Origin of the sequence: Bacteroides propionicifaciens DSM 19291 = JCM 14649 (genome assembly GCF_000375405.1) — a bacterium.
GTDB lineage: Bacteria > Bacteroidota > Bacteroidia > Bacteroidales > Bacteroidaceae > Bacteroides_E > Bacteroides_E propionicifaciens.
On sequence record NZ_AQWS01000006.1, the window covers coordinates 1 to 87930 of the forward strand.

Annotated in this window: 65 protein-coding genes and 4 tRNA genes; 33 read left to right on the forward strand and 36 right to left on the reverse strand. The window is 38.1% G+C overall.

Going from position 1 to position 87930, the window contains the following annotated elements:
• Window positions 1-47: 47 nt before the first annotated feature.
• The 7 genes from B091_RS0102690 to B091_RS0102720 form a co-directional block, all read right to left on the reverse strand.
• Window positions 48-121, reverse strand: a tRNA-Arg gene (locus tag B091_RS0102690).
• Between the two features lie 23 nt (window positions 122-144).
• Window positions 145-218: transfer RNA gene (locus B091_RS0102695), tRNA-Arg, on the reverse strand.
• Between the two features lie 21 nt (window positions 219-239).
• Window positions 240-313, reverse strand: a tRNA-Arg gene (locus B091_RS0102700).
• Between the two features lie 65 nt (window positions 314-378).
• Window positions 379-2676, reverse strand: coding sequence for a patatin-like phospholipase family protein (locus B091_RS0102705; RefSeq protein ID WP_018108469.1), 2298 nt, complete (start codon window positions 2674-2676; stop codon window positions 379-381).
• Window positions 2677-2916: 240 nt separating this feature from the next.
• On the reverse strand, window positions 2917-4968 hold the full coding sequence (htpG, locus tag B091_RS0102710) for a molecular chaperone HtpG (protein WP_018108470.1): 2052 nt from the start codon (window positions 4966-4968) through the stop codon (window positions 2917-2919).
• Window positions 4969-5091: 123 nt separating this feature from the next.
• Complete coding sequence (locus B091_RS0102715) at window positions 5092-7629, reverse strand: ATP-dependent Clp protease ATP-binding subunit (RefSeq protein ID WP_018108471.1); 2538 nt, start codon at window positions 7627-7629, stop codon at window positions 5092-5094.
• Window positions 7630-8125: 496 nt separating this feature from the next.
• Window positions 8126-10324 carry a hypothetical protein gene (locus B091_RS0102720; protein WP_018108472.1) on the reverse strand — a complete coding sequence of 733 codons (2199 nt, stop codon included), beginning with the start codon at window positions 10322-10324 and terminating at the stop codon, window positions 8126-8128.
• 591 nt (window positions 10325-10915) lie between these two features.
• Between B091_RS0102720 and B091_RS0102725 the strand changes: the two genes are divergently transcribed.
• Window positions 10916-11686: an SHOCT domain-containing protein gene (locus B091_RS0102725; protein ID WP_018108473.1), complete on the forward strand. Its 771-nt coding sequence runs from the start codon at window positions 10916-10918 to the stop codon at window positions 11684-11686.
• Between the two features lie 50 nt (window positions 11687-11736).
• Here B091_RS0102725 and B091_RS0102730 read toward each other — a convergent pair whose 3' ends face one another.
• Entirely contained in the window at window positions 11737-12585 is an 849-nt protein-coding gene (locus B091_RS0102730; RefSeq protein WP_018108474.1) for a fructosamine kinase family protein, read from the reverse strand.
• Between the two features lie 417 nt (window positions 12586-13002).
• Between B091_RS0102730 and B091_RS0102735 the strand changes: the two genes are divergently transcribed.
• Window positions 13003-14445, forward strand: a complete 1443-nt coding sequence (locus B091_RS0102735; protein ID WP_018108475.1) for a mannitol dehydrogenase family protein — start codon at window positions 13003-13005, stop codon at window positions 14443-14445.
• A gap of 104 nt (window positions 14446-14549) precedes the next feature.
• Here the strand turns inward: B091_RS0102735 and B091_RS11660 are convergent, their stop codons facing one another.
• The gene (locus tag B091_RS11660; protein ID WP_018108476.1) at window positions 14550-17915 is read right to left on the reverse strand and encodes a glycoside hydrolase family 38 N-terminal domain-containing protein; all 3366 of its coding nucleotides are present in this window, start codon (window positions 17913-17915) and stop codon (window positions 14550-14552) included.
• 268 nt (window positions 17916-18183) lie between these two features.
• Window positions 18184-18915 (reverse strand): GntR family transcriptional regulator, encoded by a 732-nt coding sequence (locus B091_RS0102745; RefSeq protein ID WP_018108477.1) that lies wholly within the window; start codon window positions 18913-18915, stop codon window positions 18184-18186.
• A 215-nt stretch (window positions 18916-19130) separates the two neighbouring features.
• Here B091_RS0102745 and B091_RS0102750 point away from each other — a divergent pair, with 215 nt between their 5' ends.
• Together B091_RS0102750 and B091_RS0102755 are read left to right on the forward strand one after the other, a co-directional pair.
• Entirely contained in the window at window positions 19131-20240 is a 1110-nt protein-coding gene (locus B091_RS0102750) for an ROK family protein (protein ID WP_018108478.1), read from the forward strand.
• A gap of 18 nt (window positions 20241-20258) precedes the next feature.
• Window positions 20259-21560 (forward strand): glucosidase family protein, encoded by a 1302-nt coding sequence (locus tag B091_RS0102755; RefSeq protein WP_018108479.1) that lies wholly within the window; start codon window positions 20259-20261, stop codon window positions 21558-21560.
• 176 nt (window positions 21561-21736) lie between these two features.
• On the opposite strand, the gene B091_RS0102760 is transcribed toward B091_RS0102755, so the two are convergent.
• Window positions 21737-22675 (reverse strand): ribose-phosphate pyrophosphokinase, encoded by a 939-nt coding sequence (locus B091_RS0102760; RefSeq protein ID WP_018108480.1) that lies wholly within the window; start codon window positions 22673-22675, stop codon window positions 21737-21739.
• A 295-nt stretch (window positions 22676-22970) separates the two neighbouring features.
• On the opposite strand from B091_RS0102760, the gene B091_RS0102765 reads away from it, so the two are divergent.
• Genes B091_RS0102765 through B091_RS0102775 form a run of 3 tightly spaced genes read left to right on the forward strand, consistent with a single transcriptional unit; the run spans window position 22971 to window position 29605 of the window.
• Window positions 22971-27416, forward strand: coding sequence for a DUF5112 domain-containing protein (locus B091_RS0102765; RefSeq protein ID WP_018108481.1), 4446 nt, complete (start codon window positions 22971-22973; stop codon window positions 27414-27416).
• Between the two features lie 4 nt (window positions 27417-27420).
• Window positions 27421-28158 carry a DUF5932 domain-containing protein gene (locus tag B091_RS0102770; RefSeq protein ID WP_018108482.1) on the forward strand — a complete coding sequence of 246 codons (738 nt, stop codon included), beginning with the start codon at window positions 27421-27423 and terminating at the stop codon, window positions 28156-28158.
• The gene (locus B091_RS0102775; RefSeq protein ID WP_018108483.1) at window positions 28148-29605 is read left to right on the forward strand and encodes an AbgT family transporter; all 1458 of its coding nucleotides are present in this window, start codon (window positions 28148-28150) and stop codon (window positions 29603-29605) included. Before B091_RS0102770 ends, B091_RS0102775 begins: the two co-directional genes overlap by 11 nt.
• Window positions 29606-29639: 34 nt before the next feature.
• Here B091_RS0102775 and B091_RS0102780 read toward each other — a convergent pair whose 3' ends face one another.
• Window positions 29640-30026 (reverse strand): hypothetical protein, encoded by a 387-nt coding sequence (locus B091_RS0102780; RefSeq protein ID WP_018108484.1) that lies wholly within the window; start codon window positions 30024-30026, stop codon window positions 29640-29642.
• Window positions 30027-30286: 260 nt separating this feature from the next.
• Here B091_RS0102780 and B091_RS0102785 point away from each other — a divergent pair.
• Window positions 30287-30360 (forward strand) — tRNA-Arg (locus tag B091_RS0102785).
• A gap of 130 nt (window positions 30361-30490) precedes the next feature.
• Here B091_RS0102785 and fabD read toward each other — a convergent pair.
• On the reverse strand, window positions 30491-31369 hold the full coding sequence (gene fabD, locus B091_RS0102790; protein ID WP_018108485.1) for an ACP S-malonyltransferase: 879 nt from the start codon (window positions 31367-31369) through the stop codon (window positions 30491-30493).
• Between the two features lie 252 nt (window positions 31370-31621).
• On the opposite strand from fabD, the gene B091_RS0102795 reads away from it, so the two are divergent.
• From B091_RS0102795 to B091_RS0102820, 6 genes are all read left to right on the forward strand, one after another.
• Complete coding sequence (locus B091_RS0102795) at window positions 31622-33169, forward strand: carbon-nitrogen hydrolase family protein (protein WP_018108486.1); 1548 nt, start codon at window positions 31622-31624, stop codon at window positions 33167-33169.
• 105 nt (window positions 33170-33274) lie between these two features.
• The gene (locus B091_RS0102800) at window positions 33275-33910 is read left to right on the forward strand and encodes a peroxiredoxin (protein ID WP_018108487.1); all 636 of its coding nucleotides are present in this window, start codon (window positions 33275-33277) and stop codon (window positions 33908-33910) included.
• A 560-nt stretch (window positions 33911-34470) separates the two neighbouring features.
• Window positions 34471-37893 carry an isoleucine--tRNA ligase gene (gene ileS, locus B091_RS0102805; protein WP_018108488.1) on the forward strand — a complete coding sequence of 1141 codons (3423 nt, stop codon included), beginning with the start codon at window positions 34471-34473 and terminating at the stop codon, window positions 37891-37893.
• A 45-nt stretch (window positions 37894-37938) separates the two neighbouring features.
• Window positions 37939-38325, forward strand: a complete 387-nt coding sequence (locus B091_RS0102810) for a TraR/DksA family transcriptional regulator (protein ID WP_018108489.1) — start codon at window positions 37939-37941, stop codon at window positions 38323-38325.
• 123 nt (window positions 38326-38448) lie between these two features.
• A complete protein-coding gene (locus B091_RS0102815; RefSeq protein WP_018108490.1) occupies window positions 38449-39066 on the forward strand; it encodes a lipoprotein signal peptidase in 618 nt (205 codons plus the stop codon).
• A gap of 15 nt (window positions 39067-39081) precedes the next feature.
• Window positions 39082-39939 (forward strand): DUF4296 domain-containing protein, encoded by an 858-nt coding sequence (locus B091_RS0102820; protein ID WP_162137967.1) that lies wholly within the window; start codon window positions 39082-39084, stop codon window positions 39937-39939.
• Window positions 39940-40047: 108 nt separating this feature from the next.
• Here B091_RS0102820 and B091_RS0102825 read toward each other — a convergent pair whose 3' ends face one another.
• On the reverse strand, window positions 40048-40809 hold the full coding sequence (locus B091_RS0102825; protein ID WP_018108492.1) for a TrmH family RNA methyltransferase: 762 nt from the start codon (window positions 40807-40809) through the stop codon (window positions 40048-40050).
• A gap of 182 nt (window positions 40810-40991) precedes the next feature.
• On the opposite strand from B091_RS0102825, the gene tamL reads away from it, so the two are divergent.
• Complete coding sequence (gene tamL / locus B091_RS0102830; protein WP_018108493.1) at window positions 40992-43298, forward strand: translocation and assembly module lipoprotein TamL; 2307 nt, start codon at window positions 40992-40994, stop codon at window positions 43296-43298.
• A 103-nt stretch (window positions 43299-43401) separates the two neighbouring features.
• Here the strand turns inward: tamL and B091_RS12440 are convergent, their stop codons facing one another.
• The gene (locus tag B091_RS12440) at window positions 43402-43869 is read right to left on the reverse strand and encodes a DoxX family protein (RefSeq protein WP_018108494.1); all 468 of its coding nucleotides are present in this window, start codon (window positions 43867-43869) and stop codon (window positions 43402-43404) included.
• 801 nt (window positions 43870-44670) lie between these two features.
• Between B091_RS12440 and B091_RS0102840 the strand changes: the two genes are divergently transcribed.
• The 3 genes from B091_RS0102840 (at window position 44671) to B091_RS0102850 (ending at window position 47049) form a co-directional block, all read left to right on the forward strand.
• On the forward strand, window positions 44671-45180 hold the full coding sequence (locus tag B091_RS0102840; RefSeq protein ID WP_018108495.1) for a DUF6565 domain-containing protein: 510 nt from the start codon (window positions 44671-44673) through the stop codon (window positions 45178-45180).
• A gap of 58 nt (window positions 45181-45238) precedes the next feature.
• Window positions 45239-46111 (forward strand): DUF3078 domain-containing protein, encoded by an 873-nt coding sequence (locus B091_RS0102845; RefSeq protein ID WP_018108496.1) that lies wholly within the window; start codon window positions 45239-45241, stop codon window positions 46109-46111.
• Window positions 46112-46419: 308 nt separating this feature from the next.
• Entirely contained in the window at window positions 46420-47049 is a 630-nt protein-coding gene (locus B091_RS0102850) for a tetratricopeptide repeat protein (RefSeq protein ID WP_018108497.1), read from the forward strand.
• Between the two features lie 98 nt (window positions 47050-47147).
• Here B091_RS0102850 and B091_RS0102855 read toward each other — a convergent pair whose 3' ends face one another.
• From B091_RS0102855 to B091_RS0102925, 16 genes are all read right to left on the reverse strand, one after another.
• Entirely contained in the window at window positions 47148-47750 is a 603-nt protein-coding gene (locus B091_RS0102855; protein ID WP_018108498.1) for a response regulator transcription factor, read from the reverse strand.
• On the reverse strand, window positions 47740-48444 hold the full coding sequence (locus B091_RS0102860) for a hemerythrin domain-containing protein (RefSeq protein WP_018108499.1): 705 nt from the start codon (window positions 48442-48444) through the stop codon (window positions 47740-47742). Before B091_RS0102860 ends, B091_RS0102855 begins: the two co-directional genes overlap by 11 nt.
• A 998-nt stretch (window positions 48445-49442) precedes the next feature.
• Window positions 49443-51050 carry an efflux RND transporter periplasmic adaptor subunit gene (locus B091_RS0102865; protein ID WP_018108500.1) on the reverse strand — a complete coding sequence of 536 codons (1608 nt, stop codon included), beginning with the start codon at window positions 51048-51050 and terminating at the stop codon, window positions 49443-49445.
• A gap of 5 nt (window positions 51051-51055) precedes the next feature.
• Window positions 51056-52507, reverse strand: a complete 1452-nt coding sequence (locus B091_RS0102870) for a TolC family protein (protein WP_018108501.1) — start codon at window positions 52505-52507, stop codon at window positions 51056-51058.
• On the reverse strand, window positions 52488-56336 hold the full coding sequence (locus B091_RS0102875) for an efflux RND transporter permease subunit (protein WP_018108502.1): 3849 nt from the start codon (window positions 56334-56336) through the stop codon (window positions 52488-52490). The genes B091_RS0102870 and B091_RS0102875 overlap by 20 nt, the downstream gene beginning before the upstream one ends.
• Before the next feature lie 148 nt (window positions 56337-56484).
• Entirely contained in the window at window positions 56485-56919 is a 435-nt protein-coding gene (locus B091_RS0102880; RefSeq protein WP_018108503.1) for an HYC_CC_PP family protein, read from the reverse strand.
• Between the two features lie 152 nt (window positions 56920-57071).
• Window positions 57072-57413, reverse strand: coding sequence for a FimB/Mfa2 family fimbrial subunit (locus tag B091_RS0102885; RefSeq protein ID WP_025069523.1), 342 nt, complete (start codon window positions 57411-57413; stop codon window positions 57072-57074).
• Between the two features lie 50 nt (window positions 57414-57463).
• Window positions 57464-59185 carry an arsenical pump-driving ATPase gene (arsA, locus tag B091_RS0102890; protein ID WP_025069522.1) on the reverse strand — a complete coding sequence of 574 codons (1722 nt, stop codon included), beginning with the start codon at window positions 59183-59185 and terminating at the stop codon, window positions 57464-57466.
• 94 nt (window positions 59186-59279) lie between these two features.
• A complete protein-coding gene (arsD, locus tag B091_RS0102895; protein ID WP_018108506.1) occupies window positions 59280-59633 on the reverse strand; it encodes an arsenite efflux transporter metallochaperone ArsD in 354 nt (117 codons plus the stop codon).
• Between the two features lie 4 nt (window positions 59634-59637).
• The gene (locus B091_RS0102900; RefSeq protein WP_018108507.1) at window positions 59638-59871 is read right to left on the reverse strand and encodes a thioredoxin family protein; all 234 of its coding nucleotides are present in this window, start codon (window positions 59869-59871) and stop codon (window positions 59638-59640) included.
• Window positions 59872-59876: 5 nt separating this feature from the next.
• The gene (locus B091_RS0102905; RefSeq protein ID WP_018108508.1) at window positions 59877-60575 is read right to left on the reverse strand and encodes an aromatic aminobenezylarsenical efflux permease ArsG family transporter; all 699 of its coding nucleotides are present in this window, start codon (window positions 60573-60575) and stop codon (window positions 59877-59879) included.
• 3 nt (window positions 60576-60578) lie between these two features.
• Window positions 60579-60731, reverse strand: a complete 153-nt coding sequence (locus B091_RS12565) for a hypothetical protein (protein WP_018108509.1) — start codon at window positions 60729-60731, stop codon at window positions 60579-60581.
• Complete coding sequence (locus B091_RS12570) at window positions 60698-60883, reverse strand: hypothetical protein (protein WP_155888237.1); 186 nt, start codon at window positions 60881-60883, stop codon at window positions 60698-60700. Before B091_RS12570 ends, B091_RS12565 begins: the two co-directional genes overlap by 34 nt.
• 8 nt (window positions 60884-60891) lie before the next feature.
• Window positions 60892-61944 carry an ACR3 family arsenite efflux transporter gene (arsB, locus tag B091_RS0102915; protein ID WP_018108510.1) on the reverse strand — a complete coding sequence of 351 codons (1053 nt, stop codon included), beginning with the start codon at window positions 61942-61944 and terminating at the stop codon, window positions 60892-60894.
• Window positions 61934-62362, reverse strand: coding sequence for an arsenate reductase ArsC (locus tag B091_RS0102920; protein WP_025069521.1), 429 nt, complete (start codon window positions 62360-62362; stop codon window positions 61934-61936). The genes arsB and B091_RS0102920 overlap by 11 nt, the downstream gene beginning before the upstream one ends.
• A 68-nt stretch (window positions 62363-62430) precedes the next feature.
• Window positions 62431-62751, reverse strand: a complete 321-nt coding sequence (locus B091_RS0102925) for an ArsR/SmtB family transcription factor (RefSeq protein ID WP_018108512.1) — start codon at window positions 62749-62751, stop codon at window positions 62431-62433.
• 512 nt (window positions 62752-63263) lie between these two features.
• Between B091_RS0102925 and B091_RS0102930 the strand changes: the two genes are divergently transcribed.
• On the forward strand, window positions 63264-65279 hold the full coding sequence (locus B091_RS0102930) for a BCCT family transporter (protein ID WP_018108513.1): 2016 nt from the start codon (window positions 63264-63266) through the stop codon (window positions 65277-65279).
• A gap of 346 nt (window positions 65280-65625) precedes the next feature.
• Entirely contained in the window at window positions 65626-66216 is a 591-nt protein-coding gene (locus B091_RS0102935; RefSeq protein ID WP_040368787.1) for a hypothetical protein, read from the forward strand.
• A gap of 67 nt (window positions 66217-66283) precedes the next feature.
• On the opposite strand, the gene B091_RS0102940 is transcribed toward B091_RS0102935, so the two are convergent.
• Window positions 66284-66772 (reverse strand): hypothetical protein, encoded by a 489-nt coding sequence (locus B091_RS0102940; protein ID WP_025069520.1) that lies wholly within the window; start codon window positions 66770-66772, stop codon window positions 66284-66286.
• 3 nt (window positions 66773-66775) lie between these two features.
• A complete protein-coding gene (locus tag B091_RS11670; protein ID WP_018108516.1) occupies window positions 66776-67198 on the reverse strand; it encodes a MarR family winged helix-turn-helix transcriptional regulator in 423 nt (140 codons plus the stop codon).
• Between the two features lie 214 nt (window positions 67199-67412).
• Between B091_RS11670 and proS the strand changes: the two genes are divergently transcribed.
• From proS to B091_RS0103000, 11 genes are all read left to right on the forward strand, one after another.
• Window positions 67413-68894, forward strand: coding sequence for a proline--tRNA ligase (gene proS, locus B091_RS0102950; protein WP_018108517.1), 1482 nt, complete (start codon window positions 67413-67415; stop codon window positions 68892-68894).
• A 530-nt stretch (window positions 68895-69424) separates the two neighbouring features.
• Window positions 69425-70915 carry a 2-isopropylmalate synthase gene (locus tag B091_RS0102955; RefSeq protein ID WP_018108518.1) on the forward strand — a complete coding sequence of 497 codons (1491 nt, stop codon included), beginning with the start codon at window positions 69425-69427 and terminating at the stop codon, window positions 70913-70915.
• A gap of 59 nt (window positions 70916-70974) precedes the next feature.
• Window positions 70975-72360: a 3-isopropylmalate dehydratase large subunit gene (leuC, locus tag B091_RS0102960; RefSeq protein WP_018108519.1), complete on the forward strand. Its 1386-nt coding sequence runs from the start codon at window positions 70975-70977 to the stop codon at window positions 72358-72360.
• 103 nt (window positions 72361-72463) lie between these two features.
• Window positions 72464-73060, forward strand: a complete 597-nt coding sequence (gene leuD / locus B091_RS0102965; RefSeq protein ID WP_018108520.1) for a 3-isopropylmalate dehydratase small subunit — start codon at window positions 72464-72466, stop codon at window positions 73058-73060.
• A complete protein-coding gene (locus B091_RS0102970; protein WP_018108521.1) occupies window positions 73032-74600 on the forward strand; it encodes an alpha-isopropylmalate synthase regulatory domain-containing protein in 1569 nt (522 codons plus the stop codon). The genes leuD and B091_RS0102970 overlap by 29 nt, the downstream gene beginning before the upstream one ends.
• 34 nt (window positions 74601-74634) lie before the next feature.
• Complete coding sequence (leuB, locus tag B091_RS0102975; RefSeq protein ID WP_018108522.1) at window positions 74635-75708, forward strand: 3-isopropylmalate dehydrogenase; 1074 nt, start codon at window positions 74635-74637, stop codon at window positions 75706-75708.
• A 3-nt stretch (window positions 75709-75711) separates the two neighbouring features.
• Complete coding sequence (ilvD, locus tag B091_RS0102980) at window positions 75712-77541, forward strand: dihydroxy-acid dehydratase (RefSeq protein WP_025069518.1); 1830 nt, start codon at window positions 75712-75714, stop codon at window positions 77539-77541.
• 13 nt (window positions 77542-77554) lie between these two features.
• The gene (ilvB, locus tag B091_RS0102985) at window positions 77555-79288 is read left to right on the forward strand and encodes a biosynthetic-type acetolactate synthase large subunit (protein ID WP_018108524.1); all 1734 of its coding nucleotides are present in this window, start codon (window positions 77555-77557) and stop codon (window positions 79286-79288) included.
• A gap of 6 nt (window positions 79289-79294) precedes the next feature.
• Entirely contained in the window at window positions 79295-79843 is a 549-nt protein-coding gene (gene ilvN, locus B091_RS0102990) for an acetolactate synthase small subunit (protein WP_018108525.1), read from the forward strand.
• Between the two features lie 38 nt (window positions 79844-79881).
• Window positions 79882-80928, forward strand: a complete 1047-nt coding sequence (ilvC, locus tag B091_RS0102995; RefSeq protein WP_018108526.1) for a ketol-acid reductoisomerase — start codon at window positions 79882-79884, stop codon at window positions 80926-80928.
• 201 nt (window positions 80929-81129) lie between these two features.
• Window positions 81130-81708, forward strand: a complete 579-nt coding sequence (locus B091_RS0103000; protein WP_018108527.1) for an HdeD family acid-resistance protein — start codon at window positions 81130-81132, stop codon at window positions 81706-81708.
• 85 nt (window positions 81709-81793) lie between these two features.
• Here the strand turns inward: B091_RS0103000 and B091_RS0103005 are convergent, their stop codons facing one another.
• A complete protein-coding gene (locus B091_RS0103005; protein WP_018108528.1) occupies window positions 81794-82072 on the reverse strand; it encodes a hypothetical protein in 279 nt (92 codons plus the stop codon).
• Between the two features lie 272 nt (window positions 82073-82344).
• Window positions 82345-83931 carry a DUF4091 domain-containing protein gene (locus B091_RS0103010; RefSeq protein ID WP_018108529.1) on the reverse strand — a complete coding sequence of 529 codons (1587 nt, stop codon included), beginning with the start codon at window positions 83929-83931 and terminating at the stop codon, window positions 82345-82347.
• A gap of 661 nt (window positions 83932-84592) precedes the next feature.
• Between B091_RS0103010 and pflB the strand changes: the two genes are divergently transcribed.
• Together pflB and pflA are read left to right on the forward strand one after the other, a co-directional pair.
• On the forward strand, window positions 84593-86821 hold the full coding sequence (gene pflB / locus B091_RS0103015; RefSeq protein WP_018108530.1) for a formate C-acetyltransferase: 2229 nt from the start codon (window positions 84593-84595) through the stop codon (window positions 86819-86821).
• Window positions 86822-86906: 85 nt separating this feature from the next.
• Window positions 86907-87641 (forward strand): pyruvate formate-lyase-activating protein, encoded by a 735-nt coding sequence (pflA, locus tag B091_RS0103020; RefSeq protein ID WP_018108531.1) that lies wholly within the window; start codon window positions 86907-86909, stop codon window positions 87639-87641.
• 59 nt (window positions 87642-87700) lie between these two features.
• Here the strand turns inward: pflA and B091_RS0103025 are convergent.
• Window positions 87701-87930, reverse strand: a 230-nt coding sequence (locus tag B091_RS0103025) for a transposase (RefSeq protein WP_026166297.1), incomplete at its 5' end; no start/stop codon positions are given.

Below are 87930 nucleotides of genomic sequence, written 5' to 3' on the forward strand. Positions count from 1 at the left end.
AAAGAAAGAGACGTGATAATATTAATTAACACGTCTCTTGTTTGTTGTGACCGCGGCAGGATTCAAACCTGCAACCTTCTGATCCGTAGTCAGATGCTCTATTCAGTTGAGCCACGCAGCCAATATGTATTTCCTTATTAGGAGTGATCGCGGTAGGATTCAAACCTACAACCTTCTGATCCGTAGTCAGATGCTCTATTCAGTTGAGCCACGCAACCATTTCTATTTGTTAACAAAAGTGACCGCGGCAGGATTCAAACCTGCAACCTTCTGATCCGTAGTCAGATGCTCTATTCAGTTGAGCCACGCAGCCGTATTTGTTTTACGCTTGCAAAGATACGCACTTTTTAATTCTTTGCAAATTTATAGACAACTTTTTTACTCTAGAAAACGATAGTTGAACAGCTGCCAACCGATTGATAGCCCCACATTCCAGTCCTTCTTCGGTGAACTATAGTAGTTTACAAAGGCCGAGACTTGCCCAAAGGGTAAAGTAAAAACTAACGAAGATTCTCCAATAAATTCTGCTTTTGAGAATGATCTGCCATAATATGGCTTGTCATCTGGTCTTTTGTTGATTGGGAATACTGGGAAAAATCCATACAATTCTGTTCTAAATTGTAGCATATCACTCAATAAAAATATTGGTTTGATACCAGCAGCAAAATATTGATTGGCTCTGAAAGCTTCGTTATAAATAAGTTTACTATGTGCAGTAGGAGAAAATGTACCAGCTTGCATCATGGTTGCTGTGTAGTTCTGACTAAAGTTTCGCGATGAGTAAAGTGCATCCGCCTGCCAACCCAATACAAATTTTTTAGCTAGGGTATGATATTGTTCCCTTTTATAGCCTATCTGAAGCCAGGAATGTTGTTGGTTTACTCTTTCCTGTTTTTTATCCGTGCTGCCTGGTCGATAATATTCTTTACCAGAATACACTTGTGCTACAAGTGACTCTTGATATCCACCTGTTGCATATTGTTTAGAATTCAGCGTATTGCTCATGATGCCAACAGAACCTCCAAATAGCTTGTAAATACTTCTATCCTGTCTGTCGTTCTCAAAGTCAATTATACGAGTTTGATAATATTTATCAGATAGTTTTGCTATGCCGAAACTAAACTCTGCACGTTTAGTTGACAAAAATGGTAGAGCCATAAATCCTTTCAAGAAGTATTCGTCGGAACTGTTGAATACTGGGTTATAGTCTCTACTAAACAATTTGTCGTTTTTGTAGTAGTCAAATGATGTAATCGATGCAATAAGTCGGTAGGAGGTCGGTATTTTTGTTGGTAAATCGATTCGACCTGTTATTTGTGCATTATTATAAACCCGACCAAGCTGACCGTCAAAACTCAACTCTTTTGCGTAATAGTTAAGGTTTTGGTAAGTAGCACCCAAATAAATTTGGTTGGCATTCGTTGTTGAAATATTACCACCAATTCGAATCATTAAGTTATCTTGAATTTGTACGTTCAAATGCAAGTCATATAAGCCACTAGCTGGATCATAAACAGCATGTGGAATGATTTCTTGGATCATGTTACCCGATAAAAGTCTAAAATAGGCACGCTTTAGTTCCTCAAAAGAGAAGTCATCATTATTAATTGCCTTAAACTCTCTTCTTATATAACTTTGTTGTTGCTCGTTGGCTCCATCAATATAGATGTTTCTAAAGCGTAGTTCGGGTAGCTTACTCTTAAATAGCATTCTCTTTAATGCTACAGCTTCGGGATCAACACGTCGGTTAATACGTTTTTTTATATCATCTATCTTTCGCATGGTCTCTTTATAGCCTATTTCTTGAAGCTCGTCTATGCGACCCATATCCAATAAACCTATGTCATCAAAACGAAATTGTAATGCTATCCCTAGTGAGTCGGGTAGTGAATAGTTAGACTTCTGCATAACCATATTGTCTATTTGACTCATGAGGTTATCTAGCTGTGGAGCTTCAGGGTTACGCGCCACAATACTACCTAAAACTACCTCAGGGTTGAAGTCTTTTTGCATAACATCTACAGGGAAGTTATTATATATCCCACCATCGTATGCCAATACACTATCAACAACTATGGGTTTAAATACAAAGGGGAAGCTCATAGATGCACGAACAGCATCTCCTAAGTCTCCACCTTTTAGTACCATCGCTTCTTTGTTATATACATCCGATGCTACACATCTAAAGGGTACAAATAAGTTGTTGAAATTGCCTTGACTTAAGGCTGTTGCTTGAGAAAACTTCTGCAAGAAAGCCAAGTTCATCTGGATAGGGTTGACTACACTTGTGGGTATAAACTGAGTCTTAATACGAACAGAATCTTTTACAGACATTCGGATATTTATAAACTCAGGAGTATTTCTGTTTTTCTTAAAGAAATACATATAATCGGCTTCAACTTGACCTGTGTACCACCTTTTAAATTCTTCTGAGCTAATAAGTTCAACCATATCATCAGGTGAATATCCCATGGCATATAGAGATCCTATTACGGCTCCCATAGAAGTTCCTGTAACATAATCTATTGGAATCCCGCTCTCTTCTAAAGCTCGTATAACTCCGATATGCGTTAATCCTTTTGCTCCTCCTCCGCTGAGTACTAATCCTACACGCTGTGCTTTAAGTTGTGGTAAAAGCAATGCACACCCCAGGAGAATGAATAAGAGTTTTCTCATAAGTTCCTTTTTAAAATATCTAAATAGCCTATTATATTGATAAAGATAGAGATAAATTTTTGTTGATGCTATTAATGTAGTTTTTCTTTCGTTACAAGAAATGAAAAAATGGATAGAATTTATCCATCTATTTCATCTTACAATCATAACATTACCTTTACAACAAAAAATAGCCCCGTTAGTTTTTTACTAACGGGGCTATCTCATGCTTATACTACTAATTTAATATTGTCTGTAGGCTTAAATTAGCTCTATACTTCGCTTAACAAAGTCGTTTAAAGCTTGTCCTTTAAGCATATTATTTTGAAGAAGTGCCAAATCGATAAGTTGACGTACAATCTTATTCTTGCTAGCATAAGTTGCAAAAACAGTGTCTTTCTGAGCTTTTAATTGAGCTCGTTTTTCACTGATCTCTTTCGATTCATCTTTTAGGACAGTATCAATTTCTTCTTCTTTCTTATCTTTCATTTCAAGCTCGAGTACTTGATTGCGAGCATCTACCTCATTGAGTTCTTTTTCAATAGGAGAGATCTCTGCTGCAGTAGCTTTCTCCGAGTCTGCTAGAACTTGTTTGATTAGCTCGTGGTCAGAGTTGAGTACTACGTTAAACATATCAGGCATCTCACCATAGAAGTTCATTCCTGTTTGGATTGAAGCCATCTCTTTCATACGACGCATGTACTCACTCTGAGTAATAATTACAGGTGAGTTATTATTCCCCATAGCTTGAGTCATTACGCTAAATTCTAATTTATTCAGCTTAGGTAGTTGACTCTTAAATGTAGTGGTCAATATCTCAGACTTACTGGGCTCAAGTGTGTCTTTGAGTTGATCATCTTTTACAATCAGATTATCTACCACATCGGCATCCACACGAGTAAAACGAGTTTTCTCAAATTTTTGCTCTAGTTGATTGATTAGCGCTACATCGAGCTGGCCATCCATAACTAAAACATTGTATCCTTTGTTCTGTGCTGCTTCAATGAAGCTATACTGTTCTTCTTTGTTTGTAGCATACAGATAAACGAGTGTTCCATCTTTATCTGTCTGATTTTCTTTAACAAGTGTTTGATACTCCTCATAAGTATAAAACTTATTATCGGTATCATTGAATAAGGCATAATTCTTAGCACGGTCAAAGAAGTCTTCTTGCGTTAGCATGCCGTAGTTGATAAACAATTTGATGTCGTTCCACTTTTCTTCAAAACCTTGACGGTCATTCTTGAAAATAGACTGAAGTCTATCCGAAACCTTCTTAGTGATGTAGCTAGAGATCTTCTTAACGTTACTGTCACTTTGTAGGTATGAACGTGATACGTTTAGAGGAATATCTGGTGAGTCAATCACACCATGTAATAGTGTCAAGAAGTCAGGTACTATTCCTTCAACCGAGTCGGTAACATAAACCTGATTGCAGTAAAGTTGAATCTTGTTTTTGCTCAGGTCAATGTTTGTTTTGACTTTAGGGAAATAAAGAATACCAGTAAGATTGAAAGGATAATCTACATTCAAATGGATCCAAAATAATGGATCATCCGACATAGGATATAGCTTTTTGTAGAAAGCAATATAGTCTTCGTCTTTGAGCTCTGAGGGTGTACGAGTCCAAAGTGGAGCTGTATCGTTGATGATATTTAGCTCAGTAGTTACCACTTGTTTGCCGTCTTTCCACTCCTTCTTGAAGCCAAAAGCTACAGGAATAGGTAAGAAGCTGCAATATTTGTGTAGTAGGCCTGATAAGCGTTCTTCCTCTAAGAATTCGATACTCTCATCGTCAATATGTAACACGATATCCGTTCCACGCTCAGCTTTCTCTGTTTCTTCCAAAGTGTATTCTGGGCTACCATCGCAACTCCATTTTACAGCTTTAGCGCCTTCTAAGTGAGATTTAGAGATGATATCTACTTGTTTGGCTACCATAAATGCCGAGTAGAAACCTAAACCAAAATGTCCGATAATTGCATTAGCATCATCCTTGTATTTTTCTAGAAAGTCATTAGCTCCCGAAAAAGCAATTTGGTTGATGTATTTGTCCACTTCTTCAGAGGTAAGTCCGATACCGTGGTCAGAAATGGTTATTGTTTTATTTTCTTTGTCTAGTTTAACCTGAACTGTAAGGTCGCCTAGCTCTCCTTTGAACTCACCAATAGAGTCTAATGTTTTAAGTTTTTGACTAGCATCAACCGCATTCGAAACAAGCTCACGTAAGAATATTTCGTGATCACTGTATAAAAACTTTTTAATAATAGGGAATATATTTTCTGTAGTAACCCCTATATTGCCTTTTCTCATAATATCTTTAATTTAATTATTAATTGTATTCTGATTCATTGTAAAGCAAAAAAAATGCCAGACCCAAGAGTCTGACATTTTGTCTTGTTTAAAAGACTAAGCTTTGCAAACTAGTCTTATTTATTATTTCTCAGCTTTATGTTCTGCTTTGAACTCAAGCTTTTTCTCAGTTTCGGATGGAATCACTGTTATTGTGTCTCCTTTCTTAAATGTACCACTAACCAATAGTTCAGACAGTGCATCTTCAATATGAGTCTGCAATGCTCTCTGAATTGGGCGAGCACCAAATTGTGGATCATAGCCTGATTCAACAATAAATGCTTTGGCCTGGGGCGTAATGTCTAATGTGTATCCGATTTCAAGAACTCGTTTAATCAGAGTTTGTACCTCTAAATCAACAATCTTAATAAGTGCATCCTTATCAAGTGAGTTGAAGGTTATAATCTCATCAATACGGTTGATAAACTCGGGTGCGAATGTCTTATTCAAAGACTTTCTAATCACACTATTTGCATGCTCCTTATCGCTAACATCAGATGGTGTTGTAAAGCCAACTCCTCGTCCAAAATCTTTAAGCGTACGAGATCCAATATTAGAGGTCATGATGATGATTGTGTTTTTAAAGTCAACCAATCGTCCGTTTCCATCTGTTAATCGTCCTTCGTCCATCACTTGCAATAAGATATTAAACACCTCAGGGTGTGCCTTCTCAATCTCGTCGAGTAGCACAATAGAGTAGGGACGACGGCGAATTTGCTCAGTGAGTTGACCACCATCTTCATAGCCGACATATCCAGGAGCTGACCCTACAAGTTTAGATACTGAGTATTTTTCCATATACTCCGACATATCCATACGGATTAATGCTTCAGAGGTTCCAAACATCTCTTTTGCTAGTTCCTTTGCTAGGTAGGTTTTACCAACTCCAGTAGGACCCAAGAACAAGAAAGTCCCTGTAGGCTTTTTGGGGTCTTTTAAGCCCACACGACTACGTAAAATTGCCTTGGTTATTTGATTGACAGCATTGTCTTGAGAGATTACCTTTGCTTTCAAGTCATCACGAAGTAGAAGTAATTTCTCTCCTTCAGCAACTTCCATCTTCTGTACAGGTACCCCCGACATTAAAGCTACAACAGCCTCTATATCTGATTCATGAACCGTTTCACGGCTTTCTTTCATTTCGTTTTCCCACTTCTCTTTCATCTCCTCAAGAATAGTTTGAGCTTTTCTCTCTTGGTCTCTGAAGCTAGCAGCTAACTCGAAATTTTGAATTTTAACCGACTCTGTCTTTTTGGCTTTTATCTCTTCAAGCAGGGCTTCTTGGTCTTCAATTTCTTTGGGAACACTGATATTTGTTAAGTGTATTCGTGCTCCAGCTTCATCTAAGGCGTCAATAGCCTTATCAGGGAAAAAGCGATCGTTGATGTATCTGTCTGTCAAGCTTACACAAGCAGCTAAAGCTTCGTCTGTATAATTGACATTGTGATGTTCTTCATATCGCGCCTTGATGTTCTTTAAAATTGCTAATGTCTCGGCTGGTGTGGTTGGTTCTACCAAAATCTTTTGGAAACGACGCTCTAGAGCACCATCCTTTTCAATGTTGTTACGATACTCATCGAGTGTAGTTGCACCAATACATTGAATTTCGCCACGTGCAAGGGCAGGCTTTAGCATGTTGGCAGCATCCATAGATCCTGCAGCCGAACCCGCACCCACTATAGTGTGAATCTCATCGATAAATAAGATCACATCTGGATTCTTGCGAAGCTCGTTCAAGATAGATTGAATTCTTTCTTCGAACTGACCTCTGTATTTCGTTCCTGCTACAACGGCAGCCATATCAAGAGCTATAACTCGTTTATCAAATAAGATACGTGATACCTTTTTTTCTACAATACGTAGAGCAAGCCCTTCGACAATAGCCGATTTACCAACACCTGGATCACCGATTAATATGGGATTATTCTTTTTTCTACGGCTTAGGATTTGAGCTACGCGTTGTATTTCGTTTTCACGTCCTACTACAGGATCAAGCTTACCATTGGCAGCTGCTGCAGTCATGTCAATACCGAAGTTATCGAGTACTGGAGTATCATTAGAACTCTTTGTTGCAGTCTTTGCATAGGTTTTAGACTCACCTTGTAACGAGTCATCTCCATAGGGTGGAGTGATATCATCCTCTTCGTTGTCGTCTTCTGGAAAATCCATTCCTGACTTGATGTCAGGAGTTACTTTTAGTATCTCATTGTATACCTTATCGTAATCTATATTATCTTCTTGTAACATTCTTGCTGCTAAATTATTTTTTTCACGTAATATAGCCAATAGCAGATGTTCTGTATCAGCTGTAGGGTTATGTTGTGAACGAGCTTCTAGTATACACATTCTTAGAATCTTAGATGCATCAGCAGATAAAGGCACATCAGCATCTGGTAGTAGTAAATCATCTTTGTATGCATTCAGAACATGTTCTATGCTTTCTTTTATCTGACTTATATCTACATTTAGATTTTGGAGAATATCTATAGCCTTACCTTGGCCATCACGGATGATGCCTAATAGTAAGTGTTCGGGGCCAATATAATTGTTGTTCAAACGATTAGCCTCCTTCTTACTGTTGACCACAACATTGGCTACTTGTTTTGAAAATTGACTCTTCATTATTTATTCCTTTCTAACTTGAAGTTTCTTACTCATAAAACAGTCACTTACTCAATTGCAACGCTATTGGTGGAGTTTATGTTTTATATAACTTACAATACATTTATAACAAATACCATGCCATTGAACTTTAAACCACAATTAGGAGGGAGTTATCCCAACCAATAACACTTCAAAAGTGTAGGTTTAAATGCACTTGTATGCAAGCCGAACTTTAAACATAGAAATAAAGATTCATAATTGAAACAGTATTCATAACTATTTAATAAGCCTTAAGCCTATTTCTAACTATTTGTATATGGGAGTGAGGAGGTTAGAAGGTTTACTTCCGTATTTAAGATAGCAAAAATCAGTAAGTCGTTTGCTAGTGGCTAGCCTTTGGTTTAAGATGAGTGAGTAAGTCATTTTAAAATTCTGAGTGCGTAGTGATGTATGCTAAACAAATCGGCTTGAGTAATTTTGTTACTCAAGCCGATTTGTTTTTGATTAATATTTTTTAGTTTCGCCTCTTGAAGAAGCGTATGCCTTTAGAAATCTTTCTATCGTATTCTTTATTATACTTCCAAGGTTCCTTAAGATAAACTATAGCATCATAAGCATCGGTACTGCGGGTTAAACAGCCAAAGCCCAGCCAAAAATGTGCTTTATGCTTATATTTCGTGTTTTGGCAATACTCCTCGAGGTCGCTTTCTAATTTCTTTTGATCAAGGTCAGACTTTACCAGATAATTAAGACCAAAATCATAATCTTTAATATAAATAGAAGCATTGTCTTGGCTTCCATCACGCTGTGCCTTCTCTTTTAAATCTCTCATTCGCTTGATCATCCGATCTATACCTTCCATACTCAAATCATAGAGATGGAATAAGATATCGACTCTGTCAAGGCGATTGGACTGTTTAATCTGTTTGCAGATTCTTGAGAACCAAGTATTCGTCCATCTATGCTTTATGGGGTCTTTTCTATCGTCAATCCATCCGTCAATGCCAAATAGGTATGGGAAGAAGTTTCTGTTGACGTATTCTGCATATTCATCGTCGATGTATATAGTCTTCTTGTCATGACTTGGGTGTAGACTATGGCATAAGTGATATCCTAAGTAAGCCATTTCCTCGGAGGCAATATACTGATTTGAAAGCTTGCTTCGTTGTCCTAAATAATACAAGAAGGTAAATGGATTTTTCAGATAGTGTGCCAAAATATCCAACTCAAATATACTTGTAAATAAAGGGTAGGAGTCTTTCTTGCTCTTATCCATAAAGATATAAGCTTGCTGCGTAATGGTTGGACAGTTTTTAGTCGTTACTCCCATTAACTCGACTTCCGTGATTGGTTGCTCTAGTTTTATTTCTAGCCCGTCCTTATCTGTTATTTTAGCTCCACTTAATATGAGCCTTTTTTGCTTATCCGCACACTTCTGTACATCTTGAATAGCTGATTTAAGTAAGCCTAGAACATTTTTATCATTATTGTATTGCGTAATATCAGTTACCTTCTCTGATTGAATTTGCACGCATAATGCTTTGTTTGCAATCACGCAAAGTATATCTATTTGAGTAGATTCACCTTTTGCATCAGTAATGGTAGCATTAGGGTACATTTGATCGGGGTAATACACTCGGCTGAGTATTTTATTGCACATGGTATGACCAAAATCTGATAAATGCTTAAGTGCAGTTTCTTGATACCCTTTATCATCAAGCATCCAGTTTTTAGGTGCTTCATAGAGGATTTCATATAGGATACAGGTTAAGGGGATAAAATAATCATCGCCTCCTGGTTCTAAAAGTAGGATAGGTTGGCTTCGGTAAAAGTTAAAGTCGCCTACTGCCTCAAATTGACGATTGGATTCGGCAACTTGATCTGTGGTAAACTTATTTAAGAAGGATTCAATAAAATCTTCATTACCTAAATCTTTTCGTTTGACTGTAAATAAGAAAAGGAGATTTTTATAGAAGGAGTACCAATTGTCCACAGACATTTTTGATATGTCTGTCTCTTTGTTTTCGGCCTCTAGCTCATTGAAAAGGTCTAGATAAGGATAGAAATCAATTTGCCATGCATCAGGGCCTACATTAAACTCTTTAGTCCTACTCTTATTGTTTTTAACCATAAAAGAGTAGAAGTGTCTAAATTTGACTGCAAGGTTTTGCTGAATTTTATCTATAACTTGAAGTGCTTGTGGAATTGTAAATCCACAGTTTTTAGCCATCCAAGCTTCGTCATCTTGATATTTAAGTTTTAAAGCATTGTTGTATGGGTGTACATTAGATGTATTTTTAGCATAAATTATGGACTCCGTAATTGAACCCTCCTTTATGAAAAAGTTTAATTGTTTAATGTTGTTGTCGGTAGCGTTTAGACCACTAGAATCTTCAATCGCTTTTTTAATGGTTTTGTGATTGCTCTCGATTAGTGTGTTTTCAAGTTCACTTAATAATCTGATGCTCTCACTTTTGAGCCTTAATAACTCTTTTGGATGTTCAGGATATGAGAAGTCAATAGGTTCATGGAGCATGCAACCCACTAACAATGAAACTTCTTGGAAACCTACGTGTTCTCGGTAATTTACCTCATGAAGATGTTCGACATCATAATGAAAATCCTCTAAAATCAACATACATAATGAGTATATGTATCCTTTAGAACGAACAAGGGTATTAATATCAGACAGAATAGCTTTAGTTTCTCTCATTGCGCAAATTTTATGATTCGTAAGATATGTTCTACTTTTAAAGTTATAAAAATATTTATAGTTCCACCCTCTTTTAGCAAGTATTATTCCCTAATCTTTGGGCGATTAACAATATTAATAGCTCCATCATCCACCTATATTATATTAGGTCCAGACAAGACATAAAAGATGTTGAGTTTCAGAGCGAAGTCTGAAATATTGTATCTTTTACTTTATAAGTAGTGTTGACTTAAACTTCAATCTTATTTTAATCGTTTGGTTTTGTAATCATATAGAAATATAACAAGATATAAAGGTGCTTGTTCTTGAGCAAAGTGATATATTGACTTCTAAAATTATTGGACTAATATTAATGATTTTATATTTGACATTGGATTATAAAAAATAAGTTTACTGAGTAGTATGTCTTATTAACCTAAACTTTATCACATTTTCTCAATTCATTTTTTCATAATGAATAAGTTTTGCCGAAGTAATGCTATTACTTCGGCTTAATTTTTATTTCATGTTATGAAACTTAATAGAACCTCTATTTGTTAATATGTTGTAATATCTTTAATCTTATTTATTGACATGAAATAATAAAATGCTATGAATTTATTAATTGGCACAATTTTACTCTTTACGCTCTTTATTCTGTTTTTGCTATTGGCAATATATCTAAAGACAAAAAATCAAGGGAAACACTTGATGCAAAGAGCGAATGATATAGACGACTTTACGGTTGGACAGTTTATAATGGGGCAGCAGAATAGTTTCCTTTTGGTTTCTGATAGATTAAGTCAACGTTTGGCCTATCTGCAAGACTCCGAAGACTATGTTTTTCCTTTTGATTCAGTTGTATCGGTTGAGTTATTTAAGAATGCAGAATTGGTGACTGAATACTTAAGTAAAAGGATTGATACTGATGCACAGTTTGCTGATACTTATAAAAAAAGTAAGGCTAAGCAACTTCTTCCTAAGAGTTCATCAAAAGCCTCCACGAGTAAACCTACAACCATTAAAGTGAGAATTACGTTGGTCGGTCATCATCATCCTTGTATAGATATTGATTGCTTTGACTCCAAAACTCAGTTGTTTGGCGGATCACGTACGCTTGATTTAACTAACCACGAAAGTCAGCTTTATCGCCGTGGGCTCCAGACAGCTCAGCACATTGTAATGCTTATAACGAAAGTTATTGATCTTGTTGATAGTGCACAAGCTCAGAGTGGTAAAAAAACCATATCCAAAGTGACTCATTCGGGAACAGTTCCTAATCTGATAGCCGATGAACTTGAAAAGCTATTAGCCTTAAAAAACAAAGGTGCTTTATCTGAGTCGGAATTTGAAGAGCAAAAGAAACGTCTACTTAATTCGTAAATAAAAATAAATGCTTGTTGAAGACTATCAACAAGCATTTATTTTTTAATTTAAGATCCTTCACTGTATTTTCTGATTAGTTGTTCAGCCTCTGATAAATAGCCACTCCCAAAAATATTGAGGTGATTCATAATATGATAGAGTCGGTATATACCTTCTCTATGCTGCCATCCCTCTTGTAAAGGGTATTCTTTTTCATATCCTTTATAAAAATCCGAGTCAAACCCACCAAACAATCTTGTTAAAGCAAGTTCAGCCTCTCTCTGACCATAGTATACTGCAGGGTCTATCAGAACGGCTTGATTATCTTGCGAGCAAATATAATTTCCACTCCATAAATCTCCGTGAATAAGTGTGGGAGGCTCTACGTAAGGGCGTAAAAGCTTCTCTATCTGGGTTTCAATTTTCTTAAAACACCTCTTCATATCGTTTGATACCTTGTGATTCTTTTCGGCCATTTTATATTGATAGAGTAGCCTTTTATTATAATAAAAAGCTACCCAGTCAGTTGACTCTTCTTTGCTAGGTACATTTAACTGAGGATTAACCCCGATATAGTTATTTTCCTTGAAACCATACGAAGGGCCTGTAGTTTGGTGTAGCTTGGCTAAGCTTCTCCCAAATCTAGAGTGAAAGTTTTTCTTCTGAACTGCGGGTTCAATATATTCCGTAAGAATGAAGTCGTGTTGAGCTAAAATTCCTCTACAAACATTAATAGTATTTGTTTTATATAGCTCTTTGAGCCCAGTTAATTCACAAGAATATATATCTGAAGGAAACCCACTCTTTAAAAAATAACTTTTCCCTGAGGAGGTTTGAATTTTTCCATTAGTTGTAAATACGACGATTTCTTCATCTAAAATAGTTTTGATCCTAGCTTTAAGTTCTAAATCATTCATAATTCGATTTTTGTATTATTTTAAAAATAAAGATATAGTAGCAGACTAGTTCATAAAAAACACTATTTTATAGTTTGATAGGCCTGCCTAATATTTTTATATTTGGGTATTTCACTCTCTAATATGCCTTTATACGTGGTGCATTGACGAGTTTTAAAGCTTAAAAAAAGTATATATGAGTTTGGAAAAAGAGGATCTTTGACGACTGTACTGTTAGTGTGTTACAAAAGCTTTACAAAACAACTGTTTTTTCAAAATATAGTCTTGTAGGCTTGTGTGAAATATTTTTATCAGTTCAACGGAATTCGATTTTTACTTGCAAAGATTAATGATTGTACAGTTTAAATAGTTACCTGTGTTCTAAACTTACCGATAGGTGTGTGTTAAAACATAAATTAATACCAAAATCTTAAACATATGAAAGAATCAAAAGTTAAAGAAATTTCGTATGATCGTTCCAGGATCAAGGCTGGAATAGTTCACATCGGTGTGGGTAATTTTCATCGTGCTCATCAAGAATACTATACACATTTACTGCTAAGTGACGCAGATCAACAAGGGTGGGGTGTTTGCGGTATTGGATTACGGCCTACCGACAAACCTCTTCATGAGGCATTGAAGGAGCAAGACTGCAAATATAGCTTGACTATTTGTGATAGAGACGGTTCGCGTCAAGTACTTTGGATTGGATCTTTGCTCGACTTTGTATTGGGGATGGACAATCCAGAGTTAGCAATAGATAAAATTGCTGACCCCTTGACAAAAATTGTAACTCTTACCATTACGGAGGGAGGCTATAATCTTGACCCCGAGTCGGGAGAGTTTAGGGTTGATGATGAATTAATCAAGAATGATCTTAAAGATCCAAAATCGCCAAAGACAGCTTTTGGTTTTGTAGCAGAAGCCTTGCGTAAACGTATGAAAAATGGAGTAGGTGGACTTACAATTTTAAGTTGTGATAATTTACAACACAACGGGACTACTGCTGAGAAGGCTTTTCGAAGCTTCTTCAAACTTCAAGATAAAGAGTTGTCCAGATGGGCAGAAAAGAATGTCAGTTTCCCCAATTCGATGGTTGATCGTATTACTCCTTCTGTCTCTCAAGAGGATATTGCTCGATTAAATAAAGAAAATGGCTTAGAAGATTTAGCTCCAGTCTATTGTGAGGATTTTACTCAGTGGGTTGTAGAAGATGATTTTGTTGCAGGTAGACCTTCCTGGGAACGTGTAGGAGTAAAGCTAACTAAAGATGTAGCTCCATACGAAAACATGAAGTTAAGTCTTCTAAATGCATCACATACCATGTTGTCTTACCCCGCATTTCTTATGGGGTATCGCAAGGTTGACCAAGCAATAAAAGATCCTGAGGTTGCTAAATATATTCAAGACTTTATGGATATTGACGTTACACCTTATGTCCCAACTCCAGAAGGTGAAAACTTGGATGAGTATAAGAAGACATTAATGGAGCGCTTCTCTAATTCAAGTGTCGGAGATCAACTGGCTCGTATTTGCTATGATGGAATATCCAAGATTCCAGTATATATTGTACCAAATCTAATAAAGATGATTAAGGACGGTCATAATATTGATCGATTGGCTTTCTTCGTTGCGGTCTATCGTTATTACCTGAAATATCAAAAAGACGATGAAGGTAATAAATTTGAAATTAATGAACCCTGGTTATCTGACGTGGATAAGAAGAAAATTGCGAGTTCGAATGCTGAGGATTTCTTAGATATTACTCCTCTGAACTCTGCCAAGCTTAAGGGGGCAGATACATTTATTTTAAGCTACATGTCATCTGTTAAGAGTCTTGAAGAAAAAGGTGTACGTGAGACTTTAATCAAAATAGCATAATAATGATCTCTTATTAGATACGTTATAATACATAAATACCCTCTCATTTGCTCGAAAGCTAGATGAGGGGGTATTCTGTTAGTTGGCATCAAGTCCGTTAAAGACTAGAAGTAAAGCTTTATGAACTTACCTTCATAAGGTTTGATGTTGATACTTTTCTCAATTTTGTCGGTCAAGGGTTTACCAAACGGATCACACGCCGAAAGTTTAATATCCGAAACATAATCAGAACTTACAGTAAAATTGGTCTCTTTTCCGGTAATCTCACGAATATGGAGTACTACTGCATTTGCATCTGTAGTTGGCTTCATACTGATTAACAATAGATTTTCAGCACTAAAATTGAGCATTGAACCGTCCTTTAGTTTACCTTCTTTTTGGACACCACTTGGGATTACACGATTTGGTAGTGGTAAACGTGTACCCCAGCCAAATTTATTAGCCAATTCGTCCGAATTATCTTTAGATGAAGTTAGCTGATAAGTCCACTCAAATTCGCCATGTTGATCTGCATTAAAGTTGGTCACCCAATAGTTGTTCATTGGCCAAGTAAAGATATGATTAGTCTCGGGCGTTGCTCCAGCCTTAAATCTCCCTAAGTTGATGTTTCCAAACTGCATTAAAGGGATTTCCTTACTAGCAATTAATATTTGGGCATCTTTGTTTCGAACCGAAGCAAAGCTTTGAACTGTATTCCAGTCGTTGGCTGAGCCTGGTAATTGATCAACTCCAGCCTGAATAGATCCACCCGCAACATCAAAGAATATTTTACCGTCAGTAAGTTCGAATGGGAAGGATACATATACTGCTTCAGGGTCAGTTACTAGTTTTTTGTTGAGCAAGTAGGTTAAGTTAATCTGCTTAGCTGTTTTAAAGACTTGCAACTCAACAGTGAAATTGTCTTCACCCATTCCTGCTGGGGTGGTACCAATAAACTTATAGGTATCCCAGATATCTCCTTCTTGAAAGCTTGCAAAACGAACGTTGGTTGGAGAATAGTGTTTGAAGTTACCTGGCTTAAATTGGTCTAAAGCTCCTCTAACATCGTCGGTTTCGTAAATTAGCTCGCCCATTTTCCATTCGGGTTGATCAGATAGTAAATTTTGACCAAGCTCTTTGTCATACCATTTGGTTATGGTTCCACTTTTAGTATCTACCTCAATTGAGTACCACTGATTTTCGATTGAACCAGAAAACTCATAAGTAGCACTCTTGCTATTGGGTGATTTCTTAGAATGCTCAATGGTGTAATACATAGAACCCAGTGGTGCAATGTCATCTACCCAAATATCCCAATAGCTAGCATCAGCATAGGAGCGAACGATCTGTTTTTTCACCTCTTTACCGTTGTGATCACGGATGATTGTTTCTTGATTAATTGGCAAAACCTCATGATCAGCATAGATGGTGGTGACTCCACTATGATGCCAAGACATGGGGTTAAATACTATAATAGAAGCATTGTCTTTTTGGCGAGGCACATACGACTGCATTAGTCCCAGTGCTGTTTCGCCAATAGGTCGTGTTCGACGATAAGACTCCCAAGCATAAGCTCCCTTATGTGAGCGTTGTTGCATGGTCTCCTTATTAAATGGTTCTCTTACACTGGCGTGGAACCCAAAGGTGTGCTCACCATAAAACAAAAGAGCTTTATTTGCTTCAGCAATTTCATTATCTAGAGTAGGGGATAATTTAGCACCTAAGATTTTCGCTAGTGATAACATTACTTCATTCGAAATGATATCCGATTGGGCATATCTATAGAAAGCCACTTCACGAGCTGCCGAACCAAAACCATCAGTCCACCAATCTGGCCAAGCTACACAGTAGGTGTCTAGTTCGTTTGCATAGTTTTTTTCAATCTCTTCCATAAACTCCGATGCTATAGGAATTCTTAGTTTTGGATATTCGTACTTCTCATTCCACATCTTAACAATTTCACTGCCAGCTATTGAGGGAGGTGAATTGTCGGTGAAATAGCCCGAATATTGAGCCGATGCAATGTCGTGAGGATAGTTCTTAGCGGCTAAATCCTCAAGATATTTTAGCATGCGTTTCTCAAAGTTTTCGAAGTTTCCTTTTTCTATTTGCAAAAAGTTACCATGGTTATAATGCTCTGCTCTATAGGCTAACATCTTTTTGCCCGATGGAGATTCCCACCAAAATGCTGTAGGGATATCAAAACTAATGAGAGCTTTGTGCCCGTGCGTACCCATTATGAGGTATTTGATACCCAAATCAGGGAGGGTTTCAGCAAAGTTCCAGCCAACACCATTTACGTCATTTTGCATGGCGGTTTGTACCTTAATATCCTCCTGTTTAAATACTTCAAGAGGGTACAATGAATTGGTTAAATCGTTTTCAGAAGGCAATTCGTCGAAGTTGAAATACATAGCTGTTGCTTCAATACGGCCTTCCTTAATTCTACGTTTTAATCTCTCAACTTGTTCTTTAGGGCGAGTTCTTAGGTACTCGCTAACCGACCAAGAGGTCTCTAGTGTAAATCTAAACTTAGCATCTTCAGGATAATCATCGGTTTGATCACAATAGTCGAGTGCATAATCGATAAAACGCATATGCTCCGAAAGGATTTCATGTTGTGGACGAGTGTAGCCTATGTCGGTATGCGTATGCTGTACAAAGTTGACTTTCCAATTTCTGTACGGACTAAAATTAACTGTGGTCTTGACCTTGGCTCCGTTATTGGCTATAGATAAAGGATAAGAAGCTTTTTTATTTATAGGGTCGATTGCTAATTGATAGTGGTTTATACCAAATTTAGCAGGCTCAGTGATACTTATATTATTAAAATCAAGCCTGACTTTGCCTGGTTTGTCAAAATGAGAATATGTGATTTGAATAATTTGTTTTTTGCTGTGTTTTAGAACTGTTTGAGTTGCTAGTGCTTCAACACTATCTTGTATAGGTGTCTTGAAGACCATCAACCAATCATTCTTATCGGATTTATCACTTGAGATTTTAAAAGTTACAGGTTTGTCAGCTTCTAAGTATTTACTAGGTATAGTAAGAAATGCATAGCCAAAGAGGTCGTCTCTAGCATCTTTATAATATTGTTCGAACTCAAAACTACTCTCTTTAATGCCTTTAACAACCCATTGGTTGTTGGAGGTGAGATTGAAGGTAATAAGCTTGTCTCCATTTAGAAATAAATGGTAGTCTGCCGATTGGGTACCAGGTTTGATTCTTGTAACTCCAAGCGTAAAAACAAATGTTGTTAGTCCCTTAGTGGAGCTTATGACTTGAGATTCCCACTCAATGGGTTTGCTCTCAGGGATAGTTCGATTAATCAGTGCCTCGTTGGCAGTGGGTACATGTGATTCATAAGAGATTCTTGTCCCCGAGAGTTCTTTCTCGTAACCTTGAACCAATTGACCACTCTTTTGTGGGAAAGCCCACGTAGGTGGAGCCATGATTGTTAAGATTAACAGTAATAGGATTCTGTTTTTCATAAGTCTGGTTTTATTTAAATATAAAGCTAACTCTTAGTATTGAAGATTGTTCATACAAATATAGCTATAAGCAGCACTTATACAATTGAAAGAAGATTAATTTAAAAGGATTTAGATATGATGGATAGATCAGCTTTTTGGATTGGTTTGAGCAAGATTTTGAGGTGTATTTTGCGTGTAGCTCTTAAGTGATGCGACTAGGTCGTTTAGGTAAAACCACCTAGTCGTATGAGTGTAGTGACGTAGTTGTTTTTAGAAGTTTAATTATTCAAATATTTCTACTAGCCTCTATAGTGTATGTAAAGCTATCTGCTCGATAATAGCCGATATTGTATTCTATAGGATTATTATTGATATCGTACACATATCTTTTACGAATTAAAATTGGGTCTGAAGCACTAATATTAAGTTTCTTAGCAATTTCATCTCCAGCGATACGTGCAGATATTTCTTCTTTAGAAGTCTTAACTACAACTTTATACTTTTTCTCTAATATATTATATAGGGGTTGATTAAAGCTTTCATCGCTTGTAAGCCCAATGCGAGGATTGAAATAAGATATAAAATAGACAAATGGATATTCTTGATTGCCTCTAACGCGTTCGAGCACAACACATTGTTCAGTGCTCTGATTGTCAAGATTAAAGAAGCTTTGCGTGTGGAGGCTCGGCAGTTCATATCGAACGTGAAGCTCATAATTCTTAACCTCAATGCCCAGCATTTGCATCTCCTGAGAGAAACTTTGCCAGTTATTAATCCCGCCAATTATACCTTTACGTACTACTTTAGTACCATATCCAGGCTTACGAAGCAATAACCCCTCGGACACTAGTGTATTTATTGCTTGTCGAAGTGTATTACGTGATATGTCCATCTGTTGAGAAAGCTCAAGTTCTGCGGGAAGCAGTTTTCCGTTTTTATATTCCTCTTGTTCTATGAGTTGTCTTAGATAGTGTTCTGCTTGTTTATGAAGTGGCATCTTGCTGTCCTTATCAATCATAAGTATCTCAAATTTAAATTATATATATAATTTGAATATCAAAAAATAGTATTAAATTGTTTATGCAGTAAATGTAATGTTTATATTTGTGAGTGTCTTAAATGTTCATACAATTTAAATTGAATAGAATGATACGATCAAGTTATAGCCATTGACACTTATCTTGGTGTTTCCTAGATTTACCTCTTGTTATTACCTATTAATCTGAATAACCTATGAGAGCAAATAAACAAAGTGTCGTCTTGACTTTAGATGCTGGAGGAACCAAGATGGTGTTTTCAGCTCTTAAGAATTATGAACAGATTGTCAATCCTTTGGAGTTACATGCAGATACAGATTGCTTGGATGATTGTCTGAATGTTATCTTAACTGGTTTTAAGACTCTAATGGTCGAATTAGAGTCGATTAATGAATTTCCTGTTGCTGTAAGCTTTGCCTTTCCTGGTCCTGCTGATTACAAAAATGGGATAATTGGTGATTTATCCAATTATAAAGCTTTTAGAGGAGGAGTAGCATTGGGTCCTTATTTGGAACAAGAATTAAGACTACCCGTATTTATTAATAATGATGGTAATCTTTTTGCCTATGGCGAAGCCTTACATGGAGCTTTGCCAATGGTTAATAATTGGTTGATCAAGTCGGGTTGCGATTGGCAATACAAAAACTTGATTGGACTTACTTTCGGTACAGGTTTTGGTTGTGGAGTGGTGATAAATAATATATTATTAACTGGAGATAACGGCTGTGGAGGTGATATTTGGAATTTTAGAAATAAGAAGTATCCAGATAAAATAGTTGAAGAGAGTGTTAGTATTCGTGCTGTTAAACGTGTTTATGCAGAGCTTTCAGAAGATAAAAGGAGCCAATTAACCCCGAAAGATATTTTTGATATTGCCGAAGGTCTTGCTTTGGGTAACCAATTAGCTGCTATACGTAGCTTTGAGGAGATGGGTGAAATGGCTGGTGATGCGCTTTCGCATATGCTTACTGTTGTGGATGGGCTTGTAGTTTTAGGAGGCGGATTGACAGGAGCATACAAATATATTTTACCTTCCCTTATGCGTGAACTTCGACTTCAAATGAATATGTTTTCTGGAGATCGAGTAGGGCGTATTCAGATGGAAGTCTTTAACTTAATGAACAAAAATGAGAAGTTTGAATTTTTAAGTTCTAAACCGTATTTCACGGAAATTCCTTACTCTAATGTAAAAGTTTCTTATCTTGCTGAAAAGAAAACAGGTGTTTTGATATCTGCTTTGGGTACAAATCATGCCATCATGTGTGGGGCCTATGCTTATGCACTTTCAAAACTTCAAAGCACATAAAATAAAATCTTTAATACAATGAAAAACATTACGTTAGTACTACTTTCTTTTTTCATCGTTTCTTGTGGATCTAAACTAAGCCCCAAGCAGGAATTAGCACAAAAAATAGCAGATGATAAGAACTTAGTGTATGTTGATAGTTTGGCTAGACTAACTATTAAAACAGGTTTTGATATAGAAAGCGTTCATTCTCAAATTTGGGTTCGTGAAATGAATACTTTTATTGAACACGCTCTTGAAGTAGTACCTAGAGAGAATATTAAAAATGCAATCTTACTCTTTTTTGCTATGCAACAACCCAATGGTGAAACGGTTGATGGGTATGTATTACATGAGGATTTTACATGGTCTGATAATACACCGTATTATTCAAAAGCTGCACCTGAGCACGTAGGTTTTAAAAATACTGTTCAGACTGACCAAGAAACTTCACTTATTCAGATGGTAGGTAAGTATATTCTTAAAACGGGTGATACTGCAATCTTGCAAGAAGACGTGGCTGGTAAAACAGTTGAAGAGCGCATCGAAGATATGATTAACTACCTCATGACTGAGCGTTATAATGTTGAGTACGGACTCTTATGGGGTGCTATGACAGCAGATTGGGGAGACATCCAACCCAATGATAGTTTTGGTAAAGATCTAAATGAGTTTTCGCATGAGGCTATTGATGTTTACGATAATGCCATGATGATTATCGCACTGGATTACCTTGAAAAAGTGGTTCCTGATCCTTATAAGAAGGCTAAATGGGCTCAGATGAGTGATGAGTTCTCGACAAATACACGCAGATACCTATGGGATGTTGAGAATGCAAAGTTTATTCCGCATATTTACCCTAGTGGTTCACCTATACCAACTGGCTTTGACGAGAATCAAATCTTTTATCATGGTGGTACAGCTGTTGCGATTGAAGCCGCTTTGCTTACAAACGATGAGATTAAAGATGTGTTGGATCAAATGGTACTTAATGTACAACTTTCGGGAATGCCGAGCATTGGTATGACTATGTATCCAGCTTATCCTAAGAACTTCTTTAAGGGGAGCATGAAAACACCTTACGTTCATCAAAATGGAGGTGATTGGACTTGGTTTGGTGGTCGTATGATTCAGCAACTAATAGATAATGGCTTTGTGGAAGAGGCTTACCAACAAGTTCAGCCAATGCTAAAACGTGTAGTAAAAAACAAAAACTTCTTTGAGTGGTATGCTATGGGGGGAGTACCTAGAGGCTCAGAAAACTTTAAAGGTTCTGCAGGAGTACTAGCAAAATCTATTGAGATGTTTAAGGCTTGGAGTAAAGAGAATCACCCCATATAATATGATTAAAGCTAAGAATGTGTCGCTAAGTTGCTCGATGCAACTAATGGATTCAATATAGCAATACTTTCAAAACTGATAAGACGTTATATACTTTTATTATAATAAAGCCTCATCTAGTACAAGATGAGGCTTTATTATAATAAAAATGTGTTTGTGTGCTAATCTTATTTGTATTATAAGATATATTGTGAGCTAATAGACTCGTTGCTAACCACACGTTTGATCGTTAAGGCAAACATGTCAGCAATGCTTAATTGATTAACTTTTGAGCATTTCTTGAAGAATGGAATACTATCAGTAAACACCATTTCCGTAAGTGCAGACGCAGTAATACGCTCGCTTGCAGGGTCTGACATTACACAGTGGCTCGCAATAGCACGTACCGACTTAGCACCAGCATCAAGCATAACATTAGCAGCTTTAGTAATTGTACCAGCTGTATCAACAATGTCGTCAAGAAGAATAACATTCTTACCTTCAACATCACCAATGATTTGCATAGTAGCTACTTTGTTAGCCTCTTCTCTAGTCTTGTTACAAAGAACTAACGGCACACCTAAATGTTTAGAGTAGGTATTTGCACGTTTTGAACCACCAACATCTGGTGTAGCAATAACTAAGTTTTCTAAGTTCAACGATTTAATATATGGCATGAACACAGCAGAAGCATAAAGGTGATCAACTGGAACGTTGAAGAAACCTTGAATCTGATCTGCATGAAGGTCCATAGTGATTAATCTGTCGATACCTGCTGTAACCAATAAATCGGCAACAAGCTTAGCACCTATAGAAACACGTGGCTTATCTTTTCTATCTTGACGTGCCCATCCAAAGTAAGGAATTACTGCAACGATGCTTTTAGCCGAAGCTCTTTTAGCAGCATCAATCATTAGTAATAATTCCATTAAGTTGTCCGAGTTGGGAAAAGTAGATTGGACTAAGAAGACATTCGCCCCACGGATTGATTCTTCGTAAGAAACTGCAAACTCACCGTCAGCAAAGTGAGCAATGTTCATGTTACCAAGAGGACAATCAAGGCTTTGGCAGATTTTTTCTGCTAGATATCTCGAGTTAGTACCTGAGAATACCATAAAAGGAGTAGTTTGGCTCATTTGTTTTGAATAGTTATTACTATTTATTATTTCGCTAACAAAGGTATAACTTCTTAGAGTATTATAAAAAAGTTCTCATATATTTATTAGATTAAATAGATGTGCTAGGCATGGTATATTGATGTTATCTGCTTGTTACTAGTTAAATAGAAGCTTATATTAAAATTCTATATTTTAGAGGGTTGCTTTCATGTAAAATATATTGGATGTAGTAATTGTCCTTAAATGATAAACTACATTATTTCATTTGTTCCTAACGTTATCTTATCTTTGGTAGTTAATAAGCCCGAACGATATGAAATTTATAATAGCTGCTTTGACGAGCCTTTCTCTGCTCCTAACTTCATGTCTGGGGATTGCCCCGACACAAGAAGTAAGAGAAATTGATCGTTTGAACCATAAAGCTTCTCTATTCTGGTATGTCTCGCTCGATTCTGTTGCAGAATTTGCGGGACTTGCTTATAAAAACACGAAGTATTATGAGCTAGGCAAAGCTGAAGCCGCCAATAACCTTGGCTTTTATAAATTCATGCAGATGGATTTTCAGCGTGCGATGCAATATTACCAAGAGATTTCTGAATATACCAACAATGAGCTTGAATTGTTGATATCAGACATTGGTATGATGAAGGTTTTCCAGCGTACAGCTCGTAGCAAGCAGTTTTATGACTATCGTAACAGTGCATTAGCACGCATGAAACGTATTAACGAAGATCGCTCAGTATTTGATACAGAGAAAGACCTTGACCGATTGCTTTATGCTTATAGCGAGTTCTATATCGTTTCGGCAATCTACTTCTATTACTTACAGCAAGACCATGAAGCGGGAATTGCTTTGGATGATATAACTTTTCTATCTGATTTGAGCTTTTCTAGTTTAACCCATGGAATTAAGTTAAACCAATACCTGTATTATCAGTATGTAAAAGGATCAACTAAGCTTGTTTCAGGAAACAGCTATGAGAAGAAGATTCTTCACTCTTTTGATATTCTATATCAAACATGGATCGCTGCACGGGAATATGGTATTGATTACTTTGAGGGTAACGCTGCTCAAAGTATGGCCGACATGATGGCAAGTCATGCCAACTACGCTTTGCTTAAAAGAGATAGGGGCCATTTACTAGCTAGTTTTGGGGTGATTGATTCTCTTTTACCACTACGTTTGGGTGAATCTGCCTTGGCTTTATTTCAGAGCTATAAAGATATATACCAGATAGCTGGAGCTTATGTTACGATTGGCAAGTATTATAATTACCATCAACTATATAATAAGGCATTAGAAGCCTTGACTAAAGCGCTAGATGTAGTAAATAAGCACCACAAAACTTATTATCCAGATCATCACAATACTCCTGATGATTTGGTATTGTATGACAAGGATGATGCTGGCGATTACACCGAAATCAACTGGATTAAGGATGATGTCTTTACTGTTCCCGAGTGGATTGCTCGAATTCGTGAGCAGCTAAGTGTTGTTTATGCAGGATTAAACAATAAAGAAGCCTCAGACTACAATCGTAATATCTATTTAGATATTTTAGACTTGGTACGTCAAGATAAAGAAGCTGAGAGTCGATTTGAATCATTGAAGCAAGAAGAGAAATTCATCAATACATTGCTCTTTTTGTTGTTCTTTGTAATACTCTGCTTAAGTATCATTTTTATTTGGTTAAACAAGCATGCTAAGCGAAAAACACAGGCTTACTTTGTTCGTCTTGAAAAGAGCTTACTAACCTGTCGTGAGCTTACAGCTAGTTTACCACAAAAAGACGATGATGTGGAGGCTATATTTAAGCCGATAGTTTCTATTATTGAACAGTTTTTAGTCGAAACAACTAATGTTGAACGCATACTAATGCGTGTTCAACTCAAAGGAGAAGAGTTTGAGACCATCTATGACTCAGCTCCATCTCTAGCCAATAAAGAGCTTGTGCACGTTAACTTCAATCTTAAAACAGAGGACAGCTCAATCAGTGATGGCTTTTTTCGTGTCTATACGCGTAAAGCCTTATCTAAAGAAGATATTTCATTTATAAATATCCTTTCACCATATGTGGTTTGGGCCATTGAGAATGGCTTGCACTATATGGATCTGGGTGAAGAGCGTGCTATCTTAGACAAGAAGCTTTTTATAACCAACCAACATAACATTCAGCATAAGCGAGAGAATATTATGAAGAGAGCTTGTATGCGTGTGGTCTATGGGATCCAACCCTATTTAGATAGAGTCCGCAATGAGCTCGACAAGATCGTTCATGCCGACTACGCTCAATACCAAGAAGTACGAACATATAAGTATAAATATATTGAGGAACTTTTAACAACAATTCAAGAGCATAATGAGGTATTAGCCTTGTGGATCAATATCAAACAGGGTGAACTGAGTCTTCAGATTACCAATTTCAATCTAGGTGATTTATTGAAGCTTTTGCAGAAGAGTACGCGGTCGTTTGAACAGAAAGGAATTGAGCTTAGGGTAGAACCGCGAGATCTTTATGTTAAGGCCGATGAAGCCTTAACCCTATTTATGCTGAATACCCTGCTCGAAAATGCACTTAAGTTTACTCCTAGTGGAGGTCGAGTGGAGGTTATAATGCAAGAAGAGGCAGATTACGTTGAAGTCTCTGTAGTTGATACAGGTTTGGGTATTAGCCCCGAAGATATATCTACACTTTTAAATGAGAAAGTCTACGACTCCAATGCTATAGGTGAAGGTAACCCTGTGGTAATGGAAAATAAGGGAAGTGGTTTTGGCCTGATCAACTGTAAGGCCATTATCGATAAATACCAAAAGACCAATCCAATATTCAAAGTCTGTGACTTTTCAATTGAGAGTACGGTAAATAAAGGAAGTCGATTTTCTTTTCGCTTGCCCTACGGCCTCAAGAAAAGCTTACTCGTAGCATTACTTTTAATTAGTAATTTATTTACTGTCGATGCGAGGGTTACAAATACTATTGATTGGGAAGAGAATCTCGATACATTAACCACGGGTTATAGTTATCTCAAAGAGGCATCGGATTATGCTGATGCTGCCTATTTTAGTAATAAGGAGTATAAATATAAACTTAGCTTAGACTATATAGCTAGGGCTATTACGGCATTGAATAATTATTACGAAGATCAAAACGATGATAATTATCCATTGATGTCGTTAGTTGATTATAATATTCCTGCTGAGATTGGTTGGTGGGATAGGGAGTTTGCTACGAGTTATAATGTCATTTTAGATATCCGTAATGAAGCATCGATTGCATTTCTAGCGCTTAAAAACATTGATGGGTATAACTATAATAATGTAGCCTATACGATGTTGTATAAATCGTTGACCAAAGACGACTCTTTGGATAGGTTCTGTAAAATATTAGAGCGCTCGACCTCTAACAAGCGTATTGTTTTGATTATTCTTTTGCTTTTGGTTGTTTCGGCCATCGTAGTTTATTACATGGCATACGTAAGACAGCGCTATCTTCGTCGGTGGAGTCTGGAGCAGGTACTCGATATAAATCAGATTATCTTCTCCTCTTCTCTAAAATATACAACTTCACTCGATGATAGTCCTATTGAAGAGATAGACTTTACTACTATCCCTCAAGAGATCTTATCTAATAGCTTCTCTAAAATTAACGATCTTTTGGCTGTTGAGCAACTAAGCTTGGTGCTCTATGACCGTGAAAAGCAACGTTTCTTTACGACCTCGTACCCCGAACAAATTGAGCTCGATAAGACTAATCTTTCTACCTGTCTCGAATCACAAGAGTGGATACATGAAGGTAACGAATATTATATTCCTCTTGAGGTCGTTGTTGGTGAGATTTCTCAGCGGGTAGGTATATTTTACATTAAATTAAGAGAGGTTAGAACAGCCAAAGAAGAAAAGATCTTGGTTGAGTTTATAGTTAGGTATTTGTCGACTGTGCTTTATAATACGATGATAAGGACAGCAGGAAGGCTTAGGGATATTAACTTGGTCTTTGATGATATCCATCGTTTGGAGTGGGAGAACAATCAAATCCACGTTCAAAACCGAGTTCTGGACAACTGCCTTTCAGCTATTAAGCACGAAACAATCTATTATCCTAGTCGACTTAAGCAGCTTGTCGAACAGCTTTTGTCGGATAATATATCTACCGAAGATGAGCAGAGTCAAATTCGAGGAATGTATGACTTAGTCGAATATTACAAGGGGGTCTTTACTATTCTAAGCTTATGGGCAAAGAAGGAGTTGGAGCAAGCTACCTTTAGACGCTCCACCCTTGAGGTTGATCAATTGGTCGACTCTTTGCAGAAGTGCTTTCAACGTAAATCAAAGCACCGAGTTAACCAGCTAACCCTAACTTGGAAAGTAGAGCCAGGGTTAGAACTTGTTGGCGATGACAAGTTGATTGTTTATCTCTTTGAGCTTCTCTTTAGTGATGCCATAGCTTTGGATGAATCTGGTAATGTTGAAATAGAGATATCGGCTGATAAGCATTTCATTAATTTTACCTATCACGATAATCGAGTGCATTACTCCCCTGAGCAGCTCAATAATCTTTTCTATCCTGTGATTACTTCTATGAAGGGATCTTCTGTAGGTGGGTTATCGGGTTTAACCTGCCTGATTGCAAAAGAGATAATACGAGAGCACGATGAATTTGTGGGCAGACGTGGTTGTCGAATTAATGTGTATGATGATGAAGGTGTGAAGCTAGTCTTTAGCCTTCCAAGAAAACTGAAAATAGAAAACGAAATATAAGGATATGAGTACTACTGATAAAGATTTTAAAGTAATTATAGTTGAAGACGTTCAATTAGAACTGAAAGGCACACAACAAATATTTAAGCATGAGATTCCTAATGCCATTGTTATTGGTACAGCTATGAATGAGGCTGATTTTTGGGAGTTAATGGCTAAAGATATCCCCGATTTGGTATTGCTTGATTTGGGTTTAGGTGGATCAACTACTGTTGGCGTGGATATTTGTCGTAAACTATCCAAAGATTATCCTTCAGTACGTGTACTAATCTTCACGGGTGAGGTGCTCAATGAAAAGCTTTGGGTTGATGTATTGGGTGCAGGTGCTGCAGGAATAATCCTAAAGACTGGGGAGCTCCTAACGAAGCCCGATGTTGAGGCTGTAATAAGTGGCAAGCAACTCGTGTTTAATACCCCAATATTAACACGTATAGTCGATAGATTTAAGCAAGCCGTAGTTAGTGATTATAAGCGACAAGAAGCAGTTATTGGCTATGATATTGATGAATATGACGAACGTTTTTTGCGTCATCTCGCTTTGGGCTATACCAAAGACATGATTGCAAACCTTAAGGCAATGCCTTTTGGAGTCAAGTCTTTGGAGAAACGCCAGACCGACCTTATTACTCGACTTTTTAGTGCAGAAGAACGAGTTGGTGGAGTTAATGCCACTCGCTTAGTTGTTCGCGCATTAGAACTACGTATCCTAGATATTGATAACCTTGAATCAGATGAAGAGTAAATCCTTTAGAGTACATCCAGCAACACTATTCTTCTTGCTATCGGTACTACTTGTATTGGTTGTATGGGTTCTTGATGTCTATGGAGTATCCATATTTAATCCCCACACGGGTAAGTTTCTTCGCCTTCAGTCTCTCCTTAATGCTGAAGGTGCACGTTGGGTTATGCGTAATACCATATCTAACTTTAGCTCGTTCTCTCCCGTAGCGATGGTGGTAACTTCTCTTCTAGGGGTTGGTGTTGCTGAGAGCTCTGGGTTTATTGACTCTTTAGCGAATCGCTTGACAGTGCTTCAGAATCATCCTAAGTATGGATTGGCTCTGATGATATTGCTAGGAATCTTATCGAACGTTGTGGGTGACGCTGGTTATGTGTTTTTGGTACCTCTTCTGGCCATTATTGCCCCCCGAATAGGTATCCATCCTGTGATGGCTATTATCGTGACTTTGGTTTCTGTTTCGTGCGGTTACAGTGCCAATTGGATGTTAAGTTCCATGGATCCGCTTTTAGCTCGAATAACTCAAGACACATCGGTGCATTTTATTCCTCAGGACTTTAACACGGGCTCATACGCAAACTATTACTTCATGGGTGCTTCTACTTGCTTCTTAACAGGTGTAATCTATATTGTGAGTCAATATATATTAAAACCTCAACTAAAGCGTAAAGGATTTGTCCTTAAGCAAGAGAAGCAGCGTTTACTTTCGCATAGAGAAATACGTTCGTTGCATTTGGCTCTCGGCATCGGATTGGCCTTCTTAGTAATTATAGGATGGTTAACATTCTCTTCTATTGGGCTTTTTCGGGGCGTGAGCGGAGAGTTGGTACGTTCACCGTTTATCATGGGTGCGCTGTTTATCCTCTCGCTTAGCGTAGGTTTAATGGGGCTTGTTTATGGGTTTAGTATCGGTAAATACAAGAATGATTACGATGTGGTTAGTGGCTTATCTTGGGGAATACGTACGTTAGGCATCTTCTTTGTAATCGCTTTCTTTGCTGCACAGTTCTTCGCCTACGTTAGTTATACTCACTTTGATCAATTCGTTGTGCTGTGGGTTGGTCAATGGGTGAGCTCCTTCGCAATAACCAGTCCGACACTGGCATTAATTGTTTTTATAGCCTATTGTGCCTTAGTCAACCTGACGATGGTTTCGGCAGTAGGCAAATGGGTTTTGATTTCAGCTCTATTCTTACCTATGTTCTGGGGTATAGGTGTTGATCCAAATGTCGTTCAGGCAGCCTTTAGAGTGGGGGATAGTGCTACTAATGTGGTTACTCCATTTCTCTATTACACACCTTTTATTTTAGCACTACTAGAGAAATATATTCCTAAAGCTGGGTTTAAGTTTATCTTTAATCACACGTGGTATTTTAGCCTTATTGTCTTATTTACGTGGATGATTCTATTCCTGATTTGGTTTCAACTTGGCCTACCTTTTGGAGTTTAGCACGAAGCAAACAATATTAATCATCGCGAGAAACTTACTCTTGGGTAAGTATTTCGCGATTTTTCTTGTTAATCTGTTTTATCGATACCAGAGTTGCTCCAAAACTACCCAAAGCAATAAGCATTGATAGAACATTAAGTAGAGTACTACTTGAGCAGAGTTGATAGGTTACCATAAGTACCCATACTTCTACAAGGAAAAATAGTGTTAAACTCGTGTAAAGTGACAAAGCTAATCCTGGTCTATGATGAAGTGTTATTCTGATTGGATCGCCACGGTAGTACCAGTTAAATAAGAAAAACGGTAGAATTAGCCCCACTAAACCTATAATGATCGAAAAAACAGTAGAGCTCGCAAATACAATTCTTCCCGAGAAAAGGAAAATGATTACTGCGAATATATTGATTAGAATCTTATGCATAGTTATATCTTTTAATTTAAACACATCTTATCTAAAATGGTTCTTATTAAGCTAGTATTATTTCATTATATCTTACACAACGATAAGCTTTAATGTTGAGCTCTAATCTGTTGCGCGTATATATCAAATATAAGCTGATTTAATCAATTGTAGAGCTAATATCTTAATAAAATAAAATTACAAAATGAACAGGTAAAAAACTTCTCATATGTTTTGATTTGTCGGAAAAGTGTTTTACATTTGCATTCGAAATCAAGGATGGTTCCGTAGCTCAGCTGGATAGAGCAACGCCCTTCTAAGGCGTCGGTCAAGCGTTCGAATCGCTTCGGAATCACAAAAGAGAGATAGTTAGATTAACTATCTCTCTTTTTTTGTAGCTCTACTTAAGTTGCAGTAAATAAGAAAAGGAGTAACTAAATGTTTAGCTACTCCTTTTACATTATATCAAAATGATGTCTAGAGGATTAAAGTCCTTTAGTTTCTACATTACGGTCGATCTTTTTAACCAGTCCTTGTAATACACTACCTGGTCCGCACTCTACAAACTCTATAGCACCATCAGCAATCATGTTCTGAACTGATTTAGTCCAGCGTACAGACGAAGTAAGCTGAGCAATTAAGTTTGCCTTAATCTCCGCGTCACTTGTGTGAGCTGTTGCATCTACGTTTTGGTAGATTGGGCAGATAGGAGTTTTAAAAGTTGTGTTGTTTATAGCATCTTCAAGTTCAGCACGTGCTGGCTCCATAAGAGGAGAGTGGAAAGCTCCACCAACCTTAAGAAGTAGGGCACGTTTTGCACCAGCTTCTTTCATCAACTCGCATGCTTTTTCGACTCCAGCGAGTGAACCCGAAATTACAACCTGACCTGGGCAGTTTAAGTTAGCAGCTACACAAACCTCTCCATCAATTGATGCGCAGATTTCTTCAACCTTATCGTCATCAAGAGCAATGATAGCAGCCATTGTGCCTGGAGTTGCTTCACAAGCTTTTTGCATCGCCATTGCACGAGCATATACTAAGCGTAAACCATCTTCAAAAGATAGGGCTTGAGCCACTACTAATGCAGAGAATTCACCCAGTGAGTGACCTGCAGTCATGTCTGGCTTTGTTTCATCTGTTGCACAAAGTGCAGAGATTACAGAATGTAAGAACACAGCAGGTTGAGTAACTTTGGTTTGACGTAGCTCTTCATCGGTTCCGTCAAACATAATATCTGTGATTCGATAACCTAAAATTTCGTTTGCTTTTTCGAATAATTCTTTAGCAAGAGGAGAGTTGTCGTAGAGGTCTTTACCCATACCAACGAATTGTGCTCCTTGACCTGGGAATACAAATGCTTTCATATTTGTTTGTTATTTATTCAATTTACGAATGCAAATATAAGTTGTTTTTCTTAAACAAACTCACATTCTGCACATTTCCTCTCAAAGTGTGTATGAATATTACACAGTTGTATTGATACGATGTCAATTTAATAATGCATTGCAGAAATACTTGAAATCCCTGCTCTAAGTGCTTAATAATTTTTATTTTGTCAAATTGCGGCAACCAAAGTTTTCGTTGGTTGTTGTTAAACAAGAATTCAAATAGAAATTATGGATCATCATCAAAAAATAAATAAAGTAGAAATTCGTAACCTTCAGATGGAAGACTACGAGCAACTCTTTAAATCGTTTTATCGCGTTTATAGCGACGGGAGCGATTTATTTTGGACACGTGCACAGATTGCTAAACTGATAGAAATTTTCCCTGAAGGACAAATTGTAATACTTGTCGATGGCAAAGCTGTTGGTTGTGCCTTGAGTATTATTGTAGATTACACATTGGTAAAAGGACAACATACCTATAGCTTGGTAACCGGGAATGAAACGTTTAATACGCATAATCCTGATGGTAATATTCTGTATGGTATAGAAGTTTTTGTGCATCCAGCCTATCGAGGGCTTCGTTTGGCTCGTCGTATGTACGACTATCGTAAGGAACTTTGTGAGGCGCTAAACCTCAAGTCAATTATGTTTGGAGGTAGAATCCCCAACTATGGCAAGCATGCTACTGAACTGCGTCCCAAAGAGTATATCCAAAAAGTGCGAGAGAAAGAACTCTTCGACCCTGTATTGACCTTTCAGATTTCAAACGATTTTCACGTGCGTAGGATTATGGTAAACTACCTACCTCACGATGAAGAATCTTGTCATTATGCTTGTTTGTTGCAGTGGGATAATATCAACTATCAAGAGCCCTCCGAAGACTATATTTATCCACGCTCTACCGTTAGAGTTGGAGCTGTGCAATGGCAGATGCGTAATTACAGAGGACTAAGTGAGCTTTTTGAGCAAATCGATTTCTTTGTCGATTCGGTTTCGGCTTATAATTGTGATTTCGCACTCTTCCCTGAGTATTTTAATGCACCGTTGATGTCGAAGTCTAACGATTTAACTGAGGCTCAAGCTATTCGTAAACTTGCAGAATATACCGATGAAATCCGTGATCGTTTCGTAGAATTGGCCATTAGCCATAATATCAATATTATAACAGGGAGTATGCCTTACAAAAATAAGGAAACAGGTAAGCTTTATAATGTAGGGTTTCTATGTCGCAGAGACGGAAGTTACGAAATGTATGAAAAAATACACGTAACACCCGATGAGGAACGCAGCTGGGGGCTTTCTGGAGGTAAAATGCTTAAAGCTTTTGATACCGACTGTGGTAAAATTGGAGTTTTGATATGTTACGACTCAGAGTTTCCTGAGCTTTCGCGTGTATTGGCTTCGCAGGGTATGCAGATTCTATTTATCCCCTTCCTTACCGATACGCAAAATGCATACTCTAGAGTTCGTGTATGTGCGCATGCACGTGCTATTGAAAACGAGTGCTATGTTGTAATCGCAGGTAGTGTAGGTAACCTTCCTAGGGTTCATAATATGGATATTCAGTATGCACAGTCTGCTGTATTTACACCCTGTGATTTTGCTTTCCCTACCGATGGTAAACGCGCTGAGGCTACACCAAACACGGAGATGATTTTGATTACCGATGTTGATTTGGACTTACTAAATAAGTTGCACTCTTATGGTAGTGTTCGTAACCTAAAAGACAGACGAACTGACTTATATTCAGTGAGATTCAAAGATAAATATATTTAAACAATTAATCTTTAGATACATTAACACTCTTCTGCTAAACATTATACTGTTTAGGATTGTTCTAAATAGCGTTAACATTCAAAACATAATTTAAAACAATAATTTATGAGATCATTAATTGGTAGACAAGCTCCTAAGTTTAAAACTGCTGCTGTACTAAACGGTACTGAAATCGTTCAAGACTTTTCATTAGATCAATATCTAGGTAAGAAAGATGTTATTTTCTTCTTTTACCCAATGGACTTTACTTTCGTATGTCCTACAGAATTACATGCATTCCAAGATAAGATTGACGAATTCGAGAAACGTGGTGTAGCTGTCGTTGGTTGCTCTGTTGACTCAGAACAATCGCACTGGGCTTGGCTAAATACTCCAAAAAATCAAGGTGGTATCCAAGGTGTTAAATATCCTCTAGTTGCTGACTTCTCTAAAGAAATTTCCGAGAAGTTTGGTGTGCTTGCTGGAAAATATGCTCCAGATGCAGAAGGTAACTGGGTATGCGAAGGTGCTCCTGTAGCTTACCGTGGTTTATTCTTAATTGATAAAAAAGGTGTAGTTCGTCACTGTGTAATCAACGACCTTCCTTTGGGACGTAGCGTTGATGAGGCTATCCGCGTGGTAGATGCTCTACAACACTTTGAAGAGTTTGGCGAAGTTTGCCCAGCAAACTGGTCAAAAGGTAAAACTGCTCTAAAAGATACACACGAAGGTGTTGCAAATTACCTAAGTGAGCAAAAATAAAATAGAAAGACTTATAATCTGAGTGTAATAAATCAGACTGTCTAGATTTTGCTAAAGCCCTACTAAAACATTCGAGTTTTAGTAGGGCTTTATTTGTCTTGTTTGGGCCTACTAAAACCAAAGGTTCGTTTAGACCAAACGAGTAAGTCGCATTGGTATTATGAGTAGGTGCTAGGGGTTAAGAGGCTAAGAAGTTTGATGTGTTATCAATGAAGGGCTTCCATAAAGAGCCTAATATGACAAAAAAATAGAGTTTACTTAAAAAAATATTCTAGCTCAACTAGTGCCCTACAAAGCATATAGAAAATAAAGCTGAGTAGTAGCTGTTTCTCGTGTAGAATGCCAGAAACATCGAACTTATAAATTATAGGCTCTATAATAAACGATAAACGAAGTTTGACAAGGTTTAATATTATGAATTATAAATCACGGATAAGCATAATTTTGAGCTAATAAATATTATATCTGTTTATGTTTAAAGCAAATGATTTTGTAAATTTGCATTCTAATTGAATATGCATTTAAAAATAATTGTGTAAAAGATAAAATTCAGAAATACAATGAGTAAAAAATTTACAGAATATTCTCAATTAAATCTTTCGAAGGTTAATCAAGATATTCTTAAAAAATGGGACGAGAATCAAGTATTCTCTAAAAGTATGACCGAACGTGAGGGATGTCCATCTTACGTTTTCTACGAGGGGCCTCCATCTGCTAATGGTATGCCAGGTATTCACCACGTAATGGCTCGTACAATTAAGGATATTTTCTGTAGATACAAAACCATGAAAGGCTTTCAGGTAAAACGAAAAGCTGGTTGGGATACTCACGGACTACCTGTGGAGCTTAGTGTTGAAAAGGCATTGGGCATTACTAAAGAGGACATTGGTAAGAAGATTTCTGTAGCTGATTATAATGCAGAATGTCGTAAAGACGTCATGAAATACACCAAAGAGTGGGAAGATCTTACTCATAAGGTAGGCTACTGGGTGGACATGAATGATCCCTATATTACTTACGACAACAGATATATTGAAACCTTATGGTGGCTATTAAAGCAGATGCACGATAAGAATTTCTTATACAAAGGATATACAATTCAACCTTATTCTCCAGCAGCAGGAACAGGTCTTAGCTCTCACGAGTTAAACCAACCAGGTTGCTATAGAGATGTTAAAGATACGACAGCTGTTGCTCAGTTTGCGATTAAAAATCCTAAAGCTGAAATGACAGGTTGGGGTAAACCCTATTTTATTGCTTGGACTACTACACCTTGGACTTTGCCATCGAATACAGCTTTATGTGTTGGACCTAAGATCGATTATGTAGCCGTTCAATCGTTTAATCCTTATACGGGCGAACCTATAACAGTAGTGTTGGCTAAAAACCTACTCAATACTTACTTCAACCCTAAAGCTGCCGATTTAGCTCTTAGCGACTACAAAGAAGGTGATAAGCTTATCCCTTTCAAAGTTGTTGCCGACTACAAAGGTACTGATCTTGTTGGTATGGAGTATGAGCAACTTATTCCTTGGGTAAATCCAGGAGAAGGTGCTTTCTGTGTTGTATCTGGTGATTTCGTAACCACCGAAGATGGAACAGGTATCGTACATATTGCACCTACTTTTGGTGCTGATGATGCTCAAGTAGCCAAAGATGCTGGAGTTCCACCTTTACACTTAATCAACAAAAAAGGTGAATTGCGTCCGATGGTCGATATGACTGGTAAGTTCTATTTGCTCAGCGAGCTTGATGAAGAATTTGTTAAGAACCACGTTAATGTGGAACTATATAAAGAGTTTGAAGGTAAGTTTGTAAAAAATGCATATGACCCTAAACTCTCCGAAGATGACGAATCGTTGGATGTTGAGATCTGTATGCTTCTTAAGAAGAACGGTCAGACTCTAAAAATCGAAAAATTAACGCATAGTTACCCACATTGCTGGCGCACAGATAAACCTGTACTATACTATCCACTTGATAGTTGGTTTATTCGTTCGACTGCTTGTAAAGATCGTATGATCGAGCTTAACAACGAGATTAACTGGAAACCCGAATCTACTGGTTCTGGTCGTTTCGGTAAATGGCTTGAAAATCTTAACGATTGGAATTTAAGCCGTTCAAGATATTGGGGTACTCCATTGCCTATTTGGAGAAACGAAGAAGGTACCGAAGAAATCTGTATTGAGTCGGTAGAACATCTTTATAATGAAATAGAAAAATCGGTTGCTGCTGGTTACATGAAGTCAAACCCTTATGCAGATAAAGGTTTCGTACCAGGTGATTACTCAGCTTCTAACTACGAAAAAATAGATTTGCACCGCCCTTATGTTGACGATATCGTTTTGGTTTCATCAACAGGCGAAGCGATGAAGCGTGAAGCTGACTTGATCGACGTTTGGTTCGATTCAGGCGCTATGCCTTATGCTCAAATTCACTATCCATTCGAAAATAAAGAGCTACTAGATAATAAAATAACTTATCCAGCAGATTTTATTGCTGAAGGAGTTGATCAAACTAGAGGTTGGTTCTTTACCCTACATGCAATTGCTACTATGGTATTTGACACCAAGGCTTATAAGAATGTGATTTCGAACGGTCTTGTATTAGATAAAAATGGTAACAAGATGTCTAAACGTTTGGGTAATGGAGTTGATCCATTCGAGGCCATTGAAAAACATGGCTCAGACCCTTTACGTTGGTATATGGTTACCAATGCGTCTCCTTGGGATAACTTGAAGTTTGACGAAGAGGGAGTTGATGAGGTGCGTCGTAAGTTCTTCGGAACGCTATACAACACTTATTCATTCTTCTCACTTTATGCTAACGTTGACGGTTTCCGTAACGAAGATGCTCAGGTTCCTGTAAATGAGCGCCCAGAAATCGATCGTTGGATCATTTCGGAACTTAACACCCTAATTAAAGAAGTAGATGCCTGTTTAGAAGATTACGAACCTACTAAGGCTGGTCGTTTGATTAGTGACTTTGTAAATGACAACCTATCAAACTGGTACGTTCGTTTGAATCGTAAACGTTATTGGGGTGGTGAGTATTCTAAAGATAAGATTGCTGCTTACCAAACACTTTATACTTGTTTGGTAGAGGTGTCTAAGCTTATGGCTCCAATCTCACCTTTCTTTGCAGATCAGCTTTATCACGACTTGACTTCGGTTTGCTCATCGACTGATGAGTCTGTTCACTTGACGCTATTCCCTGAATACGATGAGAAATTAATTGATAAGCAACTCGAAAAACAAATGAAGTTGGCCCAACAAGCTACTTCAATGGTTTTAGCGCTTCGTAGAAAGGTTAATATCAAGGTAAGACAGCCTCTTCAAGGAATTATGATTCCTGCTACGGATCAAGAGCAAAAATCTCATATTGAGGCTGTGAAGAGTCTTATCATGAACGAAGTTAATGTCAAAGAAATTAAGTTTGTTGACGAAACTTCAGGCGTTCTTGTTAAGCGTGTCAAATGCGACTTCAAAAAACTTGGACCTAAGTTTGGCAAACGCATGAAAGCACTTGCTGCTGTCGTTGACGTCCTAGAGCAAAACCAGATTACTAGTTTAGAGAAAAATGGAACATTGGCTTTAACTTTAGCTGATGGCCCTGCAGAGCTTTCTCTAGAGGATGTAGAGGTTTACAGCGAGGATATACCAGGTTGGTTAGTTGCTAATGAGGGTTCTCTTACAATTGCTCTTGATGTAACGATTTCAGAAGAATTGCGTAAAGAGGGAATTGCTCGTGAACTAGTCAACAGAATACAAAATATTCGTAAGGCAAGTGGCTTTGAAATAACCGATAAGATTAATATTATCTTAGCTAAAAATGATATCATAAATGAGGCGGTTGAGGAAAATAAAGCCTATATTTGTGCTCAAGTTTTAGGTGAATCATTACAATTGGTAAATAATATTGATAATGGTGAAGTGTTAGACTTAGATGAGTGTACTTTAACCATACAAGTTATTAAAGCCTAATTGTAGCGATATAGCCATTTAACGAACCTTAAAAACTTATTCGCCATGGCAGAAAAAACTCGTTATTCGGACGAAGAATTAGAAGAATTCCGTGCCATTATAATGGACAAATTAGAACTTGCTCAACGGGACTACGATCTTTTGACACAAAGCATAAGAGGAACAGATGGAAACAATACTGATGATACCTCTCCAACTTACAAAGTGTTAGAAGATGGGGCAAGCACTCTTTCAAAAGAGGAGACTGGTCGCTTAGCTCAACGACAGCTTAAGTTTATTCAGGGTTTAGAAGGAGCTCTTGTGAGAATTCGAAATAAATCTTATGGAATATGTCGTGTAACTGGAAAACTCATTCCACCTGAGCGCTTAAGAGCCGTGCCTCATGCTACGTTAAGCATAGAAGCAAAAATGGATGATCGAAAAAGAAGATAATATCCATTGATAAGAATATATAAAGTTGGAGGTTATCAATACGAATTAGATTTGTAGTGGATAACTTTCAACTTTTATTTTATAGAGAACTATTAAAAGAAATAATCTAACTTAAATAAATTAATGGGTAAAACTTCGTCTAAGGGTAAAATGGCCTTGATTACTATTTTAGCTGTATTAATAATAGATCAAGTTCTAAAAGTATGGGTCAAAACCAATATGTATTGGCATGAGAGCATTCGTATAACCGATTGGTTTCATATCTATTTTACAGAGAATAACGGGATGGCTTTTGGTATGGAGTTTATAGGTAAACTCTTTTTAACTTCATTCCGTCTAGTAGCTGTTGTTTTAATTGGTTGGTATTTAGTAAAGACCATCAAGGAGCAGAAAAAGAGAGGATATATCATTTGTATTGCTTTGATTTTTGCTGGTGCTATGGGAAATATTATAGATAGTGTGTTCTATGGCGTTCTATTTAATGATAGTACGTACTCTCAAATCGCAACATTCATGCCCGAAGGGGGAGGATATGCTCCACTTCTATACGGTAGAGTAGTCGATATGTTTTACTTTCCTATCATTGATACTACTTGGCCTCAATGGTTGCCTTATTTGGGTGGAGATCGGTTTATCTTCTTTAGTCCAATCTTTAACTTTGCCGATGCTGCTATTAGCTGTGGAATGATTGCATTGTTGATATTTTACGGTAAGTATTTGAATAAAACTGTTTCAAAATAAAACCATCTGATGCATATGTTTTCTAAAATAGCCTCTATTCTCGTACTGCTAGTTGTTTTTGTCGCTTGTAAACCACAAAAACCTAGTGATGTGTTACCTCCAGAGAAGATGGAGTCCTTCTTATATGATTTTCATATAGCTAAGGCTATCGGAGATGACGAAGAGTACACCAAGCGTTATACGCGTGAATATTACATTGATTATGTTTACGCTAAACACAATATAACCAAAGAGCAATTTGACTATTCGTTGAAGTGGTATACACGCCATATTGACGATATTGCGAAGATTTATGAAAATGTAAGTACCCGACTCTCTGCACAAAAAGATGAAATAGATCAATTAGTAGCTTGGCAATACGATGTACCATTAACTACAATTTCAGGAGATAGTGTAGATGTTTGGGCATGGCATCGTGTTTATCGTCTAAACGGTAAGCCACTTAACAATAAAGTGACCTTTACCCTACCTATCGATTCAAACTTTTATGAGAAAGATAAGATTGAGTGGAATGTTCACTTCAATTTCTCAGACGAGCAAGCACTTGACTCTTTGACTTTTGCTGTAATGCAATTGGGGCTTCAATTTGAAAATGACTCGCTATTATTAAAAACTGAAACTGTTAGTGGTACAGGCAATAAGAGATTGATTTTGCAGTCGGATAGCTTAGGACCAATTAAGAATATTAAAGGTTTTATTTATTTACCTCCTCAAAGCAAAGATTCACGAATGTTGATCGACTCGATATCGATGATGCGTTACCACTTTAAGAATGACTCTATTATTATAGATGAGCTTACGGGAGAAGCAATTTTACCTTCTGATTCAACTCAGGTAAAAGCATCGAATCCTGAGGATAATAAAACAGAGTAAGATGTTATAAATGAATCCCCAATAATGAAGGGTACAGATATAAACAAATATGCGAGAATAGATTCAAGTCTATTCTCGCATATTTGTTTATATAATAAGAATTTATGTTTAGCCACGAGCCTGTCTTCTAAACTCAGCACAGGTGATGGCAGTGGCAATAGCAACATTGAGTGATTCAGCAGATTCACGATTGACCGGATGATTTGGAATGTACAATCTATCAGTTACTAATTGCTCAAGTTCAGGACTGATGCCTTTACCTTCATTTCCCATAATTATGATGCCTCTACTACTCAATGATTTGTCGTATAGGTCATCACCGTCTAAGAATGTTCCGTAGATGGGTATATTGGTATCGAGTGAATTGATAAGCTCTTTTAGACAAACGTAATATACTTTGACACGAGCCATACCGCCCATAGTAGCCTGAATAGTCTTGGTATTGAATATATCGGCTGTATCGAATGAGCAAAATACATGTTCAATGCCAAACCAATCGGCCAATCGAATGATTGTGCCTAAGTTACCAGGGTCTTGCACACCATCGAGCGCTAGGCAAAGCCCCTTATTTATTTCTCGCACGTCGTATTGGTAGGTCGGTTGCTTGAAAAGGGCAATGACTTGTTGTGGTGTTTTAAGCGCACTAGCCTTGCTCAGTTCTTCTTGAGTGATTTCGTAAACTTCGTCGGCCTTATAGGTTGGATGAGCCCTTAGCCACTCTTTAGTAGCAGCAATTAGGTGGCAGTCAAAATAATTATACAGTTCATCAACAAGCTTGGGGCCTTCGGCAACAAACAAACCAAACTCTTTTCTGTACTTCTTTTGCTCCAATGAGCGGATAAATTTTATCTTAGTTTTGCCAATAGCCATAACACATGTATTAATTGAAATAAATGAATTGCAAATTTAACGAATCTCACTAGGCTTTGCCCATTAAAGTCGCAATTTTATTTATGTCTCTTAAATATAGTACAGTAGCCGACTATAAATTTTAACAAGCCGAAAAGAGGTATTATCTTTGTTCTAAAATAACCCTACTATAATAATCGTATATGCGGAGCTTTTCATCTCTGATTTTCATTCTACTATCCCTGATACTGTTTTCGGCCTGTTCGACAACTAAGTTTGTCCCACAGGGTGAATATCTTCTTGATGAGGTGAAAATATCAAGTGATGATAAATCTATTAAGCCCAGCGAAATGCGTGTTTATGTTCGTCAACATCCCAATACACGTTGGTTTAGTATATTTAAGACTCCACTTTATGTGTATAATATGTCGGGGAAAAAGCATCCTAATCGCTGGTACAATAAGTTTTTTAGAAAGATCGGAGATGCACCAGTTATTTACAACCAATCCGATGCTGATCGTTCAAGGTTTGAGATTCTGAAAGCCGTACAAAATATGGGATATCTTGGTGCAACAGTGCAGCAACATATTACGACTAAGAAAAAGAAGCTCACTTTGTCATTTGATATAGATGCTGGAGAGCCTTATATAGTTCGTAATGTCTCAAGATTAATCAATGACTCTCATATTGATAGTTTACTGCAAGGAGATTCAGTAAATTCACTCCTAAAGCCAGGTATGAACCTGAATGTTTCTGTACTTGATGCTGAAAGGGACCGTATAACACGAAAGCTTGCTAACGAAGGATATTATAAGTTTAATAAAGACTATATATCCTATCATGCCGATACGGTACTAAATAGCCGTGAAGTTGATCTTACACTTCATTTGCATGCCTATCGTGATAAACTCTCCAACGAAATCAAACTGCATCCTCAATATAATGTCAATAGTGTGAGCTTTATTGCTAACTACGATTTGCTTGAGTCGGCTAGTATTGAATCTATCTCAATCAATGACTCTGTGCATTATAAAGGTATCCCAATATATTTTAAGGATAAGCTTTATATGAGGCCCAAAATCATTGCTGAAGCTTCGGCAATCAAAGCTGACACGCTCTATAATGCTTCACAAGTACAGCGTACCTATAATAATCTAGGAAGATTCAGTGCCCTAAAATATACGAATATCAACTTTGTGGAGAATGCTTTGGACAGCACTCTACTCAATGCTTATATTCTTTTGACCCGTGCAAAAGATAAATCGGTAAGCTTTGAGATTGATGGAACCAATTCAGCTGGAGATTTGGGGGCAGCTGCGGCCGTTTCTTTTCAACACCGCAATTTATTCAAAGGTTCTGAGACCTTTAATGCTCGTCTTCGAGGAGCTTTTGAGGCTATAAGCAATTTGCCAGGGTATGATAAGAGAAACTACAACGAGCTGGGAGCCGAAACCAGTATTACCTTTCCACGATTCTTATTTCCTTTTCTCTCATCAGACTTTAGACAGAAGATTAGAGCCAATACAGAGTTTGGTCTTCAGTATAATTATCAAAGACGTCCCGAGTTTTCTCGAATCCAAACTTCAGGAAATTGGAGTTACAAGTGGCAGAAAAAGACTGGACAGCAATTTCGGATTGATCTCTTAGATATTAACTACCTCTATATGCCCACTATTTCGGAGAAGTTTAAGAATGACTACCTGAATAATGGGAATAATTATATTCTTGAATACAACTACAAGGATCGATTAATCTTAAGTACGGGCTTTAGTTATACCTACAATAGCTTACAAATGACAGGCTTTGGTAAGGTTCCAAACAAGAGTTCATATACGCTTCGTTTTGGTGTGGAGTCGGCAGGTAATCTGCTGTATGCAATTTCCAACATGGTTAACTCTAATAAAAACAGTGATGGCGAATACAAACTGCTAAGCATTCCTTATGCTCAATACCTGAAGGGCGATTTCAGCATTGCTCGCAACTTGGTGGTTGATGAGCGCAACTCTGTTGTGTTTTATATGAGTCTTGGATTGGCTTATCCATATGGTAACGCAGGAGTTATTCCGTTTGAGAAACGCTACTTCGCTGGTGGAGCTAACAGTGTACGTGGTTGGTCCGTGCGTAGGTTAGGGCCAGGGTCTTTTTCTGGTGATGGTAACTTCTTAAACCATTCGGGAGACATTAAGCTTGATCTGAGTGTTGAGTATCGTACCAAGTTATTCTGGTTGTTGCGTGGGGCCTTCTTTATTGACGCTGGTAATATTTGGACCATCCGTGAATATGACTCTCAACCTGGTGGACAATTTCTATTTAATAAATTCTACAAACAGATTGCTGTAGCTTATGGTCTAGGGCTTCGTTTCGACTTTGATTTCTTTGTTATTCGTCTTGATGGGGGAATGAAGGCAATTAACCCCGAATACGAAAGGGGTAGAGGGAAGTATCCAATCATTCGCCCAAGCTTGAAGCGTGATTTCGCTTTTCATTTTGCTGTAGGGTATCCATTTTGATGCTACTTTGCTAATTCGATTAGGATACGAGAACTGTAATTACATAAATAAAGCCATAACATGACACATGCTATGGCTTTTATATTTGGAATATACTATTGATTTAAGCTCGTGGACTTCTTAATCTGCTTCTCTTATTCTTACGACCTAAATAATTACCTATTACATAATCTACAGAGAATTTCCCTGGTCCAGCAAACAATAATACTACAAACATCGATAAATATATGAATGCTAGTTCACGCGTTGCGAATGGATCAGAACCGTGCACAACAAAATAAGCAATAAACATGGTCACTATCATTGGGATAATTGATAATCGAAAGAAAAATCCTAGGATGAAGCCAAATGAACAAATTAGCTCCCCAAAAATAGCCAAGACAAGAGATGACCGACTAGAAATATTGAGAGGGTCAGGAAATGAATTTTGCAACAATTCAAAGTTAGACCATTTAGCCAAACCATGGTTAAGAAACAATACTCCAAAGATTATCCTCAATGCTAATAGAAGTAAATTGTAACTGTTGCACATGGATTTATGCGGAAATAAAATTTTCAATACGATGTTCATGTTTTTTATCTTAGGAAGTTATGATTCATAAATTTATAAATACTTATCAAATAAAGTACTATGTTTTCGCTATTATTAACCTATAAAGTATGCCTAGTAGCTGACGTAGTTTTGGCCAGTTGGTTATTCCTGGAAATATAACTATCCTAAGGCCAAAGGCTTGTGCAAACTAGGAGTTCCATTGATTGTTAATATTATTACTTGACAAGTATATTGGATAGATGAAATAATGTAAAAGTATAAATTCTATATCATTGCATTTGTGTTGCAATGGAGTCTTGATTCAATTACAATACGATTGTTCAAATTAACTTTCTTACAGACTTATATTTATCCTGATTTGGTCTAAATGTCTTTAAAATGACTTTCCTTATATCAAGCTTATCGATTCGCTAGCAACAACTAATATTGTATTCGTAAAGCTTAAACGTGAATTATACTTCTACCTTATCATGACATATTAGATTTGGATAATCGTATAATAAATAAGAATTAAATAAAGTTCTACTGCAATATAAGCCTTACAAGCTTATGAAATTATATTTACATCGGATATGAATTGCATTCGATCACTGAAGTGCAACTGAAATTTATTTGGTATAGTTTCTGCTTTCTGATCTTATAGAGTAATCTTTAATCTTGTATTTATTAAAATATGTAGAAATAAGTGACTCTTTTACTAAACAAATCAGATCATATAATAGTTATTTATTACAAGTTCAAAAGATGGGCTATTATTGTGGTTCGAACCATAAAGACAAAGCCGTGTAAAGATGTATTTAATTATAAAATAAAGAAGATATGAAAAAGGTGTTAATCCTATGTGCAACAATATTTATGTTATCTGCTTGCAGTGGAAACCGAAGTAAATCGAGTGAAGGTAGTGTATTCTCGACCGAGGAAGTGAAAAAATTTATCGATGACACCTCTAAAGATGCAGCTAAGTTTACTTCAGAGCAATGGGTAAAATTAGAAAAAGAATATGAGGATTTGCTCAAGAAAGCAAATGAAGCAGGTGACAAGCTTAGCAATGAAGATAGAGAGACATTAGGGCGTCTTAAGAAGACATTTGAAGCTAAGAAGGCCGAAGGTCAGAAATCAATAAAAGATTTTAAGGACAAGACCTTAGACGCAATGGGCGATATGAAAGACGACTTTAATGAGTCAATTAATGATGAGGTAGATAAAGCAAGCAAGTCTGTAGACAAGCAGCTTGAGAACTCTAAAAAAGAAGCAGCTCAGCAGATTGAAAAAGCTCAAAAGTCAGCTAATAAGAAAATTGATGAGGTTAGTGATACGTTATCTAAGTAAAATATAGATAACTCAAGATAATAAGCTAAACACATTCATCTATAATCAAAAAAGGAACATGAAAAAAGGATTGATTTTAGGATTGGGTTTAATGATAGGAAGTTTATCGTTTGCCCAAGATATTGAAAATAAAACATGGACATTCAAAGGTGTAACAGGGTTAAATGCATCGCAAACAGCTTTAGTTAACTGGTCTGCTGGTGGGAATAACACTGTTGCAATCAATGGTTTTTTAAATCTCAGTGCTAACTACAAAAAGGACAAGTATTTTTGGAACAATAATCTCTCAACCGAGTATGGTAGTACTTATACTAAGAGCAATGGTTGGGTAAAAAGTGTGGATAGATTGCAATTGACAACTACTTTTGGATATCAAATTGCAACTAAATGGTACTTAGCTACGCTCGCAGATTTTAAAACTCAATATGACAAAGGATATAATAAGCCTGAGGATGAAAATTACATTTCAAAGTTCATGGCACCAGGCTACTTGAATATATCCGTTGGTTTTGATTATAAGCCTTCTAGTGCGCTCTCTGTCTATTTATCTCCAATCAATGCGAAAATGACTTTTGTCGCAGATAAATACCTTTCTGACATAGGTGCTTTTGGTGTAACTAAGGGCGATCGCTTTAAAATAGAAGCTGGAGCTTTGGCTAGAGGGACTTACACAAAAGAGATTATGGAGAATGTGACACTTATAACTAAGCTTGAATTATTCTCTGCATATAATAATCATTTTGGGAATATCGATGTTAACTGGGAAAACATCATTAACATGAAAGTTAATAAATTCCTAAATGCTAATATTCATACTAATCTAGTATATGATAATGATGTTAGAGAATATGATACAGCTGGGAATGTGGTAAAAGGACCTCGTGTTCAATTCAAAGAGATGATTGGTGTAGGCATTGCTTATAACTTCTAAATAGACTTAGCTGAATAATATAATAGCGAGATTCTTAGCAATTAAGGATCTCGCTATTTTTATGATCAAGCTTCAATGCAGATGTAATGTATTGACCTTATTAATACAAAGCAGATGTCTTGTTAATGAGATGGAGTGTTAAAACTCGCTAGCTATAGGGTTTATGCTTAGTTTATATTTGCTATTTACGTTTGTTTTCTTGTCATTTATAGAATCTTAAATTTTGTATAACAAATACTATAAACTTGGTAAACACCTAAGTATCTCAAATATACTTTATGTTTACTTGGACATTTAAATCTTGAATTATGAAAAACTATCAAACAATCAAAAGACAGGCCGAAGATGATGATCCAGTAGCTCAATATGAGTTAGCACTAATGTATTTAGAGGGAAATAAAATCGAACAGGATTTTGATTTAGCTATTGACTGGTTAAAACGAGCTGGTCATCAGGGCTATGACCCAGCTCAAAATTGCTTGGGAATTTTGTATAGTGAGGGGAAGGGAGTTGAACAAAACTATCTTAAAGCTTCAAACTGGTACAAGAAGGCTGCCATTCTAGGTAATCCAAATGCTCAGTTTAATTTGGCTTGTATGTACCGTAATGGTTTGGGCGTAAAGCAAGATTTTAGCGAAGCTTTCACTTGGTATCGGGAAGCCGCACAGCAAGGTGATAGCGCAGCTCAAAATAATCTTGCGGTGATGTATAAAAATGGTGAGGGTATGAAGGTTGACTTAGAAAAAGCTTTTCAACTCTTTAAGTTATCCGCTGCTCAGGGTGATAGTAAAGCTCAAGTCAATCTGGCCGAAATGTATGAAAATGGTTGGGGGACAGCGGTAGATATAGATACTGCACTTTTATTTTACCAAAAGTCTGCCGAAAAAGACAATCCAAGAGCTAAAGCTAAGGTTCTAAGTATTAAAGCGCTTCATTAATAAGCACTCATTATTATAATACAACTCAAAAGGGTATATCAGATTTCAGCACTGATATACCCTTTTTGAGTTGTATTTATTAAAATAGCTTATACACTTTAGTCAGCTTGAATCTCATTAATGTCGACAAGCTTGTTGACGATTGCATAAATAGTTAGGCCTGAAGCGCTGTGTATTTGAAGTTTCTTCGTGATGTTTTTTCTATGTGTATTGACTGTGTGTACCGAAAGGAAGAGGTGATCGGCAATCTCCTTGTTGGTCATACCTTTGACAATGCAGATTACAACCTCTTTTTCACGATCGGTTAATGTCTCTTGTTCATCATCAGAGTCCTCTCGATTGATTAGTTTTAATATCGTATCGCCAATTTTGGCTAGCGAGTCAAATATTGTAATCGTGGCATCAAAGTTATTTAAGACACTCGGGTCAGTATGTGTCGTGGCCAGAGCAACAACCTTCACCTTTACCTCGTCTTGCTCTGTTTGTAGGCAATCGAAATTAAAAAAACCATTAAAGTAGGGGTTTACTATAAGTATATCTATAGGTTGCGTTCTCAAGCAGTCTTCTAAACCAGCACAAGTACTGATTTCTACGGCTTGAATATTAAGTTTGGGTAAGCGTTTTAGAGCTGTATACATTCCAGATCTCACAATAACTGATTGATCAGCAATAGCTACAGAAATCGTATCCCTAGTCTTCATTTTTAATTAGTTTCTGTTCATAATTTAGCACTAAAGGGGAGAAAAGATAATCTTCAATCTTGCAGTGCCATTCGAGTCCTTTTTCGCATTCAAAGATATCAAGTAAGGCCGACATTAGCATATAATTGTCAACATCAGCGGGGGTATACTTAATAATAATACTCTTGAGTTCGGTCAGTCTTTCGCCAACCAAATCATGGTGCTTAGAATAGGTCTTAATCTTAAATGTTGGTGTTTGCTCACCTTTAAGTAGGTTCTCTACATAAATGAACACGGTTTGATCTTCGTAATCCATATGCTTCTTAATCTCACGCATATACTCATCAAAGGCCTTAATAATTAGTTGTCCAACTTTATCTTTCGACAAAGAGGTCGCTTTAACCAGTTTTTCTCGAATACTTGGTAAGAGATTATCAAGATAATAGATATGCGTCTGTCTGAGATACGTGATTAAGCAGGGCAAAGATAACTCGTGATCGTGAGTCTCAATGCTCGAAAAACCACTAGTAACAAAGTTTACAACAGTCAAAAAAGTTGCGCAGTCAACGTTACTTAATTTACAGACTTGGTCAACCGTTCGATCGCCAAATCCTAAGGATATTCCAAAACATGCCAATACTTGTAGCAGCGTATCGTCGCCACTAATGAGTGATGACATCTTATCTTTGGAACTATATTGTGTGATTTGAACCATTTTAATGAATTTCTTAATCAATTAATAACAAAGGAACTAATAATTTTTGCATTTATCAATCCCCATAACTAGGTATTAATGCATTTAGGAACCATATTGTTTTGCCCACTAGGCAAGAATATTTGTATCTGAGCTTATAACCTCTATAATGGGGTAGGACTAAGATGATTACCGAAGTGTATATATAAAAGCGAAACGGAATAGATACTCACGTACATACTCCGTCTCTTCCAATTAATTAGTAATACTATTTTTCTAGTTAAGGTTTCATATTTATAAATTATAAACATGAAAGTATTTATAAAAAAACAGTTTAGTGATATAGAGTAGCTTAAAATTAATTCACATAATAATATTTTAGAACAAAAGCGCTTTCGATTCTTACTCTATAGTAAGTATTATATCTATATCGACTACTAGCAAATATATATTAATAATTGTTAGTGTGCAAGCATTAACTAATCTATTATGTAAGCTTTATTTGTATTGAAATAGCTCTTATTTGTGTACTAAGCCTGCCTAGACCTGTCTCTAATGAAGGAATACTAAGCTTGATTTATCAAGTTGTTTATTTCAATTCAAATACGAATATTGTTTAATTTTATGAATGAAATCTTAATGTAATATGGTGATCTACTGATTTATGTACCAATGTTTTATTGTTGAAAATACGTTACTATAATAGGATTATTGTGTAGTTAATTTGTAGTAAATTATAATGCATACTTTTAGATTAATAGCTTTTATAATTGCCTGTCTTTTAGTTTTTGATGAATAAATATTCTTATTAATATACAAATTGATCATTCTTCTTTAAGCACTTACTAGCTTTGATCAGCCCAGTAAGTGGGAACGGCTAAATGAGCTAGTCGGAGTGATCAAATGAGTAGGTCGTTTTTTAGGCTAGGGTAAAATAAAAGAGGACCGTATAAAGTCCTCTTTTATTTTAAAACTAGTTCCGTCATTTTTTTTAGTTTGACGTGTATTATTATTATTGACTACCTATAGTGGCAACATCCTGGTAAAGCATTATAAGTTACTTCATCAGCCTTGTCTTTATCTGTATCGTGGCCTACAGCAGCAATAGCTTTAGATATTTTGTCTAAATCTGTTTTGCTTTGATTGAAGTCTAGATGAAGTTCTTGTCCTTTCAAATCGTAATGTGCACTAAGCACACCATCAACAGATTTTGCAGCCTTCTCTATTCTGTCCTTACACATTTCACAAGCACCTTTTACACCCAACATTGCGTGTTTCGTGTCTTTACTATCTGTTTTGGCTTCTGCCCCATGATGAGCGTGACTACCTGTAGAGCTAGTGCCCGCCTGATCGTTCATCATACTTCTTTTACCCTCCAACTGTGCACTTGCATCAATTACAAAGGCGCCATTGGTGACTACTTCTTCACCTTCCGATAGTCCCGACAAGATGACATAAGAGTTTCCTAGTGAAGGGCCTAAGGTTACTTCCCGCAATAAAAATGCTGCTGCATTAATATCGGGTTGCTTGACATACACGATTGATCGTTTACCTGTCCAAAGTATAGCAGACTTAGGTATAATTATTTGATTTAAGTGTTCTGTCAGGGTTGCTTTGATTTTGGCACTGGCATACATTTCGGGTTTGAGAGCTAAATTAGCATTGGGTATTGCCACCCTAACTTTGGCTGTACGGGTAGTCTTATCAATTATCGGGTTGATAAATGAAATCTTACCACTAAACACCTTCTCTGGTATAGCTTGTACCGTGAATTCCAATTTATCTCCAACTTTTAAGAAGGGTAAATCGATTTCATAAGCATCAAACATGACCCATACTTGCGAAAGATTAGACACGTTAAAAAGCACTGACCCTTGAGAGACGTAATCTCCTTCGTTTACTCGCTTTTCGACAACAATACCATTTGTGTTGGCCTTAATATCAATAGTCGGCGATACCACACCAGATGCCTCTATTTGAGCGATTTGATTATCACTTAACTTCCAAAGACGAAGCTTTTCTCTTGCAGCCTCTAATAAGTCGGGTTGTAATCCTACTAATTTTTGTGCTTCAAGTAACTCTTGTTGTGCATTTTGGAGGTCGGGTGAATAGATTCGGGCTATAACCTGACCTTTACTAACGCTTTCTCCTGTGAAGTTTATATAGAGCTTCTCGATTCTACCGCTTACATGCGCTGTTTGCGACTGAACTAAGCGTTCGTCAGCTTGGATTGTTCCGTATAGAGAGATATCCTTAGTTGGGTTATCCTTGCTCACTACAGTCGTTTCAACATTGGCTAGTGCCATAGCTTCGGGTGAGAGTTGGATAGCATCCATATCTACTTGCTCGTCAGAATTGGCTGATGAACGCATGGGGGTTAAATCCATCCCACAAATAGGGCATTTACCTGGTTTATCTTGTTTAATTTGTGGGTGCATAGAACAGGTCCAAACAGTAGGTTGCGCAGCCTGAGCAGCATGATCATGTTCTTCTTCACCTTCGTGCGAATGTGGTACTCCACCTTTGCCAAAAAACACCCAACCCAGAAACACACCAATAAATATAAATACTCCGTAACGGAAGTATCTGTTTCTGGTAATCGTATTTAATATGCTATTCTTTTTCATAATGATTAATCTTCTTTTGTAACGTAGTTAAACGAAATAGTACTTTGGATGGCAGCAACCTGCGTATTATAATTGGCAATTGCTTGAGCCTCCTTTAGCTTATAATCTAAGAGCTGACGATGGATCTGAATCAGATTGGTTAAATCTGTCTTGCCAACAGCAAACTCTTTAAGTCCCAGATTATAGGTCGTCTGCGCCAAGTCAGATTGCCTATTGTAAAGCAATATCTTTCGATCAGCATCCTCTAGACTATTCTTAGCTTGATGAATTTGACTGTTGAGGTTGTTTAGCGTACTAATATACTTTTGTTGAGCCATTTGTTGTCTCCACTTACTTTCGCGCTGTTGAGCCTTGTATTTACCTCTGTATATCGGTAGGCTGATTGAGATCATCGGCATTACCATATCGTCTCCATTCATACTTCCCATACCCAGCATAGCATCCGATGTTTTATTGATCAGCATATACTGAACACCTATACCCAACATAGGGTAACTCATTCGTCTATTCATTTTTCCCATTTCTCGATAAGCACTTTGCTCTTGTTCGAGCATGCCTAACATAGGGTTTTTGGCAATTAACTCCGACTCCATACTTTGACTCATTGCAAAAGCAGTTTTGTCAATTGTTTCGGGCAATAGAATTGGAGAGTCAATAGGGCGGTTCAGTAGGGTATTGAATATGGCTTCTTCGGTATTTAAGTTGGCCAGTATGGTCTCCATATTGTCGTCCAACTCTAAAATTTCCAATTCAATGCGAAGCACCTCCGACATTCCGAGTGAACTACTTCCCATGTCACTACCCATTCCCGACATGCCCGATGATGGTGCAGGACTGCTAGCTGACTCATTCGATTTACTCGACATACCGCTCATTCCCGACATACCACCACCAGTTATTGGTGCTGCAGCACTAGTTGTTGCAGGAGGAGTATAGCTCGGTGTGGCTGAAGATTGTGGTGAAGAGAAACGTCGCAAGGCCAAGCTTTTGAGTTGCAATAACAGCTCTTTATTGTATTGATTATTGCGCAGTTGCTCTTTCAAGGCCAACATCTTGTACCATTGGGTATAGACTTGTAGAAAGACATTGTTACGGGTTTCTCTAAACTGCTCATAAGTCATTTTAGCCATATGTGTAGCCTCGTTGCGAGCAGCTTTCTTTGTCCCAAACCAAGGGAACATTTGCATCAGTGTAAAGTCAGCTACCTGACGTCCACCAACAATGTCCATAGGTTTGAAGAAAAAACCAACCTCTAGGGTAGGATCTTCTAGAGCCCTAACTTGCGGAACTTTTTGCCAAGCAGCTTTGTAATTGGCAAATCCCGAACGTACGTCTGGATTATTCTCAGCTGCTATTTGTAGATAAACATTCAACGAATCTTTATCAGAAGCATAGGATAGGGGTGCGAGCAAAAGCACCATCAGTCCTAATATTAATTTATGCTTGATTTGTATCATGTTTCTTGTTTTGTTTTTTTTGATTACGTTTAAAAATAGCCTCTCTCCACCAGCATTGGAATACTGGTACCACAAACATGGTCATCGACTGAATCAACATTCCTCCAAAGGTTGGAATTGCCATCGGTACCATAATATCGGCTCCCTTACCTGTTGAGGTTAATACTGGGAGTAGAGCAATCAGAGTTGTTGCGGTGGTCATCGCTGCGGGGCGTACACGCTTGAGACCTGCATAAACAACAGCATCACGAATTTCGCTAGGCGTGTTTGGTTTCAATCTCTCGAATGTATCGTGAATATAAGTACCCATGATTACCCCATCGTTGGTCGAAATTCCAAACAGGGCAATAAACCCTACCCAAACAGCAATACTCAGATTGATGGGGTGCATCTGGAACAGATCTCGCATATTCATATCTCCGATAGAGAAATTCATAAACCAAGGTTCTCCGTATAGCCACAGCAAGATAAATCCTCCTGCAAAAGCTACGAATACCCCTGAGAAGTGAATAAGTGAAGCTGTAATCGACTTAAATTGGAAGTATAGAATGAGCAGAATCACAATCAAGCTCAGTGGAATGACCAATAATAAGCGTTTCGAAGCTTGAGCTTGCTGCTCGTAGTTACCAGCAAATGCATAACCTACACCTTCAGGCAGTACTAATTCGCCAGAAGCTAGCTTCTCTCTAAGCACCTTATCGGCTTCACGGACTACATCGACCTCTGCCTTACCTGCTACCTTATCAAAGATAACGTAACCAATAAGGAAGGTGTTTTCGCTCTGAATCATTTGAGCTCCACGCGTATATTCGATATCTGCCACTTCCTCTAGTGGAATCTGAGCCCCCATGCCTGTAGGTATAATTAGCTTACCTAAATCTTCAGGATTTTCTCTAAGCTCACGAGGGTAGCGCAAACGAACAGGGAAACGTTCTCTTCCTTCTACAGTTGTGGTCAATTCCATCCCACCTACCGCAGAACTAATAATCTCCTGTAGGTCGGCTACAGTGATTCCGTAACGTGCCATCTTTTCTCTATTGAGTTTGATTTCAATGTAGGGAGCACCTACTGCACGGTCGTAGAATACTGTCGAAGGCATTACAGATGGAACATCTTTGAGTGCCTCTTCAAGAGCTTTACCGCCTTCTTCAATGGCTTCAAGATTTGGTCCGTTTACTTTTAGTCCGATAGGAGCACGCATGCCCGTTGATAGCATCACTAACCTGGCCTCAATGGGTTGTAGTTTGGGTGAAGCTGTCATGCCTGGAAGGTGCGAGACATTGACAATCTCTTGCCAAATGTCGTCTGGATTGCGAATCTCTGGTCTCCATTGGCGGAAGTAGTTTCCACGCTTATCGGGGATTAGACTATCTGTGGGTACAATTCTAAAGGCACTTTCTTTAGGATTATAAGTACCACCATTAGCCAAGACGAAAGCACCATCTCTATCTACTTTGAAACGTTGTCTGTTACCATCTTTGTTGAGCTTATATTCGGGGTAATAGCTAATGGTATTCTCGAACATTTGAGTAGGAGCTGGGTCGAGTGCAGAGTTTACACGTCCCCACTTACCAACTGTAATTTCGACCTCAGGAATGTTTTGTACCCGTTTATCGAGCAAGGCAATCATTTCTAAGTTTTGCTCAATTCCGGTATGAGGCATGGTTACGGGCATCAGTAAGAATGAACCCTCGTTTAAGCTAGGCATAAACTCCTCTCCAATACCTGGAAAACGGTCGCTACTTGCTTGCCAAAAACTAGTTTGACGGAAGCTTTTCCAACCAACAAGCTCAAACCCTTTGGCTACAAATCCAAAAGTGCTATTGAAGCCCAACCAAATAACTAGCCCGAAAACAAGAGTTGATGCTGGGATAAGCATAAACTTCCAGCGGTGATCTAAACACCAGTGCAAAATATTTTCGTAGTAGATAACTAGAAGCCATAGCACCGCTAATATCAAGCCTATAATTCCTAAAACAAAGAAAAAGTTTAGTCCAAAGCTATCTTCTGTTCCTAGCGGTAACCACTGATTTGTTAGATAGAAGATTGCTACGAAAACGGCTATGCCAACATTAATATAGTTGTATAAGTTCTTGTTTTTGTATTGGTGTGCAATAAGGTTATTGATACCAAACAGAGGCAATGCTAGTGCAATAATCTCTCCATAAACGATAGTAAGCACTACACCAAGAACGATTAATGCATAGTTGGCAATCTTCTTAATGATGCTTGACTGAATTCGGAGCGACAACACATAATATGCAATGGTTGGGATAAGTAGAATACCCAAAATAAAGGCCGTTCCTAGTGCATAGGTTTTAGTAAATGCTAGTGGACGGAACAGTTTTCCCTCTTGAGCTTGCATTGCAAATACGGGCAAGAAACTCACAATCGTTGTAAGCATTGCCGTAGTCAAAGCTCCTGAAACCTCGCTAACTCCATTATAAATCAGTTGAGCAAATGCTTTACCCTTTCGTTTTACTTGGGGGTTCTCGTCCATATGCCGCAGAATATTTTCGACCAAGACAACCCCCACATCGACCATCACACCAATAGCAATGGCAATACCTGATAGGGCGACAATATTGGCTTCAATGCCAGTATAACGCATTATAATAAAAGTAGCTAGTACCGCAATGGGTAGAATGCTTGATATAATGATAGAGGCTCTTAGGTTGAAGACCAAGACAATCACAACGATAATACTAATAATGATTTCGTGCGATAAAGCTTCTTCGAGTGTACCCACAGTTTCCTGGATAAGCCCCGAACGATCGTAAAAAGGTACAATGGTAACTTTGGAGACCGTACCATCAGCTAGAGTCTTCTGTGGTAAACTAGCATCAAGTTCAGCAATGAGGTCTTTTACGTTATTTATTACCTGCATAGGGTTTGAACCGTAACGGGCAACAACAACTCCTCCAACAGCCTCAATCCCTTCTTTGTCGAGACCTCCGCGACGAGTAGCTGGACCCAAGTTGACGAATGCAACATCTTTAATTTTAACAGGTACACCTTGGCGGACAGTAATTACTGCCTCGTCGAGATCAGCAACACTCTTAATATATCCTAGCCCACGTACTAAGTACTCAGCTTTGTTAATCTCAACAGTTTCGGCACCGATGTCTTGGTTACTCTTTTGAACGGCACTCATTACGTCCATGATAGTGACATTGAATGCACGCATTTTATCAGGGTCAACTTCTACTTGATACTCCTTAACAAAGCCTCCGACCGAAGCAACCTCTGAAACACCTTCGGCTGCTGCAAGTCCGTACTTAACTTGGAAGTCTTGAATCGTACGAAGTTCACTCGGGTTCCATCCACCAGTAGGTTCACCTGTTTGTGGGTTACGCCCCTCGAGTGTATACCAATAGATTTGTCCCAAAGCAGTAGCGTCAGGTCCTAAAGCAGGGGTAACTCCTTCGGGGAGTGTTCCGGCAGGCAGAGAGTTTAATTTTTCAAGTATGCGAGATCTACTCCAGTAAAACTCTACATCATCGTTAAATATGACATAGATGATAGACATCCCAAACATAGAAGTACTACGAATGGTCTTTACACCAGGAGTACCCAGTAGGGCTGTTGTTAGTGGATAAGTAATCTGATCTTGAATGTCTTTGGGAGATCGTCCCATCCAATCGGTAGCAACGATTTGCTGATTCTCTCCGATATTGGGGATAGCATCAACAGGAACAGGATCGCTAGGTAAGACTCCACCGTGCCAATTAAATGGTGCTGTAGAAATCCCCCATAACACCACGCTTACTAAAAGAAGCACAGTGATGAGCCTATTCTTTAAAAAATAGTCAATGATTTTATTCAACATGAGTTTTGATATTTATATCTATTAATGTGATAGCATAAGTACTCAACCCCACAATTAAGGGTTAAGTTTAGTAAAACACCCTTTTTAACTTCTGAGTAAAAGGTGTCAAACAGTTTGGTTGTTAGCTATAAAAGCCAGCAACCGAATGCTAGAGTCGGTAGATACAAATATTTTTAAGCAGGTCAGATGTATATTGACCTAAGCCACGAGGGGGAAATTTATGAAGAATCTGCAATGAAGAATCATCCCACAGCATGGGCTCATAGATATAGTTGAGATACAACGGAATTAGCTCCATCACTATATAGCGCTGGAGATTTAAGTCCGGGTGTGTCTCAGATGCCTGATACGTATCGGTCTTAACCTGTACGTTCTCAATTGAGCAACAAGGGATATTGTTAAAAGAGCTGTGTGATTCTGCTTGGTTGTCCGCACATTGCATATTGCAACTGTGGTGTTCAAGAGCAGGTTGGGGCAAAGAAATAGCATGAAGGCTATCACCACAAAAATGCATAGCTAAGGTAGGCTGGATGCTTACCAACAGCATAATCATTAATAATATATGTGATGAAACTTTTCTCATTGCCAGGTACTCTCTTATTTGATGTCTAATGTTCTTTAAACATAAAGGTAGCGCTTTTGTTTAAATCAGCCAAAAAAAGTGGGAGATATGCGTATACATTATCTCCCACTTTTAGGATTGTTGTAAAGTCTTAACAAAGAAATTGAGAAAACTTATTCTATACTGGAGCCTGAGTCTTCAATCTTCCAATTGGGAACAGTTACTGTGATTTCACTGTCAGTAATCTTTAAGTGCATCTTTATCAGAATCTCTTGAGTAGTTTGTAAGTTGATTTGTGGCAAGTTGTTTTTAATGAACTCGTTTACATCTTGTACAAATGAACTACTTCCTTCAGGATAAGAGAGCTGTATTTTAGAGTCTATAAGATCTTTAGGTCTTAAAACATTGAACGTTGTAAAATAGATATTCTTCACATTATCATAAGCTACATGAGGATGATATGAGAAGTCCTGCGTGCCAACGGGCTTATTATTCATATCGAATGCTGAAGCCAAATTGACAAATGAGACTCACTAGCTTAAGCTAGTGAGTTCACTTCTTTTTATCATTCTACAACTTCTTTCCAAGCGATGACTGCAAAATTGTTGTTAGATAATTCCTTCACTTTCTCAATCCATTGCACCTCGCTTTGTGCTTTAGCTTTTAAGAAAGGACTCTTTGTATCAGTGAGTAATAGACTAGAGTTTACAACCCACCATTTATTTTGTATACCAGCACGAGCCAAATCCTCTTGTAAACGATGTGCTTCAAATACAGGTGTTGTTTCGGGTAAAGTAACAATAACAACCTCTGTTTCTTTAGGGTTTCTCAATCGAGGGAGCAAGCTCTGTACTGCTGGATTGATATCTCCTTGTGTTCTTTCCACCTCTTTATGATAGCTTTGGGTAGAATCGAGTAGAAGTAAGGTGTGTCCAGTTGGAGCAGTATCTATTACAATGACTTCATTATCAGCTTTAGCGACTATCTCAGCAAAGGCATTAAAAACGGCTATTTCTTGGGTGCATGGTGAACGTAAATCTTCCTCAATATAACTCAGATCAGCATCACCCATCGTTTTCTTAGCTTTGTCTAATACATTCTTTTTATATGTTTCCAAAACAGCTTTCTCATCAATGTGGCTCACTGTAATACCTTCTATTTGAGTGTTTACATAGGCTAGGTGATTAGCAGGGTCAGTTGTGCTTAAATGTACTTTTACTCCTCTCGATGCAAGTCCACGAGCAATTTGAGCTGCTATTGTTGTTTTTCCTACGCCACCTTTACCCATCGTGAAGATTACTCTCTTCTTCGATTGATACATATCTTCAATCAAGTTTTCTAAATCTTTGTAGTCAGAAGTATCTACTTTATTTGAAGCATCTGAAGAAACACTATCGGTATTGAGCATATTTCGGATATTATCTATCCCAGTCATATTATACGAACGAAGTGGAACAAAGAATGTCCTAAGGTTCAATAATGCTTGTGAGCGATTTTTTAGCGCACTTTGTTGACGATTGTAGAGTTGACTAGAGATAGTATCATTTGCATCATACTCTTCCAAAACTCCATTGATGATTAAATGTTGAGCCTTAATATCCAAATCAAACAATTCTTTAGATGAACGTTCAACCTCTTTAAGTGGTGTTTCATCTGGTCGGCTCACCAAAAAGTGAGTTGTTTGAGTTCCATCTGCCAATGTTCTCACAGCTTCTTTATAGATTTCTTTTCTATCTTCCAATCCCGACAATTGTCCTAAACATGATGCCCCTGTTGTGTTTTCGTCAATAAAGGTATTCCATGCTGATGGTAATTGGAGCATACGCAAAGTGTGTCCTGTTGGTGCAGTATCAAAGATAATGTAGTCAAAACCTTTGCGTTTCTCTTCATTTGTTATCACATCTGAGAACTCATTGAATGCTGCGATTTCAACAGTACACGAGCCTGATAGTTGTTCTTCCATATTTGCTATTACACTTTCGGGTAATTTCCCTCTGTATGGAGCTATTACAGACTCTTTGTATTCAGCAGCAGCTTGCTCAGGGTCAAGGTTGATAACAGTCAAAGTAGGTACTTCTTTTATCTTAGTTCCTTTGTTGTTGAGTGACATATCAAATACATCTTGTAAGTTTGATGCTGGATCTGTACTTACAAGTAATACATTCTTACCACTATCTGCCAAGTTTGTAGCAGTAGCACAAGCTATAGATGTTTTACCTACACCACCTTTTCCTGTGAAGAAAATATACTTGGTAAAGTTTTCTTTAGCTGGATTATATAAATTCATATCTTTCATTTTATTTTTCGTTGGGAGATGTGAAAATCTAATTCTACCCATTTTGTGGGTAAAATAAATTAGATTTTAACAAATATGGTTTATACTATTTCTTTATGATAAGTTCAGATTCGGGCACATCGAGCCATTCTGATATTTGTGCATTAGTAGGATATGCTTTTTTCAAAACAATCTCGCCATCAAGGGTAGTAATTGGGAAAACATCTGCTGATTCATTCATCAAACAATCATTGATAGTTTTGTTATCTACATACACTTGTGGATTATCGCGAAGATTGAAACGCTCTACTACAACTCCTTTTTTCTTCAAGGTTTCTAATACAACTGCAATTCGCATTAGTTCGGGGTCGATATTCACTCCACACAAACCAGTTGGGCAACATAGTGCAGGGTCATATATCTTCATTTCTTTTCTTGTGTCTAATTTTAGTCCTTCCATAATATTATTCTTTTATAACTTTTATAACTTCTTCTTTAGTGGGTACATACCCTTTTATTTTGACTTCACCATCAACCACTACTGCTGGCAGTGACATGATGTTGTATTTTACTATTTCTAGTATATCTTCCTCCTTGCTTACCTGCGCATCTATTTTCGATTCAGTTTCAACAGATTGTACAACCTCAAAAGTAGATTTACACTTGGCACATCCAGTGCCTAATATGATTATTTCCATTCTAGTTATATGTTTGTTATGATATAATATGCTCCAATTATTATAAATACGCTTGCGATTATTCTTCTAAACCATACCTCAAAGCTTTTCATCTTATTGTAGAACTTTCCTACATTAGACATGCTATAAGCTAGTAGGTAGGCAATGATTATAACTGGCAGACCTGTTGCAATAGCGAATATTGGAGGTAAAAGCAAACCCGAAGCGCTTGATATAGTCATTGGTATAAGCACTCCAAAATAGAGGACTCCACTATAAGGACAGAAAGCTAAAGCAAATAATACTCCCAATAGGAAAGCATTTAGATAGCTCTTTTTCATGTTCTTTTGACTAATTTTCTGATTCAGTTTATTTAGACTAGGAATATTGATCTTTATAAAATCCAACATTAGTATGCCGATTATCACTAAACCGATACCTAAATACGATCCTCCTACATTTTGCAATAATTTTGATACTTGAAACTTACTTGCTCCAAAGTAGAATATTAAACCAAGAGAGGTATAACTAACTACACGACCCACTGTATAAAAGATACCATTTAAAAGAACTCTCTTTTTCTCTGTTATATCCTTGCTCAGATAGGCTGTTGCTGTTATATTGGTTGCCAATGGACAAGGACTCAAGGCTGTCATCAATCCAAGTAGGAATGCTGTTAGTATGGGGATGCCTGAACTATCAACTAGCTGTTGTAAAAACTCCATAATTTATTCAGCTAATTTGTTGACTTCCTCTTTCAACTTTGCTTCTAATACCTCTGGAGAGTTTACTGCTGTTGCAAATGCTTGCTCTGTCAAATCAATTGATTTGTCCGCCTTTGCAATGATTAAAGCATTCCATGATACTTCGTATTTCTCCACCAAGTCTGCAAACTCTTTGTTATGGAATTATCTTCTGCATTAGTAGTTACAGCACTCTGATTTGATTCTTTTTGCTCTGTCTTTCCGTTGTTTGAGCAAGCCACTGCAAGTATAGCAATGAATAGAATAAGTAGTAGATTTCTCTTTTTCATTTGTTAATTTATATAGGTTGTAATTCGTTTTTATAATATTTTCGTTTTAACCATAGAGAAATATTAACAAGTGCAATAAGTACGGGCACTTCAACAAGTGGACCAACTACACCTGCAAAAGCTTGTCCGCTATGTAAACCGAATACTCCAATAGCCACCGCTATAGCTAATTCAAAATTATTACCTGTTGCTGTAAATGAAATAGACGCATTTTGGTCATAAGACGTCCCTGCTGCCTTGCTCGCAAAGAAGCTGATGAAGAACATTAATGCAAAATAGATAACAAGTGGGATTGCAATTCTTACCACATCCATTGGTATTTGCACAATTAGTTCCCCTTTCAAGCTAAACATCAATACAATAGTCAACAACAATGCAATCAATGTTATTGGAGATATAGCAGGTATAAACTTTTCTTCATACCATTGTTTGCCTTTCGCTTTTACCAATATTGCACGGCTCAGAATACCCATCAAAAATGGAATACCTAAATATATACCAACTGTTTCAGCTATCGTGCCTATCGAAATATCTACGATTGCCCCTTCAAAGCCTAACAATGGAGGTAGTTTTGTAATGAATAACCATGCGTAGAAACTGTAGAAGAATACTTGGAAGATACTGTTCAAAGCCACAAGCCCTGCTCCATATTCCGTATTCCCTTCTGCCAAGTCGTTCCAAACTAAAACCATTGCTATACAGCGTGCCAATCCAATTAAAATGACACCAACCATATATTCAGGATAATCATGTAAGAATATGATTGCTAGGACAAACATCAAGATTGGTCCTACAATCCAATTTAGGATTAGGGAGGTTGTTAATATTTTCGTATTGGTAAACACCTTTGGTAGAAGTTTGTAATCAACTTTTGCCAGTGGTGGGTACATCATCAAAATGAGTCCAATTGCCAATGGAATATTTGTTGTTCCACTCGACATGGCATCTATGTAGCCACTAAAGGAGGGAATAAAGTATCCTAAACCAATACCGATAGCCATTGCTAAAAATATCCAAAGTGTTAAGTTCTTATTTAAGAACCCCATTTTTTTATTGCTCATTATTTTCTTTTATTTTAATGTAGAAATTGTAAAATGCTTCTTTTATTTGCTCTCTCACTCTCACGAAGTCAGCATGGATTTCTTCAGGAGTACCTGTTTTGTCTGATGGATCATCGAAACCTATATGTAACCGATGTTTCACTTTTCCAGCAAACATAGGGCAGGTTTCTTTAGCTCCTCCGCAAACTGTAATTACATAATCCCATTCATCGTCCAGATATTTCTCAACACTATCCGATGTGTGATGTGAAATATCAATTCCTGCTTCTTTCATTACTTCAGCAGCTTTAACATTAAGTTTCCCACTCGCTTTAGTGCCAGCTGACTCTACTGTCCATGAAGGAGCAAATGACTGTAAGAAACCATGTGCCATTTGGCTACGGCAACTATTGCCTGTACAAAGAATTAAAACTTTCATATTCAATATTATTATTTAGCTTGTCGATTCGTTATTCGTAAATCACCGAACATAGAGGGTAAATTTTTTTAGGAGCATTCTGCTTGTTTCTTTATTTCTTTAAAGAAACCGGCAAACAAAGTTTTTGCTAAAAGCCAATTCTCTTGGTTGATGCAATATTTAACTGTGGGTAATGTTATTGTACCTTGAATAAGCCCTGCTTCTCTTAATTCTTTTAGATGTTGAGACAAAGTGCTTTTCGCCACTGGGATGATCTCTGACATATCACCATGATAACAACACTCTTGCGAGGCTAACATTTGCAAAATAGCAATACGCACGGGATGCGCTAATGCTTTAGCAATACGTGCAATATTCTCTTGTTCTTCAGTAAATTCCTTTTTAGACATAATCGTTACAACTTAATTGTTCGTAAATATACGAACAATGTTTGGAGTCCAAAATTATTAGGAGATACTTTTAGGGCAAGGTGCACCATTGACCAATTTCTACGCCTTTTAAAATCTTTATACTGCTGTAAATTCCATCAAAAATAAGTCCCTTGCTTAGAAATAAATCTATATCACAACTAATAACGATATTGAAAAATTTAAGTTATAAGTGGTTCTAGTTTGGGGAAGCCGACAATCAACAGCTTGGAGTTTAAAGGCTGCATCATAGATTTTCTAAGGATTAGTGATTAATGAAGTCGAAAAAAGGTGAAAAATATAGCAATTAGGATATTTTTAATGTTTTAGTAAATATTGTAATATATGTGAGAAATTGATGCTTTTTTGTTATTAATTCACAATTAAAGATACCTTGCAAATCGTTTTCTCTATTTTTACGTAAACAGATCTTATTAGCAACGCATTTCTTTGGTGTATATTAACTAATAAAACTCACGAAAAGTATTTAAAAGATGAGAGCTAAACTAAATACCCTCAAAACCAAATTTAAAAATACTACTACTCTAACTAAATCTGTAGCATTACCAGGTTTGTTAGTTATAGGTACCATTTCTTTATATTGTTTTATATTTCCGCGAGAGGCTGAAGTCCTATTAAATTCGATAAAGACTTATTTCTTTAAAAATCTGAGTTGGACATATGTACTTATAGCTACAATGTTTATTCTCTTTCTCATAGTTTTAGCATTGAGCAAACTAGGAAATATAAGATTGGGTTCAGATAATTCACGACCTAAGTATAGTTTCTTTTCGTGGATAGCGATGCTTTTTGCAGCAGGTATGGGGATTGGTCTGATGTATTTTGGTGTTGGAGAAACAATATCACACTATGCTCAACCAGCAATTGGAGATACTGTATTGAGAGCTAAAGAAGCACAACTATACACATTCTTTCATTGGGGAGTACACGCATGGGCTATTTATGCTACTATGGGGTTGATATTAGCTTATTTTGCATACCGATATAAATTGCCACTAGCGATTCGTAGTGGACTGTACCCCATCTTGAAAGATAATATATATGGACCAATAGGGAATGTTATAGACACTTTTGCCCTATGTAGTACATTTTTTGGTATAGCTACCACGCTAGGTTTCGGGGTTGTACAACTCAATGCGGGGTTGAAGAGTATAGGTGTAGTCCCAGAGATTAGCTTTACATTTCAAGCAATAATAGTTGTGGTTGTAATGTCTATAGCCATTGTCTCTGCATTGACAGGAGTGGACAAAGGAGTGAAAAGATTAAGTGAGCTAAATTTATCACTAGCTATCATATTAATGCTTTTCATCTTAATAGTTGGGCCATCTATCTATATACTGAGTACCTTTAGTGAAGGGATTGGGTACTACATAAGCAATTTTACAAGTTTAACGTTCAATACTTTTGCTTACCAAACAGAGGCGCAAGAGTGGTTTTCTGGATGGACCATAATGTACTGGGCATGGTGGATATCATGGGCACCTTTTGTCGGTCTCTTTATTGCTCGCATTTCTAAAGGACGTACCATTAGAGAGTTTATTGTAGCCGTGCTGCTTGTACCTTCACTCTTCAATTTTTTGTGGATGACCGTTTTTGGTAGTAGTGCAGTTTGGCTAGATAAATTTGTTGCAGATGGAGCTTTAAGTGGAATATCAGATAATATAGATATATTGCTGTTCAAATTCTTTGACTATTTCCCATTCACAATCTTCTTAAATGTGGTAGTTATACTGATGATTATAGTTTTTTTCATTACTTCGGCTGACTCTGGAATTTTAGTAATGAACAGTATAGCTTCTGGAGATAAAAAACATACACCAAAATGGCAAAATGTATTTTGGGGCGTTTTGCTAATAGTGCTTTCTTTGGCTCTTCTTCGTTCTGGTGGACTAGCCTCTTTACAAACAATGACGCTAATCTCGGCACTACCGTTTGGATTGATTATGTTGATTCTTTGTTATTGTTTATGGAAAGCCTTACAGATAGATCATCTATTCCATAATACCAAACTACCTTATGGAAGTATAGCGTGGGATGGCTCGCAGTGGAAAGATAGATTGCATAGAATCTTATCTTTTTCTGAGAAAAAGGATGTGAGACAGTTTCTTAATGAAATAGTGAAACCTGCTTTTGAAGAATTACAGGGTGAACTGACTTTGAATAATATTGATGCTGAAATAATTGAGGGTAGAAATACAAAGCTATCAATAGAATTATTCATTAGACATGATAAGATTCGCAATTTCAGATATGGAGTACTTGCTGAATCTCAAGTGTTATCTGAATATTTGATTGAAGATGATAATACTCCAGATATTGACATCGAAAAGAGTTATATTCCAGTGACATACTATAATGATGGTCGCAAAGGGCATAGTGTGCAATATATGACCAAAGATGAGTTAATTGCTGATGTATTACGAGAATACGAGCGTTTTATAAGTCTTATTTCAGATGACAAGAATGAATTATTGACAATAGATAAATAAAGTAAGAAGTCTATCTTTGTGTTTCATTTAAAATAAATCTCAAATTAAAATTATTGCTGTCCGATAAAACTCATTTAATGTAAAAAAGTATAGCTCGGCTGCTGTTAATCAGAAGTCGAGTTCCTTTTTTCAAATCCAAGCCCCCTAATCAAATAATAGTGGCATTGAGGGTATATTTGAAGCAGCTCTTAGACAAGCTTCCCAGTCTTTTTCGGGATGATTAAACAGTCCATAGAAATCCACGTAGTACGTAAGCGTAATTCTAACCATTGTAGCAAGTCCCGAGAAGCTCTACGAGCGAGTCAGTCTCTTTTGCATTATCATTAATAGAAGATTGGCTATTAATGTGACCCATATTTGGATAGGTAATGATAGGCTGATATATAATATCGCTGATGAGAATAATGCTGGAATAAAATCAAGTCCACATATCGGATTGGACAAGTTTTACAATACAAAAGACGTTTTGTCAATAAGTGTCGCTTCTCTTGAAGAAGCTATTGAAGAGACAGTTTATTTCTCATGTAGGCACTTACAGTTCCAAGTTAATTTCCCCGATGAGTATTTTAAGAAGTTGTTTGTTGAGGGTGATGCTAAGCTAAATATTAATATTGATGGTTTGCATAACACCTTAACTACAAGTGGTAGAATTATTCCTAAGAAGCAAATTTATTTTGAAGGAAACAAACTTAGCCAGATGCAAAATAACTGTGCGAGGTTCAATACCTTTATACATCATCTTCCTAACCTTGAAGATGTTTCATTCACAATTAAGGTTAATGAGGTTTCTCTGTTGGATAAGAACAACTTATATGATATAAGCCATGGGTTAAACCTGCATGCTGTAAATCCTGAAACAGTGATTCAGATTAATATTTCAGAAGCCGATTTAGAGATAATTTGGAAGGTTGAAGAATCTTTCCCCTCTGTTGACTAGGTAAATGATTATTTGTTGATTTTATAATCGGGCTCCATGCTTTAAGTAAGTTGGAGCCCGATTTGTTTTATCTGCCTTTCCACGGTTTAAATACAGAGATAATTACCAGAAAAATTAGTGCTATCGATTGAATAGCAGCAGATATTGAGATTAAAGGGAAATAGTGAGAAATACTAGCATTGTTTATTGCAATATCTCGTTGGTTAGTTGTAATTTCTAAGCATAATTCTAACCAAGGGTTAAGTACAAATGTTCCTATGATGATAATTAGAATTGAAACTATCCATTTTACTATAATCCAGCGGTGTTTAAAGAATCCCCAGTTAGTAAATTGACCATAAACAATACCCGTAATGATCGTAAGCATGGCTCCAGGTATAACTAAAAAATCGTCAACTATGCGCATTGTAAGTAAGGCATTGTGAAGTTCATCCCCAGATTTAGGATTCGTAAAGTATACAATCCCCATTACTACAACACCCATAACCCACATCATTACAAATAACAGGTGAAATGACTTTAGTGTTTTAATTCCTTTTGGTTTTAGTTTTTTCATAATTTATGCATTAGTATTATCGTATATTTTATTTAGTATTGCTTTAAAGTTTTCGAACTCTTCATCGGAGATGTTCTTTAGTGCACTATTAGTAGCTACTTCGGCTAGATTTAAGATTTTAGATTTCATTTGTTTGCCTTCCTGAGTCACATAAATATGATTCTTCTGAGATCTTATCTGTTCCCTAATAACTAACCCTTTCTGTTCAAGTTGGTCTATAGTCCGTTTTATAGCAGCAGCATCTTTAAATAGTAAGCTTGCTATTTGTTGTTGACTGATACCGTCCTCATAAAAAAGACAACGAAGCACTATAAACTGAGAGTGTGGTAGGTCTATTTTGTTTTCCTTGAGCTTGTTTGTCATTGATTTGGCCAATGATGTTGAAGCTCTGTTAAGCAATAGTCCTAGTGAGAGAAATTCCTTCATAATCTATATGTTTTGAGGCAAAGATATAAATAGTATTGACTAGTCAACGCTATTTGGTAGAAATTAACTTGATCTGTGCTACAACGTGAGGTACATTTATAAGTACTTGTGGTAAGGTAGGTACTAATTTTCCCCACTCGTAATAGGCAGTATTGCATAATAATTTGTATTTTTGCAGTTCAATAAATTAATATTCTTAAATTATAAAATAATAATGGCGAAAGAACTGAAAGATCTTACCAAACGTAGCGTTAACTACTCTCAGTGGTATAACGAGTTGGTGGTTAAGGCCGATTTAGCAGAACAGTCGGCTGTGCGTGGATGTATGGTTATCAAACCTTACGGATATGCTATTTGGGAAAAAATACAACGTCAACTTGACGATATGTTTAAAGAGACAGGTCACGTGAATGCATATTTCCCGCTTCTTATTCCCAAATCATTCTTTAGCCGTGAAGCTGATCACGTAGAAGGGTTTGCCAAGGAGTGTGCCGTGGTAACTCACTATCGTCTGAAAAATGCAGAAGATGGTTCTGGCGTTGTGGTTGACCCTACAGCGAAATTAGAAGAAGAATTGATTATTCGTCCTACATCAGAGACTATCATTTGGAATACATACAAAAACTGGATTCAGTCTTACCGTGACCTTCCAATCCTCTGTAACCAATGGGCTAACGTTATGCGTTGGGAGATGCGTACACGTCTTTTCCTACGTACTTCAGAGTTCTTGTGGCAAGAGGGGCATACGGCTCACGAAACTAAACAAGAGGCTGAAGAAGAAGCACGTAAAATGCTTCACGTTTATAGCGATTTCGCTGAGCAATTTATGGCTATGCCTGTTGTTAGAGGTGTGAAAAGTGCATCTGAGCGTTTTGCTGGAGCTATTGATACTTATACCATTGAAGCGATGATGCAAGATGGTAAAGCGCTACAAAGCGGTACTTCTCACTTCTTGGGTCAAAACTTTGCTAAAGCCTTTGACGTTAAGTTTGTGAACCGTGAAAATCAAATGGAATATGTTTGGGCAACCTCATGGGGTGTTTCAACTCGTTTGATGGGAGCACTTGTTATGACTCACTCAGACGATAACGGTTTAGTATTACCTCCAAAATTAGCACCTATTCAAGTTGTTATTGTTCCTATTTATAAAGGTGACGAACAACGTGCTATGCTTGCTGAAAAAGTAGCACCTATTGTTGCTAAGCTTAAAACTATGGGTGTATCTGTTAAGTATGACGATTCGGACAACAAGCGTCCAGGTTTCAAGTTTGCCGACTATGAACTAAAAGGTGTACCTGTACGTCTTGTTCTTGGTGCACGTGACCTTGAAAATGGTACAATCGAAGTTATGCGTCGTGATACACTCGAAAAATCTACGCATGCCCTCGAAGGTATTGAAGAGTACGTAGGCAATCTGCTTAACGAAATTCAAGAAAATATTTATAAGAAAGCTGTTGACTTCCGTGCAGCTCATACTTATGAGGCTAATAACTACGAAGAATTCAAAGAGAAATTGGATCTTGGTGGATTCGTTTTAGCACATTGGGATGGTACGCCCGAAACTGAAGCTCAAATCAAAGAAGAAACCAAAGCTACAATCCGTTGTATTCCTTTGGAAGGAGATAAAACTCCTGGTAAATGTGTCCTTACAGGAAAGCCTTCAGAATGTAGAGTTGTTTTTGCTCGTTCTTACTAAATAGGCATTTAATTAAAAATATCAGGTCGGTTTAATCTTTAAGGTTAAACCGACCTTTTTTATCTACTCTCTGTCCTATCAATCAGTAATTTTATAAAGCAACCCCATAGTAATGATCGTTCACCCTAGTGGTTAGGGTAGTGCAACTTACTCGCTTACCCATTACGACTTACTCGTTTTATCCCGATAAACTGTAACTAAGCATTGCCTGTTCGTGATGAATCGGTAGATATATGTCGTATAAATATCTAAATTGAAAGTTTTATTACACTTTATGTGGTAATTGTTTTGATATGTGAATTAAATTCTTTTTGTTTGTAATTGTTAAGAGATACAAAACAAGAAAGCAATGAAAAATTTATTAAACAATAACGTCATTATCGTCCTCATTATTATTCTGCTGTTACACTGTGATAGTAGTGAGATAGGTATGTGGGTTATTGAATAAATTAAAATAATAACTGAATCAAAAAAGCCTCTCTCACTACTTGTGAGAGAGGCTTTTCTGATAAGACCATAAAAGTAAAAAGATGGAACAAATTTATGTTTTCGACACGACATTAAGAGATGGAGAGCAGGTACCAGGCTGCCAGTTGAACACCCTTGAAAAGGTGGAAGTAGCTAAGGCTCTGGAGCGTTTGGGAGTCGATGTGATAGAGGCAGGTTTCCCTGTATCAAGTCCTGGCGATTTTAAATCGATCATTGAAATTTCAAAAGCTGTTACATGGCCTGTTATCTGTGCTCTGACACGAGCGGTAGAGAAAGACATAGATGTTGCTGCCGAATCACTCAAGTATGCCAAACGCAAACGCATACATACGGGTATTGGAACTTCCGACTTCCATATTCGCCACAAATTTGGAGCTACCCGGGAGGAGATTATTGAACGTGCTGTTAAAGCCGTAAAATATGCACGTCGTTTTACGGATGATGTAGAGTTTTATGCCGAAGATGCTGGCCGAACCGACAATGCTTACTTGGCTCAAGTAGTTGAGGCAGTAATCAAGGCTGGTGCTACGGTGGTCAATATCCCCGATACAACGGGTTATTGTTTTCCCGACGAGTATGGAGCTAAAATAAAATACCTAATCGACCATGTGGATATGCGAGATGCTATTCTTTCAACCCACTGTCACCAAGACCTCGGTATGGCAACAGCAAATACACTCTCGGGGGTATTGAACGGAGCTAGACAAGTAGAGGTTACGCTTAACGGAATCGGAGAGCGAGCAGGAAATACAGCTCTTGAAGAGGTAGTTATGGCCTTGGCAAGTCATCCGCATCGAGGCTACTGCACCCATATCAACACCCAAGAGATTAGCTCGGTAAGCCGAATGGTTTCAAGTTTGATGAATATGCCTGTGCAACCCAATAAGGCAATCGTGGGTAGAAATGCCTTCGCTCACTCTTCGGGGATTCATCAAGATGGTGTACTTAAAAACGTCGATACTTACGAAATTATTAATCCACAAGATGTGGGTATCCGTGACAACTCTATCGTTTTGACTGCCAGAAGTGGAAGAGCAGCCCTAAAAAATCGCCTTGAGATTTTGGGTGTAGAGATTAGTACTGAAGAGTTAGACACTGTTTATCACGACTTCTTAGAGCTTGCCGATAAGAAGAAAAACATCAACGACGAAGACGTTTTATCATTATTAGGCAAAAATAGTGACGACAAACGCATTAAGGTAGAGTACCTACAAGTGGTTTCGGGGATTGACGTTCGCAATGTGGCTAGCATTGGATTACGGATTGCAGGCGAACTTTTTGAAGCCTCAGCCAGTGGAAATGGACCTGTTGATGCAGCTATTAAAGCAGTCAAACAGATTATTCGTCGGGAGATGTCAATTCAAGAGTTCCTTATTCAGGCTATTGATAGGGGGAGTGACGATACGGGCAAAGTCCATATGCATGTGGCCTACAACGACGTAGTTTATTATGGGTTTTCGGCAAATACCGATATTATTGCTGCTTCAGTAGAAGCCTTTATTGATGCGGTAAATAAGTTCACCGATGCCTGAAGAAACTTTACGAGAGATTAGACAAAGAGAATACTACAAAACGATAATAGAACAGTAAGATGAAAAAAACATTATTTGATAAGGTATGGGACGCTCATGTAGTGAGTACCGTTGACCAAGGCCCTACACAACTTTATATCGATCGACATTTCTGTCACGAGGTAACTAGCCCTCAAGCTTTTGATGGTCTTAGAAATAGAAACTTGAAAGTACTTCGCCCTAGTCAAACTCTTTTGACTGCCGATCACAATATTCCCACAATCAATCAAGACCAACCCATTGCCGATGCAATATCTAAGAAGCAGGTCGATACGTTAAGTCAAAATGCTAAAGATTTTAAGCTTACTTATTACGGGTTAGGACATAAGAAAAATGGAATTGTCCATGTGGTAGGTCCCGAAAATGGATATACTCAACCCGGAATGACAATCGTTTGTGGCGATAGTCATACCTCAACTCACGGAGCTTTTGGCGCAATAGCCTTTGGTATTGGTACGAGTGAAGTAGAAATGGTTTTGGCTAGCCAATGTGTGCTGCAAAACCGCCCCAAAACAATGCGTATTAACTTTACGGGGGATCTTCAGCCAGGGGTTACAGCCAAAGATATGGCGCTTTATATGATTGCCAAACTGACAACAGGTGGTGCTACAGGATATTTTGTGGAGTATGCAGGTCAGGCTGTTCGCAATCTTAGCATGGAAGGACGTATGACGCTTTGCAATATGAGTATCGAGATGGGTGCACGTGGAGGTTTGATCGCTCCTGATGCGGTTACATTTGAATATCTAAAAGGGCGTGAATTTGCTCCTAAGGGTCAAAAATGGGATGAGGCTTTAGCCTATTGGTCGAGTCTGAAAACCGATAAAGGTGCTAATTTTGATAAAGAGATCACACTCGATGCCTCACAAATTCGTCCGATGCTTACCTATGGTACCAACCCCGGAATGGGAATGGCTATAGACGAATCTATCCCCACTAGAGATCAAGTAGAATCGGCTAGTTTGAGTTCTTTCGAAAAGTCCTTGGCTTATATGGGTTTTGAGGCAGGAGAGTCTTTGGAAGGAAAACAGATTGATTATGTGTTTCTTGGTAGCTGTACTAACGGAAGAATTGAAGATTTTAGGGCTTTTGCTGGCTATGTAAAAGGAAAGAAGAAAGCTGACAATGTTACAGCATGGCTCGTACCAGGTAGTTGGTTGGTGATGGATCAGATTAAAGCCGAAAAGCTAGATAAGATTCTCGAAGAGGCAGGATTTGAACTTCGTCAGCCTGGTTGTTCGGCTTGTTTGGCCATGAACGACGACAAGGTTCCTGCAGGAAAATACGCTGTGTCTTCATCCAACCGAAACTTCGAAGGGCGTCAAGGTCCGGGAGCACGTACGATTTTAGCAGGTCCGCTTGTGGTTGCAGCAGCAGCAGTAAATGGGAGAATTACCAATCCGTAACTAGGCCGATTTTAGCCTCTAACTATCACTAAGTTATATTAAAACAACAGGTTTGGTTCTGATGCTTCTTGCATGAGGATCCTACCCTAAACACCCCCTTAAAATGGAAAAGTTCAAGAAAATTAAGTCAACATATATCCCCCTTCCCATTGAAAATGTGGATACCGATCAAATTATTCCCGCTCGTTTTTTAAAAGCAACCAGTCGTGCTGGTTTTGGTAAGAATCTCTTTGCCGATTGGCGGTTTGAGAGTTCGGGAGCAGCAAAGCAAGACTTTGTGCTTAATAACTCGCGATACGCAGGTGAGATTTTGGTAGCGGGTAAAAACTTTGGTAGTGGCTCGAGCCGTGAGCATGCTGCATGGGCCATTTCAGATTATGGTTTTAAAGTAGTTGTATCGAGTTTCTTTGCTGATATTTTCAAGAATAATGCACTCAACAACGGCTTACTTCCTATTGTGGTTTCTCCTGAGTTTCTGGAAACGCTATTCGAAACAGTCGAGAATAATCCCAAAGCAACCCTATCAGTAGATCTTGAAAGGCAAACCATAACGCTCGATGAAACTAATCAGACGGAGTCGTTTGAAATCAACGCCTACAAAAAGAGATGTTTGCTTGAAGGGATGGACGATATCGACTACCTATTGTCTAATCAACAAAAACTTGAGCAGTATGAATCTCAACGAGTCTTTAGCTACTAAGCATAAAAACACAAAAGGTCAGCTTCCTTATGTCGAGTTGATGGATACGACTCTTCGTGATGGAGAACAGACCTGTGGAGTCTCATTTACCACTCCCGAAAAGCTAAGTGTTTTAAAACTCTTGCTTGACGACCTCAAAGTCGATCGGGTCGAAATAGCCTCAGCTCGAGTTTCGAGTGGAGAGTTCGAAACGGTGAAGAAGGCTGCAAAATGGGCCAAAGAACACGGTTACCTACATCGACTCGAAGTGCTGGGTTTTGTTGATGGAGAGGCATCGTTGAAGTGGATTGCCGACACGGGTTGTAAGGTGGTAAACCTACTATGTAAAGGCTCACTTAACCATTGCGAGCATCAGTTAGGTAAAACTCCACACGAGCATATTCAAGACATTAAAAGGAGTTTAGCTTTGGCTCGTGAACTTGGCTTAAAGGTCAATATCTACCTTGAAGATTGGTCAAACGGCATGCAGCATTCACCCGATTATGTTTTCGAAATAGTCGATGCCCTACAAGCTCAGGAGGTAATGCGGTGGATGTTACCCGATACACTGGGCATCTTGAACCCTACCAAAACTCAGCACTATTGTGGTGCGATGGTTAAGCGTTATCCTGAGCTACATTTCGATTTCCATGCCCACAACGATTACGACTTAGCTGTAGCCAATGTTTTTGAGGCAGTAAAAGTAGGAATAAAAGGTGTACACGTTACAGTTAATGGTCTAGGAGAGCGAGCAGGTAATGCTTCACTCACAAGTGTGGTTGCCATGCTTGAAGATCAGTTGGGCCGTACGACAAATATCTGTTCTCAGAACAGTTATGGAGTCTGCAAGTTGGTCGAAAGCTATTCGGGAATACGAATAGCCAATAACAAACCCGTAACTGGCGATTTCGCATTTACTCAGGTAGCAGGGATTCATGTCGATGGAGATCTAAAGAAAGGGTTGTATTGCAGTGAACTTCGTCCCGAAAGGTTTGGACGAACACGAGCCTACGCACTTGGCAAGACTTCGGGTAAATCGAATATCATTAAGAATCTCGAAACCCTAGGAATAGAGCTCGACGATGAATTGATAAAGAAGGTTACCCAACGTGTAATTGAGATGGGCGACCGTAAAGAGATGGTTTCACCCGATGAGTTGCCCTTTATTATCTCTGATATTCTGGGTAACGGTGAGACTGAGGCAGAGGTTAAGATCTTGAATTACTCTTTAGTGGCTGCTATGGGCTTGCGTCCCTCGGTCAATATCAAAATCCAAGTAGGCGATGAGAGTTACGAAGCCAATGCTTCGGGTGAGGGGCAATACCATGCATTTACGAAGGCATTGACCCAAATCTACAGCAAACTCGACCGTGAGTTGCCCGATTTGATAGACTATGTAGTGGTTATTCCACCTGGTGGACGTACGGATGCCTATGTGCAAACGATAATAACTTGGAAACAAGATCAACAGATATTTAGGACGCGAGCAGTCGATATTGATCAGACTACGGCAGCTATTAAAGCTACGCTCAAGATGCTCAACCGAATAGAATTGAAATAGTAGGAATAGACAAACTTTAAAATAAAAAGATAAAATGAAATTGAACTTAGCTGTTTTACCAGGAGATGGAATTGGTCCTGAAATAATGAGGGAGGCTTTAAAAGTAACCAAGGCAATTTGTAAGAAGTTTAACCATTCGCTTAGCTATAAAGAGGCACTTGTGGGTGCTTGTGCTATTGATGCCGTAGGAGATCCTTATCCTGCTGAGACACACCAAATCTGTTTAGATTCGGACGCTGTACTCTTTGGTGCAATTGGTTCTTTGAAATTCGATAACGATCCACAAGCAAAGGTAAGGCCGGAGCAAGGCTTGTTGCGTATGCGTAAAACCCTAGGCTTGTATGCAAACCTGCGTCCTGTGACCGTATTTCCTAATCGTGCCCACCTTTCTCCGCTTCGTGAAGAGTTAGTTAAGGATGCCGATTTTATGTGTGTGCGAGAACTAACGGGCGGGCTCTATTTCGGTCGTCCACAGGGCAGAAGTGAAGATGGCAATACAGCTTACGATACTTGCATTTATACCCGTGAAGAGGTGGAGCGAATCCTAAACCTTGCATTTGAATTGGCACGTAGCCGTCGCAAAAAACTCACACTAGTCGATAAAGCCAATGTCTTAGCAACATCTAGACTTTGGAGAGAGGTAGCGCAAGAACTAGCTCCTCGAAATCCTGACATTGAAACTGAATATATGTTTGTAGATAACGCTGCAATGCAATTGATCCAGAACCCTCGTCGATTTGATGTTTTGGTAACCGAGAACTTGTTTGGCGATATTTTGACTGATGAGGCTTCGGTAATTAGTGGCTCTATGGGGTTATTGCCCTCTGCTTCGATAGGAGTTCATACTTCACTTTTTGAACCTATCCACGGTTCGTACCCACAAGCAGCAGGAAAGAATATTGCGAACCCACTAGCTATGATTCTCTCAGTTGCGATGCTCTTTGAATATGGTCTTGACAAGAAAGATGAAGCTGAACTCATCCGAAGAGCTGTTGCCGCATCAATGGAAGCCAAAGTAGTAACCGAGGATCTTGCAGGTACCGATAGAGCCTATTCTACATCAGAAGTAGGTGATTGGGTAGCAGCATGGATTGAAGAGGAGGAATAAATTATGAAAAATAGATTAAGAAGTTCCGAGAGTCTTGAAGGACGAAGAATGGCAGGTGCACGTTCGCTATGGAGAGCCAACGGCATGAAGCCCGAGCAGATGGGGAAGCCCATCATCGGAATCGTAAACTCGTTTACTCAGTTTGTTCCTGGGCATATGCACTTGCATCCTGTGGGGCAAATGGTAAAAGCGGAGATAGAAAAGCTAGGTTGCTTTGCGGCAGAGTTTAACACCATCGCTGTTGATGATGGTATTGCTATGGGGCATAAGGGAATGCTTTATTCCCTGCCTTCGAGAGATTTAATAGCCGATAGCATCGAGTATATGGCAGAGGCACACCGAGTAGATGCGTTGTTTTGCATTAGCAACTGCGATAAGATTACGCCTGGGATGATGATGGCAGCCATGCGACTCAATGTTCCTGTAATCTTTGTATCGGGAGGTCCTATGGAAGCAGGAATTGTCGGTTCAAAGCAAGTTGACCTGATTGATGCCATGGTAAAATCGGCTGACGATTCAGTTTCTGACCAAGAGATAGCTGAGCTTGAAGCCAGCGCTTGCCCTACTTGTGGTTCTTGTTCGGGGATGTTTACAGCAAACTCGATGAATTGCCTTAATGAGGCTTTGGGTTTAGCTTTACCAGGCAATGGAACTGTGGTTGCTACTCATGCTTATCGATTCGAACTCTTCAAGAGAGCAGCGAAACAGTTGGTTGAAAATGCTAATCGCTACTACTTCGAGGGAGACGCTCGTGTATTGCCACGCAATATTGCTACTCGTGAAGCTTTTCTGAATGCCATGTCACTCGATATTGCTATGGGTGGATCGACCAATACGATACTTCATTTACTGGCTGTAGCTCACGAGGCTCAAGTCAAGTTTGATCTATCTGATATTGACGAGCTGTCGCGTATGGTACCCTGCCTTTGTAAGGTGGCACCCAACTCGACGAAGTATCATATCCAAGATGTAAACAGGGCAGGTGGAGTATTAGGGATTCTAAACGAACTTAATAAGGGAGGGTTAATCAACTCAGGTGTATATAGAGCCGATGGTTTAACGCTTTCCGAGGCACTCGACAAGTACGATATTACGAAAACAAGCCCAAGCTCCGAAGCCAAAGAGCTTTACTCTGTAGCCCCAGCCAATCAACGAAGCGGAACTATGGGCTGGCATAATTCGACCTATCCTACATTGGATACCGACCGAATTGAGGGTTGCATTCGTAATCTTGCACATGCTTATACACAAGATGGTGGTTTGGCTGTACTTCGTGGAAACCTAGCACTCGACGGTTGTGTGGTTAAGACCGCAGGAATAGACCCTAGCACATGGAACTTTGTAGGAGTTGCTAAGGTATATCAGTCGCAAGACGAGGCTTGTGTGGCCATTCTTACAGGTTTGGTTGGTCCTGGGGATGTAGTAGTAATTACACATGAAGGCCCTCAAGGAGGCCCAGGAATGCAAGAGATGCTTTATCCAACCTCCTATATTAAATCAAAGCAACTGGGTGAGGTTTGTGCTTTGATTACCGACGGACGATTTTCTGGTGGAACATCAGGTTTATCAATCGGACATATCTCACCTGAGGCTGCTGCAGGAGGTAATATCGGATTGGTACGTGAGGGGGATTGCATAGAAATCAGTATCCCCGAAAGACGAATAACACTCCGTGTATCCGATCAAGAGTTAGCCCAAAGAAGAAATGAAGAAGAGCTTCGTGGTAAAGAAGCTTTTACCCCCGATAGAGAACGCGAGGTGTCGCAGGCCCTAAAGGCTTATGCTCGCTTTGTTAGCTCTGCCGACAAGGGAGCAGTACGAATAATAGATTAAAAAAGAGAATGCCATGGATGTAAAAGATACCGATAAAGAGTCAATGACGGGTAGTGAGGCTTTAGTAAATTCCTTACTTGCTGCGGGTGTGGATACTATTTTTGGGTATCCAGGTGGAGCTATTATGCCGGTGTTTGATGCACTTTATCACCACAAAAAAGAGTTGAACCATATTCTTGTTCGTCATGAGCAGGGTGCGATTCATGCAGCTCAGGGTTATGCTAGAGCTTCAGGCCAAGTTGGAGTAACATTGGTTACATCTGGTCCGGGTGCTACGAATTTGATTACTGGCTTAACCGATGCGATGATGGACAGTACACCGCTGGTTGTAATTTCGGGGCAAGTCAATTCGAAGCTCTTAGGATCGGATGCTTTTCAGGAGGCCGATGTAATCAGTTTGGCACTTCCCGTAACTAAGTGGGTTGTGCAGGTGCGTAGAGCAGAAGATATTGCAACAGCCATTTCGAAGGCTTTTTACATTGCTTCGACTGGTCGACCAGGGCCAGTATTGCTCGACATCACTAAGGATGCACAGATTAATAGTTGTCAGTTTTCGTATGCCCCAACTACTTATCTGAGGAGTTATATGCCTGTTCCCGAAACAGCTGCTCATCAGATAGCTCAGGCTGCAGAGTTGATTAATTCGGCTAAACGACCATTAGTTTTACTAGGTCAAGGTGTATTATTAGGTAAGGCAGAACAAGAGGTCTTGGAGTTCTTAGAAAAGGGCGATCTTCCTTTTGCTTCGACCATGCTTGGGCTTTCGGCTATCCCCTCAAATCATCCACTCAATTTTGGTATGCTTGGCATGCATGGCAATGTATCTCCCAATATGAATACCAATGCGTGTGATGTGCTCATTGCAATAGGTATGCGTTTTGACGACCGAGTAACGGGTAGTTTAGACTCTTATGCTCCTCAGGCTAAGGTGGTTCATTTTGATATCGACTTAGCAGAACTCAATAAGAATGTAATTTGTGAAGTTACTGTTCCTGGTAACGTGAAGCAGACCATTCCACAAGTGACAACTCTGTTAAAAGCCGGCAATCACTCTGCGTGGAAGGAGAGTTTTTCTCCTTGGGATACGCAAGAGTTTGATGAGGTTATTGCAGGTGAATTATTTCCTAATACACCAGCCTTAAAAATGGGAGAGGTGGTGCATCACATTACACAGGCTACTCAAAACAAAGCAATCTGTGTAACCGATGTTGGTCAGAATCAAATGATGAGTGCGCGTTATTTTAAATTCACGGAGCCGCGAAGCCTGATTACTTCAGGTGGTCTTGGCACCATGGGGTTTGGATTGCCTGCTGGGATTGGTGCAAAGTTTGGGGCTCCCGATCGTACGGTTTGCATTTTTGTAGGTGATGGAGGTCTGCAAATGACGCTTCAAGAGTTTGGTACTATCATGCAGTATAACCTCAATGTAAAGATCATCTTGCTTAATAATAACTTCTTGGGCATGGTACGCCAATGGCAAGAGATGTTCTTTGAGAATCGCTATTCCGAAACCGAGATGGTTAATCCTGATTTTATCAAGATAGCCGAAGCCTATCGAATCAAGAGCAGAAAAGTAAGTCAGCGGAGCGAGTTAGATGAGGCTGTTCGGGAAATGTTAGCCCACGATGGAGCCTATTTCCTTGAAGCTGTAGTCGAGAACAAAGGGATGGTATTCCCCATGATACCTGCTGATAGTTGTGTGACAAATATAATTCTTAAACCTTCTTTGCAAGAAAAAGAAAAATGATGACCTATGAACGATAAAACATTATATACCCTGACGGTATTCTCTGAAAACACGGTAGGGGTATTGAGTCAAATAGCTGCAATATTTACACGCAGACAACTCAACATTGAGACCTTGTCTGTTTCTCCTTCGGCAATTGATGGGATACATAAGTTTACTATAACCACTTATGCCGAAGAAGAGCGAACATTAGAAAAACTGATCACGCAGATTGATAAACGTGTAGATATCCTCAAGGCTTTTTACAATACAGATGAAGAACTGATTTTTCAGGAGTTGGCACTCTATAAAATCAAAACAGAGAAGTTTTTGGAGTCGAGCTGTGTAGAGCAAATTGTCCGTGAGCATCATGCTCTAATCCTTGATATAAGTGAGCACGCTACTGTAATCCAAAAGACAGGACATTATCAAGAGACACAAGCACTCTTTGACGAGCTGTCTAAAGAGATTGGTGTATTACAGTTTATCCGCTCAGGAAGAGTCGGAATAACAAAATCAAAAAATGAACGATTGAGTGAGATTCTAGCTCATCGTGAATCCTTATTAGTAGAATGAAATATCTTTTTTATAAACCATATTAAACAAACGAAATTATGGCTGTTTTAAATTTTGGCGGTGTAGACGAAAAAGTAATGACCCGCGACGAATTCCCACTTAGTAAAGCACAAGAAATCCTTAAAGATGAAACAGTAGCTGTTATTGGCTACGGAGTTCAAGGACCTGGTCAGGCACTAAACTTAAAGGACAACGGAATCCGTGTGATTGTTGGTCAGCGAAAAGATAGTCCTACTTGGGACAAAGCTGTTGCTGATGGTTGGGTACCAGGAGAAACTCTTTTTGAGATTGAAGAAGCTTGCCAGCGCGGTACAATTATCCAGTATTTGTTGTCAGATGCGGCACAAATTATGGTTTGGCCTTCTGTTAAGAAGCAACTTACAGCAGGTAAAGCACTTTATTTCTCTCATGGTTTTGGTATCACTTATAAAGAGCGTACTAATATTGTACCTCCTGCTGATGTAGATGTGATCTTAGTGGCTCCTAAAGGGTCGGGCACAAGTTTGAGAAAGATGTTCCTCGAAGGACGTGGTTTAAACTCAAGCTATGCGATTTTCCAAGATGCAACGGGTAGAGCTTTTGAGCGTACTATTGCTTTGGGAATCGCTATTGGGTCGGGTTACCTCTTCGAAACTACTTTCCAACGTGAGGTGTATTCAGACCTTACAGGTGAGCGTGGTACGTTGATGGGAGCAATCCAAGGTTTGCTTCAGGCACAGTATGAAGTGTTGCGTGAGAACGGGCATACTCCATCTGAGGCTTTCAATGAGACTGTCGAAGAGCTGACCCAATCGTTAATGCCTCTATTTGCTGAGAATGGAATGGATTGGATGTATGCCAACTGTTCGACTACGGCACAGCGTGGAGCCTTAGATTGGATGACTCCTTTCTATAAAGCAACTAAACCAGTATTCGAAGAGCTTTATGAAGAAGTTGCTTCGGGTCGAGAAGCTCAACGATCTATCGATTCGAACTCTCAATCAGACTATCGTGTCAAACTTAATGAAGAGTTAAAAGCTTTGCGTGAGAGCGAAATGTGGTTAACAGGTGCTGTAGTGCGCAAGTTGAGACCGGATAATAAGTAAACTCTCTTTTTGGAGATGTAACTATTTAATAATAAACCTCAATATAAAGTTGTAATAACTACTTAATATTGAGGTTTATTAGTTCGTCATAAATATTAAATCTGGAATGTTATTTTAGTCTCTTTTTTGTAAACTAAACAGTTAATTATCTGTTATACTACTTGAATAGGTTATTAGTAATTTTTAATAAAAAAGAAGACTATGGAAATTAATATTTTCGAAAAGTTTCGTCGCAAAGCACATTATTGGTGGGTTGGGCTCTTAATTGGCTTGCTTATGTTAGGAGTTGGCATTTGGAGTTTAACGGTTCCTGCAGCTACTCTAGTGACATTAAATATTGTCTTTATTGTTAGCTTTATTGTGGGAGGTATAGGTGATATATTTTATGCTTTCTATACTCGTAAAGATCGACACGATTGGGGTTGGATTTTAGTTCAAGGTATCGTTAGTTTGGCCTTGGGTATTGTCTTGGCAGCTAATCCACTAGAGAGCGTTTATGTTCTCCTGTTCTATGTAGGCTTCTGGATGATGTTCCAATCTGTAATGATGGTTAGTTCGTCATTCTCTATGAAACGTGTGAACTGGAGTGGATGGGGTTGGATGTTAGTTTTGGGTATAATTGGGTTTATTTTCTCGTTCATACTTATTTCTAATCCAGCTGTAGCAACAGTCTTTGTTGTAACACTGTTCTCGTATGCTTTGATACTTTACGGATGCGCAAGGGTTTTCTTTGCCTTCAAGTTACGTACTTTGCACAAGGAGTTTCTAGAAGAGGTATAATCGAATTTTGAACTTGTGAGTTCTAATAAATAATGGCGGCTAGATGAAGATCTAGCCGCCATTATTTATACTCTTATGGAACAAGTTAAACTATCGACAAGAGTAGATTTTCATCTACTGTGAAGATACTTTCTCTGTGTGCGCAAGCTTCGCATAGTGGAATGATATATTCCTTTTTATCTTTCGAATCTACTTTGAGTACATGAGCCGTTTCTACTTTCTCTTGTCTTGTGGTTGTATTGCATGCTGGGCAATTAATGACCAGTTGGATTTTATGCTTGTTCTTTACCCAATATTCAGTCCATGAGCGAAAACCTTTTGGGTATTCATTATTGTCAGGGCCAAGAATGTTTTTTACTTTCATTGGATTACAATTTTAATGATTAATAGATCTATTGACAACCCGCTAAGGACGTATCTAATGGGGTTACAATAATTTCATTTTGAAATCACGATAATATACTAATAATTAATGGTTTTATCAACGTAAGAGACAACTATTATTTAATTTTACTCGTAGTTTTATCCAATAGGGAGGGTGGGGCTAAAGTTAATATATGGGTTGAGAAGTCTCTAAAGGAGCCCTACCATAACTTAATATAGTAGGGCTCGTAAAACAGGATAAAATGATTTTGCCTAAGAAGATTTACTTAGAGCGTGTTCGTTTGTTATTTTGTTAAGTAGTGCTTTAGCTTTGTCGAGCATTTCCACATAATTATCTGGATGAAATATTTTAAATGTTGCTAGAGTTGCGTCAAGCTCTTTAAGTATCTCAGGGGCTTTAGGATTAGACGATTGAGCTAACTTGTTACGTAAGATTTTGATCTTTTCAATACTTTGAATACCCTCAACCAATTTTTCAAAACGAATAGAACTCCTAGCATCAGGATAAACCATATATGTATCACCAGCTGGCCAGTTGCTTAAGCGCGAGTCTCTTAGAGGGTATTCTGTCCATGCATTGTAAGACCAACTTGAGAAGCCATCTTGGTTGTCAGTATAAGTTATACCCAATTCAGGAGCTTCTTTTTGCAACATTGCAAGGGTTAACTCCAACTCATCTGAATTGTGCTTATTTAGTGCTATATTAGTGATATTTAGCCATCCTTTTTGGGATAAATGTTCTTTGAAGCTTGCAAAGAAACTATGCCATAGCTCATTGAATATTTCAGTTCCAGGGTTAGCTTGGACAGTCACATACTCATTAGTCTTAGTATCTAAATAGTGGAGGTCATTATTGTAAGGCAACACAGAGTAGCAATTGATCATTTTAGTTATGCCTTGGTTGATCATGAATTGTACCCACTTGTCGAAAATAGTGTAGTCGTAAGTCCAAGTGCTATCTTCATTCTTAGTCCAAGTAATCATGTCGGGATAGGCATCGTAAGCTTGGTTGTTCCAAGGATCTTTATTTAATGTTGTTGTAATTACTTTTTGGCTTGCGTTGGCAAGCATCTTCATGAGTGGTTTCATCGCTTCGAAGTGAGCCTCGCTCCAAACCTCCACACCTGCAGTTCGTGCTACTGCAGCAGGATGCTGCTTAAGATCTAGATGGTAAGTCCATTTGCTTGGCTCAGGAAGTTTTTCATTTTGAACTTCAACTTCTATGTTGAAATTCTTTGATTTACAATCTTTAGCCTTAACCTCTATTGTTGCGGTATAAGTCCCAGCAGGAGTCCCCTGGGGTATTGTTATTGAAACCCATAGTGGGCGAACAGTATTAGCATCAATGTCTATGATATTGATATTATCTAATATATCGGCAGCCAATAATTGTTGCGTTACGTTGTCTTTATGTTTGTCAGTCATAACATAACGCACAAATCTAATATTTGAAATTGAAGAGGGAAGTGTGTGATTGGGCGCTTGGAAATCGGTGATGTCGAACTCCACATCTTTTATATCTTGTGTTGTCCAAAGCAATATTTGAGCCGATAAACGCTCTCCTTGCCAGCCCATGACACGCATAGTTGTTAGTGGCTCTCCAACTTTCGGCTCTACAGACTTATCATATATATTGTTGGTACTCACAAAAGATGCATTTAAGCCTTCAGAAGTTGAAGTCCATTGTGAAACTGAATCAAGCATGGGATCTGCCATTTCGGTGAATGTGCTGCTTTTTCTTGCTTTAGGTTCATTTTTTGACTGTTGGCAGCTTGTCATAAATAGAGTTGCGAGAGTCAGGGTTGAGGCCAGTATTATATTGATAGCTCGTTTGTACATTTGTTGCTAAGTTTGTTAGTTGCGGATTGTAGCTTTATTTGTAAAATAAACTCTACAATAGCAAAGATACTTTATATAGTTGGTTTTACTAAGTATAAGTGTGACCAAAAAGAACAGAGCTTATCCTAGCTTTATTCTTCTTCCAAGCTAGAGTTAAAGTGATTTTATAGAGATTAACTAATCAATCTATTCTTGCTCAAAAGCAAGAAATTATGTGATTGAAATTAAGTTTCTAGTCTGTCCTTTTCTTGAAACCAGCTAAGAGCTTAAAGGCTTATTGAAAGGTTTTAATCTGTAATAATTGGGCTGTTTATTGTAAGATGGGTATTGATAAGTAAGATAATAAGCCCTGTTATGGAATTTAAACAAACTAGTATTATTTTATCTTAATTAAAGGTGTTAAAATTTAATCCTAGTTTTGCATTAGCTGAATTCGTTTTTAATTGCTAATTTTGTGGTTCATTCAAAAAGGGGCAAAAGCTTCCTAGTTCTAAGTCACGTTAAGTGTAATATTACTGACAAGATTTTGTTTTAATACATTGGCCTTAGGTTTTATTGTTTTACATATAAAATCTTGTTGAAATGGCTTAGTTTGACATTGAGTTCGATACAATAGGTATATATCGACTAAAATAATAAACTTTATAACTTAGTATACTTTATGAATGCTTACGAAGGTTTTAAGATTGGTAAATGGGTAGATCAGATTGATGTAAATAACTTCATTGCTGAAAACTATACAGAATACACTGGAGACGAATCCTTTCTAGCTGGTCCTACAGCTGCTACAAAACAACTATGGGACACCTTATCTGAGATGTTTATCATCGAAAAAGAAAAAGGTGTATATGATGCTGAAACACGCATTCCTTCACAAATCGATAGCCACGATGCTGGTTATATCAATAAAGATTTAGAAACAATCGTAGGTTTGCAAACCGATAAACCTCTTAAGAGAGGTATCTTCCCTAATGGGGGATTGAGAATGGTTAAGCAAAGCCTTAAAGAATATGGTTACGAATTGGATAAGCAGACAGAAATGATCTTTACCAAATATCGTAAAACACATAACGAGGGTGTTTTTGCTGCCTATACTAACAGTATAAGAAAAGCAAGATCTAACTCGATAATTACAGGTCTTCCTGATGCTTATGGCCGTGGTCGCATCATCGGAGACTATCGTCGTGTTGCTCTTTATGGTGTTGATCGTTTGATTAAACAACGTCAAGATCATTTTGCAAACACTGACCCTAAAGAAATTACTGATACTATTGCTCGTGAACGCGAGGAGCTAACAGATCAAATCAATGCACTTAAGGCATTGAAAAGAATGGCTGCAGCCTATGGTATTGATATTTCTCAACCAGCTCAAACAGCTCAAGAGGCTATCCAATGGACTTATTTTGCTTACTTAGGTGCTATTAAAGACCAAAACGGTGCAGCAATGAGTTTAGGCCGTGTATCTACTTTCATGGATATTTACATTGAGAGAGATTTAAAGAACGGTGTAATCACAGAGGAGCAAGCTCAAGAAATGATGGACCATTTCGTAATGAAACTACGTTTGGTTCGTTTCTTACGTACTCCTGAATATGATGAATTATTCTCAGGTGACCCAGTTTGGGTAACCGAATCAGTAGGTGGTATGACTAATGGTGGCAAATCAATGGTTACCAAAAATAGTTTCCGTCTATTGCATACACTCTATAACTTAGGCCCATCACCAGAGCCAAACTTAACTGTTCTTTGGAGCGAAAGTTTACCTATGAACTGGAAGAAGTATTGTGCTAAAGTTTCGATTGACACTTCATCACTTCAGTACGAAAATGATGATTTGATGAGAGAACAATTGGGTAGCGACTACGGTATTGCTTGCTGTGTATCTCCAATGGAGATTGGTAAACAAATGCAATTCTTCGGTGCTCGTGCTAACCTGCCTAAAGCTCTTCTATACACTATCAATGGTGGTAAAGATGAGGTTAGCAAAGAACAAGTGACTCCAACTACTTACGAAAAAGTAGGAGGTGAGTATCTTGACTTTGATGAGGTTTGGACTAAGTTCGACAAAATGCTTGATTGGATTGCTGAAACTTATGTTAAAGCACTAAACGTAATCCACTACATGCACGATAAGTACTCTTACGAAGCCCTAGAAATGGCTCTTCACGATTTAGAAGTACGTCGTACACAAGCATTCGGTATTGCAGGTATCTCTATTGTTGCCGACTCTTTTGCTGCTATGAAATATGGTAAAGTAAGAGTAATTCGTGACGAAGAGGGTGATGCTGTTGACTATGTAGTTGAGAAAGAATACATCCCTTATGGTAATAACGACGACAACACCGACCAAATTGCTGTTCAAATCGTTCAGAACTTCATGAATAAAATCAGAAGTCATAAGATGTATAGAAACGCAATTCCTACACAATCTGTTTTGACCATTACTTCGAATGTAGTATACGGTAAGAAAACAGGTAACACACCTGACGGTCGTAGAGCTGGAGAGCCTTTTGGTCCTGGTGCTAACCCAATGCACGGTCGTGATACTCGTGGTGCAATTGCTTCACTATCATCTGTAGCAAAACTTCCTTTCGAAGATGCTAATGACGGTATTTCTTATACATTTGCGATTACTCCAAGTACACTTGGTCAAGGTTCGGACGAACAAAAAGTAAACTTAGTAGGTTTGATGGATGGTTATTTCAACCAAACAGGTCAACACCTTAATGTTAACGTGTTCGATCGTAGCTTGCTAGTTGATGCAATGGAGCATCCAGAAAAATATCCACAGTTAACAATCCGTGTTTCTGGCTATGCTGTAAACTTTATTAAGCTTACAAAAGAGCAACAGTTGGATGTTATCAATAGAACAATTACAACTAAGTTCTAAGAAAATAAAATTTGTATAATATTGAAGATAGTCGGATTGTGATATACAATTCGGCTATCTTTCTTTAATAGGAAAGGTAATAGAGATGACTAAAGCTTATATTCATTCATTCGAATCGTTTGGCACAAAAGATGGTCCAGGGATTCGCTTTGTTTTGTTTCTACAAGGTTGCCCCTTGCGTTGCTTGTTTTGTCATAACCCCGATACGTGGAAACGGAAAGACTTCAAGATGGAGTGGACTACCGATGAGGTTTTCAATGAGATTAAGAAAGTCAAGGGTTTTATTAAGAGTGGTGGAGTAACGGTCTCAGGAGGAGAGCCTCTAATGCAAGCTGAATTTATAGAGCAGCTGTTTGTCAAGTGTCATGAAGAAGGAATTCATACGGCTGTAGATACCTCTGGTTTTATGTTTAACGAGCAAATCAAGGCTACTCTAGCTGTTACTGACCTTGTGCTATTGGACGTAAAGCATATAGTACCCCATAAATACAAAGCATTGACAGGTCAATCTTTAGAACCAACATTGGAGTTTCTAGAATACTTGCAGTCAATCGATAAACCAACATGGATTCGTTATGTTCTGATTCCTGGTTATACCGACGACGAGGCTGATCTAAAGGCTTGGAGCCAGAAGATTGCTACTTACTCCAATGTAGAGCGAGTAGATTTGCTTGCCTTCCATCAGATGGGGCAGTCAAAGTGGGAGCAGATGGGCTTAAAATATGAGCTGTCTGCTATTGAGCCACCCTCAGCCGAAGAGATTGTCAGAGCTGAGACTATCATGAAGAGTTATGGCTTACCTGTTTCTCAGAGAAACTAAAACTATCTGACACTGTCTCAGGAAGTGTGTAAGTAAATTAAGCTTGGGTTGGGTTATTGTTATAGCCTGACCCTTTCTTTGTAAATAATTAGGAACTGATTTAAAATTATGCCCCAGTCCCTGATAGGCATTGACCACTTCTTTGTGGCCTCTCTAACGGCTAAATATACTGATTTCATCACAGAATCATCGGTTGGGAACGATAATTTGTTCTTGGTGTACTTTCTAATCTTGCCATTAAGATTTTCGATTAAGTTAGTTGTATAGATGACTTTTCTGATTTCTACAG

What these genes read in the sequence shown, in the direction of transcription:
- B091_RS0102705 (WP_018108469.1), bottom strand. Translation starts at nt 2,676, where the DNA reads ATGAGAAAACTCTTATTCATTCTCCTGGGGTGTGCATTGCTTTTACCA.
- htpG (WP_018108470.1), bottom strand. Translation starts at nt 4,968, where the DNA reads ATGAGAAAAGGCAATATAGGGGTTACTACAGAAAATATATTCCCTATT.
- B091_RS0102715 (WP_018108471.1), bottom strand. Translation starts at nt 7,629, where the DNA reads ATGAAGAGTCAATTTTCAAAACAAGTAGCCAATGTTGTGGTCAACAGT.
- B091_RS0102720 (WP_018108472.1), bottom strand. Translation starts at nt 10,324, where the DNA reads ATGAGAGAAACTAAAGCTATTCTGTCTGATATTAATACCCTTGTTCGT.
- B091_RS0102725 (WP_018108473.1), top strand. Translation starts at nt 10,916, where the DNA reads ATGAATTTATTAATTGGCACAATTTTACTCTTTACGCTCTTTATTCTG.
- B091_RS0102730 (WP_018108474.1), bottom strand. Translation starts at nt 12,585, where the DNA reads ATGAATGATTTAGAACTTAAAGCTAGGATCAAAACTATTTTAGATGAA.
- B091_RS0102735 (WP_018108475.1), top strand. Translation starts at nt 13,003, where the DNA reads ATGAAAGAATCAAAAGTTAAAGAAATTTCGTATGATCGTTCCAGGATC.
- B091_RS11660 (WP_018108476.1), bottom strand. Translation starts at nt 17,915, where the DNA reads ATGAAAAACAGAATCCTATTACTGTTAATCTTAACAATCATGGCTCCA.
- B091_RS0102745 (WP_018108477.1), bottom strand. Translation starts at nt 18,915, where the DNA reads ATGATTGATAAGGACAGCAAGATGCCACTTCATAAACAAGCAGAACAC.
- B091_RS0102750 (WP_018108478.1), top strand. Translation starts at nt 19,131, where the DNA reads ATGAGAGCAAATAAACAAAGTGTCGTCTTGACTTTAGATGCTGGAGGA.
- B091_RS0102755 (WP_018108479.1), top strand. Translation starts at nt 20,259, where the DNA reads ATGAAAAACATTACGTTAGTACTACTTTCTTTTTTCATCGTTTCTTGT.
- B091_RS0102760 (WP_018108480.1), bottom strand. Translation starts at nt 22,675, where the DNA reads ATGAGCCAAACTACTCCTTTTATGGTATTCTCAGGTACTAACTCGAGA.
- B091_RS0102765 (WP_018108481.1), top strand. Translation starts at nt 22,971, where the DNA reads ATGAAATTTATAATAGCTGCTTTGACGAGCCTTTCTCTGCTCCTAACT.
- B091_RS0102770 (WP_018108482.1), top strand. Translation starts at nt 27,421, where the DNA reads ATGAGTACTACTGATAAAGATTTTAAAGTAATTATAGTTGAAGACGTT.
- B091_RS0102775 (WP_018108483.1), top strand. Translation starts at nt 28,148, where the DNA reads ATGAAGAGTAAATCCTTTAGAGTACATCCAGCAACACTATTCTTCTTG.
- B091_RS0102780 (WP_018108484.1), bottom strand. Translation starts at nt 30,026, where the DNA reads ATGCATAAGATTCTAATCAATATATTCGCAGTAATCATTTTCCTTTTC.
- fabD (WP_018108485.1), bottom strand. Translation starts at nt 31,369, where the DNA reads ATGAAAGCATTTGTATTCCCAGGTCAAGGAGCACAATTCGTTGGTATG.
- B091_RS0102795 (WP_018108486.1), top strand. Translation starts at nt 31,622, where the DNA reads ATGGATCATCATCAAAAAATAAATAAAGTAGAAATTCGTAACCTTCAG.
- B091_RS0102800 (WP_018108487.1), top strand. Translation starts at nt 33,275, where the DNA reads ATGAGATCATTAATTGGTAGACAAGCTCCTAAGTTTAAAACTGCTGCT.
- ileS (WP_018108488.1), top strand. Translation starts at nt 34,471, where the DNA reads ATGAGTAAAAAATTTACAGAATATTCTCAATTAAATCTTTCGAAGGTT.
- B091_RS0102810 (WP_018108489.1), top strand. Translation starts at nt 37,939, where the DNA reads ATGGCAGAAAAAACTCGTTATTCGGACGAAGAATTAGAAGAATTCCGT.
- B091_RS0102815 (WP_018108490.1), top strand. Translation starts at nt 38,449, where the DNA reads ATGGGTAAAACTTCGTCTAAGGGTAAAATGGCCTTGATTACTATTTTA.
- B091_RS0102820 (WP_162137967.1), top strand. Translation starts at nt 39,082, where the DNA reads ATGTTTTCTAAAATAGCCTCTATTCTCGTACTGCTAGTTGTTTTTGTC.
- B091_RS0102825 (WP_018108492.1), bottom strand. Translation starts at nt 40,809, where the DNA reads ATGGCTATTGGCAAAACTAAGATAAAATTTATCCGCTCATTGGAGCAA.
- tamL (WP_018108493.1), top strand. Translation starts at nt 40,992, where the DNA reads ATGCGGAGCTTTTCATCTCTGATTTTCATTCTACTATCCCTGATACTG.
- B091_RS12440 (WP_018108494.1), bottom strand. Translation starts at nt 43,869, where the DNA reads ATGAACATCGTATTGAAAATTTTATTTCCGCATAAATCCATGTGCAAC.
- B091_RS0102840 (WP_018108495.1), top strand. Translation starts at nt 44,671, where the DNA reads ATGAAAAAGGTGTTAATCCTATGTGCAACAATATTTATGTTATCTGCT.
- B091_RS0102845 (WP_018108496.1), top strand. Translation starts at nt 45,239, where the DNA reads ATGAAAAAAGGATTGATTTTAGGATTGGGTTTAATGATAGGAAGTTTA.
- B091_RS0102850 (WP_018108497.1), top strand. Translation starts at nt 46,420, where the DNA reads ATGAAAAACTATCAAACAATCAAAAGACAGGCCGAAGATGATGATCCA.
- B091_RS0102855 (WP_018108498.1), bottom strand. Translation starts at nt 47,750, where the DNA reads ATGAAGACTAGGGATACGATTTCTGTAGCTATTGCTGATCAATCAGTT.
- B091_RS0102860 (WP_018108499.1), bottom strand. Translation starts at nt 48,444, where the DNA reads ATGGTTCAAATCACACAATATAGTTCCAAAGATAAGATGTCATCACTC.
- B091_RS0102865 (WP_018108500.1), bottom strand. Translation starts at nt 51,050, where the DNA reads ATGAAAAAGAATAGCATATTAAATACGATTACCAGAAACAGATACTTC.
- B091_RS0102870 (WP_018108501.1), bottom strand. Translation starts at nt 52,507, where the DNA reads ATGATACAAATCAAGCATAAATTAATATTAGGACTGATGGTGCTTTTG.
- B091_RS0102875 (WP_018108502.1), bottom strand. Translation starts at nt 56,336, where the DNA reads ATGTTGAATAAAATCATTGACTATTTTTTAAAGAATAGGCTCATCACT.
- B091_RS0102880 (WP_018108503.1), bottom strand. Translation starts at nt 56,919, where the DNA reads ATGAGAAAAGTTTCATCACATATATTATTAATGATTATGCTGTTGGTA.
- arsA (WP_025069522.1), bottom strand. Translation starts at nt 59,185, where the DNA reads ATGAATTTATATAATCCAGCTAAAGAAAACTTTACCAAGTATATTTTC.
- arsD (WP_018108506.1), bottom strand. Translation starts at nt 59,633, where the DNA reads ATGGAAGGACTAAAATTAGACACAAGAAAAGAAATGAAGATATATGAC.
- B091_RS0102900 (WP_018108507.1), bottom strand. Translation starts at nt 59,871, where the DNA reads ATGGAAATAATCATATTAGGCACTGGATGTGCCAAGTGTAAATCTACT.
- B091_RS0102905 (WP_018108508.1), bottom strand. Translation starts at nt 60,575, where the DNA reads ATGGAGTTTTTACAACAGCTAGTTGATAGTTCAGGCATCCCCATACTA.
- B091_RS12570 (WP_155888237.1), bottom strand. Translation starts at nt 60,883, where the DNA reads ATGAAAAAGAGAAATCTACTACTTATTCTATTCATTGCTATACTTGCA.
- arsB (WP_018108510.1), bottom strand. Translation starts at nt 61,944, where the DNA reads ATGAGCAATAAAAAAATGGGGTTCTTAAATAAGAACTTAACACTTTGG.
- B091_RS0102920 (WP_025069521.1), bottom strand. Translation starts at nt 62,362, where the DNA reads ATGAAAGTTTTAATTCTTTGTACAGGCAATAGTTGCCGTAGCCAAATG.
- B091_RS0102925 (WP_018108512.1), bottom strand. Translation starts at nt 62,751, where the DNA reads ATGTCTAAAAAGGAATTTACTGAAGAACAAGAGAATATTGCACGTATT.
- B091_RS0102930 (WP_018108513.1), top strand. Translation starts at nt 63,264, where the DNA reads ATGAGAGCTAAACTAAATACCCTCAAAACCAAATTTAAAAATACTACT.
- B091_RS0102940 (WP_025069520.1), bottom strand. Translation starts at nt 66,772, where the DNA reads ATGAAAAAACTAAAACCAAAAGGAATTAAAACACTAAAGTCATTTCAC.
- B091_RS11670 (WP_018108516.1), bottom strand. Translation starts at nt 67,198, where the DNA reads ATGAAGGAATTTCTCTCACTAGGACTATTGCTTAACAGAGCTTCAACA.
- proS (WP_018108517.1), top strand. Translation starts at nt 67,413, where the DNA reads ATGGCGAAAGAACTGAAAGATCTTACCAAACGTAGCGTTAACTACTCT.
- B091_RS0102955 (WP_018108518.1), top strand. Translation starts at nt 69,425, where the DNA reads ATGGAACAAATTTATGTTTTCGACACGACATTAAGAGATGGAGAGCAG.
- leuC (WP_018108519.1), top strand. Translation starts at nt 70,975, where the DNA reads ATGAAAAAAACATTATTTGATAAGGTATGGGACGCTCATGTAGTGAGT.
- leuD (WP_018108520.1), top strand. Translation starts at nt 72,464, where the DNA reads ATGGAAAAGTTCAAGAAAATTAAGTCAACATATATCCCCCTTCCCATT.
- B091_RS0102970 (WP_018108521.1), top strand. Translation starts at nt 73,032, where the DNA reads ATGAATCTCAACGAGTCTTTAGCTACTAAGCATAAAAACACAAAAGGT.
- leuB (WP_018108522.1), top strand. Translation starts at nt 74,635, where the DNA reads ATGAAATTGAACTTAGCTGTTTTACCAGGAGATGGAATTGGTCCTGAA.
- ilvD (WP_025069518.1), top strand. Translation starts at nt 75,712, where the DNA reads ATGAAAAATAGATTAAGAAGTTCCGAGAGTCTTGAAGGACGAAGAATG.
- ilvB (WP_018108524.1), top strand. Translation starts at nt 77,555, where the DNA reads ATGGATGTAAAAGATACCGATAAAGAGTCAATGACGGGTAGTGAGGCT.
- ilvN (WP_018108525.1), top strand. Translation starts at nt 79,295, where the DNA reads ATGAACGATAAAACATTATATACCCTGACGGTATTCTCTGAAAACACG.
- ilvC (WP_018108526.1), top strand. Translation starts at nt 79,882, where the DNA reads ATGGCTGTTTTAAATTTTGGCGGTGTAGACGAAAAAGTAATGACCCGC.
- B091_RS0103000 (WP_018108527.1), top strand. Translation starts at nt 81,130, where the DNA reads ATGGAAATTAATATTTTCGAAAAGTTTCGTCGCAAAGCACATTATTGG.
- B091_RS0103005 (WP_018108528.1), bottom strand. Translation starts at nt 82,072, where the DNA reads ATGAAAGTAAAAAACATTCTTGGCCCTGACAATAATGAATACCCAAAA.
- B091_RS0103010 (WP_018108529.1), bottom strand. Translation starts at nt 83,931, where the DNA reads ATGTACAAACGAGCTATCAATATAATACTGGCCTCAACCCTGACTCTC.
- pflB (WP_018108530.1), top strand. Translation starts at nt 84,593, where the DNA reads ATGAATGCTTACGAAGGTTTTAAGATTGGTAAATGGGTAGATCAGATT.
- pflA (WP_018108531.1), top strand. Translation starts at nt 86,907, where the DNA reads ATGACTAAAGCTTATATTCATTCATTCGAATCGTTTGGCACAAAAGAT.